At 72.3% G+C, this 81879-nt stretch carries 80 protein-coding genes; 31 read left to right on the top strand and 49 right to left on the bottom strand.

Annotation, left to right across the window (positions count from 1 at the left end; genetic code table 11):
* Positions 1–276: 276 nt before the first annotated feature.
* A complete protein-coding gene (locus AOM05_RS12295; RefSeq protein ID WP_062522661.1) occupies positions 277–1113 on the bottom strand; it encodes an alpha/beta fold hydrolase in 837 nt (278 codons plus the stop codon).
* Positions 1114–1243: 130 nt separating this feature from the next.
* On the opposite strand from AOM05_RS12295, the gene AOM05_RS12290 reads away from it, so the two are divergent.
* The 6 genes from AOM05_RS12290 (at position 1244) to AOM05_RS12265 (ending at position 7610) form a co-directional block, all read left to right on the top strand.
* Complete coding sequence (locus AOM05_RS12290; protein ID WP_062522659.1) at positions 1244–1801, top strand: RNA polymerase sigma factor; 558 nt, start codon at positions 1244–1246, stop codon at positions 1799–1801.
* Positions 1798–3285: a hypothetical protein gene (locus AOM05_RS12285; protein ID WP_062522657.1), complete on the top strand. Its 1488-nt coding sequence runs from the start codon at positions 1798–1800 to the stop codon at positions 3283–3285. Before AOM05_RS12290 ends, AOM05_RS12285 begins: the two co-directional genes overlap by 4 nt.
* 39 nt (positions 3286–3324) lie before the next feature.
* Positions 3325–3837: a sigma-70 family RNA polymerase sigma factor gene (locus AOM05_RS12280; RefSeq protein WP_156165174.1), complete on the top strand. Its 513-nt coding sequence runs from the start codon at positions 3325–3327 to the stop codon at positions 3835–3837.
* Entirely contained in the window at positions 3834–5384 is a 1551-nt protein-coding gene (locus tag AOM05_RS12275; RefSeq protein ID WP_062522653.1) for a hypothetical protein, read from the top strand. The genes AOM05_RS12280 and AOM05_RS12275 overlap by 4 nt, the downstream gene beginning before the upstream one ends.
* Positions 5385–5451: 67 nt before the next feature.
* On the top strand, positions 5452–5985 hold the full coding sequence (locus AOM05_RS12270; protein ID WP_062522651.1) for a sigma factor-like helix-turn-helix DNA-binding protein: 534 nt from the start codon (positions 5452–5454) through the stop codon (positions 5983–5985).
* On the top strand, positions 5982–7610 hold the full coding sequence (locus AOM05_RS12265; protein ID WP_062522650.1) for a hypothetical protein: 1629 nt from the start codon (positions 5982–5984) through the stop codon (positions 7608–7610). The genes AOM05_RS12270 and AOM05_RS12265 overlap by 4 nt, the downstream gene beginning before the upstream one ends.
* Here the strand turns inward: AOM05_RS12265 and AOM05_RS12260 are convergent.
* Complete coding sequence (locus AOM05_RS12260) at positions 7607–8146, bottom strand: M48 family metallopeptidase (protein ID WP_062522648.1); 540 nt, start codon at positions 8144–8146, stop codon at positions 7607–7609. The two genes, AOM05_RS12265 and AOM05_RS12260, sit on opposite strands and share 4 nt — an antisense overlap.
* A gap of 100 nt (positions 8147–8246) precedes the next feature.
* On the opposite strand from AOM05_RS12260, the gene AOM05_RS12255 reads away from it, so the two are divergent.
* Positions 8247–8798, top strand: coding sequence for an RNA polymerase sigma factor (locus AOM05_RS12255; protein WP_062522647.1), 552 nt, complete (start codon positions 8247–8249; stop codon positions 8796–8798).
* Entirely contained in the window at positions 8795–9751 is a 957-nt protein-coding gene (locus tag AOM05_RS12250; protein ID WP_062522646.1) for an endolytic transglycosylase MltG, read from the top strand. Before AOM05_RS12255 ends, AOM05_RS12250 begins: the two co-directional genes overlap by 4 nt.
* Positions 9752–9760: 9 nt before the next feature.
* Here AOM05_RS12250 and AOM05_RS12245 read toward each other — a convergent pair whose 3' ends face one another.
* From AOM05_RS12245 to AOM05_RS12210, 8 genes are all read right to left on the bottom strand, one after another.
* Complete coding sequence (locus AOM05_RS12245) at positions 9761–10885, bottom strand: branched-chain amino acid aminotransferase (protein WP_062522645.1); 1125 nt, start codon at positions 10883–10885, stop codon at positions 9761–9763.
* Positions 10886–10911: 26 nt separating this feature from the next.
* Positions 10912–11283 (bottom strand): type II toxin-antitoxin system death-on-curing family toxin, encoded by a 372-nt coding sequence (locus AOM05_RS12240; protein WP_062522644.1) that lies wholly within the window; start codon positions 11281–11283, stop codon positions 10912–10914.
* A 3-nt stretch (positions 11284–11286) separates the two neighbouring features.
* Positions 11287–11466 carry a ribbon-helix-helix protein, CopG family gene (locus AOM05_RS12235; protein ID WP_228373296.1) on the bottom strand — a complete coding sequence of 60 codons (180 nt, stop codon included), beginning with the start codon at positions 11464–11466 and terminating at the stop codon, positions 11287–11289.
* Positions 11467–11516: 50 nt separating this feature from the next.
* Positions 11517–11849: a DUF2568 domain-containing protein gene (locus AOM05_RS14325; RefSeq protein WP_062522643.1), complete on the bottom strand. Its 333-nt coding sequence runs from the start codon at positions 11847–11849 to the stop codon at positions 11517–11519.
* 11 nt (positions 11850–11860) lie between these two features.
* Positions 11861–12742: a hypothetical protein gene (locus AOM05_RS14320; RefSeq protein WP_062522642.1), complete on the bottom strand. Its 882-nt coding sequence runs from the start codon at positions 12740–12742 to the stop codon at positions 11861–11863.
* A 57-nt stretch (positions 12743–12799) separates the two neighbouring features.
* Positions 12800–13048, bottom strand: coding sequence for a three-helix bundle dimerization domain-containing protein (locus AOM05_RS12220; protein WP_062522640.1), 249 nt, complete (start codon positions 13046–13048; stop codon positions 12800–12802).
* 96 nt (positions 13049–13144) lie between these two features.
* Positions 13145–13738 (bottom strand): flagellar basal body-associated FliL family protein, encoded by a 594-nt coding sequence (locus tag AOM05_RS12215; protein ID WP_062522639.1) that lies wholly within the window; start codon positions 13736–13738, stop codon positions 13145–13147.
* Positions 13739–13790: 52 nt separating this feature from the next.
* Positions 13791–14489 (bottom strand): NADPH-dependent F420 reductase, encoded by a 699-nt coding sequence (locus AOM05_RS12210; protein WP_228373297.1) that lies wholly within the window; start codon positions 14487–14489, stop codon positions 13791–13793.
* A gap of 60 nt (positions 14490–14549) precedes the next feature.
* Here AOM05_RS12210 and AOM05_RS12205 point away from each other — a divergent pair, with 60 nt between their 5' ends.
* Entirely contained in the window at positions 14550–15449 is a 900-nt protein-coding gene (locus AOM05_RS12205; RefSeq protein ID WP_062522635.1) for an HNH endonuclease, read from the top strand.
* Positions 15450–15526: 77 nt separating this feature from the next.
* Here AOM05_RS12205 and AOM05_RS12200 read toward each other — a convergent pair whose 3' ends face one another.
* Positions 15527–15868, bottom strand: coding sequence for a hypothetical protein (locus AOM05_RS12200; protein ID WP_062522633.1), 342 nt, complete (start codon positions 15866–15868; stop codon positions 15527–15529).
* A 56-nt stretch (positions 15869–15924) separates the two neighbouring features.
* Here AOM05_RS12200 and AOM05_RS12195 point away from each other — a divergent pair, with 56 nt between their 5' ends.
* Positions 15925–16491 (top strand): dihydrofolate reductase family protein, encoded by a 567-nt coding sequence (locus tag AOM05_RS12195; protein ID WP_062522630.1) that lies wholly within the window; start codon positions 15925–15927, stop codon positions 16489–16491.
* 13 nt (positions 16492–16504) lie between these two features.
* On the opposite strand, the gene AOM05_RS12190 is transcribed toward AOM05_RS12195, so the two are convergent.
* From AOM05_RS12190 to AOM05_RS12145, 10 genes are all read right to left on the bottom strand, one after another.
* Entirely contained in the window at positions 16505–16726 is a 222-nt protein-coding gene (locus tag AOM05_RS12190) for a hypothetical protein (protein WP_062522628.1), read from the bottom strand.
* Positions 16727–16996: 270 nt separating this feature from the next.
* On the bottom strand, positions 16997–17386 hold the full coding sequence (locus AOM05_RS12185) for a hypothetical protein (protein WP_156165172.1): 390 nt from the start codon (positions 17384–17386) through the stop codon (positions 16997–16999).
* A gap of 96 nt (positions 17387–17482) precedes the next feature.
* Positions 17483–18331 (bottom strand): ABC transporter permease, encoded by an 849-nt coding sequence (locus tag AOM05_RS12180; protein ID WP_062522624.1) that lies wholly within the window; start codon positions 18329–18331, stop codon positions 17483–17485.
* Positions 18328–19299 carry an ATP-binding cassette domain-containing protein gene (locus AOM05_RS12175; RefSeq protein WP_062522622.1) on the bottom strand — a complete coding sequence of 324 codons (972 nt, stop codon included), beginning with the start codon at positions 19297–19299 and terminating at the stop codon, positions 18328–18330. The genes AOM05_RS12180 and AOM05_RS12175 overlap by 4 nt, the downstream gene beginning before the upstream one ends.
* 87 nt (positions 19300–19386) lie before the next feature.
* The gene (locus AOM05_RS12170; RefSeq protein WP_062522620.1) at positions 19387–20334 is read right to left on the bottom strand and encodes an alpha/beta fold hydrolase; all 948 of its coding nucleotides are present in this window, start codon (positions 20332–20334) and stop codon (positions 19387–19389) included.
* A gap of 353 nt (positions 20335–20687) precedes the next feature.
* Positions 20688–21677: an alpha/beta fold hydrolase gene (locus AOM05_RS12165; RefSeq protein ID WP_062522618.1), complete on the bottom strand. Its 990-nt coding sequence runs from the start codon at positions 21675–21677 to the stop codon at positions 20688–20690.
* A 3-nt stretch (positions 21678–21680) separates the two neighbouring features.
* Positions 21681–22124: a YbhB/YbcL family Raf kinase inhibitor-like protein gene (locus AOM05_RS12160; RefSeq protein ID WP_062522616.1), complete on the bottom strand. Its 444-nt coding sequence runs from the start codon at positions 22122–22124 to the stop codon at positions 21681–21683.
* A gap of 92 nt (positions 22125–22216) precedes the next feature.
* Positions 22217–23326: a branched-chain amino acid aminotransferase gene (locus AOM05_RS12155; RefSeq protein WP_062522614.1), complete on the bottom strand. Its 1110-nt coding sequence runs from the start codon at positions 23324–23326 to the stop codon at positions 22217–22219.
* A gap of 121 nt (positions 23327–23447) precedes the next feature.
* Complete coding sequence (locus AOM05_RS12150) at positions 23448–24497, bottom strand: 3-isopropylmalate dehydrogenase (protein ID WP_062522612.1); 1050 nt, start codon at positions 24495–24497, stop codon at positions 23448–23450.
* A gap of 262 nt (positions 24498–24759) precedes the next feature.
* Complete coding sequence (locus tag AOM05_RS12145) at positions 24760–25320, bottom strand: hypothetical protein (RefSeq protein ID WP_062522610.1); 561 nt, start codon at positions 25318–25320, stop codon at positions 24760–24762.
* 132 nt (positions 25321–25452) lie between these two features.
* Here AOM05_RS12145 and AOM05_RS12140 point away from each other — a divergent pair, with 132 nt between their 5' ends.
* Positions 25453–29676 (top strand): nSTAND1 domain-containing NTPase, encoded by a 4224-nt coding sequence (locus tag AOM05_RS12140; RefSeq protein WP_062522609.1) that lies wholly within the window; start codon positions 25453–25455, stop codon positions 29674–29676.
* A 59-nt stretch (positions 29677–29735) separates the two neighbouring features.
* Here AOM05_RS12140 and ilvC read toward each other — a convergent pair whose 3' ends face one another.
* From ilvC to AOM05_RS12105, 7 genes are all read right to left on the bottom strand, one after another.
* On the bottom strand, positions 29736–30767 hold the full coding sequence (gene ilvC, locus AOM05_RS12135; RefSeq protein WP_062291117.1) for a ketol-acid reductoisomerase: 1032 nt from the start codon (positions 30765–30767) through the stop codon (positions 29736–29738).
* Positions 30768–30854: 87 nt separating this feature from the next.
* Entirely contained in the window at positions 30855–31376 is a 522-nt protein-coding gene (ilvN, locus tag AOM05_RS12130) for an acetolactate synthase small subunit (protein ID WP_062291120.1), read from the bottom strand.
* A 5-nt stretch (positions 31377–31381) separates the two neighbouring features.
* Complete coding sequence (locus AOM05_RS12125) at positions 31382–33253, bottom strand: acetolactate synthase large subunit (RefSeq protein WP_062522607.1); 1872 nt, start codon at positions 33251–33253, stop codon at positions 31382–31384.
* Between the two features lie 285 nt (positions 33254–33538).
* Positions 33539–34957: a hypothetical protein gene (locus tag AOM05_RS12120; RefSeq protein WP_062522606.1), complete on the bottom strand. Its 1419-nt coding sequence runs from the start codon at positions 34955–34957 to the stop codon at positions 33539–33541.
* A 157-nt stretch (positions 34958–35114) separates the two neighbouring features.
* Entirely contained in the window at positions 35115–35405 is a 291-nt protein-coding gene (locus tag AOM05_RS12115) for a DUF1905 domain-containing protein (protein WP_062522604.1), read from the bottom strand.
* Between the two features lie 74 nt (positions 35406–35479).
* Positions 35480–37177 carry a dihydroxy-acid dehydratase gene (gene ilvD / locus AOM05_RS12110; protein ID WP_062522603.1) on the bottom strand — a complete coding sequence of 566 codons (1698 nt, stop codon included), beginning with the start codon at positions 37175–37177 and terminating at the stop codon, positions 35480–35482.
* 408 nt (positions 37178–37585) lie between these two features.
* Positions 37586–37987 (bottom strand): GNAT family N-acetyltransferase, encoded by a 402-nt coding sequence (locus AOM05_RS12105; protein WP_062522602.1) that lies wholly within the window; start codon positions 37985–37987, stop codon positions 37586–37588.
* Between the two features lie 73 nt (positions 37988–38060).
* Here AOM05_RS12105 and AOM05_RS12100 point away from each other — a divergent pair, with 73 nt between their 5' ends.
* From AOM05_RS12100 to AOM05_RS12070, 7 genes are all read left to right on the top strand, one after another.
* Positions 38061–38810 (top strand): MerR family transcriptional regulator, encoded by a 750-nt coding sequence (locus AOM05_RS12100; RefSeq protein WP_062522600.1) that lies wholly within the window; start codon positions 38061–38063, stop codon positions 38808–38810.
* 101 nt (positions 38811–38911) lie between these two features.
* Positions 38912–39658, top strand: coding sequence for an NADPH-dependent FMN reductase (locus AOM05_RS12095; RefSeq protein WP_062522598.1), 747 nt, complete (start codon positions 38912–38914; stop codon positions 39656–39658).
* A 146-nt stretch (positions 39659–39804) separates the two neighbouring features.
* Positions 39805–40368, top strand: coding sequence for an NADPH-dependent FMN reductase (locus AOM05_RS12090; RefSeq protein WP_062522595.1), 564 nt, complete (start codon positions 39805–39807; stop codon positions 40366–40368).
* Positions 40369–40433: 65 nt separating this feature from the next.
* Entirely contained in the window at positions 40434–41762 is a 1329-nt protein-coding gene (locus AOM05_RS12085) for a cryptochrome/photolyase family protein (RefSeq protein ID WP_062522593.1), read from the top strand.
* Positions 41763–41929: 167 nt separating this feature from the next.
* Positions 41930–42256 carry a hypothetical protein gene (locus tag AOM05_RS12080; RefSeq protein ID WP_062522591.1) on the top strand — a complete coding sequence of 109 codons (327 nt, stop codon included), beginning with the start codon at positions 41930–41932 and terminating at the stop codon, positions 42254–42256.
* A gap of 109 nt (positions 42257–42365) precedes the next feature.
* Positions 42366–43808, top strand: a complete 1443-nt coding sequence (locus AOM05_RS12075) for an AlkA N-terminal domain-containing protein (protein WP_062522589.1) — start codon at positions 42366–42368, stop codon at positions 43806–43808.
* A complete protein-coding gene (locus tag AOM05_RS12070; RefSeq protein ID WP_062522587.1) occupies positions 43805–44299 on the top strand; it encodes a methylated-DNA--[protein]-cysteine S-methyltransferase in 495 nt (164 codons plus the stop codon). Before AOM05_RS12075 ends, AOM05_RS12070 begins: the two co-directional genes overlap by 4 nt.
* Before the next feature lie 172 nt (positions 44300–44471).
* Here the strand turns inward: AOM05_RS12070 and AOM05_RS12065 are convergent, their stop codons facing one another.
* Both AOM05_RS12065 and AOM05_RS12060 read right to left on the bottom strand, forming a co-directional pair.
* On the bottom strand, positions 44472–45422 hold the full coding sequence (locus AOM05_RS12065) for a 2-hydroxyacid dehydrogenase (protein WP_082097508.1): 951 nt from the start codon (positions 45420–45422) through the stop codon (positions 44472–44474).
* 28 nt (positions 45423–45450) lie between these two features.
* A complete protein-coding gene (locus tag AOM05_RS12060) occupies positions 45451–46629 on the bottom strand; it encodes an ROK family protein (protein WP_062522584.1) in 1179 nt (392 codons plus the stop codon).
* 221 nt (positions 46630–46850) lie between these two features.
* Between AOM05_RS12060 and xylA the strand changes: the two genes are divergently transcribed.
* Both xylA and xylB read left to right on the top strand, forming a co-directional pair.
* Positions 46851–48041 (top strand): xylose isomerase, encoded by a 1191-nt coding sequence (gene xylA, locus AOM05_RS12055; protein ID WP_062522673.1) that lies wholly within the window; start codon positions 46851–46853, stop codon positions 48039–48041.
* A gap of 140 nt (positions 48042–48181) precedes the next feature.
* Positions 48182–49609, top strand: a complete 1428-nt coding sequence (gene xylB, locus AOM05_RS12050; RefSeq protein WP_062522582.1) for a xylulokinase — start codon at positions 48182–48184, stop codon at positions 49607–49609.
* Between the two features lie 99 nt (positions 49610–49708).
* On the opposite strand, the gene AOM05_RS12045 is transcribed toward xylB, so the two are convergent.
* Together AOM05_RS12045 and AOM05_RS12040 are read right to left on the bottom strand one after the other, a co-directional pair.
* On the bottom strand, positions 49709–50314 hold the full coding sequence (locus tag AOM05_RS12045) for a hypothetical protein (protein WP_062522580.1): 606 nt from the start codon (positions 50312–50314) through the stop codon (positions 49709–49711).
* Between the two features lie 159 nt (positions 50315–50473).
* A complete protein-coding gene (locus tag AOM05_RS12040; protein WP_062522578.1) occupies positions 50474–51253 on the bottom strand; it encodes a hypothetical protein in 780 nt (259 codons plus the stop codon).
* 214 nt (positions 51254–51467) lie between these two features.
* On the opposite strand from AOM05_RS12040, the gene AOM05_RS12035 reads away from it, so the two are divergent.
* Complete coding sequence (locus AOM05_RS12035) at positions 51468–52823, top strand: anaerobic C4-dicarboxylate transporter family protein (protein ID WP_062522576.1); 1356 nt, start codon at positions 51468–51470, stop codon at positions 52821–52823.
* A gap of 26 nt (positions 52824–52849) precedes the next feature.
* A complete protein-coding gene (locus AOM05_RS12030; protein WP_062522573.1) occupies positions 52850–54193 on the top strand; it encodes a M20/M25/M40 family metallo-hydrolase in 1344 nt (447 codons plus the stop codon).
* Between the two features lie 17 nt (positions 54194–54210).
* On the opposite strand, the gene AOM05_RS12025 is transcribed toward AOM05_RS12030, so the two are convergent.
* Complete coding sequence (locus AOM05_RS12025; RefSeq protein ID WP_228373295.1) at positions 54211–56271, bottom strand: heavy metal translocating P-type ATPase; 2061 nt, start codon at positions 56269–56271, stop codon at positions 54211–54213.
* A 122-nt stretch (positions 56272–56393) separates the two neighbouring features.
* Here AOM05_RS12025 and AOM05_RS12020 point away from each other — a divergent pair, with 122 nt between their 5' ends.
* Positions 56394–57656, top strand: coding sequence for a low temperature requirement protein A (locus AOM05_RS12020; protein WP_062522572.1), 1263 nt, complete (start codon positions 56394–56396; stop codon positions 57654–57656).
* A 64-nt stretch (positions 57657–57720) separates the two neighbouring features.
* Positions 57721–59241, top strand: coding sequence for an HNH endonuclease (locus AOM05_RS12015; RefSeq protein ID WP_062522570.1), 1521 nt, complete (start codon positions 57721–57723; stop codon positions 59239–59241).
* A gap of 112 nt (positions 59242–59353) precedes the next feature.
* Here the strand turns inward: AOM05_RS12015 and AOM05_RS12010 are convergent, their stop codons facing one another.
* The 7 genes from AOM05_RS12010 to ligA form a co-directional block, all read right to left on the bottom strand.
* On the bottom strand, positions 59354–60013 hold the full coding sequence (locus tag AOM05_RS12010) for a polysaccharide deacetylase family protein (RefSeq protein WP_062522568.1): 660 nt from the start codon (positions 60011–60013) through the stop codon (positions 59354–59356).
* 26 nt (positions 60014–60039) lie between these two features.
* Positions 60040–61548: an Asp-tRNA(Asn)/Glu-tRNA(Gln) amidotransferase subunit GatB gene (gatB, locus tag AOM05_RS12005; protein WP_062522669.1), complete on the bottom strand. Its 1509-nt coding sequence runs from the start codon at positions 61546–61548 to the stop codon at positions 60040–60042.
* A gap of 5 nt (positions 61549–61553) precedes the next feature.
* Positions 61554–63083 carry an Asp-tRNA(Asn)/Glu-tRNA(Gln) amidotransferase subunit GatA gene (gatA, locus tag AOM05_RS12000; protein ID WP_228373294.1) on the bottom strand — a complete coding sequence of 510 codons (1530 nt, stop codon included), beginning with the start codon at positions 63081–63083 and terminating at the stop codon, positions 61554–61556.
* Positions 63083–63382, bottom strand: coding sequence for an Asp-tRNA(Asn)/Glu-tRNA(Gln) amidotransferase subunit GatC (gatC, locus tag AOM05_RS11995; RefSeq protein WP_062291186.1), 300 nt, complete (start codon positions 63380–63382; stop codon positions 63083–63085). Before gatC ends, gatA begins: the two co-directional genes overlap by 1 nt.
* Before the next feature lie 30 nt (positions 63383–63412).
* A complete protein-coding gene (locus tag AOM05_RS14035; protein ID WP_228373293.1) occupies positions 63413–63979 on the bottom strand; it encodes a GNAT family N-acetyltransferase in 567 nt (188 codons plus the stop codon).
* Positions 63976–64206: a DUF6479 family protein gene (locus AOM05_RS14660; RefSeq protein WP_062522564.1), complete on the bottom strand. Its 231-nt coding sequence runs from the start codon at positions 64204–64206 to the stop codon at positions 63976–63978. Before AOM05_RS14660 ends, AOM05_RS14035 begins: the two co-directional genes overlap by 4 nt.
* Positions 64207–64267: 61 nt before the next feature.
* Entirely contained in the window at positions 64268–66361 is a 2094-nt protein-coding gene (gene ligA, locus AOM05_RS11980; protein ID WP_062522562.1) for an NAD-dependent DNA ligase LigA, read from the bottom strand.
* Between the two features lie 118 nt (positions 66362–66479).
* Here ligA and AOM05_RS11975 point away from each other — a divergent pair, with 118 nt between their 5' ends.
* Together AOM05_RS11975 and AOM05_RS11970 are read left to right on the top strand one after the other, a co-directional pair.
* Entirely contained in the window at positions 66480–67364 is an 885-nt protein-coding gene (locus tag AOM05_RS11975; protein ID WP_062522560.1) for a M15 family metallopeptidase, read from the top strand.
* A 33-nt stretch (positions 67365–67397) separates the two neighbouring features.
* The gene (locus AOM05_RS11970) at positions 67398–68759 is read left to right on the top strand and encodes an 8-oxoguanine deaminase (RefSeq protein ID WP_062522558.1); all 1362 of its coding nucleotides are present in this window, start codon (positions 67398–67400) and stop codon (positions 68757–68759) included.
* A 7-nt stretch (positions 68760–68766) separates the two neighbouring features.
* Here AOM05_RS11970 and AOM05_RS11965 read toward each other — a convergent pair whose 3' ends face one another.
* Genes AOM05_RS11965 through AOM05_RS11945 form a run of 5 tightly spaced genes read right to left on the bottom strand, consistent with a single transcriptional unit; the run spans position 68767 to position 72936 of the window.
* A complete protein-coding gene (locus tag AOM05_RS11965) occupies positions 68767–69339 on the bottom strand; it encodes a helix-turn-helix domain-containing protein (RefSeq protein WP_156165171.1) in 573 nt (190 codons plus the stop codon).
* A gap of 2 nt (positions 69340–69341) precedes the next feature.
* The gene (locus tag AOM05_RS11960; protein WP_082097504.1) at positions 69342–70217 is read right to left on the bottom strand and encodes an ABC transporter permease; all 876 of its coding nucleotides are present in this window, start codon (positions 70215–70217) and stop codon (positions 69342–69344) included.
* Positions 70214–71011: an ABC transporter permease gene (locus AOM05_RS11955; RefSeq protein WP_062522555.1), complete on the bottom strand. Its 798-nt coding sequence runs from the start codon at positions 71009–71011 to the stop codon at positions 70214–70216. The genes AOM05_RS11960 and AOM05_RS11955 overlap by 4 nt, the downstream gene beginning before the upstream one ends.
* Entirely contained in the window at positions 71011–71835 is an 825-nt protein-coding gene (locus AOM05_RS11950) for an ABC transporter ATP-binding protein (RefSeq protein ID WP_062522553.1), read from the bottom strand. Before AOM05_RS11950 ends, AOM05_RS11955 begins: the two co-directional genes overlap by 1 nt.
* Before the next feature lie 15 nt (positions 71836–71850).
* On the bottom strand, positions 71851–72936 hold the full coding sequence (locus AOM05_RS11945) for an ABC transporter substrate-binding protein (RefSeq protein ID WP_062522551.1): 1086 nt from the start codon (positions 72934–72936) through the stop codon (positions 71851–71853).
* 240 nt (positions 72937–73176) lie between these two features.
* Here AOM05_RS11945 and AOM05_RS11940 point away from each other — a divergent pair, with 240 nt between their 5' ends.
* Together AOM05_RS11940 and AOM05_RS11935 are read left to right on the top strand one after the other, a co-directional pair.
* Positions 73177–73977 carry an FAD binding domain-containing protein gene (locus AOM05_RS11940; RefSeq protein ID WP_062522547.1) on the top strand — a complete coding sequence of 267 codons (801 nt, stop codon included), beginning with the start codon at positions 73177–73179 and terminating at the stop codon, positions 73975–73977.
* On the top strand, positions 73974–76658 hold the full coding sequence (locus tag AOM05_RS11935; protein WP_062522545.1) for a molybdopterin-dependent oxidoreductase: 2685 nt from the start codon (positions 73974–73976) through the stop codon (positions 76656–76658). Before AOM05_RS11940 ends, AOM05_RS11935 begins: the two co-directional genes overlap by 4 nt.
* Before the next feature lie 25 nt (positions 76659–76683).
* Here the strand turns inward: AOM05_RS11935 and AOM05_RS11930 are convergent, their stop codons facing one another.
* The gene (locus tag AOM05_RS11930) at positions 76684–77595 is read right to left on the bottom strand and encodes an XdhC family protein (RefSeq protein WP_062522543.1); all 912 of its coding nucleotides are present in this window, start codon (positions 77593–77595) and stop codon (positions 76684–76686) included.
* Positions 77596–77630: 35 nt separating this feature from the next.
* On the opposite strand from AOM05_RS11930, the gene allB reads away from it, so the two are divergent.
* Both allB and pucL read left to right on the top strand, forming a co-directional pair.
* The gene (allB, locus tag AOM05_RS11925) at positions 77631–78944 is read left to right on the top strand and encodes an allantoinase AllB (protein WP_062522542.1); all 1314 of its coding nucleotides are present in this window, start codon (positions 77631–77633) and stop codon (positions 78942–78944) included.
* Between the two features lie 64 nt (positions 78945–79008).
* Positions 79009–79908, top strand: coding sequence for a factor-independent urate hydroxylase (gene pucL / locus AOM05_RS11920; RefSeq protein WP_228373292.1), 900 nt, complete (start codon positions 79009–79011; stop codon positions 79906–79908).
* A 4-nt stretch (positions 79909–79912) separates the two neighbouring features.
* On the opposite strand, the gene AOM05_RS11915 is transcribed toward pucL, so the two are convergent.
* Positions 79913–80098, bottom strand: coding sequence for a KOW motif-containing protein (locus AOM05_RS11915; protein WP_062522540.1), 186 nt, complete (start codon positions 80096–80098; stop codon positions 79913–79915).
* A gap of 46 nt (positions 80099–80144) precedes the next feature.
* Between AOM05_RS11915 and AOM05_RS11910 the strand changes: the two genes are divergently transcribed.
* Positions 80145–81026 carry a glycosyltransferase family 2 protein gene (locus AOM05_RS11910; RefSeq protein ID WP_062522538.1) on the top strand — a complete coding sequence of 294 codons (882 nt, stop codon included), beginning with the start codon at positions 80145–80147 and terminating at the stop codon, positions 81024–81026.
* Here the strand turns inward: AOM05_RS11910 and AOM05_RS11905 are convergent.
* Together AOM05_RS11905 and AOM05_RS11900 are read right to left on the bottom strand one after the other, a co-directional pair.
* Complete coding sequence (locus AOM05_RS11905; RefSeq protein ID WP_062522536.1) at positions 80990–81331, bottom strand: hypothetical protein; 342 nt, start codon at positions 81329–81331, stop codon at positions 80990–80992. The two genes, AOM05_RS11910 and AOM05_RS11905, sit on opposite strands and share 37 nt — an antisense overlap.
* 4 nt (positions 81332–81335) lie before the next feature.
* Positions 81336–81879 (bottom strand): hypothetical protein (locus tag AOM05_RS11900; protein WP_228373291.1); only part of this gene is annotated, 544 nt, incomplete at its 5' end.

Below are 81879 nucleotides of genomic sequence, written 5' to 3'. Positions count from 1 at the left end.
TGTTCAATCTACCCGATCGATCGCATCTCTCCAAATCGGCCTGCTGGCTTCTTGGGGAGTTCGTTCTCTCGAGCGGCTCTCTACTCTACACCGTTTCGTCCGGTTTGTTGACCGGTCTCGCGGGGCTTCTGGAGCCTCGTCACCAGGCGTTTTCCCTTGCGGGCCCCGTCCTGGCGACTCGGAATAAGTTACACACTTGTTTCGGCGATGTCCAACCGAGACGGCCATGACTTGGTTACCCCAGGTAGAAGGCGTGGGGTGGCGCCGACGGACGGCTCAGGCCGTCTCGACGAGCCAGTCGAGCAGCGTGTCGGCGTGCAGCAGAACGGAGATGTGGCCGTCCTCGGGGAACACCCGGCGGACCGCGCCAGGGATCTCTCGTGAGAGCCACTCGCCGTGGGTGAACGGCACCACCCGGTCCTTGCCGCCGTGCGCCAGCAGGACCGGCACCGCGCCGGCATCGGCGACGGGGAAGCCCCAGTCCTTCACGTACGCGAGATCGTCGTCGATCATCCCGTCGGGGCCGATCTCCAGCGCCGCCTTCACGATCCCGTTGAACCAGCCCCACTCCCCCGCCAGCGCGTCGTGGTCCGCGGGGATGAACGTCTCGGGGTCCCACTCGGCCTCCAGCTGCACGCGCAACGCCGCGGGTCCGAGAGCCGCGGCCTCGAGCTCGAGCCGTCCACCCTGCGCCATGCCGCCGTACCAGTCGAGGCCGCCGGCCTCGAAGGGAGCGAGGCCCGCGATCGACACGCAGGCGCGCACGCGATCCGGCATCATCGCGGCGCACGCCAGAGCGTGGGGACCGCCTCCCGAGTGCCCGACCGCAGCGAACCGATCGATCCCCAGCTCGTCCGCGACCGCGGCGACGTCCGCGACCACGTCACCCACGCATCGTCCCTCCCGACGCGTGGACCCGCCGTACCCGGGACGGTCGAGCGAGACCCAGCGGATGCCGCGGTCCGTCGCGGGCTTCATGAGCGGGCCGGGCGGCTGGCCGATGTTCGGTGTGCCGTGATTCCAGAAGATGACGAGCGAGGCGTCGTCCGGGCCGTCCGTGTACCAGCGCACGGTCCGGCCGTCGGGGCGGTCGATCTCTCCGGTGCTCGCCATGGGGCGACCCTATCGACCCCAGTCGTGATCGAGAAGGTGCTGCCGCGCGCCGCGCCAAGCGACCCTGCACTTCCTGCCCGCCATGCGTCTTCACCACTGAGAAGATGCACCGCAGGCAGGGGGAGGAACCGTGAGCAGGTGGTCGGAGACGCTTGACGCGCTGATGCGTGAGCGTGGCAGGGCGCTGTACGGATACGCGTTCGTGCTCACGGGCGACGCCGCCGACGCGGACGACCTGCTCCAGGACGCCCTGGTCCGCGCCTTCAAGCGCGGACGCGGCCCCGAGAACGTCGACGCCGCGCACGCCTACGTCAAGCGCGCGATCCAGACCACCTTCATCGACACGCACCGCCGCGCATCTGTGCGCCCCCGCCGGGACCACCGCGACGCGGACCGCGTGCTCCAGGACCCCACCGCCGCAACGACCACGCGTGACGCCCTCCACGAGGCCGTCCTCGCGCTCCCGCCCCGCGAGCGCACCTGCATCGTGATGCGGTACTTCGACGGCCTCGCCTCCCCCGCCATCGCGGAGGAGCTGGGCATCTCCGCCGGCACGGTGCGCGGCTACCTCGCGAGCGCGGTGGAGACGCTGCGCCGCACGCACGGCGACTTCGGATTGGACCCGACCGACGCCCTGGAGGGCGGAGACGAGCACGTGGTGATCACCTCGAAGGGAGGCGCGCGATGAGCAACGAGCTGATGGATTCCCTCGCGCGGCAGGCGGAGGCCGGCGGCACGCTCTACGACGGCCGCGATATGGACGATGCGGTGGTCGCCCCCGCACGCCGTCGCGTGAGGCGGGCGCACACCCTGCGCGCGGCCGGCACGCTCGGCGTCACGGCGCTGGTGCTCGCCGGCGGCCTCACGGCCGTGCTCGAGTGGCAGGGCGGCCGCGGCACGGTGGCGCCGGCGGTCACGAACGTCCCCGACGTGGACCCGGACGCGCTGACCGCCGATGACCTCCGTGCCCGGACAACCGCGCGCACCCTCGACGACGGCCGCACCGGCCAGGCCGGGATCCTGTGCTCCATGCCCGTCAAGGACAACCCGTACGCCGGCTCGGACTTCAGCCGCGCCGACGACTGCCCCGCGATGTGGGTCGCCGACCAGCCGCTGCTCGAGGTCACCCGCGCCGACCTGACCCTCGACGGCGACGGCACCGTGCACATCGCGTGGGAGCTCGCGAACACGTCCGACGAGTCGATCACGGTCGACGAGGGCACATTGAGCATCGCGCTCACCTCCGCACCTGATCGCGTGATGGACGGCGAGGGCTACACGGCGGGTGACCGCCAGCTCATCGCCCCATCCCTGTGGACCAGCGCCGAGGAGCGCGTGGTCCAGATGGAGGGCGAGACCTCGCGCGTGACGCTGCGCCCCGGCGACGTGCTGGACGGCGACGCGACTCTCGACCCCCAGATGTTCACCGGCCTGGGCACCGAGGGCCTGCTCACGGGCATCTCGGAAGGCACCGTCGCCCCGACCGTGACCCTCCAGGTACGTGTCCCCCCGGCGGGTGACCCGGGCACGCGCGAGCTGTTCCTCGAGGACAGCGCGGTCGTGATCACCACGGGCACCATGGATCCGGTCTCCGCCTCGTTCGAGGGTCTCGAGCCCCGTCTGCAGGGCGAGACCCGGGACGACGCGCAGGAGGCGCTGGTCTGCCACGTCGGCGAGGCGGACAACCCGCGCTTCGCGGTCGAGGACGGGGAGGACGTGCCGGCCTGGAGCACACCCACGTGCGAGGCGGTCTGGATCCCAGGCGGCAAGCAGCTCGAGCTGACGGAGTTGACCATCTCGCAGGCCGACGAGTTCTCCAGCGAGCTGTATTGGAACGCCGCCAACGTATCCGGCCGCGAGCTCGAGCTCGACGAGGCATCGATGGCCGCGAGCATCGACCTCGGCGACGCCGGGTACATCATGAACTCAGGCGGTGTCAGCGTCGGGTGGAGCCCGTGGGACACCGACCGCACCCGCAAGGGCGCTTTGACCTCCGCGAGCAGCCGCGCGTTCCTCCCCGCCGGTGCAGAGCTGACCGGAAGCAAGACGTTCGAGCGCGACCCGGAGACCAAGGGCGCAGACATCTCGATCCTTATCCGCGTGGTCCGCGAGGACGACGAGGACGGCACCCGCGAGCTCCTGCTCGAGCTTCCCTGGAGCATGGAGGGCTGACCCCTACTCACGCACCGCCGCCGGTGGCACCATCGAAGGATGAGGCCATGGGCGGCGATGCTCGAGGCGACCATGCGCACGCACGGCCCCGCGCTCCTCGCCTACGCGACGCGGCTCACCGGGGACCCGGCCACGGGCGCGGCCGTCCTCGAGGACGCCCTGGTGCGCACCTTCTCGCGGGGCAGGCCGCCGGAGGCGGGGGACGATGCGCGGGTCGCCGTGCGCGACGCCGTCCGGTTCGTCGCGGTGCGGCGGGAGCGGGCGACCCCCACCACCCCCGAACCCGAGGTGACGGAGGCGACTGAGGCGACCGCCGCATCGTCCCTCCGCGAGGCTCTGGCCTCGCTGAGCCCGCGCGCGCGGGCGCTGCTCGCGATCCGGTACGCGGACGGCCTCGCCGTCCCCGCGATCGCGGGGACCACAGGGCTGCGCGAACATCAGGTGCGCGACGCCCTCGCGGAGGCGGCGACGGCGCTCGGCCTGGATCTCACCGAAACGCTCGAGGGCGGCGTGGTCGACACCACCACCGTCGCGGTGGGTGACGCGCCGTGACCGCCGCGCTGGTCGACGCGCTCGACCCCGACGGCGACGAGGTCGCGACCGAACCCGCGTGCGCGGCCACCACAGCCCGCGCGACGCGCAGGATCAGGACGCGGCGGCGGCTGCGCCTGGCGGGGATCGGCGCGGTGGCGGCGGTGCTGGTCGCCGTCACGGGAGCCGTCGCGCTCACGGTGCCTGCCCCGCTGCCGCCCCCGGCCGCGCGCGAAGAGCCCGACGTCATGGCGTCCCACCCGGGCACGGGGGTGGTCTACGCGGAGGAGCTGCTGCGCGGCGCCGGCTCGCGCATCCGGACGTCCGACCACCCCGACCCGCGTCAGGCGGCGCTCGCCTGCAGGGACAGCACCACCTCCTCCACGCTCACCACCTGCCGCGCGCTGTGGGTGACCGACGGGCCGCTGGTCGCGCTCGACGGCGACGCCACGCTCGCCACGCTGCACGTCACGGACCGGCTGGTGCGGCTCGACGTGCGCTGGAGCGTGCGCAACGTGGGAGTCCGGCCGCTGCTGATCGACCGCGCGGACCTCGCGGTCGCGATCCTCACGGACCCCGACGGAGTTGCCGACCCGGTGCCGCGTCGGTCCCGCCCGGTGATCGCGGCCAGCCTCTGGGCGGACGACCGTTCGCGGGTCGCGCTCAACCGCGAGGCCTCGTCGCTCGAGCGCATCGAGCCGGGCTCCGCGATGCGCGGCTGGGCGACGTTCACCGCCGCGGCTCCCCGGGCGGGCCAGGCGGGCGATCCCCTCTGGGGCCTCGCGGACAGCACCACCGCGGCGACCCTCACGGTGCAGGCGGGCATCCCGCAGTCCCGCACCGCGCCCGCGACCACGGCGGACGTGATCGTGGAGACGTCGATGGCGCTCGAGGACGTCAACCCGGCGATCGCCGCGGACCACCTGCTCGCGTCCTTCCGGCCGCGCGCGCGCGGGGAGGCCACTCCGGATCACGCGCAGGCGGCAATGCTGTGCGACGTCCCGCGCGGCATGCGGTCCTCGACCTTCGAGAACTACAACATCCCCTACCAGGCACGTGAGGTCTCCTGCGAGGCCGGATGGGTCGACGGTCCGGTGCTCGCGGACGCGGGCACGGCGGAGGTGCGTCCCGGAACCCCCGCCTCGGTGGTGGTCTGGGACGTCACCAACGCGTCGGGCGCGACGCTGCAGGTCTCGCGCCTGCAGCTGCTGCTCGAGGGCGCGGCGGGCGGCACGCGGGCGAGGGGCGACGGGCTCACGCTGCTCGGGACGGCCGCGGTCACGCCCAGCAGCGCGTGGCTCGCCGACGGCAGGCGGCTGGGGTGGCTGACCAACGCGTTCTACGACTACCCGCTGATCCCCGACGCCACCGTGGGCGGCCGCGACCAGCTGTTCCCCGGCGTGCTGTCCTCGGGGGTGATCGTGGGCGAGGACGCGATCCTCGAGGCGCTGTACGGCGACGGACGCGCGACGGCGGTCGCGACGGTCCCGTTCCTCGACGACCCCTCACGCGTGATGCTCCTCGAGACGCCGCTGGCGGTCGCGCCACGGCCGTCGCCCTCGCCGTGACGCGTCGCGCCGCCTTCCGCGGGCGGCGCCGGCGTGCCAGACTCGCACGCATACCAGGGGGGTCGAGGTGGGCAGCAGGTCGGATGCGCTCCGCGCCGTGACGCGCGGCCACGGCGTGGACCTGCTCGCGCGCGCACGCCTCCTCACGGGGGACGATGCGGCGGCCGGGTTGCTGGTCGAGCGCGCCCTCGCGCAGGGCACGGGTCGCGGGCACGTGGCCGAGTCGCCGGACGACGCCACGGCGGAGGTGCGCCGCGCGCTGCACCGTGCCTTCCGGCGCTCGAAGGAGCCCGAGCCTCCGCTTGTGGAGCGGCCCGCGGCGGAGGGCGCTGACGCGCCCGGCGAGCCCGACCTGCGCGAGGCGCTCCGGCTGCTGTCGCGGCGCGAGCGCGTGGCCCTGGTGCTGCGCTACGTCGACGGCATGGCGGCCACCGCGATCGCCGTCGAGCTCGACGTCTCGGTCAAGGCGGTGCTCGCGGACCTGCGGTCCGGGGCCTCAAGGCTCGCGGCGGAGCGTCCCGACCTGCACGTCGACGTCGAGGACGCGGTCGAGGGCGGGGTCGAGGAGGAGCTCACGGTGGCGTTCGGGGCGCGCCGGTGAGCGCCGGGCTCGCGGCGGCGCTCGCGCGCGAGGAGCAGCGGGGCCGCGACGGCGCCGAGGCGGACCTCGCGGCCATCGAGGAGCGGGCGCTCGGCCGGTTGCGCCGCGGCCGGACCGTGCGGCGCGCGTGGGTCGCGGGCGGCTCCGCCGCCGTGGTCGGCGTGGTCGCGGTGGGCCTCGCGTGGGGCACCGAGCCGGCGACGGTGGCGGCACCGGGGACCTCGCCGTCGGCATCCGCGTCGCCCGCGGTCGACGAGTCGTGGGCCCCGGTGGGCGGCAACCTGTCCGCGGAGGCGCTCATCGCGAGCTCGACGCCGCGGGTGCTCGGGCAGCAGCCCCGGAAGGCACGACAGGCGGCGCTGCTGTGCGAGATGGATCCCGCGATCAATCCGTGGCGCGACGCGCCTTCCGGCGAATCGACCCTCACGGAGACCAAGGAGTGCGAGGCCGTCTGGGTGGGCGACGCGCCGCTGCTCACGAACGACTCGGTCTACGCGATGCTCCACGTGGGCGCCGACCGGACCGGCGGCCAGATGATCCTCGACTGGGTCATGTACTCCCCCACCGACAACGGCCTGGTGATCGACACGGCCGCCGTCGCCGCGACCTTCGCGACCGAGCCCGACACCGTCACGCCACCCGGCCTGCGCACCCGCGGCGCCTACGTGGGCGGCTCGCTGTGGGTGTCGCCCACCCAGCGGCTCGCGGTGATGGGGAACGCCTCGGATCCGCAGTCGCTCGACATGGGCGCGACCGCGCTCGGCACCGCCGAGATCGGCACGCAGCCGCAGGGCTCCGCGCTGCACTCCGACGAGGTATGGGCGATCGCGAGCGGCGAGGTCGAACCGGAGGTGGTGCTCCAGGTCCGCGTCCCGCCCGACGGCGCGGCGGGTGGCCAGGAGCTCATCCTCGAGGTGCCGGTCAATGTCGAGGTCGACCAGGTCGGCGACACCGCGGAGGACCTCCTCACCTCGTGGGAGCCCCGGACTCAGGAGGACGGCCGCGACCCGTCCCGGCAGGCCGCGGACGTGTGCGAGATCGCGGAGCCGGCGCCCTCGCCGCGCACGATCATCACGATGGACTGGGTGATGCCGTTCGAGACCGCCGAGTGCGAGCCGATCTGGCTGGATGAACCTCTGCTCGGCTCGCCCCGGTACACGATCGAGGACAACGGCGACATGTCCTTGTACCTCGACTGGCAGCTGGACCTCGAGCGACGCGCACCGCTCCAGGTGGCGCAGTCCACGCTCGTGGTCGAGACGGCGCCGGCGACCACCGGCGCCGAGGCCGATCAGGCGCGGGTCGAGACGCTCGCGCTCACCTCGAGCGCCTGGACGGCGACGGGCACCCGCCTGCTTCCCGTCTCCGGCATGCTCGACGGCATCTTCGTGGGACACCTCCAGGGCGCGAACGGCGTGTGGGGCGGCACCTACGTCGACCCGCGGACGCTCGGGGATGACGGGGCGCTCACCCCCGAGGAGGTCCGGCGCGCGATAGTCAAGGGCGCGCGTTCCACCGCGCTGGTCGCCGTGCCGTTCGCCCGGGACTCCTCGCGCGTCCTGATCCTCGAGATGCCCCTGGGCAAGCCGGAGATCCGCACCTCGACCCTCGAGACCGAGGGCTAATCCACCTGACGGCCGTTGAGCTCGGCCCGGTGCTCACGCCACCCGGGCAGGTGCCGGTCCATCACTGCGTAGAAGCCGGCGCCGTGGTTGGCCTCGATGAGGTGAGCGAGCTCGTGCACCACCACGTACTCGACCAGGTGGTAGTCCTTGCGGGCCAGCTCGACGCTGAAGGTGACCGTGCGCGTGGTCTTGTTGCAGCTGCCCCACCGCGAGCGCATGATCCGCATCCGCCACGTGGGGTGCGGCACGCCCATGCGCGGCACCCACTCGTCGAGCAGCGACTCGAGCACCGGCGCGAGCGAGCGGCGCAGCGCGTCGGACTCGGCGCCGGGGGCGAGCGGTGCCGGGTGCTCGAGCGCCTCCGCCTGCTTGGCCGCGATCCACGCGGACTTGGACCGCACCCACGCGTCGATGTCCCGCTGCGGCATCCGCATCGGGGCGCTCACGCGCACCTCGCCCGTGCCGTTGCGGACCACCATGCGCACGTTCTTCATCCGCTTGCGCGTGAGCGTGTAGGCGGGAACCGAGCCGGGCATGCGACCACTGTAGGCGCGGCGTCCGACGCGACCCGCGCATCGTCCCCAACCCTGGGGACCGTGGCTGCGTACTACCCGGCATGAGAGGGAACCTGACCGCATGAGCACCTGGGCGAGCATGCTCGACAGGCTGGTCCGCGAGCGCGGGCCGGCGCTGTTCGGCTACGCGTACGTGCTGACCGGCGACCGCGAGCGCGCGGAGGACCTGCTGCAGGACGCGCTGGTCCGCACGTTCCGGACGGGGCGCGCGCTCGGATCGATCGACTCGGCGCACGCATACGTGAAGCGCGCGATCACCACGGCTTTCATCGACGCGGGGCGGCGCGCCGGGGCGCGGCCGCAACCGGCCGGCCTGGACGTCCATGAGCGGACGGACGTCGCGACCGTCCCCGACGCCTCGGGCACGGTGGACGATGCGCTGGACCTGCAGGCGGCCCTTCTCACGTTGTCGCCGCGCGAGCGGGCGTGCGTGGTGCTCCGCTACCTCGAGGACATGACGGTCGCCGGCGTCGCGCAGACGCTCGGGCTGGCCGAGGGCACCGTCAAGCGCTACCTGTCCGACGGCGTCGCGCGCCTGCGCGAGGCGGCGCCCGGAGTCGACTTCACCCCCACCGAGACAGTCCCGATCCACCCCCAGGGAGGACGATCATGAGCACCGCGCACCAGGCACTTCGCGACCTCGAGCGCTCCGGCGCCGCCACCTTCGACGCCACCCGCCTCGCGGGCGACCTCTCCCCCGTCACCCGGCGGGTGCGCCGGCACCGTGCGACGCGCGCCGGGGTCGGTTCCGTGGCCGGGCTGGCCGTGCTGGGCGCCGGGACCTACGGGGTGCTGCGGTGGGGTCCGGACCGCACCGTCGCTCCCGCCGTCACCTCGCCGGCGCCGAGCGGGTCCGCGGAGCCCGCACCGACGGGCGAGCCGTCACCTTCGCCGTCCGTGACCGCGCCCGAGCTGACCGCCGCGGACCTGGTCATCCCCGGGGAGCGGATCGAGCACACCATCGCGCGGATCGCCGAGACGTACGGCGCCTCCGAGACCAGCGTCCGCGAGGCGATGGTGCTGGCGCTGCCGCCGGAGGCGAACGGCGAGCCCGAGGGGTGGGTGGCTCCGGGCGACTACCCCGCCCCGGCGACCGCGCAGGAGGCGGCGGGGATGCTCGTGGCGAGCCAGCTGCACAACCTGCAGTCGATGGGAGTCGCGCGCGAGGACTGGCTACGCACGGTCACCCTCGCGTCGATCCTGGCGAAGGAGGTGCCGGACCCGTACGACCAGCCTGCGGTGTCGCGCGTCATCTGGGACCGCCTCGACGCCGGGATGATGCTGGAGCTCGAGTCGCCGCTGATCTACATCACCCGCGCCGACGAGCGGACCGTCTCCGATGACGGCTTCGCGGTCGACTCTCCGTACAACACGTTCATGTACGAGGGTCTCCCGCCGGGGCCCATCGGCGCCTCGGACCTGGGGGCGATCGACTCCGCCGCGCACCCGTCGGAGGGCGCGCAGCTGTACTTCGTCCGGGACCCGCAGTCCGACGCGGTGCTGCTCGCCGACACCTTCGAGGAGCACCGCGAGAACCTCATCGAGGTGGGCCTCCTCGACGAGTGAGCGAACCGCTCAGCCCTCGGGCGCCGAGACCACCTCGCGGGTCCAACCGTGGCGGTCCTCCGCGCGGCCGTACTGGATGTCGGTCAGGAGCGAACGCATGGCGGAGGCGACGGACGGGCCGTCCTCCTCGGAGCGCTCGGGCAGGGAGACGTCGAGGTCGTCGGACACCAGGCGCGCGATCGGGGTGACCACCGCGGCGGTCCCCACAGCGAACAGCTCGGCGATGTCGCCGGACTCGATGCCCTCGACCAGCTCGGTCAGCGCGATGTCGCGCTCCTCGACGGTGCGGCCCTCGTCGCGCAGCAACGTGAGGATCGAGTCGCGGGTGACGCCGGGGAGGATGGTGCCGGACAAGCGCGGGGTGAGGATCGAACCGTCCGCACGGACCGCGACCAGGTTCATGCCGCCAAGCTCCTCGACGTAGGTGTCCTCGCGCGCGTCGAGGAACAGCACCTGCCCGCAGCCGTGGTCCTTCGCCTCCTTCTGCGGGAGCATGCTCGCGGCGTAGTTGCCGGCGGTCTTCGCCTCGCCCGTTCCGCCGGCGTTGGCGCGGTGGTAGCCGCGCGAGACCCAGATCGACACGCCCACGTCGCCGTTCGAGAGGTAGTCGCCCACGGGCGACGCGGTCACGATGAAGTCGACCTCCGCGGCGGGCTGCACCAGCAGGCTCGCCTCGGTCGCGATGACCAGGGGGCGCAGGTACAGGCTCGCGCCCTCGGCGCCCGCGACCCAGTTCTGGTCCGTCTCCACCAGCGCCTCGACGGCGGCGAGGAAGTCCTCCTCCGGCACCTCGGGCAGCGCCATGCGGCGGCAGCTCGACGCGAGCCGGGCGGCGTTGGCCTCGGGACGGAACAGGCGGATCGAGCCGTCCTCCCAGCGGTACGCCTTGAGGCCCTCGAAGGCCTGCTGGGCGTAGTGGAGCACGGCGGCGCCCGGGTGCATGGGGATGGGGGCCAGGGGGACGATGCGGCGGTCGGCCCAGCCGTCCTCCTCGCGCCAGGTGGCGCGCGCCATGTGGTCGGTGAACACCTTGCCGAAGACCGGGTCCTCCATCGCGATCCAGCGCTCCTCGTCCGTCGCGGGACGACGGTTGGGGATGACGGTGAACTGTGCGGTGGGCGCCTGCGTCTCCATGGGGCGAGCCTAGACCCGTCGCGACATCACGAGCGCGGCTCGATCTTGAGCAAAGTAGCGATTGACCCGACATCATCGAGCGTGCCGTCCGCGATGGCCCAGACCAGGTCGAAGGCCTCCGCCTGAGTCCCGGTCACCCTGAAGCCGTTGAATCCGACGAAGACAACCGTCGCCAGCCATCCGAGCCGCTTGTTCCCATCCGCGAGCGCGTGGTTGTTGACCAGGGAGTGCAGCAGCGCGGCGGCCTTGAGGGAAAGCGTTGGATAGGCGTCTGCACCCATGAGGGTGGTGCCTGGCCGCGCGAGGGCCGATTCGAGCAGGCCGACGTCGCGCACCGGACCGAGTCCCGCCACTCGGACCATGGCGAGGAGCTCGTCGAGCTCGATGTACTCCGTCATGCGCTACTCGGAGCCGAGCCGTGCGAGAGTCTCGCTCCACTCCTGCAGCGCTTCGTCCGTGAGTGACGCGAGCCTCTTGCTACGGCTCAGCTTCTCGGCTCGTTCCAGGACCGCGCGACGCACGATCTCCTGACGCGAGAGCCCCTCTTCTCGAGCGAGGAGCTCAAGTGCGTCCTCGAGCACAGAGTCTGTCCTTAGAGTCATCGCCATGATTCGACGGTATCACTCCGGTATCACGCCGGCAACGGCCTCGCCGCCGTAATGACCGTGCCCGCCACCACCGCGACCGCGTGCACCCCGAAGAGGATCGGGGCGCCGAGCACCGCGTAGAGCGGCAGCGCCGCGAGGAGGATCAGAGTCCGGGCGACGATGGTGGGGATCCGGCCCAGCGGGCGGCGCGCCTTGGGCGAGAGGAACGTCCCCCAGAACACCGCCACCGCGACGGGAAGCGCGACCGCGAGCGCCCAGCTGAGCGGGCCGTCGAGCGCCGCGAGGGGCCACCAGGCGAGCGAGAACAGCAGGGACAGCTCCGCGAGGAAGACGAGCGTCGCGCCGAACCATCGCATGCCGCGGCTCCCTACAGCTGGATCCGTCCCGGGCGTGCGGCCGGGCCCTTGGCCTCCGGCGCGGCCTGCGCCGCCGCCTTGGAGGACACGACGTTGGCGGCGGTCGCGTCCGCGAGGTCGGCGAGCGGGATCGCGTGGTCGATCCGGGCCCAGTTGCGGCGGAAGTCGGCGGCGATCGCGGCCTCGAGGTCGCGCTCGACGGCGCGCGCGGCGCTCTTGCCGCTGTCGCCGCCCTCGTGCTTCGCGGTCGCGAGCCGCGTCGCGGCCGCGAGCCGCAGGTCGCGGACCGTCCACCAGTGGTCGACGAACGCGTCGCGCGCGTCATGAAGCAGTTGCTGCGCCCGCCGGTACCGGACGATCTCGGCGACCAGCGCATCGTCCCCCGTCATGGCCGCGTGGGCCTCGGGGTTGTCGATGCGCGGGATGACGTCCGCGGGCGTGGGGTCCTTGAGGATCGCCTGCCGCGCGAGCTTGGTCACCAGCTTGTGCTCGAGGGTCTGCGGCGCGGCGGCCATCACCGTCTCGATGCGTAGGTCGAGCGCACGGCCGCGCACGGTCATGTCCTCGAGCGCGCGGCTGATCTCGAGCAGCATGTCGATCGCCGGGACGGCCTCGCGCTGGCGCGTGGTGCCGCGCTCGAGGCGTGCGACCTGCTCGCGCAGGCCGCGTGTGATCTCCTCGGCGGGAACCAGCGAGGTGGGGTCCTTGGGCAGGGGCGGGGTGAGGAGGTCGTGCGCGCTGGACAGGGCGATCGGGGCCTCCTGCGCGAAGGCGCGGCGGCGGGTGCGGCGCTCCTCGACGCGGCGCGACAGGTCCATGAAGCCCCCCACCGACGCGCCCGCGAACAGGGCGATGATCAGGCCGGGGACCAGGAACGACCAGTCGATCGACATGTCTCGAATCTAGGGCAGCCTGCGGCGCCCGACCAGGACCCTGGGCGCATACGCGCGCTACATGCGGGTGGTGCGGAGGTCGTCGAGGCGGAGCCAGGCGCGATGCTCCGCGAGGGTGACCAGGTGCTGGTGCACCAGCGCGCCGTCCTTGAGCGTCTCGTAGGACTCCCGGACCAGGCGCTGGATCAGCGCACGGTCGAACTCGATGAAGTGCTCGGCGAGGTGGGTGACCGCGTCGTCGAGGGCTCGGTCGACATGCTCGTGGGCGTGCTCGCGGTCGAAGCGGTTCGCGGGCGTGATGGTCATGGCGGTCTCCCTTCCGCGCCGTTGCGGAGGCGTGTTCACCTTCTGTTCATCTTCCCGCGCGGGACCGTGCGTGGCAATGTCGCCGGGCTGATCGCGCTACTGCTGCGCCGGCTCCAGGATCTCCTCGAGCTGCGCCCAGCCGTTGTCGAGCGCCGCGGGATCCGCTGTCCCGCTGAGCGGCACGGTGAGGTTGGTGATGTTCCACGTGCTGGTGCCGGTGTCGAGGGCGAGGCTGAACTCCTCGTCATTGGTCGCGGCCTCGGCGCCGGTCCAGTCGTAGGCGGCCCAGTCGTCGGCCTCCGGCATCGCGGTGATGGGGCGCAGCGCGTAGTCCGTGGCCTCGGTGCCGAGGTCCGCGTCCTCCGCGACGTAGATCGAGAAGCGGCCGTCGTCGCGGAAGGACACCGTCACCGCGTCCGTGTACGCCTCGTCGATCGCGAGCCCTCGTTCGGCGAGGCTGTCCGTCGCGTCGTTCGCGCCGCCCGAGAAGATCCACATGCCGGCGGCGACTGCGCCAGCGATCACCAGCACCATCGCGACGGGGATGATCCACACCCGCTCGCGGGACTCCGGCGGCTCGGCGCCGTCGCCGCCCGGGTTGACGCCTTGGATGCGCGGGTCGCGAGCCTTGCTCGTGTGATGGCTGGCCGGTCCAAGCACCCACCTGTTGACGCCTGCGGACGGATCCACGCCTACCCCCCTCGGTATGGACCGGAGCCTATCCTCCAGGCATGATGCGCGGCTAGACCTGGTTGACGCGCTCCACCGTGGGGAGGATCGCGGCGAGCTCGCCCCGCGTGGTGCGCCGGCCGTAGGCGGGGGTGTCGCGCTCGACGCGCCACGACTCCTCGAGCGGACCCACGTCCACGGCGTCGAAGCCGATGGCGTCGAGGAACGCGGCGACCAGGCTCTTGGCCGCGACGTCGTCACCGGCGATCGGGAGCGCGCGCCGGTCGGGCGTGAGGGCCGGCGAGCCGTGCAGCGGGATCTCCGCAGCGTAGATGTTGTTGAAGGCCTTCACCACGCGAGCGCCCGGCACCAGGTCCTGCAGCAGCTGCGACGTGGTCTTCGAGTTGTCGTCGAGAGCGGCGATGCGGCCGTCGCGCTGCGGGTAGTAGTTGTTCGCGTCCATCACCACCTTGCCGGCGAGCGCCTCCGCCGGGATCGCCTGCTCCAGCTTGCCGAGCGGGACGGCGACCAGGACGAGGTCGCCCGCGGCGGCCGCCTCGGCGGGGGTGGCCGCGCTCGCGCGAGGGCCGAGCTCAGCGACCAGGTCTGCGAGCGTGGCGGGGCCGCGCGAGTTGGAGAGGACTACGTGGTAGCCCGCCGCGACCGCGGCGCGAGCGACGTTGGCGCCGATGCGCCCGGAACCGATGATGCCAAGGGTGGTCATGGAGGGCGGAACCCTGCGCGGGCGCGGGGTATTCCAGCGCCGGCTTATCTGGGGCGATGGACGACGCGGGGGCTAGCTTCTCGCGGCGGGTTCCGGCAAGCTGCCGGCATGGATCTACGCGAAGACAGCGAACTCCGAGTTCTCGCGCTGCGAAGGCTCGACACGCTGATGGACGCGATCCAGGAGTATCCGACCCGCGACCAGCTCAGGAACCTTGCGCTGCCGGTCAAGACACCGCACCTCGTGGACCTCCGCAAGGGCATTTGGAATCCGCAATGGCTTCTCGCGTCGCTGTCGGTCTTGAGCGTGCACAACGGGCCGTACGCAGACAAGCAGTTGGCAGACGGGCTATGGGAGTACAGATACCGGGACGGCGGTACGGAAGGCGATAACCGAAAGCTTCAACGAGCCGCAGATCTTGAAGTGGATCTCGTTTATTTCAGAGAGGCCACACCCGGCCGTTACCAGCCCGAGTACCCCGTGCGGGTGATTCAGAACAACCCCTCGGAACGAAAGGTCCTCCTCGCACGCAAGGAACTCGAACGAGTGGCGTGGTCGAAAGCTGGCGATACGACCTCGGAATCGTTGCGCTCTTGGGCGACCCGCGAGGTGCGCTACCGGAAGCACCAGCGTCGGTTTCGAGAAGCCGTCCTCGACGCATACGCAGACCGGTGTGCGATGTGCAACATGCCGGTGCGATCCTTGCTCGACGCGGCACATATTGACGCTGATTCCTCGGTCGACGGCGAGCCAGTCGTCCAGAATGGGCTGGCGCTCTGCAAGCTGCACCATCACGCATATGACAGCAACCTCATCGGAATCTCGCCCGCGCGGAGAGTACATGTGTCCGAACACGTGTTGCGCATTGACGGCAACCGAATGGTCGACCAAGGCTTGAAGGTCCTTCACAAGTCATGGCTCGGGTTGCCAGAACAGGCGGAGTCGCACCCGGAGCAAGCCCGACTTTCACGGAGATGGCACGAGTTCCGCAAGGCCGCCGAAGTTTGATCAGTAAGCGCACACCCGAACGGCAGACCTGGCGCCATTAACTCCTCAGGCCCTAACTCGGGATAGCCTCCCGGGCCTCACGCGAAGGGCGGATGCACCGGCACCTCGTCGCCGGTCACCACGTCGACCACCGCGCGATCGCCAAGCGGCGCCTCCAACGTGATCCGGACCAGATCCAGGCAGGTCGCGTCGGGAGCGCGCGCGTCGGCCTCGGCGGTGAGGGTCACCACGGTGTCGGACTCGTCGACCAGCACCTCGGGATCGCCGTCGCAGGACGCGACGGCGACCTCGTAGCCGCCGCCCACGACCTCGAAGACGTCGAGCACCTGGACCGGGGCGCGATCGCCCGTGCCGGGACCGCATCCCGTCACGGCGACCAGCGCGACGAGGATCGCAATAGTGCGTGCGGGGCGGGACATCTTTCGACCCTACGACTCCCCTCCCGCGGTCGCGAACGCGTGCCTATCCTGGCCGTATGGGTCGCCTCATCGTCGAACAGATCGTCACCGTCGACGGCTTCGCCGCGGGCCCGGACGGCGAGCTCGACTTCATGCGCATGGCCTCCGGCTTCGACTCCACCGACGCCGGCCAGCTCGCGATGCTCGCGCGGGTCGACGCGATCCTCCTAGGCCGCAACACCTACGAGCTGTTCGAGGCGTACTGGCCCGGCAAGACCGTCGACGAGGAGGCGGTCGCCGACTTCATCAACGGCACCCCCAAGCACGTCATCAGCAACACGCTCCGGCGCGCGCCGTGGGGCGACTACTCGTCGGCGCACGTCGAGGTCGGCGAGCCCCGGGACAGCGTGCGGCGTCTCAAGAACCGCTACAGCGGCGACATCATCCTCTGGGGCAGCCTGATGCTCGCGGGTGCGCTGTTCCAGGCGGAGCTGGTCGACGTGGTGCGGCTGCGGGTGGTGCCGGTCCTCATCGGAGAGGGTCGCACCGCGACGCCGGGCCTCCGCCACCCGCGAACCCTCAGCCCCGTCGAGATCGACGCCCTGCCGAGCGGTCACGTGACGCTCGTCTACGACGTCCTCTGAACGCGGCCAGCGGTCAGATGGCGAGCGGCGTCACGCGCACGCGGCGCCCGCAGCACGCGCAGTAGCCGCTCCACTGCCGGACCCAGCGCACCCCGTCGCGGAAGCGACGGTCCTCGCGTGCAAGCTTGGCGTCGAGACGGACCTCATCGATGAAGCGATGCCCGCGGGCCTCGCATGCGAACGGCGCGTCGAGCGCCATCTCCCCCACCTCGACCTCGGCAAGCACCTGCGGCATGGCGGCTCCTCTCTGAGCTGCGCGTCGCCCGCGCGGCCGCCCCCGATGGCGTCCGCGGTCACGATGGGCACCACCGTAAGAAGCCTCCAACGTTGAAGGCAAGGACCCGTTGGTCCCGATTCGTCGGATTCGTCTGCCGAGCCCGGAAAGGACGACTCCGAGGTCGGGAACCCGGAACTGGAAGGAAAGGGCACCCGACCTCGGAGTCGAGTCAATTATCGGCGACGTTGCCGAGGCTTGGGTACGGAAACGGCCAAGTTCACTGCGAGTTCAGCCGCAGTAGTCGCACAGACCCGTCGACGGCAGGTTGGTGAAGCAGGTCGCGCAGGTCGGGATCGCGGCCTCCTGCACCTTCTCCGCGACAGCGGCGAATCCCTTCGCGGCGGCCTGGTGAGCGGGCAGCTCGATCCAGTAGTTGTCGCCCTCCTCGGGGTGCACGGCAATGTAACCGTGCGAGATGAACGCGACCGGGCTGGTGGCACCCGCGGGCTCGAGCGCGATGAAGGCGCGCGACTCGGGGATGTACACGTGCTCGTAACGGAGGCCGCGCACGGCCTCGACGATCTGGTCGATGTTCTCGGCCGGCGGCTTGAAGTCCGCCAGCGCGGCCTCGAAGGTGCGGAAGTACGTCCGGGGCTCGATGTCCTGCGTCAAAGTCACCGGAGAATCATTCCGCATCTGCGAAGCGCTTGATGACACCTTTGGTCCCTGACAGGAGTCGATGATGCTCTCACCAGGGACGATGCGCGGGCTGGGTCAGCGCGGGTCGCGGTACTTCCACATGGTGAGGGAGCCGAACACCGCCACGAGCCCCGCGGACCAGGCGAGCGACCATCCGAGCTCCGGGCCCACCGGCGTGCCGTTCATGAACGCGCGCACGGCGGTGACCAGGTCGGAGACCGGGTTCACCTCGACCCACGCCTGGAGCCAGCCGGGCATGGTCGACGGGTCTACGAAGATGTTCGACCCGAACAGCAGCGGCATGAGCACGAAGCTCGCGACGCCCATGATCGAGCCCGGCGTGCGCAGGATTAGCGAGAGGAACGTCCACACCCACCCGAGCGAGAACGCGAAGATGAGCAGCAGCCCCACGCCTGCCGCGACCCCCACGAATCCGCCCTCAGGGCGCCACCCGATCGCGAGGCACACCAGCCCGGTGACGATCGACGCGACGGTGAACCGCACCGCGTCGCCCAGCAGCATGCCGACCAGCGGCGACGGGCGCCAGATCGGCAGCGACCGGAAGCGGTCGAACACGCCCTTGTCGATGTCGGTACGCAGGGTGGTGCCCGTGTACATGGTGATGAACAGCACGGACTGCACCAGCACGCCCGGCGCGATGTACGCGATGTAGGACTCCACGGAGCCCGCGATCGCGCCGCCGAACAGGTACGTGAACAGCAGCGTCATGATGATCGGGAACACCGTGACGTCGAACAGCTGCTCGGGGACGTGCTTGATCTTCATGAGCGCGCGCCACCCGAAGGTGACGGACGTCGACAGCGCGGATGGTCGCGAGGGGCGCGTCACGCTGGTGAGCGCGGATGCGATCGCCTCCGCCTGCGGCGCGCGCGCCGCCTCCTGAGGAGCGGTCTGGGTGGTCATGCCGCCTCCTCCCCTTCCTCCGCGGACTCCTCCGCGGCGTGTCCGGTGAGCGCGAGGAACACCTCGTCGAGCGTGGGCTGGCCGAGCGCGAACTGCGCCAGCCCGATGTCCGCGTCCTCGAGCGCCGTGAGCGCCCGGGTCACGCCGGAACGGTCCTCCAGCGCCGCGACCAGGGCCTGCGGGTCGTGGGTGGTCTCGAAGTCGACGCCGAGCTCGCGCACCAGGATGGTGCGCGCCGCGTCGCGGTCCTGGGGCTTCATCACGCGCACGTGCAGCGTCCCCGATCCGACCGAGGCCTTGAGCTCGCTCGACGTGCCCTCCGCGATGATCCTGCCGCGGTCGATCACGGAGATCCTGTCCGCGAGCTGGTCCGCCTCGTCGAGGTACTGCGTGGTGAGCATGACGGTGGTGCCGTGCGCGACGAGCGCGCGGATGATGTCCCAGACCTCGTTGCGCGCGCGGGGGTCCAGGCCCGTGGTCGGCTCGTCCAGGAACAGCAGCTCGGGGCTCACCACCAGCGAGGCCGCGATGTCGATGCGCCGCCGCATGCCGCCGCTGTACTTCTTGACCTGCCGGTCCGCGGCGTCCGCGAGGCCGAACGCCTCGAGCAGCTCGTCGCCCCGCCGCGTCGCCGAGGCCCCGCGGAAGCCGTACAGCTTCGCGATGAGCCGCAGGTTCTCGCGGCCCGTGAGGTCCTCGTCGACGGACGCGAACTGGCCGGTGAGGCTCACGAGGCCGCGCACCGTGTCCGCCTCGCGTACCACGTCGCGGCCCAGGACCCTCGCGCTCCCGGCGTCCGGCCGGATCAGCGTCGCGAGCATCCGGATCGCGGTGGTCTTTCCCGCGCCGTTCGGCCCGAGGAATCCGTGCACCCCTCCGCGTGCGATGGCGAGGTCGATCCCGTCGACCGCGCGCTGCTTCCCGTAGATCTTGACCAGCCCCTGGGTCTCGATCGCAAGATCCGTCATCGGATGCCCTCCCCGGCCTCGTCGCGACCCCGTCAGGCTACGTCGAACCTCCGACAGCGTGAAGGGTCCGAAGGGACGATGCGCCGGTCACCCCCACCAGCGGGTCACCAGAGCGGCGTGGCCGGCCGGGTCGTCGAGCCACGGCTGGTGGCCCGAGCCCGCCTTCACCTCGACGGTCGACCGGGGCGCGTGCCGTGCCCATGCGCGCACGCGCTCGGGCGTCGCGAACGGGTCCCTGTCGCCCACGATCCACAGGCTCGGCATGGTGAGCCCCTCGAGCTCCGTCCGGCCCGCGATCCACTCGGGCCGCAGGCCTCGCCAGGTCGCGGTGCGGCGGATCAGCGCGAGCTCATGCCAGTAGGTGTCCGTGTACCGGGACAGCGCCATGCGCCACGCGAACTCCTCGGCGGGCGGGCCGCCGGCGTCGAGCAGGTCGCCGTGCCCCATCGCACGGAACGAGCGGCGCAGGTCCGCCTCGTTGACCCGGTGGCTCGCGACCACCCGCGCGACCGGGGTGAGCGCGGTCATGCGCAGCTGCGTGGGCAGCCGCATGCCGCGGATCGCGGGCACGCCCTCGAGGATGACGCTGCGCACCAGGTCCGGCCGGCGCGCGGCCGCGATCACCACGGCGCCGCCGCCCGCGGAGTTGCCCAGCAGGTCCGCCCGGCCGTCCGCGAGCTCCGTGACGACCGCGGCGAGGTACGAGGTGATGGCCACCCGCAGGTCCTCCGGCGTCATCCCCGAGTAGTCGAGCGGCTCGCTCAGCCCGCACCCGGGCCGGTCGACCACGATCGCCCGCACGCCCTCCATGGCGGCGACCAGCGGCACGAACACGTTCCCCGCGGTCGGGTTGCCGTGCACGAACACCACGGGACGCCCCGAACCGTGCTCGAGCGCGCGGACGCGGATCCCGTAGCCGGGCACCTCGATCCACCGCTCGGTGGGCGTCATGCGGTGGTGCGCCCACACGGCGGACTCGGCCTCGCGGTAGCGCGCGTCGTCGCGTCGGGAGACGCGCGGAGCCACGGTGGTCATCTCTCCTCCTCGGGAGCACGCGGGGGCTATCCCTCAGGATGCGTCCGAACGGCGTGCCCGGCCACCCGAGCGGAAGTCCGAGGGCCCTGCCGCCGCGCTCGCCGTTTTCATGCACTTTCGCGGCCGCGCACCGCGGTGCGCGGCCGGTGGGGCGGCGGTGACATCCCATGGCGGCGGGCGGAAGCCCGCGAAGCACCTGCTAGACGACTACAACCACCCCGACCCGCGCTCAGTCGACGGCGGAGGATGCGGCGACCGGCGCATCGTCCCGTGCGAAAGTGCATGAAAACGGCGAGCGGCACGCACGCACCCGCGCGGCCCCGCGCGGGAGCAGCGCCGGAGCGGCGCCGCGGTCAGGAGGCGAGGCCGCGCGCGGCCCACCAGTCGGTGATGAGGCGGGCGTGGCCGTCGCGGTCGTCGAGCCAGGGCAGGTGGCCGGCCTTGACGATGTGCACGGTCGCGTCGCGCGTGTGGCCCGCCCAGGCCTGGACGCGGGCGGGCTTGGCGACAGGGTCGCGCGTGCCGAGGATCCACAGGCTCGGCACCGCGAGCGCCTCGAGCGTGTCGCGGCCCACCAGCCACTCCTCGCGGATGCCTGAGCGGGCGATCGCGAGGGTGGCGAGGTCGTGCTCGTGGGCGTACGTGGCGGTGTGGCGGGCCATCGCGAGGAACCACGCGGTGTCGGGCCCGGGGTCGAAGCCGCGCGCCGAGGGTCGCGTGTGCCCCAGCACGCCCATCGCGATGCGGATGTCGAGCGGGTGAGCCCAGCGCGAGAGGTACGCGCGCGCGATGGGCCCCCAGGTGAGCAGCCCGCGCCCGGGCGGCAGCGTGGCGCCCCGGATCGCCGGCGCGCCCGTCAGCACCACCCCGGTCACCAGTTCGGGGCGGCGAGTCGCGAGCAGCAGCGCGCACATGCCGCCGAGCGACGTGCCCACCACCTCGACGGGCTCGCCCGCGACCTGGTCGACCACCGCCGCGAGGACCGCGACCAGCGCCTGGTGCATCTCCGCCGGCGAGCGGCCCTGGAAGTCGAGCGGGTCGCTGAGCCCGCATCCGGGCCGGTCCACCACGATCGCCCTCACGCCCGGCAGCGAGGTCGCGAGCGCCGCCAGCCCCGTCGCGGCGTGCGGCGTGCCGTGGATGAACAGCACCGGCCGGCCCTCGCCCGCGACCAGCGCGCGCACGCGGATCCCGAGCTCAGGGACGCGCACCCACACCTCCTGGAACTCGGGCTCTCCGTAGAGCGTCCACACCGCGCGCTCCGTCTCGCGGAACAGGTCCGCGTCGAGGTACGGGCGGCGCCGCACGCGGCGGCGAGGGTCCTGCGCTGTCGCACCGGTCACGCGCTACCTCGAGTACGTCGCGACCAGGCGCGCCTGCTCGACGATCGCGTCCGCGTACGCGTGCAGGAACTCGTCGCGGCTGGGCTCGCCCGTCACCGGCCGCGACAGCGCGTAGACCCAGAAGTAGTAGCGGTGGTCGCCGTGGCCGTACGGCGGGAAGGGGCCCACGTAGCCGAGGCCGCCGTCGTCGTTCGGGCCCGCGCGCCCCGCCTCCGTGTCGATCTCGCCGTCCAGGGGCGCGAGCCCGTACAGCGTCCAGTGCGTGAAGCCGAGCGCCATGGGGGCGTCCGGGTCGTGGCACACGATCGCGAGCTCCACGGCCTCGGGCGGGATCCCGTCGACGACCATCCGCGGCGCCTCCGCGCCGAACTGGCCGGCGAAGCGGTCCTCGATGCGCTCCCCCGCGGCGATGTCGGGGCTGGTGAGGACAAGATCCTTGACGGGCACGGCTCCTCCTTCGATGGGCTTCCGTCACCCATCTTGCAGGCGCGACGCGCCGGACGCGAGGGATCCGCGCGCCCGGCCCGCGCATCGTCCCCCTAGAGGATGCGGTGCATCCAGCCGTAGACGTCCTCGGCGCGGCCGTACTGGATGTCGGTGAGGCGCTGGCGCGTGGCGAGCGTGACGGGGCCCGCGTCGCCGCCGCCCACCGTCACCTCGAAGTCCTCGCCGCCGATCCTGCCCACCGGGGTCACCACGGCCGCCGTGCCGCACGCGAAGATCTCGGCGATCTCGCCGGACTCGATGCCGTCGCGCAGCTCCGCGAGGGTGATGTCGCGCTCGACGGTCTTGAGGTTCTGGTCCTCGAGCAGCTGGATGATCGAGGAGCGGGTCACGCCCTCGAGGATGTTGCCGTTGATGATCGGGGTGAGGACGGTGCCGTCCTTCTGGACCACGAACACGTTCATACCGCCCAGCTCCTCGAGCACGGCGTTGGTGCGCGCGTCGAGGAAGAGGACCTGGTCGTAGCCGCGCTCCGACGCTCCGATCTGCGGGCGCAGCGCCGCCGCATAGTTGCCGCCGCACTTGGCCGCGCCGGTGCCGCCGGGGCCCGAGCGGTGGAAGTCGCGCTCGACCCAGATGCTCACGGGCTTGATGCCGCCCTTGAAGTACGGCCCGGACGGCGACGCGATGAGCAGGTACTCGACGCGCTTCGAGGGGCGCAGGCCCAGGAAGACGTCGGTCGCGATGAGGAAGGGCCGCAGGTAGAGCGACGTCTCGGGCGCGGTGGGCGTCCACTGGTGGTCGAGCTCGACGAGCGCGTGGAGCGACGCCATGAAGTCCTCGGTGGGCAGCTCGGGCAGCGCGAGGCGCCACGCGGAGCGCTGGAGGCGCTGGGCGTTCTTCTCGGGGCGGAAGGTGCGCACAGAGCCGTCGGCCCAGCGGTACGCCTTGAGGCCCTCGAAGACCTCCTGCGCGTAGTGCAGCACGGACGCCGCGGGGTCGAGCAGCAGGGGGCCGTAGGGCTCGACGCGGCGGTCGGTCCAGCCCTCGTCCGCGGTCCACGTGATGCGGGCCATGTGGTCCGTGAAGCGGGTGCCGAAGGCGAGGTCCTTGAGGCGCTCGGCGCGCTCGGCGTCGGTGGCGGGGTCGGGGTTGCGGACGACCCGGAAGGCCTCCGCGGTGGACGATGCGGTGGTGTCGGTCACTGTCTTGGCCTTCCTGTGAGTGCGGGTTCAGTCGAGAGTACTGGGAGCGTTGCCCCCCGGTGACACCTGGGGGCCCGCACAGCGCGTGTGCGGGCCCCCAGGCGACGGGTTGCGGGCGGGGCTAGCCGCGGATGCGGGCGGCGAGGGCGTCGCCTACCTCGGACGTGGAGCGCGGGCCCCAGCCCTCCGCGGTCTTGGCCGCCGCATCGTCCGCCACGGCCTTCTCGACGCGCGTCGCGAGGTCCGCGTGCCCGAGGAAGTCGAGCATCATCGCGACCGACAGCACGGTGGCGGACGGGTCCGCCTTCTGCTGGCCGGCGATGTCGGGCGCCGAGCCGTGGACCGGCTCGAACATCGACGGGCCGGTCCTGTCGGGGTTGACGTTGCCGGACGCCGCGAGGCCGATGCCGCCGGAGATGGCCGCCGCCTCGTCGGTGAGGATGTCGCCGAAGAGGTTGTCGGTGACGATCACGTCGAACGATGCGGGGGCCGTGACGAGCTTGATGGTCGCCGCGTCGACGTGCAGGTAGTCCCAAGTGACGTCGGGGAACTCGGGCGCGACGGCCTCGACCGTGCGGCGCCACAGGTGGCCCGCGTGGACCAGCACGTTGTGCTTGTGCACGAGCGTGACGTGCTTGCGCTCGCGCTTCGCGGCCACGTCGAAGGCGTAGCGGACCACGCGCTCGACACCGTGGCGGGTGTTGACGGAGACCTCGGTGGCGATCTCGTAGGGGGTGTCGACGCGCAGGGCGCCGCCGTTGCCCACGTACGGGCCCTCGGTGCCCTCGCGGACCACCACGAAGTCGATCTCGCCGGGGTCGCTCAGCGGCGAGACCTCGCCCGGGTAGAGGCGCGACGGACGGAGGTTCACGTACTGGTCGAGCTCGAAGCGGAGCTTGAGCAGGAGGCCGCGCTCGAGGACGCCGGACGGCACGGTCGGGTCGCCGATCGCGCCGAGCAGGATGACGTCGTGACCCTTGATGGCATCGAGGTCGGCGTCGGTCAGGGTCTCCCCCGTCGCGTGCCAGCGCTTCGCGCCGAGGTCGAACTCGGTGGTCTCGAACGTGATGTCGGTGCCCTCGGTCGCGGCGGCGAGGGCCTTGAGACCCTCCGCCACGACCTCCGGGCCGATGCCGTCGCCGGCGACTACTGCGAGGCGGTACGTGGTCATCGGGTCCCCTTCGAAGATCGGTGAGAGCGCCGGCGGCGGCTGCGCGCCCGCCTCGTGAGCGAGGGCTGCCGCGCCGGTCTGTCGTCCGCTCATCCTAGGGGCGTTGTCCACCATCCGGCAACGCGGTCCCACATCGTGAGACGCCCGTGAAGGCATCGGAGTCGAGGCGCTCGTGGCCACGGGACCACCGCATCGTCCTGACGCGCGACGGAGGGGAGGCCCCGAATGCTCCTCCCCTCCGTCGCGCTGGAGGCAGCGCCGGCTACTCGGCGTAGTCAGGCACTCCCCCGCTCATGGGCTCGTAGTCCGACGTCGCGTACGGCGGGAGCCCTCCGCTGATCGGCTCGTAGGTGTCGACCGCGTACGTGGGGACGCCGCCCGAGATCGGCTGGTAGCCGAGCGGGTTGGCGGCAGGCAGCGCCTCCCACCCCTCGACCGCATAGTCGGGCAGACCGCCGGTCATCGGCTGCGTGGGTGCCACGGCCGCGACACCGTTGGTGTTGAACGACTGCGGGTTGAGCGGCGACAGGTTGTCCGCGACCCCGTTCGCGCTGAAGGACTGCGGCTTGAGCGGCGACAGGTTGTCCGCGACCCCGAACTGGGAGTGCCGCTCGGGCAGCACGAACTGCGCGTGCCGCTCCGGGACGTAGGCGACGGCCTGGACGCGGGTGACGATCCGGGGCGGCTCGAAGCCGTCCTGACCCGGCGCCGAGCCTCCGCGCAGCGCGAATCCGAGCACGGTGCCGACGATGAGCGCGAGGACCATCGCGGCGACCGCGACCGCCCTGCCGCTCGGGTGCGAGATGTGGATGCGATGTGACATGGTTCCCCTCCTTCCGAGGACACCCCCACCGCACCACCGGGCGCCATCCCGGCGGTCTCGCGCGGTATCCGCCCGGTATGCCGCCCGTCCACAGGCGTTGACCGCTGCCGTGCACCCGCGAAGACTGGGGTGGTGGCCGTGGAGGTCCTCGGCGTGGCCGCCGGATCGGAGACGCCCCACCGCAATCGGCGGGAGCGCGCGGTCCTCGCCGCTCTGCTGCTGATGCGGCCCGCCGCGGTGAGCCCCGACGCGATCGCCGATGCCGTGTGGGGTGACAACCCGCCGCCGACGTGGGGCAAGCAGATCCAGGCGGTGATCGGCAGGCTGCGTACCGCCCTCGGGACGGCCGCGATCGTGACCGTGGACCGCGCGTACCGGCTCGAGCTCCCTCGCGGCGCCGTCGACGTGGACGTCTTCGAGGACGAGATCGCGCGCGCCGCCACGCTGGGGCACGAGGGCGAGCACGCGCGCGCCGCCATCGCGCTCGAGCGGGCGCTGGGGCTGTGGCGCAGCGCCGAGCCGTACGACTCGGTGGCGGACTGGCCTCCCGCGGCGGTCGAGATTGCGAGGCTGACGGAGCTGCGCAGGCAGGCGGAGGACGACCTGCTTGTCGAGCGCCTCGCCGCCGGCGACCACCGCGGCGTGGCCGCGACGGCGGCGGCGCTCGCCTCCGCCGAGCCGCTGCGAGAGTCCCGCTGGATCTCGCTCGCGACCGCGCTGTACCGATGCGAGCGGCAGGCCGATGCTTTGGCCGCGCTGCGGCGAGCCCGACAGTTGTTGCTCGACGAGCTCGGCCTGGACCCGTCGCCGGCGCTTGTCGAGCTGGAGCAGGCGATACTCCGCCACGATCCGGACCTGTCCGTCGCCCCGCTCGTCTGGACGCCCGACGACCGGTGCCCGTACAAGGGCCTGAATGCGTACGAACCAGGCGACGCCGACGTCTACTTCGGGCGCGACGCGGACATCGCGCGCGCCGTCTCCACGCTCGACCGGATGCGCTTCCTGGTCCTCGCGGGCGCCTCCGGCACGGGGAAGTCGTCGCTGCTGCGCGCCGGTGTCGCGCCCGCGCTGGCGGCGCGCGGCACGTCGATGGTCGAGGTGTCCGCGGCGGGCGGCGCGGTCGAGGCCATCGAGCACGCCCCCGCCGGCTCGACCGTCGCGATCGACCAGTTCGAGACCGCATTCTCCCCCGCCCTGCCCGAGGGACGGGCACGCGCCATCTGCGCTGCGCTCGCGGCACATCACCGGCGCGGCGGCCGCGTCGCGATCGCGGTGCGATCCGACCACCTGGACGCGTGCGCCGCCGACCCGGCCATCGGAGCCCTGGTCCTCTCGAGCCTCCACCTGGTGACGCCGCTGAGGGGCGACGCGCTGCGCGCAGCCATCGAGGAGCCCGCGAGGCATGCCCATCTCGCCCTCGAGCACGGCTTCGTGGACGTGGTGGTGGCGGATGCCGAGGCGGCGACGGGAGCCCTGCCGCTCCTCTCGCACGCGCTCGCCGAGACGTGGCACCGGCGCGAGGGCTCCACCCTCACCATCGACGGCTACACGGCCTCGGGCGGGCTGCGCGGCGCCGTCGCGCGGTCCGCAGAGCTCCTGTTCACCAACCTCTCCGCGGAGGACCGGCACCGCTGCGCGATGATCCTTCGGCGTCTCGTCACGCTCACGGACACGGGGGCGGTGGTGTCCAACCCCGTCGACATCCGTGGCCTCGCCGACGAGGACCTCGAGCGCGTGGTCGCGCGCCTGGTGCAGGCGCGTCTGGTCGGGTCCCGAGAGCACCACCTCGAGCTCGCTCACGAGTCCCTGGTGCACGCCTGGCCCCGCCTGCAGGGCTGGCTCGAGTCGGACATCGAGGGGCAGCGCGTGCTCGGCCACCTGTCCACCGCGGCGGTCACCTGGGACTCGCTCGGCAGGCCGGACGCGGAGCTCGCCCGCGGACCGCGGCTCGCGCTCGCGTGGGACTGGGCGCACCGGGGCGAGGGCGCGCTCACGCCCCTCGAGCGGGCCTTCCTGGTCGCGTCGCGCGCCCAGGAGGCAGCCGAGCAGGCTGCGGGCGAGGACGCCGCGCGGCGGGAGTCACGAGCCCGCGCGCGCGTGCGGCGCATGCGGCGATGGGCCGTGGCGGCGGCGTTCGCCGCGCTCGTGGGCCTCGTCGCGGCGACCGTCGCATACCAGGTCGCCGAGCGGCGCCGCGACACGGCGGACGAGCAGACCGAGATCGCCCAGCTCGAGGGGATCACGAAGGACTTCGCGAAGGTCATGGACCATTCGCGCACCCTGGGACTGCTGCTCGCCGCCGAGGCCTACATGGAGTGGAAGGACGCCCCCGTGACCCAGGGCGCGCTGCTCGCCGCGCTCGCCTCCGAGCCCGGGTACATGGGAGAGCTCTTCATCGACCACGTCGCCGAGGACCGACCGCCGCACGTGGCCATGGTGGGCGACGGATTCGACGCGCTGCTCGCGTCCTGGCACGGCCTCGAGCTGCGCGACCTCGCCTCCGGCGAGCTCAGGAAGGCATTCGTCTCCTCCGTTCGGTGGGCGTGGCCCACCTCCCCCCGGGTCGCCGTCAGCGCGGACCGGAGCCGCGCGGTCATGGTCTCTCTCGCCTCGGAGACCAAGGCGAGCGGCGACGGGCGCCTGATGCTCGCGAGCTACGACGTGAGCAGCGGAACGGAGCTCGCCGCGGTGGAGATCGGCGGCGCCGGGACGCGGGTGGGCGCTCTCGCGGTGAGCCCCGACGGCACCTATGCGGCGCTCGTCGACGCGCGGACCGGAGACCTCACCGTGCGCGACGTCGCGACGGGCCGCGCCGTCAGTGCGACCGAGGCCGGACGGCAGCGCTCCGTGCTCCTCGACCGCCCCGGCGCCGTCGCCTTCCTCGACCCCGACACGGCGTTGTTCACCACCCTCGACGGCAGCGTCCTCGTGACCGACGCCGCAAGCGGCAGAGTCGAACGCTCCCTCGAGGCGCCCGCGCGACACGCCAACACCGCTGTCGAGAGGATCGATGGCAACACGGTGGTCGCCGCGGGCGACGAGGGCCTGGTCGCGCTGTCCCTCGATTCCGGCCGCGTCCTGTGGACCCGAGACCACGTCCTGCCCGAGCCGGGCGCGTGCCAGGCGCTCGTGGTGGCTGCCGCGAGCGGCACGGTCCTGTGCGGGAGCGGATCCGGCGTGATCCGCGGATACGACCTCGCCACGGGCACACCGACCGGTCCGACGCGCACCACGCAGCAGGGTGGCATCTCCACGCTCGGCATCGACGAGGCGGGCACCGTGCTCGCCGCGGTCTCCTCCGACGCGCACGTGATCTCGCGGTGGAGCCTCGACGGCTCGGGCCCCATCTCGCACGTGATCGCGGCCGACCGCCAGGCCGTGGGTCGCTGGAGCGCGGACGGCACTCAGCTCATCACCGTCCGGCGCGACCCCGTCGCGAACACGGACGGCGAGCTGACGGGCTACCGGGTCTGGGATGTCGCGGCGGACGCCCCCGTCGCGGGCCTGCCGCGGGACCTCGACGACCTCGCCTGGTTCGGTGAGAACCGCGTGATCGGGCTCTCGCCTGTGACGGGCACGCGCGATGTCTACGACACGGTCACCGGGACGCTCATCGCCGAGGACGTGGTCCTCGTCGACGCGTCCTCGGTCGCGATAAGCGCCGACTGGAACCGGGCCTACGCGCTCGTGGGCGACACCGTCGAGACGTACGACACCGCCACCCTGCGTCGAGTCGGACCCGTGATCCGCACCCTCGGACGGGCCACCCACCTGTCCGCCGCGGCTGACGGCGCGCTCCTCGCCATCACCTCGCGGCTCGACTACGGCCACGTGACGCAGATCATCGACGGCGCCACCGGGGTGATGGTCGGCCTCCCCCGCACGAGCTGGCGCGACGCCGTCCTCGCCCCCGACGGGAGCGGGGTCGCCATCCACGATCGCACGCAAGCCGTGAAGCGCTTCGACACGGCGCGCGTCGAAGCACCCGAGTCCATACCCGCGGGCGGACCCATCGACGCGATCGAGCTCAGCGCGGACGGCTCCCGACTCCTGCTCTCAGCACGCGACGGAACCGTCTCCCTCTACGACGCGCGCGACGCCGAGAGCATCGGCACGCCGCTCGCCGCCAACTCCCCCGGCACCGTCGCCGGGCTGCTCAGTCCGGACGGCCTCGCGCTCGCCGTCAACGTGGAGCACGGGGTCGCGGTGTGGGACATCGACCCCGAGCACATGCTGACCGCGGCGTGCGCCGCCGCAGGGCGGAACCTCTCGTCGAGCGAGTGGACGGCCTACCTCGAGGGGTTCGGGGAGCGACGCGGCACCTGCGAGCAGTACTCCGAGTACTCGGGCTGGTGACACGACGAAGGGGAGGCCCCTGACGGGACCTCCCCTTCGCGTCGCTCAGGTGAGCCGGATCAGCGGGCGGCGGAGCCGTCCACGTAGTCCTTGTCCTGCGTCGCGGCCGACCACGAGAACAGGGCGCGGAGCTCCTTGCCCGTCTTCTCGATCGGGTGCGACTCCTCCTTGGCGCGGAGCTCCTTGAACTCCGGCGCGCCGGCGTCCTGGTCGCCGATGAAGCGCGTCGCGAAGGCACCCGACTGGATGTCCGCGAGGATCGCCTGCATCGACGCCTTGACCTCGGGCGTCACCACGCGCGGGCCGGAGACGTAGTCGCCGTACTCGGCGGTGTCGGAGATCGACCAGCGCTGCTTGGCGATGCCGCCCTCCCACATGAGGTCGACGATGAGCTTGAGCTCGTGCAGCACCTCGAAGTAGGCGATCTCGGGCTGGTAGCCGGCCTCGGTGAGGACCTCGAAGCCCGCCTGGACCAGGTGCGACATGCCGCCGCACAGCACGGCCTGCTCGCCGAACAGGTCGGTCTCGGTCTCCTCGGTGAAGGTGGTCTTGATGACGCCGGCACGCGTGCCGCCGATCGCCGAGGCGTAGGACAGCGCGAGCGCCCACGCGGCGCCAGACTCGTCGCGCTCGACGGCGATGATGTCCGGGATGCCGCGGCCCGCGACGTACTCGCGGCGCACCGTGTGGCCCGGGGCCTTGGGGGCGATGAGGATGACGTCGACGCCCTCGGGGGCGTCGATGTAGCCGAAGCGGATGTTGAAGCCGTGCGCGAACGCGAGGGCCTTGCCGGGGGCGAGGTTCGGGGCGATCTCGTCCGCGTAGATGCCGCGCTGGTGCTGGTCCGGCGCGAGGATCATGATGACGTCCGCCCACGCGGTCGCGTCGGCGACGTTCTGGACGGTGAAGCCGTCCTCCTCCGCCTTGGCGATCGACTTCGAGCCGTCGCGCAGCGCGACGTGGACCTCGACGCCCGAGTCGCGCAGGTTCTGCGCGTGGGCGTGGCCCTGCGAGCCGTAGCCGACGATCGCGACCTTCTTGCCCTGGATGATCGAGAGGTCGGCGTCCTTCTCGTAGAACAGCTCAGCCATGCTGGGGATCCCTTCGGTTTCTTGTACTACGTATCTGAAGACTTCGGTGAGGGACGATGCGGGGGTCACCCGCGCATCGTCCCTCCCCTAGGCGGTGGCGACGCGGTCGAGCGCGCGCTCCGTGATGGAGCGGGCGCCGCGGCCGATGGCGACGGTGCCGGACTGGACGATCTCGCGGACGTCGTGCGGGGCGAGCGCCGCGAGGAGGGCCTCGAGCTTGTCGGGCGTGCCGACGGCCTCGATGACCACGGAGTCGGTGGAGACGTCGACCACGTGGGCGCGGAACAGGTCCACGATCTGGAGGACGTCGGTGCGCTGGCGCGCGTCGGCGCGCACCTTGACGAGCAGCAGGTCGCGCTGGACCGAACGGCCCTGCTCGAGCTCGACGATCTTGAGCACGTGCACCAGCTTGTTGAGCTGCTTGGTGACCTGCTCGAGCGGGAGCTCGTCGACGTCGACCACCACGGTGATGCGCGAGATCTCCGGGTGCTCGGTCTGACCGACCGCGAGCGAGTGGATGTTGAACGCGCGGCGCGAGAACAGGCCCGCGACGCGCGCGAGCACGCCGGGCTTGTTCTCCACGAGCACGGAGAGCGTGTGCTTGGTCATGGGGGTCAGTCCTCCCGGTCCCACCGGGGCGCGATGCCCTGGGCGTACTGGATCTCGTCGTTGCTGGTGCCGGCGGCGACCATGGGCCACACCATCGCGTCGCGCGACACGGTGAAGTCCACGACCACGGGCTGGTCGTCGATCTCGTTGGCGCGCTTGATGGTCGCGTCGACGTCCGCGTCGGACTCGCAGCGCAGGCCCACGCAGCCCATCGCGTCGGCCAGCTTGACGAAGTCGGGGACGCGGCGCGTGCCGTGGCCGGTGTGGAGGTCCGTGTTCGAGTAGCGGCCCTCGTAGAACAGGGTCTGCCACTGGCGGACCATGCCCAGGGACGAGTTGTTGATCAGCGCGACCTTGATGGGGATCTCGTTGATGGCGCAGGTGACCAGCTCCTGGTTGGTCATCTGGAAGCAGCCGTCGCCGTCGATCGCCCACACCGTCTGGTCGGGCGCGCCCACCTGGGCGCCCATCGCGGCGGGCACCGAGAAGCCCATGGTGCCGAGGCCGCCGGAGTTGATCCAGGTGTTGGGGCGCTCGTACTTGATGAACTGGCTGGCCCACATCTGGTGCTGGCCCACGCCCGAGGTGTAGATGGTGCTCTCGGGGTCGTTGAGCTCGCCCAGGCGCTGGATGACGTGCTGAGGGCTCGACAGGCCGTCGTGCGTGGGCGTGTAGCCCAGCGCGTACGTGGTGCGCCAGTCGTCGAGCTGCGCCCACCAGGCCTCGAGGTCGGGCTGGCCGTGGCGGGCCTGCTCCTCCGCGAGGGCAGGGACCAGCGCCTCGAAGACCTCCTTGAGGTCGCCGACGATCGGCACGTCCACGGCGCGGTTCTTGCCGATCTCCGCGGGGTCGATGTCCGCGTGGACGATGGTCGCGTGCGGGGCGAAGCTGTCGAGGTTGCCGGTGACGCGGTCGTCGAAGCGGGCGCCCAGGGCGACGATGAGGTCGGCCTTCTGAAGCGCCGCCACCGCGGGGACGGTGCCGTGCATGCCGGGCATGCCCAGGTGCTGCGGGTGGCTGTCGGGCAGCGCGCCGCGCGCCATCAGCGTGGTGACCACGGCCGCGCCGGACAGGTCGGTGAGCTTGCGCAGGCCGGCGCTCGCGCCGGAGCGGATCACGCCGCCGCCCACGTACAGCACGGGGCGACGCGCGGTCGCGAGCAGGCGCGCGGCCTCCTGCACCGTCTTCTGGTGCGGGCGCACGCCCGCGTTGAAGCCGGGCAGCTCGATGCGGCCGGGCCACTGGAAGGTGGTCTTCGCCTGCTGAGCGGACTTCGCGATGTCGACCAGCACCGGGCCGGGACGGCCGTGGCTCGCGATGTAGAACGCCTCGGCGATCGCGCGGGGGATCTCCGCCGGGTCCGTCACCAGCACGTTGTGCTTGGTGATGGGCGCGGTGATGCCCACGATGTCCGCCTCCTGGAAGGCGTCCGTGCCGATCATGGCGGCGCCCACCTGGCCGGTGATGGCGACCATGGGGATCGAGTCCATGTTGGCGTCCGCGATGGGGGTGACCAGGTTGGTCGCGCCCGGGCCGGACGTGGCGATGCAGACGCCCACCTTGCCGGTCGCGTGGGCGTAGCCCTGCGCCGCGTGGCCCGCGCCCTGCTCGTGGCGCACCAGGATGTGGCGCAGCTTCTGCGAGTCCATCAGCGGGTCGTAGGTGGGGAGGATGGCGCCGCCGGGAAGGCCGAAGACGTCCGTCGCACCCGCGCACTCGAGCGCGCGGATGATCGCCTGCGCGCCCGTCATCTCGACGCCGTTGAGCGACGGATCGGGGTTCGACTGCGGCGTGGGCCGCGCGAGCGACGGGGCGCTCGGGGCCTGGCGGGCGATGCGGGCGGCCGGGACGCCCGGCTTGGCCTGGATCTGAGCCATCTTCTCTCCTGATCGGTGGGGGGAGGCGGTCCCTGCGTCCGCCTCGCATGAAGAAACCCCTCGGCCAGGTGGCGTCGGGGTCAGCGCGCGGACGAGTTCGGGGCTACCGGTCGCGGTCCGCGCGCCAGATAACTCGTACAAGGATCGTCTGCATGGATGCGACTCTACGCCCGGGTCGGGGCGGGTGTCACCATACGGACAAGTAATCTCACATCGTGGTTCACCATCTTGGATAGTGAGACGGCGGGCGAGGGGTGCGCGGGGCGGTCCCCGCGCACCGTCCCCTCACTCCCCCATGAGCAGGCCGTCGAGGCTCCCGTCCTCCAGCATCTCGCTGTAGGCCGCGGAGACGCGGACCGAGTAGTCCACGAGAGTCATGGTCGGGCTCATCAGCCAGCCGTCGCCCTCGCGCATCAGCGTCACGCTGATGTCGTCGATGCCGGTCTGACCGACCATCGGGATATCCGCGACGCAGATCTCGCCGGCGCCGTCCGCCGTGACGCAGCCCTGTCGGTAGGTGCCGGACGTCGGTGCGGTCATACCGTCCTGGAGGTCGAAGCTGAAGTCGAACGCGACCAGCTCGGCGGACGCGACGTCGCCGTCGACGGTCGCCGCGACCTCCGTGACGTCGAGGGCGACCGCGGGCAGGGGGGTCGCGTCGCGCAGGACGGCCTCGCCGTAGAGCGACACGATGCGGCGCTCGGGCAGCGGCAGCACCGCGGCGAGCGTGGCGGCGTCGCCGGTCGCGAAGAACTCCTCGACCGCAGCGGCGGTGCCGGTGGCGGCCTCCTCCGGGGTCGCGAAGGCCACGGCGTCCGCGATCGCGGTGCCGCGATCGCCCGGCTCGAGGTTCGCGGAGGCCGCGGCCTCGGCGACCGTGAGCAGGGGGCTGACGTACCAACCGCCCTCCTCGACCGTCATGAAGGCGATGGGGGACGCGTCGGTCGGGACCGCGTCCGATTCCTGCCAGCCGGAGACCTCCTCCGCGATGTCGAACGTCCACGGGAAGGTCTCGTCGACCCACGTCCCGAGCTCGGCGCGCGCCTCGTCGAGCATCGCGTCGTCGTAGCCGAGGTCCTCGAAGGCGGTCGCACCGCTCGCCTCGAGCTGCTCCATCACGGCGTCCACGAAGGGCGCCTTGTCCACGTCGGCGGTGACCGTGCCGGCCTCGACCCGCACCAGGGACACACCCTCGACGACGTCCTCGGTGACGTACTCGACGTCCGCGACCGAGACCTCGACGGCGTCGAGGATCGCTGTGAAGTCGACCTGTGCGGACGCCGTGACCTCGGGCTCGGGGAGGGTCGCCTCGACCATCTCGCGGGCGCGATCGCCCATGGCCAGGGCCATGTCCCGCTCCGACGGCGAGATCGCCGCCCCGACCGCGATCAGGTTGCCGTCGACGGCGCCGTTCACGAGGCGCTCGACCGCGCCCTGCGGGCTGGTCGCGCCGCGTCCGAGGTTGAGATAGAGGTATGCGGCACCCGCGCCGAGCGCCAGCACCACCGCACCCGAGGCAGCTCCGGCGATGACGAGTCCGCGTCGGCGGGTCCGCGGCGCACCGGGGTCCGCCACGTCCGCGCTCTCGGGGGCCGGCGCGAAGGCCTGCTCGGGGGCCTGCTCGGGGGTGCTCTCGACCGCCGCCGGCGTTGCCGCGGTGCCCGCGGCCTCCGGCTCGGAACCCTCCGGATAGAACGTGGTCATGCTTCCCCCTCAGAATGTCCACGCGCGGCGCCCGCGTCCTCCGGCGGCGCCCGCGTGAGGCCCTCGGGCACGAGGCCCGACGAGACCGTAGCAGTCCCCATCTACCTGCCCGTACACGCCACACCGGCGGTGCGGGATGCACGGGCAGCCGGCGCGACTACGTGCGGCGGCGCGTGAGCCGGACCTCGACCTGGTCGCCGACGTCCTTGCCCAGCTGCTTCCGCACCTTCGCGTTGAGCGAGAGCATGTGGCCGCCCGTGCCGGTCACCATCAGCCCGACGTTCTCGAGCGCGACGCCGTCGACCTCCGCGTCGACGCGCACGGCCTTGCCCGTGCCGAAGAAGTCGGCGGACCCGGGCATCTCCACGCACGCCCATGTCTCGCCCTTGACCTCGACGCCGATGGGCGCGGTGAACGCGTGGTCGAGCGGTCCGATCGGGTGGCTCATGCGTCCCACCCTGACACAGCAGAAGGGGACGATGCGCGGGTCGCGACCCGTGCATCGTCCCCTGAGCGCTGGGTTCAGCTGAGGACGGCGCCCTTCGACGCCGAGCCCACCAGCTTCTGGTACTTGCCGAGCACGCCCTTGGTGAAGCGCGCGGGGATGGGCTCCCACCCCTCCTTGCGCGCCTCGAGCTCCTCGGCGGGGACCAGGACCTCGAGCGTGCCGTTGGCCACGTCGAGGGTGATCTTGTCGCCGTCCCGGACGAACGCGATGGGGCCGCCGTCGACCGCCTCGGGCGCGATGTGACCCACGCACAGGCCGGTGGTGCCGCCCGAGAAGCGGCCGTCCGTGACGAGCAGGACGTCCTTGCCGAGGCCGGCGCCCTTGATCGCGGCGGTGATGGCGAGCATCTCGCGCATGCCGGGGCCGCCCTTGGGGCCCTCGTAGCGGATGACCACGCAGTCACCCTTCTGGATCTCGCCGGCCTCGAGCGCGTCGAGCGCCGCACGCTCGCGGTCGAACACGCGGGCGGTGGCCTCGAACACGTCGTTGTCGAAGCCCGCGGACTTCACCACGGCACCCTCGGGGGCCAGCGAGCCCTTGAGGATGGTGATGCCGCCCGACTTGTGGATCGGGTTGTTGAGCGCGCGGACCACGCGGCCGTCGATCTTGGCGGGCTTGAGCTCGTCCATGTTCTCGGCGAGGGTCTTGCCGGTGACGGTCATGACGTTGCCGTGCATGAGGCCCGCGTCGAGCAGGGTCTTCATGACGGCGGGCACGCCGCCCACGCGGTCGACGTCGTTCATCACGAACTGGCCGAACGGCTTGAGGTCGCCCAGGTGCGGCACCTTGGCGGCGACGCGCGCGAAGTCGTCGAGCGTGAGGTCGACCTCGGCCTCGTTCGCGATCGCGAGGAGGTGGAGGACGGCGTTGGTGGAGCCGCCGAACGCCATGACCACCGCGATGGCGTTCTCGAACGCCTCCTTGGTCATGATGTCGCGCGCCGTGATGCCGAGGCGGAGCATGTTGACCACGGCCTCGCCCGACTTGTGGGCGTAGTAGTCGCGGCGGCGGTCGGCGCTCGGCGGGGCCGCGGAGCCGGGGATCGACATGCCGAGGGCCTCGCCCACGGACGCCATGGTGTTGGCGGTGTACATGCCGCCGCACGCGCCCTCGCCGGGGCAGATCGCCTTCTCGATCGCGAGGCGGTCCTCCTCGGACATCAGGCCCGCGGCGCAGGCGCCCACGGCCTCGAAGGCGTCGATGATGGTGACGTCCTTCTCGGTGCCGTCGGAGAGCTTGACGTGGCCGGGCATGATCGAGCCGGCGTAGAGGAACACGCTCGCGAGGTCCAGGCGGGCCGCGGCCATGAGCATGCCGGGCAGCGACTTGTCGCAGCCGGCCAGCAGCACGGAGCCGTCGAGGCGCTCGGCCATCATCACCGTCTCGACCGAGTCGGCGATGAGGTCGCGCGACACCAGCGAGAAGTGCATGCCCTCGTGGCCCATCGAGATGCCGTCGGAGACGGAGATGGTGCCGAACTCGAGCGGGTAGCCGCCGCCGGCGTGGACGCCGTTCTTGGACGCGGCCGCGAGGCGCTGGAGCGAGAGGTTGCAGGGCGTGATCTCGTTCCACGAGGACGCGATGCCGATCTGCGGCTTCGCGAAGTCGTCATCACCGAGACCGACCGCGCGGAGCATGCCGCGGGACGCGGTCGCCTCCAGGCCATCCGTGACCTGGCGCGACCGGGGCTTGATGTCGGGGGTCTGCGTCATGTTGCCGAGTGTAGGACGATGCGCGGGTCCCCCGTCGCCGCATCGTGGACACGGACGCAGGGACGATGCGCCGGCCGGCTCGGCACGCCCACCCATCTGTCGCGCCGCTCGCCGTTTTCATGCACTTTCGCGCCGCCCGCGTCGCGGCGGGGCGGCCGGCGACGGACGCATCGTCCGGCCAAGGCCGTTATCTCCGGTCGATCCGAACGTTCCGTGCGACTGGGTGGTGCCGTCGAGGCCCACGCGCGCCCCAGGAGCCACCGCGGCGCGTCCGCGGCGAGTCAGCTGCCCGTCCGCACCATGCGAAAGTGCATGAAAACGGCGAGCGTGCGTGCACGTGGTCCGTGGCAGCGCGCGGACTGGTGGTCGGGGACGCGTGGGCGGGGGCTCGCGGACCCGACCCGAGACCTACTGCGCCGGCGGGATCTCCATGCCCGGCGCATCGTCCGGGCGAGGGATGAAGCCATGGCGCGCATAGAAGGGGGCGCGGCCGCGCGCCGCGAAGAGCTGGATCTGCGTGATGCCCCGCGCGTTGGCGGTCGCGACCAGGCGGCGGAGGATCTCGGCGCCGACCCCCGCGCCGCGCACGTCCTCGCGCACGATCATCTCGTTGACGTACGCGTGCATCGCGCCGTCGGAGATCATCCGTCCGACGCCGACCAGTGCGCCCTGGGTGTCGCGCACCGAGCACACCGCCCAGCTGCCCTCGAGGGCACGCGCGCAATGCTCCTCGGTGGGCTCGCCCCAGCCCGTGGCGAGGTAGATCGCGCGGAACTCGGCAGCTGTCGGCGAGACCATCGAGAAGTCCATGGCCCGACGCTACGCCCGGATCCCTGGCGGACCGCTTGACGTTGACGCGGCGTCAACTTCTACCGTGGTCGGCATGGACCTCGACATCTCCGCCGTCGCACGCCTCACCGGAGTGACGAGCCGCACGCTGCGCCACTACGACGCGATCGGGCTGCTCTCCCCCGCGTGGACCGGGCACGACGGCCGCCGCCACTACGGCGACGCCGAGCTGCTCCGCCTCCAGCACATCCTGGTGCTGCGCGAGCTCGAGGTGCCGCTGGAGACCGTCGCGAGCATCGTCGACACCGACGATCCCGCGCTCACCGCCGCGCTCATGCGCGACCACCACATCGCGCTGCTGACCCGCCGCGACCGCTTCGCCGCGCTCGCCGAGACCGTCGAGCGCACCGTCACCCGCCTGGAGAAGGGACTGCCCATGAGCACCGACGACATGTTCGAGGGATTCGACCACAGCCGATACGAGCCCGAGGCGCGCGAGCGCTGGGGGGACCTCGCGGTGGAAGGGTCGAACGCCGCCTGGAAGTGGCTCGGCGCCGAGGGTCAGCGCGCCCACCTCGCCGAGCACGAGGCGATCGCGGGCGCCCTCGCGAGGCTCGCCGCCGAGGACGCCGACCCGTCGGGCGAGGAGGTGCAGGCGCTGGTGGCGCGCCACCACGCGTGGGTGTCGCTGTTCTGGACCCCCGGTCGCGACGCGTACCCAGGCCTGGGCCGGATGTACGTCGACGACCCGCGCTTCCGCGCCACCTATGACAAGCACGGCGACGGGACGGCCGAGCTGCTCCGCGACGGCATCGAGGTCTTCGCGCGCGGGCTCCCTGATTGACAGGTGGGAACAAGCGGCGCACCTGGGGCGTTCACCACCCCAATCGCCATCCGGGCGGGAGCACTGCCACCGCTTCGATGATGTCGAGGAAGGACCGCCAGATGCCGGTCATCGGTCTCCTGCTGGGCCAGCTGCCCCAGGCTCGCACCACCCGTCTGCTCGCCTCGCTGCTGCATGCAGCCGCGCCGAAGGGCACGCAGCTGGTCGAGCTCACCCCCCCTGAACTGCCGCTGCACGCGCCGTACACGGACGCACCCCTGCCCCGCGCCGCCTTCGAGTGGAAGCTGGCCATCGGCGCGGTCGACGGCCTGCTGATCGTGACCCCGACGCACGAGCGATCGGTGCCCGGCGCGCTCAAGCACATGATCGACTGGGCGGACGCCTCTCCCTCGGCGCTCGAGGGGAAGCCCGTGGTCATCGCCGGTGCCGCTGCGCCGCGTGCGGGAAGCTTCATGGCCCTGGTCCACCTACGCACCATCCTGAAGGACGCGGGCGCGGAGGTCATGGGCCAGCCCGAACGCTCCCTCACGGTGCAGGCGTCCGACTTCAGCACGCATGGCCGCTGCCACAGCGCCGACCTCGACGCGCACGCCCACTCGCTGCTCGCCGCGACCGCGGGCTACGTCGCGCACCTCACCCGGATCTCCGAGCCGGGTCCGATCGCCGCCGTGCCCACCGACCCGGTCGCCGCCGTGCGCGCGGAGCGCGCGCCCGCTCCGCCGAGCCCCGCAAGCGGCATCCCGGCGTTCGTCGACTCGATCACCACCGCCGACCCCCTGGTGATCACCGGCGACCCGACCTTCGCGATGGCCCACGTCGACTCCACCACCGGCGCCCCGTCTGCCTGACGGCGCCCTCGCCGGCGCATCGTCCCTCCGCGCGCCCACTTGGTTGATCCGTCACCATCTGGAATAGTTGATGCGTCACCATCGTTGTGACGCCCGTCCGACGGCGTTGTCGGAGCCTCCAACCCACCCCTGAACAGGAGACCACCATGACCCGCATCGGCATCATCGTCGGTTCCATCGCCGACGCCTCCATCAACCGCCAGGTCGCCAACGTGCTGCCCGGCCTCGCGCAGGACTCGGACGTCGAGTTCACGTTCCTCGAGTACAAGGACCTGCCCTTCTACGACTACGCCCACGACGCGGACTACCCGCAGGTCGCGCGCGACTGGAAGCAGGCCATCGCGGACGTCGACGGCGTCATCATCGTGACCCCCGAGTACTCGCGCTCGATCCCCGGCGTGCTCAAGAACGCCCTCGACTGGTCGGCCCGCCCGTGGGGCCAGGGCTCCTTCGCCGGCAAGCCCGTCGCGATCATGGGCGCGTCGATCGGCGCGGCCGGCACCGCCGCGGCGCAGCAGCACCTGCGCGCGATCCTCGGCCACTACGACGCCCCCACCATGGGCCAGCCCGAGACGTTCTTCCAGTACAGCGCGGACGCCTTCGGCGCCGACGGCTCGCTGCAGAACGAGGCCTCGGCCGCGCTGCTCGGCGCGTTCGTGAACGCCGCCGTCGCGCACGTCAACAAGCACTCGCTGGTGGCCGTCGCGTAAGCAGCCAGCACGTTCGCAGGAGGCCCGCCGGAACACACCGGCGGGCCTCTTGCGTTGGGGAGGTCATGACCTCGGTGTGGTGGATCCGGCGCGACGCGCGCCTCGCTGACAACCCCGCGCTGCTCGCGGCGCAGGAGGGCGGCCCCGCGGCCGCGGTGTTCGCGTGGAACCGTGGCGTGCACCTGTGGTCCGGGCGCCGCCGCGCCCACCTGGCGCGCGTCCTGTGGAGCCTGCGCGAGGACACCGGCGGCGCGGTCGGGGTGCGTCAGGGCGAGGCGGCCGACGTGGTCCTCGCGGTGGCGCGGGAGCACGATGCGGCGGCCGTGTTCGCGGCGCGCGAAGCCTCTCCCGCGGGCATCCGGGCGCAGGAGGCGGTGGCAGCGGCGCTGCAGGCGGACGGCCGCGAGCTGCGCCTGGTCGGCACCCCCTACGCCGTCGCGCCTGGGCGCGTAGTCAAGGGCGACGGCACGGAGTACAAGGTCTTCACACCCTTCTCCCACGCATGGCGCGAGCACGGCTGGCCGGCCCCCGCGGAGCGCGCGGATGCCGCGGCATTCGCACCCGTGGGCTCCGACGTCGACCTCGACCAGGAGGCCGCGCACGGCGACGCGGACGACCTGCTCCCGGAGCGGCACGAGTTCCGCGAGAGCCGCGTGCTCGAGGCGTGGGACGGGTACGTCGACGGCGACCTCGCCCGCTACGCCGAGGAGCGCGATCGCCCCGACCTCGACTCCACGTCGCACCTCTCGGTGCCGCTCGCGTACGGCCAGATCCACCCGCGGACGGTCCTCGCGGCGACCGCGCGGGTCCGCGGCGAGGCCGCCCGCAAGCTCGAGTCCGAGCTCGCCTGGCGCGACTTCCACGCCGACGTGCTCTACAGGCATCCGCACGCGCAGCACGAGTCGCTCACCCCCGTCATGCCCGAGGACGCCTGGGTGGAGGGCAGGGACGCGGACCAGGCGTTCATGGCGTGGCGCGACGGCCGCACAGGTTTCCCGCTGGTGGATGCCGGGATGCGGCAGCTCGCCGCGACGGGCACCATGCACAACCGCGTGAGGATGGTGGTCGCGAGCTTCCTGGTCAAGGACCTCCACCTCCCCTGGCAGCGCGGCGCCACCTACTTCCGCCGCGCGCTGCTCGACTACGACCACGCGCAGAACCAGCTCAACTGGCAGTGGGTCGCGGGGACGGGCCGAGACGCGGCGCCGTTCTTCCGCGTGTTCAACCCGACCGCGCAGGCCGACCGCTACGACCCGGACCGCCGTTACGTCGAGCGGTGGGTCGCCGAGGTCGACACGCCCGCCTACCCCACCCCGATGGTCGACCACGCCGCCGAACGTGCCGTCGCGCTCGCCGACCTCAAGCGCGGGAAGGCGACCCGCGCATCGTCCTGACTGCGCCGCCGACGTAACAGAGTTATTTCCCGACGGACACGTCGCGGACACACGCCGGCCGTACCGTGGAGCCCGCCAGCGAGGGCGCCCCTCGGGCGCACGGCGCGGGACCGCTCAGGGCCGGCCGTACCCGCCCCGCCCGAGCGGCGTCCGGGGAAGGACACGCCATGACACCCGCCTCCTCCGAGTACCTGGGCTATGTGGGCCATCCGGAGCTCCCGCACGGCTACTACCCGTATCTGGGCAAGCGTCCGGACGAGCGCCGCGACTGGCTCGCGGGCGCGTCCGTGGCCGCGGGGGTGGCGCTGCTGTTCCCCGCCGCGATCGTGCTGGGACACCTGGCGCTGCGCGCCGTCCGCGCCGGCGGGGCCCGCGCCGAGAGGCGCGCACGCCTGGGCCTGGCGCTCGGCTACGGGGTGGCCGCGGCCGCCAACGTCGCCTACCTGGTGCTCGCCGCGAGGCACGCGATGGCGGGAGGTGCGCCCGCCGCCTGAGCAGCACCGGAGCGCCGGGAGGGGATCGTCGCCGAGGGGCGATCCCGGCCCGCCGCCATGTCCGATCACCGCGAGCGCGGCGGCCCCGACGTGCGTCACACTCGTGGGCATGTGGGACGACGACACGCGCTACGCGGTGATCCGCGGCAGGGACGCGCGCTACGACGGGCAGTTCGTCACCGCCGTCCACACCACCGGCATCTACTGCCGCCCGTCCTGCCCCGCCCGGACCCCTGCGCGCGCCAACGTGAGCTTCTACGCGAGCGCCGCGGCGGCGCAGCGCGCCGGCTTCCGCTCCTGCCGGCGGTGCTTCCCGGACGATGCGCCGGGCTCGCCCCGCTGGAAGGTGGGCGAGGACGTGGCGAGCCGGGCGATGCGGCTGATCGACGACGGCCTGGTCGAGCGCGAGGGCGTCGCGGGCTTGGCGCGCCGGCTCGGCTACACCGAGCGTCACGTGTCGCGCGTGCTGGTCGACGAGCTCGGCGCGAGCCCCCAGGCGCTCGCCATCGCGCACCGCCTCCACCACGCGCGCACGCTGCTCGAGGGCACCGCGATGCCAGTGTCCGAGGTGGCGTTCGCGGCGGGGTTCGGCTCCGTCCGTCAGTTCAACGACGCCGCCAGGGCGGCATGGGCGCTCACGCCGTCGCAGGTGCGCGGGCGCGCGGCGGGCAGACGCGGCCAGGCGGGCGCCACGACGCTCGAGCTCCGGCTGCGCCACCGCGCCCCGGCGTCCGTCGGCCGCACGCTCGCGTTCGTGGGGACCCGGGCGCTCGACGGGGTCGAGACCTGGGATGGGACCACCTACGGGCGGACGATGCTCCTCCCGCACGGCGGCGCGCAGGTGCGCCTGCGCGCGGAGGACTTCCACGTCGGGGCGAGCCTCGCGCTCGCCGACGTGCGCGACCTGGGCGCCGCGGTCGCGCGGTGCCGTCGCCTGCTGGACCTCGACGCGGACCCGACGGCCGTCGATCAGGCGCTCCGCGCATCGTCCCTGCTCTCCCCCATGGTTGCGGCCGTCCCGGGGCTGCGGGTGCCGGGCGCGGTGGACCCGTTCGAGATGGTGGTGCGTGCGGTGGTGGGCCAGCAGGTGAGCGTCGCTGGGGCGAGGCGGACGCTTGGGGCGATGACGGAGCGGTTCGGGGCGCCGCTCGATCCGGAGGCCCCCGAGGGCGCGCGCCTGTTCCCCACTCCCGAGGCGCTGGTCGACGTGGATCCCGCGACGGGGCTGATCCCGCAGGCGCGGTGGCGCGCGATCTCCGCGACGGCGCGTGCGCTGCTCGACGGCACGTTGGACCTGGGCCCGGGCGCGGACCGGGTGGAGGCCCGCGCGCGGCTGCTCGCGGTGCGCGGGATCGGGCCGTGGACCGTGGAGTACGTGGCGCTGCGGGCCCTGGGGGACCCGGATGCGTTCCCGGCGGGAGACCTGGTGCTGCAGAAGGCGGCGGGGCTCGACGCGAGGGAGCTGACCGAGGCGGCCGAGGCGTGGCGACCGTGGCGCGCCTATGCGGCGATGCACCTGTGGACCGCGGTGACGGAAGGACGGATCTCATGACCACCCTGACCTCGACGGCCCTGGTGCGGCGCGACGTCGACACTCCCCTGGGCCCGCTCACGCTGGTCGCATCGGACACCGCGCTGCTGGGCGCGTACTTCGCGGATCACCGGCGGCGGCCGGCGCTCTCCGGCGCCATGGAGGCCGACGCGCACGCGGTGCTCGACGCGGCGGAGACGGCGTTCGAGGCCTACTTCGCGGGCGCCGCTGCGGACGTGCCGGTGGCTGCGGTCGCGCCGGGCACGGCGTTCCAGCGCGAGGTGTGGGAGGCGCTGCGCGACATCCCCGCGGGCGAGACGCGCACGTACGCGCAGGTGGCGGCCGCGATCGGGCGGCCGTCGGCGGTGCGCGCGGTCGCCGGCGCGATCGGGCGCAATCCCCTCACGGTCGCGGTGCCCTGCCACCGGGTGGTCGGCACCGACGGCTCGCTGACGGGGTACGCGGGCGGCGTGGAGCGCAAGCGCTGGCTGCTCGCCCACGAGCGCGGCTAAACGTACGGCGTCGCGAGAAAGTTCCGCGTTTGGTCACAAAACGGTCACAGCCACTGTGCAGGGCGCGCGGAACCGTCCTAGCCTGGCCAGGTGAGGCGCCCGAAGGGACCCACCTCCCGAGACGGGAGCGCCACAGCTGAGGGGCGGTGCCTTCCCCGCGATCGAGGGGGGCTCACGCGGGGAAGGCGCCCATCAGCACCAGGTTCACGGGATCGTCGCCCGACCTGCGCGCCGCGATCTGACGGCGCACCACGTCCGTGTAGCGCCTGTTGGTGAGGTGCTCGACACCCGCGACGTGCGGGACCACGATGCACCCGGGCGCCGACCACAGCGGGTGGCCGTCGGGAAGCGGCTCGGGGTCGGTGACGTCGAGCGCGGCGCGCAGGCGGCCGCTTTCGAGCTCCGCGAGCAGCGCATCGGTGTCGACCACCTTGCCGCGGCCCACGTTGACGAGCAGCGCGCCGTCGCGCATCGCGGACAGGAAGGCGGCGTCCACCATGCGGTCCGTCTCCTCGCTGTGGGGCGTGACGATGACGACGATGTCGTGGTGCGGCAGCACGGCGTGCAGGTCCGCGACCGCGTGCACGGTGGTGCCGTCCGGCGCGATGCGGGCCGTGCGGGCCACCCCCTCGACCTCCACCTCGCACGCGCGAAGCCGCGCGCCGATCGCCTCGCCGATGCTCCCGTAGCCGACCACCAGGGCGCGCGTGTCGGCAAGCGACGGGGCCCGGAAGTCGGGCTCCCACACGCCGCGGCGCTGCGCGTCGAGGAAGGCGGGCAGGCGCCGCTGGGACGCGAGCGCGAGCAGCAGCGTCATCTCCGCGACCCGCGTGTCGTGGACGCCGCGCGCGTTCGCGAGCGCGACGCCCGGCGGGACGAACGGCGCGGCGTGCTCGAAGCCCGCGGACGGCAGCTGGATCACCTCGAGGTTCGCGCAGGTCGCGAGGCGCCCGTAGACCCGCCTGCCGCCGGTGGCGTGCGCGAGGCAGGCGATGGTGATGCGATCGCGCTCGTCCTCGGGCGGGTCCGCCTCCGCGGGGTTCCACACGATGACGCGCGCGCCGGGACCGGGGTCGCCGAGCGCGTCCAAGACGGCCTGCGAGGGCACGGAGACGGTGATCATGGCGCCAGTGTGCCAGGCGGGTCGCGGGCTACAGCGCGACGAGCGGGACGCCGGCGGGGTCCTCGAGGAGGGGCGCGAAGGCGCGTTCCGCGGCGCCGATGAGCAGTCGGTTGCCGCCCAGCCGCGCCCGCGCGATCGCGACGTCCTCCGCGTCGGGGCGGAAGGCGAGCTCGCGCACGCGCTCCGTGACCAGGTCGCGGCGGGCGTCGTACAGCGCACCCAGGTAGCCGCCGAGCAGCACCAGGTCGGGGTCGAACGCGCACTCGAGGTTGGCGATCGCGGCGGCGAGCGTGGACGCCAGGGCGTCGAAGGCCGGGGCGTCGTGAGCGGCGGCGTCGAGGCGGTCCGCGTTGAGCTCCGTCTCGAGGCATCCGTGGCGGCCGCACGAGCAGCGCTCGCCGTCGGAGCGGATCATCATGTGGCCGAACTCGCCGCCGTAGCCGCGGCCACCGCGCAGCATGCGTCCGCCCACGAGCGCGGCGCCTCCGATGCCGGAGGCCGAGCCGTTGAGGTAGACCACCGTGTCGACGCCGCGGGCGGAGCCGAAGCTCCATTCCGCGCGCAGGCCCATGTTCGCGTCGTTGCCCACCGCGACGGGGAGCCCGAACGCGTCGGCGAGCGCCGAGCCCAGGTCGACGTCGTGCCAGCCCAGGTGCGGCGCGGCCACCACCGTGGTGCCGTCGATGGCGACCAGGCCGGGCACCGCGGCACCGGCGCCCACCACGCGCAGGCCCGGGATCTCCGCGGCGATCTCGCGCGCGGCCTCCCACGCGAACGCGACCGCGTCGTGCGCGGTAGGGGGCGCGTCGACGGAGACGCGCCGACGCGCGAGCACCGTGCCGTCGATCGCGACGGCGCCCAGCTCGATGGCGTCGACGTCGGGGTGGAGCGCGAGGGCCACGACGTCGTCGCGCGGCCGCACGATCAGGCTCGGACGGCCCACCGCGCCCGTCTCGGCGGCGGCATCCTCGACCACGAGGCCGAGCTCCGCGAGCTCGGTGACGAGCCCGCCGATGGTCGACCGGTTGAGCCCCGTGTCGCGCGTCAGCTGCGCGCGGGTGAGGGGGCCGCCGTAGTGGACCGCGGTGATGAGCGAGGACAGGTTGTGGCGCCGCGTGTGGTCGTTGCGGCTGCCCCGGGCGGCCGCCATGCGTGCCGGCGCGTCCGAGTGCTCCCGTACGCCCGTGCCACCCGCCTCGTCCGTCATCGCGCCTCCTCCGTGCCCGTCAGTATCCCGCAACGCTCCCCCGCGACGGGACAGCCCGCGCGCGGTGCGCGGGCCCGCTGCCGCGCCGTGCCGAAAGCCGGCGACGGCTCGTGCGCAAGCCCACCGCTGCATCGTCCCCCGCCCGCTTTGACGGGACCCCGTCGCGGGTATATGTTCTCTGCGGGAACATTTTAACCCGCTCGACGACGACTGGAGACGTGATGTCCTTCACCCCCACCCCTGCCGACAAGTTCACGTTCGGCCTCTGGACCATCGGCTGGCCGGGCAACGACCCGTTCGGGCCGGGCAGCCGCGGACCGCTCGACACGGTCGAGGCGATCCACAAGCTCGCCGAGCTGGGCGCCTACGGCATGACCTTCCACGACGACGACCTGTTCCCGTTCGGGTCCTCCGACGCGGACCGCCGGGCCGCGATCGACGCACTCAAGAAGGCGTGCGAGGAGACCGGGATGAAGATCCCGATGATCACCACCAACACGTTCTCCCACCCGGTGTTCAAGGACGGCGGCGTCACCTCCAACGACCGCGACGTGCGCCGCTTCACGCTGCGCAAGATCCTGCGCAACATCGACCTGGCCGCGGAGCTGGGCGCCACCACGTTCGTCATGTGGGGCGGCCGCGAGGGCGCCGAGTACGACTTCTCGAAGGACATCCGCGTCGCGCTCGAGCGCTACCGCGAGGCCGCCAACATCTTCGGCGCGTACGTGCTGGAGAAGGGCTACGACATCAAGTTCGCGATCGAGCCCAAGCCCAACGAGCCCCGCGGCGACATCCTGCTGCCCACGGTGGGTCACGCGATGGCGTTCATCAACACGCTCGACCACCCCGAGATGGTGGGCCTCAACCCCGAGGTGGGCCACGAGCAGATGGCCGGCCTCAACTTCACCGCCGGCATCGCGCAGGCGCTGGACCACGGCAAGCTGTTCCACATCGACCTCAACGGTCAGCGCGGCATCAAGTACGACCAGGACCTGGTGTTCGGCCACGGCGACCTGCAGAACGCGTTCGCGCTGGTGGACCTCCTCGAGAACGGCGGCCCGAACGGCGGCAACGCCTACACCGGCCCCCGCCACTTCGACTACAAGCCCTCGCGCACCGAGGACATCGACGGCGTGTGGGAGTCCGCGAAGGCGAACATGCGCATGTACCTCATCCTCAAGGAGCGCGCGGCCGCATTCCGCGCCGACCCCGAGGTGCAGGAGGCCATCGCGGCCACCAAGCAGCACCAGCTCGCGAAGACCACGCTGGGCGAGGGCGAGTCCGTCGCGGACCTGCTCGCCGACCGCTCCACGTACGAGGACTTCGACGCGGACGCCTACTTCGACGGCAAGGGATTCGGGTTCGTCCGTCTCCAGCAGCTCGCCGTCGAGCACCTCATGGGCGCACGCTGACCCTCCCTCCACCGGGCCCGGCCCGGTAGCCGCGCCCCGGCCGCCCTTCCTCCTTGGGGCGGCCGGGGCGCACCCCTCTCCCTCACCGCATCACCGCCCTGCACCACCGCACCGCACCACCGCACCGAAAGGCCCCGCCCATGACGCTCGTCGCCGGAGTCGACTCCTCCACCCAGTCCTGCAAGGTGGTGATCCGCGACCTCGAGACCGGAGCCGTGGTCCGGCAGGGTCGCGCCTCGCACCCCGACGGCACCGCGGTGGACCCCGAGCGATGGTGGGACGCGCTGCTGAGCGCGATCGAGCAGGCCGGCGGCCTGGCCGACGTCGCGGCGATCTCGGTGGGCGGTCAGCAGCACGGCATGGTCGCGCTCGACGCCTCGGGCACGGCGGTCCACGACGCCCTGCTGTGGAACGACACCCGCTCCGCCGGCGCCGCCGCGGACCTCATCTCCGAGTTCGGCGCCGAGGCCCTCGCGGAGCGCACCGGCCTGGTGCCCGTCGCCTCCTTCACCTCGACCAAGCTGCGCTGGCTGCGCGACCACGAGCCCGCCCTCGCGGCGCGTGTGGCGGCCGTCGCCCTCCCCCACGACTGGCTCACCTGGCGGCTGCGCGGCTACGGGACCGCCGCATCGTCCCCCCTGGGCCCCGTGCTCGAGGAGCTCACCACGGACCGCTCCGACGCGTCGGGGACGGGCTACTGGAGCGCCGCCACGGGCGAGTACGACCGCGACCTCCTGGTCGCCGCGCTGGGGCGCGATGCGGTGGTCCCGCGGGTGCTCGGCCCCGGCGAGAGCGCGGGCACGGTCCACGCCGGCATCGCGGGTCGCGACGACTGCCTGGTGGGCCCCGGCGCGGGCGACAACGCCGCCGCGGGCCTGGGGCTGGGCGCCACCGTGGGCGACGTGGTGATCTCGCTCGGCACGTCGGGCACGGTGTTCGCCGTGACCGAGACGTCCGTGCCGGACCCGACCGGCACGGTGGCGGGCTTCGCATCCGCATCGGGAGAGCTCCTTCCCCTGGTGTGCACGCTCAACGCGGCACGCGTGCTCGACTCCTTCGCGCGCGTGCTCGGCGTCACCCACGACGAGCTCGGCGAGCTCGCGCTGGCGGCCTCGCCCGGCGCCGACGGCGCCACGCTCGTCCCGTACTTCGAGGGCGAGCGCACGCCCAACCTCCCCACCGCCACAGCGTCGCTCACGGGTCTGACACTCGCCTCGACCACGCGGGAGAACCTCGCGCGCGCGGCCATCGAGGGCATGCTGTGCGCGCAGGGCGTGGGGCTCGACGCGATCCTCGCGCAGGGCGTCGCGGCCAAGCGCCTGCTGCTCGTGGGCGGCGCGGCGCAGAACCCCGCCGTGCAGGCCATCGCGGCGCAGGTGTTCGACGTGCCGGTGGAGATCCCCGAGCCGGGCGAGTACGTTGCCGCGGGAGCGGCCGTGCAGGCGGCGTGGGCCCTCACGGGCACGCGTCCCGAGTGGCCGCTCGCGGTGGTGGCAGCACCTGCCCAGGACTCGCGCCCCGGCATCCGGGACGCGTACGACGCGGCGGCAACCGCATACGTGGCCTAGCCGGGTCGCATCACCCGGCGGCCGCGGCCGCCGCGCCGTGGCGAAGCCCTCACGGTCCCTCTCCTGTTCGGGGCCGTGGGGGCTTCGTGCCGTGCGGGCCTACGCCTGGGCGGTGACAGGCTCCTCGGCGGCGGGCGCGGCCTCGACCGCGGGCTCCGACGGGAAGATGATCTTGAACACCGGGAAGTAGATGAGCAGCTGGACCCCGCCGTTGATGACCGTCACCAGCAGATTGTAGATCGAGGGGTCGACCCACTCGCGCACGAGCGGCACGTAGAGGCTCATGAGGAAGCTGCACGCGATGGTGATGAGCACGAGCGCGACCACGTACCAGGCGAGCTGGAACGCGATCCGGCCGTTGGAGCGGAACACGATGTTCCGCTGCAGCGGGAAGTTCACGCCCTGCGAGATCACCAGCATCAGCACGAACGCCACGAAGTAGCTCAGGCCGCCGAGCGCGTCGCCGGTGACCGGGTAGTCGAACACGTAGGTGTCGATGGGCCCCAGCTGCACGTGGAGGAACTGCGCGGGGATCGCGCCCCACCCGGTGGTCTCGAACAGCAGCACCGGCAGGAAGGTGAGCAGCAGGTACTGCAGCGCCGCGACCAGGAAGGACAGGCCCGAGAACTTCACCATCTCCGCGACAAGCACGTGCTCGGCGCTGAAGTCGCGCCACCGCTGCGCGGGCGTCCGGGTGGGTGTCATGCGCGTCTCCTCGGGTCCTGGCGCACCGATACGGCGCCGCCCGATGGACGCTAGACGCGCGAGCGCGCCATGGCGCGCCGGTCCTCACGATCTGTCGCCTGCGCGGCCAGAACTGTCACCGGGCGCCGCGTTGCGCCGCGCCGCGGGCCCGCGGGCGTCTCACGCGTCGATGGAGGCGAAGTACTCGAGCGCGGTGCGGGTCTTGGTCTGCTGGGGCGCGCCCAGGTCGACGCCGCGCGCCGCGAGGTAGGCCTTGGTCTCCGCCGCGACCGCGAAGGCCTGGTCCGGCGCGCACTTGGTCGACAGCTCGAGGATCTGGGAGCCGTCGGGGTACGCCCACAGCTCCGCGACCATCCGGTGCGCGAAGCCCTCGGGCGCGAACTTGAGCTTGAGCAGGGTGATGGGGCCCAGGACGCGGAGGTCGTCCCAGTCGACGCCCTCGGGCGCGTGCGCCTCGAACAGCGCCCGCTGCTCCTTGGTGAAGAGGCGTCGCACGGGCCGGTCGCCCAGGAACACGCGGCGCAGGTCCTTGTCCTCGGCCGCGGCCTTCATGCGCGCCGAGCACACGAAGCCCCCGGGCATCGCGTCGATCTCGACCCCGAACCCGGCGGCCGCGCGCAGGTCCTCGCTGAGATCGGCGGGCACCACGGGGCGCAGCTTCACCACGGAGTCGCCCGGCTTCCTCTGGATGCGCCGCGCGCGCACCACCACGCCGGCGCGGTTGAGCGCGAGGTCCGTGGTGTCGAAGAACGCGACCTGCCGCAGCTCCGCCTCGAGCGGATCCATGCCGAGCCGCTCGACCACGCGGCGGCGGTCGACGCCGGGGACGGTGGCCTTGAGCTCGACCGAGTCGCTGCCGGGGAGCAGGGCCAGCACCTCGGCCAGCTGCTCGGCGGTCAGCGCGGGAAGGGGCGTGCCGGTGGTCGGTGCGGTGCTCATGATGGTGCTCCCGTGGGCGGGCCGTCGCCGTCGACGCCCCTGCTCCGGCCAGGATAGGCACGCCGAGGCCGCCACCGCGCGGCGAGGCCCGCGACCGCCGCATCGTCCCTCGCCAGGCGGCCGCCCGCGGCTCGCCGGGCGGCTGTCGGACCCCGCGCGTACTGTCGTTTCCAGGGCCATCGCCGGCGGGTGCGGAGGCCCCGGAGGGGGCGACATGACCGTCAGCTTCGTGCTCGAGGCCATCGTGGTGCTGGGGGCGATCGTGCTGGGCACGCGCGCCGGCGGCGTCGGCGTGGGCATCTGGGGCGGCGTGGGCACGTTCATCCTCGTCTTCGTGTTCGGCGAGGCGCCGGGCGAGCCGCCGGCGGCGGCCATCGCGATCATCCTGGGCGTGGTGACGGCGGCCGCGCTGATGCAGGCGGCGGGCGGCATCGACTGGATGGTCGCGGTCGCCGCTCGCGTGATCGAGAAACGGCCCAAGCAGATCACCACCATCGCGCCGCTGACCGCGTTCCTGTTCTGCGCGGGTGCCGGCACGGGCAACATCGTGTACCCGCTGCTGCCCGTCATCTACGACGTCTCCTACAAGAACGGGATCCGGCCGGCGAGGCCGCTCACGGTCACGGTGGTGCAGTCCGGCATCGCGCTGGCGGCGTCGCCGGTGTCCGCCGCCATGGCGGCCATGCTCACGCTCACGGACGTCGCGCCGTACAACCTCGGGCTCGCGCAGATCCTCGCGATCACGTTCCCGGCGTGCATGATCGGGATCGTGGTCACGGCGCTCGTGGTCAACCGCATGTGGAAGAACATGGACGAGGACCCCGAGATCCAGGAGCGCATCGCGTCGGGGCTCCTGCCACCGCGCGAGGCGCGGGGGGACGATGCGGGGGCCAGCGCATCGTCCCACCTCACCTACACGGCGCGCGGCCGGAACTCGGCGATCGCGTTCCTGGTGGGGGTGGTCGCGATCGTGCTGTTCGGGATCTTCCCCGACCTGCGACCCTCGTTCACCATCGACGGCGAGACCACCCAGGTGGACATGACCGCGACCATCATCCTGGTGATGTTCGTGGTGGGCGCGGTGATCCTGCTCGTCGGGCGGCCCAAGGTCGCGACGGTGCCGGACCAGTCGGTGTTCAAGGCCGGCATGATCTCCGCGATCGCGCTGTTCGGGATCGCGTGGCTCACCGCCACGTTCATCTCCGCGCACGAGGACTACATCGTGTCGACCGTCGGGGCGTGGGTGACGGACTGGCGGTTCCTGTTCGCGGTCGCGGTGTTCCTGGTGGCAGCGATGACCACCAGCCAGTCGACCGCGACGCGCACCATCGTGCCGATCGGGCTCGCCGCGGGGCTGCCCGCGGGCGTGGTCACGGGCATGTGGGCCGGCGCGCTCGGCGGCGTCTACACGCTGCCCGCCAACGGCCCGCAGATCGCGGCCGCGAACTTCGACCTCACCGGGTCCACCCGGCTCGGCACCAAGCTGCTCGACCACAGCTTCTTCGTGCCCATGCTCATCCTGTCGGTCACTACGATCGTTGCCGGCGCGGTGATCGGCGCGTTCTTCTAGCCCCCCTCACGGAAAGGCGTTCCCTCATGCCCGCAGCGGAGATCCAGGAGAAGGTCCGGGCGCTGATGCCCGACGTCATCGAGGACCTCAAGGAGCTCATCTCGATCCCGTCGATCGCGTTCCCCGGCTATCCCGAGGAGCCCATGCACCGCATGGCCGAGCGCACCCTCGCGCTGTTCCGCGAGGCGGGCTTCACGGACGCGCACTACGGCGACGTGCCCCACGGCTACCCGCCGATCTACGCGGAGCTGCCCGGCCCTCCCGGGTCGCCGGTGGTGGTGCTGTACGCGCACTACGACGTGCAGCCCGCGCCGGAGTCGCAGGGCTGGACCTCCGACCCGTTCACGCCCACGGTCAAGGAGGACGGCCGCCTCTACGGGCGCGGCGCCGCCGACGACAAGTCCGGCCTCGCCACCCACCTGGGCACCCTGCGCGCGTTCGACGGCCAGCCGCCGGTCACCATCCGGCTCATCCTCGAGGGCATGGAAGAGACGGAGAGCAACCTCGAGGAGTTCGTCGAGGCCAATCCCGACCTGTTCCAGTGCGACCTGTTCGTCATCTGCGACATGGGCAACCTGGTCTCCGGCGAGCCCGTGCTCACCACGGCGCTGCGCGGCGACGTCTCCTGCGTGGTGACGGTCCGGACGCTCGAGCACCCGCTCCACTCGGGCGTGTTCGGCGGCGCGGCTCCCGACGCGATGATGGCGCTCGCGCGCCTCCTGTCGAGCCTGGTGGACGATGCTGGGGACGTGGCCGTCGCCGGCGTCTCGGGCGGCGCGTGGTCGGGTGCGGTGCAGAGCGAGGAGAGCTTCCTCGAGGGCGTGCCGCTGGTTCCGGGGGCCCAGCTGATCGGCACCGGCACCATCTCGGACCGGCTGTGGGCGAAGCCGTCGATCAACGCGATCGGCATCGACACCACCTCGATCGCGGGATCGTCAAATGTGATCCTCCCCGAGGCCTCCGCGAAGATCTCCATGCGGATCGTTCCCGGGTCCAACCCCGAGGCGGAGCTCGACGCGCTGGTCGCCCACCTCGAGAGCCACGCACCGTGGGGCGCGCAGGTGTCGGTGAAGCGGATCAAGGCCGCGCCCGCGTTCCTGGTCCCCGGCGGCGGTACGGGCGTCGAGGCCGCGCGCGCGGCGATGGAGGAGGCGTTCGGAGCCGAGGCCTCCGAGGTCGGGTCGGGCGGGTCGATCCCGCTGCTCCAGACCCTCCACGAGGCGTGCCCGGCCGCGGAGTTCGTGCTGTGGGGTCCGGAGGACATGGAGAAGTCACGCATCCACGCGTCCGACGAGTCGGTGGACCCCGCCGAGATCGAGCGCATGGTGGTCGCGCAGGCGCTGCTGCTCGAGAGGCTCGCGGAGGGCTGAGCGCGGCCGCGTGAGCCTCAGGCCTCCTCGGGCCTGAGGCTCACCCGCCGCAGCAGCTGCGCGTTGAGCGCCACCACGATGGTCGACAGGCTCATCGCGATCGCGGCGACGGCGGGCGGCATGGTGATGCCCGCCCACTGGAGCGCACCCGCCGCGACGGGGATCGCGACGGCGTTGTAGCCCGTCGCCCAGACGAGGTTCTGGCGCATCTTGCGGTAGCTCGCGCGGGACAGCTCGATCACGCCCACCACGGCGCGCGGGTCGGAGCTCGCGAGCACCACCCCGGCGGCCTCCATTGCCACGTCCGTGCCCGCGCCGATCGCGAGGCCCACGTCGGCGCGTGCCAGGGCCGGCGCATCGTTCACGCCGTCGCCCACCATCGCGACCCGCTTGCCCCTGCCCTGAAGGTCGGCGACCGCCTTGTCCTTGTCGTCGGGGAGGACCTCCGCGAACACGTCGTCGATGCCGAGCTCGGCGGCGACCGCGTGCGCGACGGCAGCGGAGTCGCCGGTGATGAGCGCGACGTCGATCCCCCGGGCGTGGAGGGCGTCCACGGCCTGGCGGGACTCGGGCCGGATCGGATCCGCGGTGGTGAAGGCGCCCACCACCTCCCCATCGACCACGACGTGGAGGACCGCGCCACCCTTGTCGCGCCACCCGGCCGCCGCATCGTCCAGGCTGCCCGGCGCGCTGACGCCCAGGTGGTCGAGCAGGCTGGGCCCGCCGACCGCGACGGCCCTGCCGTCGACGGTGGCGCGCACGCCGCGCCCGGGGAGGGTGTCGACGTCCTCCGCGATCGGGATGTCGAGGCCGCGGTCCCGGGCGGCGGTGACGACGGCGCGCCCGATGGGGTGCTCGGCGTCGGACTCGACGGCGGCGACCAGGGCGAGCATGCGGCCCTCGTCCCAGCCGTCGACGGTCGCGGCGTCGGTGAGCTCGTGGGAGCCCTCGGTGAGGGTGCCCGTCTTGTCGAACAGCACGGCGTCGATGGTGCGCATGGCCTCGAGGGCCGCGGTGTCCTTGATGAGGATGCCCTGCCTCGCGGAGCTCGAGGTGGCGATCGCGATGACCAGCGGGATGGCGAGGCCGAGCGCGTGAGGGCACGCGATCACCAGGACGGACACGGCCGCGGACAGGCCCTGGGCGGGCTCGCCGGCGAGGGCGTGGGCGACGAAGGTGATCGCGGCGGCGGCGAGGGCGATCCAGAAGAGCCACGCGGCCGCGCGGTCGGCGAGCCTGCGGGTGCCGGAGCGGCTGTCCTGCGCCTCTTGGACCATGCGCTGGATGCCGGCGAGCGCCGTCTGGTCGCCGGTCGCGGTCACCTCGATGCGCAGGGAGCCGTCGGTGGCGACGGTGCCGGCGACCACGCGGTCGCCCTCGTCCTTCGCTACGGGGGCCGACTCGCCGGTGATCATGGACTCGTCGAGGCTGGCGCGACCCTTGACGATGGTGCCGTCCGCGGGGACCCGGCCGCCCGGACGCACCACGACCACGTCGCCCGTCGTCAGATCGGCCAGCCGCACGTGCTCGGTGCCGCCGTCCGCGGTGGTGCGCTCCGCATCGTCCGGAAGGAGCTCGGCGAGCGCGGCGAGCGCGCCGCGAGCCTGGCCCACGGCCTTCATCTCCTGCCAGTGGCCGAGAAGCATCACCACGATCAGCGCGGCCAGCTCCCACCAGAAGCTGAGGTCACCGATCCCGAGCGTGCTGCCCGCCGAGGCGAGGAACGCGACCGTGATCGCGAGGGAGATGAGGGTCATCATGCCGGGCTTGCGGACGGTGATCTCGTCGCGCCAGGCCATGCTGAGGAACGGCCAGCCGCCCCAGAGGTAGATGACCGTGCCGAGCACGGGCGGGATCCAGGCGCTGCCGGGGAGGTCGTAGCCCAGCCAGCCCTCGACCATCTCGCTGGTCGCGCTCACCGGGACCGCGAGCAGGAGGTTCCACCAGAACAGGCGCCGGAAGAGGTCGGCGTGACCGCTGTGGTCGGTGCCGTGGTGGGCGTGGGCTGCGGCGGCGTCGTGGGCTTGGTGGTGCTCCGCCGACGCCTCGTGCGACATGGTCGCGTGGTCGTGTGCCATGGGGACCTCCTCGGGAGTGGCAGCTGCTCCGCACGCTAATCCTTCCAGTCGGATGGAAGGTCAAGGGGTGACGTCGGAGATTCGGGGGTGACGCATCGTCCCGTCTGGGCGAGCATCGGAGCATGAGCGATGCGACCCGGCCCGACGCCTCACCCGCCGCGCGCCGCCGCGGACTGCTCACCATGACCGGCCGAGACCCCGGAGAGCCGCACCGGTCGGCCACGCCGCTCGAGCTGCTCTACGACCTCACCTTGGTGGTCGCATTCGGCGCCGCGAGCTCCGAGCTCGCTCACCTCCTGGCCGAGGGCGTGATCGGCGGTGCCGTGCTGGGCTTCATGTTCGTGATGTTCGCGATCGTGTGGGCGTGGCTCAACTTCACCTGGTTCGCGTCCGCCTACGACACCGATGACTGGGCGTTCAGGCTGCTCACCATGGTGCAGATGGTGGGCGTGCTGGCGATGGCGCTCGGGGCGCCCGCGTTCCTTGCGTCGATCGCGGAGGGGCACAGCCCCGACAACGAGGTGGTGATCGCCGGCTACGTGATCATGCGCGCCTCGATGGTGGTCCTGTGGATCCGTGCCGGACTCGCCGACCCGGAGCGGCGCGACGCATGCTTCCGGCTCGCGGGGCTCACGGCGCTCGCCCAGGCGGGGTGGGTCCTGTCAGGGATCCTGCACGCGCCGTTCGGGGTCGAACTCGTGCTCGCGGCGGGCCTGATCACGTTCGAGATGCTGACGCTCGTGTTCGCGGCCGCCGCGCGGGACCGCATCCCGTGGCACCCGCACCACCTCGCCGAGCGGTTCGGACTGCTCACCATCATCGCGCTCGGCGAAGGCATCTTCGGCACCGCCGCTGCCGTCGCCGCAGTGGTCGACGAGCAGGGATGGTCAGCCGACGCCGCGCTCATCGGGGTCGCTGGCGTGGTGTGCACGTTCGGCATGTGGTGGGCCTACTTCTCCGTCCCCCGCGCCGAGATCCTCGCCGCCCGACGCGACCGCTGGACGCTGTTCGCCTACGGCCACATCCTGCTGTTCACCGCGATCGCGGCGGTGGGCGCCGGAATCCATGTCGCGGCGCTTCACATCGAGGATCACAGCGAGCTCGGCGACGTCGCGACCGTGCTCAGCGTCGCGGTGCCGCTGACCGTCTTCATCGCGCTGGCGTTCGTCTGGTACGCGCTGCTGGTGCGCACCTTCGACCCGTTCCACCTGGCGATCGCAGGCGGATTCATCGCTCTTGTCGGTGCGGGCGTGGGGCTCGCGGCGCTCGGGACGTCGCTCACGACCGCGCTGGTGGTGGTCGCGCTCGCGCCGTGGACGTGGGTCCTCGGGTACGAGACGCTCGGCCGCCAGCACATGGCACAGCATCTCGCGCGGCTCGAGTAAGTTCTCCACAGGCGCCGATGTCCGTTTTGAGGTGATTGTCAGACCCCTCTGGTGTGATGGTCACATGGAAGCAGCACACCTGTTCGACGACCTACCCGGCGGCTCTGGCGCCGGGTTCGCGTCGGCGTGTGTGGACGCCCGTGTGGCGGTGGGGACGATGCGTTCGCTGGCTTCCGTGGGCGGCTCGCCTGACGCGGTGGAGCGGTTCGGTGCGGCGGCGCAGGTCGCCGCAAAGATGGACCTGGTCCTCGCGCGCATGGCCCGCGACATCGATGTCCAGTCGGATGTGCCCGGGGGTGGGCTCGCGAAGCATCACGGCTTCCGGAGCGCGGCCGACCTGGTGGCGTCGCGGATGGGAGCCCACAAGGCCGAGGCGCTCCGGCTGATCGAGGTCGGACGTGCGCTTGAAGAGCGGGAGAAGGGCGGCACGCCCGATCCTGATCCCGAGCCCGATCCGGACGAGCCGGATCCCGATGATGAGGACAACCCGGACGATCCCGAGGACAACGAACCGCCTGAGCCGGAGGATCCTCAACCCACTCCTCAGGTGCGGTACCGCGCGATCGTGACGGAAGCGCTCGACGCGGGACAGATCTCGGCTGATTGCGGGTCGCAGATCCTCGTCATGCTCGACTCGCTGTCCGAGGACGTCACGGATGAGGCGAAGGAGAAGGCCGCAGCCGATCTGGTCAAGCGTGCCCAGGGTTTGGATTCGGGCAAGTTCGCGGCGGTGATCCGCCGCTTCAAGGCCTCCCTCGACGTCGCCCAGCACGAGCGCACGCAGGCGCAGAAGCGTCAGGCCCGGTATCTGAAGATCTGGGAGAACCGTGAAGGGATGGTCGTGGTCGACGGCAAGCTCGATCCCGAGACCGCGGCTCACCTGCAAACGGCGATCGACAAGATGGTCGGCGACCAGATCCGCCGCAGCCGCGACATCCCCGGCGAGGACCTGCGCACCACCGAGCAGATGCGTGCCGACGCCCTCGCGGACCTCGCCCGTCACGCCCTCGGCTGTGAAACCACGACCGCGATCTTCGGCACCACCACCGTCGTCGTCCGCGCGTCGGCCACCGACCTTGAATCCGGGACGGGTCTCGGTGAGGTCGACGGCTGCTCGACACCTATCGGGATGAGCGTCGCGCAGCGCCTGGCCGCCTCCGCGATCATCATCCCCGCCCTCATCGGCGACAAGGGACAGGTCTTGAAGCTCGGACGGACGGTCCGCCCCTTCTCCAAGGCCCAACGCATCGCCCTAGGAGAGCGTGACGGGGGCTGTGCGATGTGCGGAGCCCCGCCGGCATGGACAGAGGCCCACCACATCATCTTCTGGTCCAGGGGCGGCCGCACCGACCTGTCCAACGGCGCCCTGCTCTGCTCCCACTGTCATCACGTGATCCACGATCAAGGCTGGCAGATCAGAGCCACCGACACCGAGATCTGGTTCATTCCTCCCGCATCAGTCGACCCGACACGGACACCCTGGCAAGGCGGCCGAGCACGCTTCGGAGCACCCCGACCCTGGAACACCGCCCCTGACCGTGGCAGCGACCGCGACACCCACCACTCCGGCATCCCGCCCACATAACCACCCCGCCCCGCGGCGCCACCCACCACGGGCGGCGCCGCACAAGCACGTCCGGACACGTGGGGACACCCTCGTACTGCGGGGCGCGGGGGCGCGTCTCAGGCCAGTGGCCCTACGGCATCTCCGGAAGCACGTAGCTCCAGCCCTCGTCGAGCCTCTCGCTCACGACCTCGATGACGGCGTCGACGGTGCCGGAGCGGTTGCCGCCGCCGTCATGGAGCAGCACCAGCTCCCCCGGCACCATGGCCAGCCGCAGCCGGGACGCGAGCACCGCGGGGTCCTGCTCGACCCAGTCCTCGACCGTGTTCGCGACATCGAGCGGCTGCATCCCGAGCCGTACGGCGACCGGGGCGGTGACACCCCACGAGCCGTTCGGCGCCCGCCAGTACGGCACCGGCACGTCGTCACCCACGGCAGCCTCGATGATCTCGAGGTTGCGCAGCATGTCGTCGCGCACGTCGAGGGCGTTCCACTGGCCCATGTCCTCGTACGACGTCGAGTGGTTGCACAGCACGTGCCCGTCAGCGACGATCCGTCGCAGCACGTCCGCGCCCGAAGGGATGGGAGTGCCGTCCGCAGAGATACCCGACGGCCGCAGGATCTCCTCCCCGATGACGGCGAACACGGCTCGGATCCCGCGCGACTTGAGGAAGTCGAGCAGCCGCACCGTGTCGAGGCCGTTGGGGCCGTCATCGAAGGTGAGGGCGCATGCGGGGCCGGAACGCGCGAGACCCCCGCTCGCGACGCGGCGAACGGGGGTCTCGCTGAGCATTCTCGGCGCTCCTAGGGCTTCCGGGATCAGCCCTCGACGCCCGCGCGCTGCAGGATGATCTCCCGCACCCGCCCGGCATCGGCCTGGCCACGCGTGGCCTTCATGACCGCGCCCACGATCGCGCCCGCGGCCTGAACCTTGCCGTCCTGGATCTTGGCGAGGACGTCGGGCTGGGCGGCCAGCGCATCGTCCACGGCCTTCTCCAGCGCCGAGTCGTCCGAGACCACCTCGAGGCCGCGCGACGCGACCACCTCGGCGGGCGAGCCCTCGCCCGCGAGGACGCCCTCGAGCGCCTGGCGCGCGAGCTTGTCGTTGATCTTGCCGGAGTCGATCAGGCCCTGGAGCTCGGCGATCGCAGCAGGCGTCACCGGCAGCTCGGCGAGGGCGACCTCACGGTCGTTCGCGACGCGCGACAGCTCGCCCATCCACCACTTGCGCGCGGCCTGAGCCGACGTGCCCGCGGAGACGGTCGCGGCGATGAGGTCCAGCGCGTCCGCGGCGACCGCGTCGCGCATCTCCAGGTCGGAGAAGCCCCACTCCTCGCGCAGGCGTGCCCGCATCTTGGCGGGGTGCTCGGGGATGGTGCCCCGGAGCTCCTCGACCCACTCGCGGGCCGGCTCGACCGGCAGCAGGTCCGGCTCGGGGAAGTAGCGGTAGTCCTCCGCCTCCTCCTTCGAGCGGCCCGGCGTGGTCGAGGAGGTGTCCTCGTGCCAGTGACGGGTCTCCTGCACCACGGGCTTGCCCGCGAGCAGCAGCGACGCCTGGCGCGAGGCCTCGAAGCGCACCGCGCGCTCGATGGCACGCAGCGAGTTGACGTTCTTGGTCTCGGAGCGCTTGCCGAACGGGACGTCGTCCTGCGACTCCCCCGCGACCGCCTTGGGGCGGAGCGACAGGTTGACGTCGGCGCGCACCGAGCCCTGCTCCATGCGGCCGTCCGAGATGCCCAGGCCCCGCACGATGTCGCGGATGGTCGCGACGTAGGCGCGCGCGACCTCGGCGGTGCGGTCACCCATGCCCGTGATGGGCTTGGTCACGATCTCCACCAGCGGGACGCCGCCGCGGTTGTAGTCGACCAGCGAGTAGTCGGCGCCCTGGATGCCGCCCGAGCCACCCACGTGGGTGTTCTTGCCGGCGTCCTCCTCCATGTGCGCGCGCTCGATCGCGACCGTCACCACGGTGCCGTCGTCGAGGACCACGTCGAGGGAGCCCTCGTAGCAGGTCGGCTCGTCGTACTGCGAGATCTGGTAGTCCTTCGACAGGTCCGGGTAGAAGTAGTTCTTCCGGGCGAAGCGGGAGGACTCGCGGATCGAGCAGCCCAGGGCCAGCCCCAGGCGGATCGCCGACTCGACGGCCTTCTGGTTGGTCACCGGCATCGCGCCGGGCAGGCCCAGGCACACCGGGCAGACCTGGGTGTTCGGAGCGGCACCGAACTCGTTGGCGCAGCCGCAGAACATCTTGGTCCTGGTGTTGAGCTCGACGTGGACCTCGATGCCGAAGACCGGGTCGAACTCCTCCATCGCCTGCTCGTAGGTCATCGTGGTCACGAGGCCACCTCCAGCTCGGGGGCCTGCGCGGACAAGGGGCCGCCCCATTCGGCAGCGAGCGACGCCTCGAGCGCCGCGCCGATGCGATACAGACGGGCGTCCTCGTGCGCCGGGGCCAGGATCTGGAAGCCGACGGGCAGCCCGTCCTCGGGCGCGAGGCCCGACGGCAGCGACATGCCGGGGATGCCCGCGAGGTTGGCGGGGATGGTCGCGATGTCGTTGAGGTACATCGCCAGCGGGTCGTCGATGCGCTCGCCGATCTTGAACGGCGTGGTCGGCGTGGTGGGGGACACCAGCACGTCGCACTGCGCGAACGCCGCGTCGAAGTCGCGCTGCACCAGCGTGCGGACCTTCTGAGCCGAGCCGTAGTAGGCGTCGTAGTAGCCGGCGGACAGCGCGTAGGTGCCGAGGATGATGCGGCGCTTGACCTCGTCGCCGAAGCCCTCGGCGCGGGTCGCGAGCATCGTCTTCTCGACCGTCGACTTCTCGACACGGAGCCCGAAGCGCACCGAGTCGAACTTCGCGAGGTTCGAGGACGCCTCCGACGGGAGGATCACGTAGTACGCCGCGAGCGCGTACTCGAAGGACGGGCAGGAGACCTCGACGACCTCGGCGCCCATCTCACGGAGCCGCGCGAGCGACTCCTCGAAGCGCTGCATGACGCCGGCCTGGTAGCCGCCGTCCGCGCCGGAGAGCTCGCGGACCACGCCCACCTTCACCCCGGTGAGGTCCATGGCGGCACCCTCGAGCGCCGCGGACACCACGGCGGGGACGGGCTCGTCGAGCGAGGTCGCGTCCATCTCGTCGTGGCCGCCCATGACCTCGTGCAGGAGCGCCGTGTCGAGAACGGTGCGGCCGCAGGGGCCCAGCTGGTCGAGCGAGGAGGCGAGCGCGATCGCGCCGAACCGCGAGACGCCGCCGTAGGTGGGCTTCACGCCCACCGTCGCGGTCACCGACGCGGGCTGGCGGATCGAGCCGCCCGTGTCCGAGCCGATGGTGAGGGGCGCCTCGAAGGCCGCGAGCGCCGCGGCCGAGCCGCCGCCCGAGCCGCCGGGGATGCGGGAGAGGTCCCACGGGTTGTGCGTGGGGCCGTAGCCCGAGTGCTCGGTGGAGGAGCCCATCGCGAACTCGTCCATGTTGGTCTTGCCCAGGATCGGCATGCGTGCCTCCCGGACGCGGCGGGTCACCGTCGCGTCGTAGGGCGGGACCCAGCCCTCGAGGATGCGCGAGCCGGCCGTGGTGGGCAGGCCCTTCGTCACGAGGACGTCCTTGATGCCGATCGGCACGCCGGCGAGCCTCGGCAGCGAGACCCCGGCGGCACGGTCCGCGTCCACGGCGCGGGCGGTCTCGAGGGCGCCCTCCGCGTCGATGTGGAGGAACGCGTGCACGGGGCCGTCGACTGCGGCGATGCGGTCGAGGTGCGCCTGCACCAGCTCGACCGAGGTGACCTCGCCGGCGGCGAGGGCGTCGGCCATCTGTGCGGCGGTGGCGCGGGTCCAGTCGGTCACGGCAGAAGTCTCAGCCATCACGCCTCCTCCCCCAGGATCTGGGGGACGCGGAAGCGGCCGTCCTCGGCGTCGGGCGCGCCGGACAGCGCGGCGTCCTGCGCGAGCGACGGACGGACCACGTCCTCGCGGTGGATGTTCGCCATCGGGATCGGGTGGCTCGTCGCGGGGACGTCCTCGCCGGCGACCTCGGCCACCTTGGCGACGGCGTCGACGATCACGGCGAGCTGTCCCGAGAGGCGGTCGAGGTCCGCGTCGGACATGTCGATGCGCGCGAGCCCGGCGAGGCGCGCCACATCGGATCGATCAAGGGAAGACATGGCGTCGAGTCTAGTGGCGCGAGGTCGGGCTCACGGCTCCCAGCTGTACCCGATCAGGCGCACCGCACCCTCGGGCGTCTCCTCGCCCTCGAGCGGCACCCGCGTCACGGTGCCGTCGGGGTTGTCGACCACCACCCAGTCCAGCTCCTCACGCCGGGCGAAGCCCATCCGCTCGTAGAGCCGGTGGGCGCTGTGCATGGTCTCCATGGTCGACAGGACGATGCGCGTGGCCCCCTGCTCGACGGCCCGGTCCATAGCGGCCTGGGTGAGCGTGCGGCCGATGCCTCGGCCGCGCTCGATGGGGCTCACGGCGAGCATCCGCAGCTCGAACTCGGCGTCCTGGGCGAGCTCGATGAACGGGCTGCCCGGCGGCACGAGCGTGATCGTGCCCACGATCGCTCCCTCGCCCTTCTCGCCGTCCATCATGGCGAGCAGCTCGGCATCCTGGGCGCGCGCCGTGGCGTCGCGCAGCTGGGGAAGATAGGGGTGCGCATGGTCGACCAGGCCATCCGCAAGGTAGGCCAGAGCGGTCAGCTCTCCGATCTCCTGAAGGCGGGACTTCTCGTCCGGCCCGACCCTGCGCACCGCGAATCTCACTGTGGACCCTCCCGGGGATCGATGCGACGGTCCCAGTGGGGCGTCGACGTGTCCGATGGCGTGCCCTCGACCGGGTCGGGGTGCTGGCCCGTGGGGCCCCTCCCCGCGTCCGTGGGCGGTGGCGGCGGGGTGGTCTGGCGCTTCCTCACCGCGATCGCGATCGCGATGACGAGCACCACGAGGACCACCACGCCCGCAACGATCCCGATCCATGCTGCGCTGCTCATCGTGGCTCCTCCCTCCCCCTCGCAGCCAGCCTACCCACGGGCCTGCGAGGGCGGCAGGGTTTCAGGCCAGAGCGGCGGGGCCGCCCTCGAGGAGGCGCACGAACGCGGCCTCGTCGAGCATGGGCACCCCCAGCTCCTCGGCCTTCGCGGCCTTGGAGCCGGCGTTCGCGCCGATCACCACGTAGTCGGTCTTCTTGGAGACGGACGATGCGGCCTTGCCTCCGCGCGAGATGATCGCCTCCTTCACGGAGTCGCGGGTAAAGCCCTCGAGCGATCCCGTCGCGACCACGGTGAGGCCCTCGAGGGTGCGCTCGACGGACTCGTCGCGCTCGTCCTCCATGCGCACGCCCGCCGCGGCCCACCGGTCGACGATCTCCACGTGCCACGGCACCGTGAACCACTGCAGCACCGCGTCCGCGATGACGGGGCCGACGCCCTCGACGGCCGCGAGCTCCTCCTCCGAGGCGCCCCGGATCGCGTCCATCGACCCGAAGGCCGTCGCGAGCGCACGCGAGGCGGTGGGGCCCACGTGACGGATCGACAGCGACACCACCACCCGCCACAGCGGCTGGGTCCGCGCCGCCGCGAGGTTGTCGAGCAGCTTCGCGCCGTTGGTGCTGAGGTCGCCCGCGCGCCGCTCCACCCCGCGCACCTTCGAATCCTTGTCGAGCACGAACAGCGGCACACGCCGCAGGTCCTCCTCGGTGAGGTCGAACAGGCCCGCCTCGTTGGGCAGCACCCCCGACTCCACCAGCGCCGCGGCGGCCTTCTCGCCCAGCACCTCGACGTCGAAGGCACCGCGCGAGCCGATGAACGCGATCCGGTCCACGATCTGGGCGGGGCAGCCCTCCGCGTTGGGGCACCGGAGGTCCTTGTCGCCCTCCTTCTGCTCCACCAGAGGCGTGCCGCACGATGGGCACGCGGCGGGCATCTCCCACACCCGCTCGGACCCCGTCCGCGCCGCGACCACCGGGCCGACGATCTCGGGGATGACGTCACCCGCCTTGCGCAGGACCACCGTGTCGCCGATGAGCACGCCCTTACGCGCCACCTCGTGAGCGTTGTGGAGCGTCGCGTAGGTGACCGTGGACCCCGCGACCAGCACCGGCGTCATCACGCCGTAGGGAGTGACCCGGCCCGTGCGGCCCACGTCCACACGGATGTCCTCCAGCGTGGTGTGCACCTCCTCCGGCGGGAACTTGTACGCGATCGCCCACCGCGGCGCACGCGACGTCGAGCCCAGAGCGCCCTGCACGCCGCGGTCGTCGACCTTGAGCACCGCGCCGTCGATCTCGTGGACCATGGCGTGCCGCTTGTCCTCGAGCTCCCGCAGGTAGGCGGCCGCATCCGCCACACCGGACACCACCCGCGCGTGCTCCGTCACCGGCAGGCCCCAGGATGCGAGCACCTCGTAGATGCCGTGCTGGCTCCCGATGGCAGGATGCGGCTCCGCGCCGCCCCACTCGAGCGCGCCGAGCGCGTAGGTGGTGAGCGCGAGCGGCCGCGTCGCCGTCACGGAGGCATCCTTCTGGCGCAGCGACCCGGCGGCGGTGTTGCGCGGGTTCGCGTACGGCGCCTTGCCGTCCTCGAGCAGGCGCGCGTTGAGCTCCTCGAACGCGGCGACCGGCAGGAACACCTCGCCGCGCACCTCGACCACCGCGGGTACGTGCGGACCGGCCAACGTGACCGGCAGCCCCGCGATGGTGCGCACGTTCGCCGTGACGTCCTCGCCCGTGGTGCCGTCGCCGCGCGTGACGCCGCGCACCAGCACGCCGTCCTCGTACGTGAGGGAGATCGACAGCCCGTCGATCTTCGGCTCGCACACCACCGCCTGCGGCCCCGCCTCCTTCTCCACGCGCGCGAGCCACGCCTCCACGTCCTCGAGGGAGAACGCGTTGTCGAGGCTCATCATCCGCTCGCGGTGCTTGACCGACGCGAAGCCCGTGGCGACCGCGCCGCCCACGGTCTGCGTGGGGCTCTCGGGGCTCGCGAGCTCCGGCCACTGCGCCTCGAGCTCGCGCAGCTCGCGCTCGAGCGCGTCGTACTCGCCGTCGGACACGGTGGGCTGGTCCAGCTCGTAGTAGGCGTGGCGGTGCGCCTCGATCTCCTGGACTAGCTCCTGGTGGCGTGCGCGCGGGTCCGTGGGGTCTGTCACGCCCCTATCCCACCACGCCCCACCGACACCCGACGCCCGAAGCGCGACGCACCAAACCCGACGCCCCGAGCGCGACCCGGCCCTGGCATCGTCCCCCGTCGCTCGCTAGCGTGTGCGCATGCGCCTCGCCGTCCCGCTCGCCGTCACGGCCCTCCTGCTCGCCGGCTGCACCACGCCCGGGGAGCCCGAGGCACGCGTCACCGTGACGGAGACGCCGGAGCCGCAGCCCGCGATCACCGCGACCGTCACCCCGGAGCCCGCCCCGGACCCCGGCGTGGACGTCATCGCCCGCCCCTTCGCGCGCCCCGACTGGCTGGGCACCACCGTCCTGGAGAAGCAGGACAACGACCTCGGCAAGCCGGTGCAGACCCCCGACGAGCTCAAGGACCGGCAGCTCGAGCCCGGCGCGACGGCCTACCCGGACCCGGTCACGGACGACTGGTTCGTCGAGATCTCGGACGTCCCGGCGGAGGTCCTCGCGCGCTCGAGCTGGCGCCAGCAGTGCCCGGTCAAGCCCAAGGAGCTGGCGTACATCGTGATGCCGTTCTGGGGCTTCGACCAGCAGGCGCACACGGGCGAGATGATCACCAACGCCGCGCACGCGGAGGAGCTCGCGGCCGTGTTCGAGTCGATGTACGAGCGCCGCTTCCCCATCGAGGAGATGCGCGTCACCACGTGGGACGAGGTCCGCGGCGACCACACCGGCGACCAGAACGTCACCATCAGCTTCGAGTGCCGCAAGGTCACCGGCGGCTTCGATGTGTGGTCCGAGCACGCGTCCGGCCTCGCCGTCGACATCAACCCGTTCCACAACCCCTGGGTCCGCGACGGCTACGTGTTCCCCGAGCTCGCGGGCGCGTACCGCGACCGTGATTGGCTGCGGCCGGGCATGATCGAGACCCAGCGCCAGATCATCGAGGACTTCAAGGCCAAGGGCTGGGAGTGGGGCGGCACCTGGACCGACCTCGACGACTGGATGCACTTCTCCGCCACCGGCCTGTAGAGGGACGATGCGCGGCTCACCCCGGGAGACCACATGGCAGGCAGCACGCTGATCGAGGGCGGGTACGTCGCGACGATGGACCCCGCCGGCGCCGAGTTCCCGCGGGGCTGGGTCGCCATCCGTGGCGGGCGGATCGTGTCCGTGGGCGAGGGCGCGGCGCCCTCCGACGTGCGCGACGCCTTCCCCGACCGGATCGACGCGACCGGCACGCTGGTCACGCCCGGCCTGGTCAACACCCACCACCACCTCTACCAGTGGCTCACGCGCGGGTGGGCGCAGGACTCGATCCTGTTCGACTGGCTGGTCGCCCTGTACCCGACGTGGTCGCGCATCGACGAGGGCACGGCCGGAGCGGCCGCCGCCGGGGCGATGGCCGTGCTCGCGCGCTCCGGCTGCACCACCGTGGGCGACCACCACTACATCTTCCCGCGCGGCTCCGGCGACATCGTGGGCGCGATCGCGCACGAGTCGCGCGCGCTCGGCCTGCGCCTCCACGCCACGCGCGGCTCGATGGACCTGGGCGAGTCGCAGGGCGGCCTGCCGCCCGACTTCGCGGTCGAGACCACGGACGATGCGCTGGTCGCCTCCGCGGAGGCCGTCACCCGGCATCACGACGGGTCCTTCGACTCGATGGTGCGCGTGGCGATCGCCCCCTGCTCGCCGTTCTCGGTCACCAGCGACCTGCTGCGCGAGTCCGCGACCCTGGCCCGCGACCTCCACGTCCGGCTGCACACCCACGGCGCCGAGACGGTCGAGGAGGAGGCCTTCTGCCGCGAACGGTTCGGCATGTCCCCCACCGACTACCTCGAGTCGCTGGGCTGGCTGGGTCCCGACGTGTGGATGGCCCACTGCGTCCACCTGTCCGAGGAGGACGCCGCGCGCTTCGGGGCCACCGGCACCGGAGTGGCCCACTGCCCGTCCTCCAACGCGCGCCTCGCCGCGGGGATCGCGCCCATCCGGTCGCTGCTGAACGCGGGCGCGCCGGTGGGGCTGGGCGTCGACGGCGCGGCGTCCAACGAGCACGGCCGCCTGGGCTCCGAGATCCGGCAGGCGGCGCTGCTCGCGCGGCTGCGCGACGGTGCCGGCGCGATGCCCGTGCGCGACGCCCTGCGGATGGCGACCATGGGCGGCGCGCGGGTGCTGGGCCGCGAGCGCGAGATCGGCTCGCTGGAGGCGGGCAAGCTCGCGGACGTGGTGCTGTGGGAGCTGGGCGACGTCGAGCATGCCGGGATCGCCGATCCGGTGGCGGCGCTCGGGCTCGGGTCGCTGCCGCGCGTGCGCCGCATGCTGGTCCAGGGCGAGGACGTGGTGGTCGACGGGCGGCTGGCGCGCGCCGACGAGCGCGAGATCGCCGGCCGGGTGGTCGCGGCCGCGGAGAGGCTGAAGAGCGCGTGACCTCGGTTCAGCGCACCTGCTGCTTCACCACCAGCAGGCGGTAGCAGTCGCCCCACCAGCGGTGGCGCACCCCGCCGGCGTAGTAGATCGAATCGCCGTGGGTGAGCGCGTGCGCCTTGCCGTCGGTCTCGACCACGGCGTCGCCCTCGAGCACGTAGACGAACTCGTCCTCCGCGTGCACGAACACCTCCCCCGGCTCCGACTCGTCCGAGGACACCAGGATCGGCGTGAAGGGTCGCGCGCCCCTCACCAGGGAGACCGCCGGGCCGCGCGCGAAGCCCTCCGGCGTGGGCCGCCGCGTGCCCGCCCGCACCACCTCGACCGGCTTGACCGGCGCATCGTCCCCCGCCTCCGCCGCCGCGACCAGCTCGACCGGGCTGGTCTCCAGCGCGACCGCGATGCGCCGCAGCGACGGCAGCGAGAGGTTGGCGAGCCCGCGCTCGACCTGGGACAGGAACGGGTGCGAGAGCTCGGTGGCCTCCGCGAGCCCCACCAGGGTGAGGCCGCGCGCCTTCCGCAGCTCCCGCAACCGTGCCCCCAGCCGCGAGGCGGCGGCGTCCCCCTCGCCGGCCTCCCCCACGCTCAGACCCGCTTCGACGGGTGCATGCCCATCCGGGTGAGGACGGTGTTCTCGATGATCTGAACCAGGTTGTAGAGGACCAGCGAGACGCCGGTCACCACCACCACAGAGGCCCACAGCTCGTCGAACTTGGCGGACGTCGAGTAGCCGTTGATCGCGCCGCCGATGCCCTCGCCCGTCGCGAGCCACTCCGCGAGCAGCGCACCTGTGATCGCACCCGGCACGGACACGCGCACCGCCGCGAAGAACGCCGGCAGCGACGCGGGCAGCGCCACCGTGGTGAGCTGCTTCATGGGGCTGCCGCCGTAGACCTGGACCACCTCGAGCGTCTGCTCGGAGGCCTGCTTGAGACCGAACGCGATGTTCACCAGCGCGGGGAACAGCACCACGATGCCGCCCATGACCGCGACGGTCATGAACTCACGCCCGAAGATCATGATGATCACGGGCGCGAACGCGATGAGCGGCACGGAGCGCAGCAGCAGCGCGAGCGGCATGACCGCGTGCTCGAAGCCCTTCGACAGGCGGAAGCCGATCGCACCGAGCAGCGCGAGCAGCAGACCGGCCGCGAAGCCGATGGCGGCGTCGCGCAGCGTGACCGCCAGGTTCGAGGCGATCTCCGCCCGGTTCTCTGCGGCGTCCTCCTCCACGAAGAAGAAGTTCCACACGTCCACCGGGCCCTTGGCGACGTAGGGCGACAGGTCGGAGACCCACAGCACCGCCTGCCACATCACCACGACCGCGATCAGGGTGAGCGCGAAGGTGAGGAGCGACGAGCCCAGGGACTTGAGGGTCGCGCGCCGGGCCTGCCGCTTCACCTGCTCCGCGAGCTCCTCGTCGTGCCCCGGCGGGGTCGGGCGTTCCGTCACGGCGGTCATGCGGCCGCTCCCTTCGCCCAGGGCGTCGACAGCCGCGTGAGCAGCCCGACCGCCAGGTACAGCAGCAGCGCGATCGCACCCGAGGCGAGCGCGATGCCCCACACCCGCGGCGAGTTGAGCGACTGCTGGGCGACGATCATCGCCGGCCCGACGCCGGTCTCGACCTTGCCGAAGTACTCGCCGAGCACCGCGCCCAGGAAGGCCGCGGGCACCGCGATCTGCAGCGCGGTGAGGACCGCGGGCAGGGCCGCGACCACGCGCACCTTGCGCAGCTGGGTGAGCCGGCTGCCGCCGTAGACGTGCACCACGTCGAGGCTCGCCTTGTCCGCGGCGTGGAGGCCCAGCAGGGATCCGACCACGGTGGTGAAGAACACGCTGAGCGCCGCGATGAAGATCGCGGTGCCCGACGGCTCGCCCTTGGACGGCACCTCGAAGATCAGCACCAGCAGCGGGCCGATCGCGACGATCGGGATGCAGTAGGAGATCACCGCGAGCTGCATGACGGAGGCCTCGAGCTTGGGCACCACCATCACCAGCGCGGCGAGCACCAGCGCGACGCCGTTGCCCCACAGGTAGCCCTGCAGCGCCTCGTTGAGCGTGACCGAGAAGTGGACGGTGTAGAAGTCCAGCCCCACGTTGCCCCACTCGACCACCACCTGCCACGGCGTCGGGATGGCCTTCGTGTTGCCCGAGCCGACGTTCGCGAAGATGGTGATCGAGGCGATCCACCACAGCGCGATCAGCGCGACCGCGCTGATGCCGGCGGTGGCCCACGGCGGGAGCCTGCGCTCCATCAGTCGTCCTCGACGGCCGCGCCGCCGGCCCCGAACAGCAGCTCCGAGGCCTGGTCAACGTACGCGTGGAACTCGGGGCTGCGCTGGATGTCGGGCGTGCGCGGGCGGGGCAGGTCGATCTGCATGACCTCCTTGACGCGGCCCGGCCGCGGGCTCATGACCGCCACCTGGTCGGCGAGGAAGATCGCCTCCGAGATGCCGTGCGTCACCAGCAGCGTGGTCGCAGGCTTCGCGGCGAGGATGCGCATGAGCTCGAGGTTGAGGCGCTGGCGCGTCATGTCGTCGAGCGCGCCGAACGGCTCGTCGAGCAGCAGCACCGAGGGCTTGAGCACCAGCGCCCGCGCGATCGAGACGCGCTGGCGCATGCCGCCCGAGAGCTGGGACGGCTTGGCCTTCTCGAATCCCTTGAGGCCCACCAGCTCGATGAGCTCCTCGATGTAGTCGTGATCCACGGGCTTGCCCGAGACCTCGAACGGCAGCTTGATGTTGTTGTAGACGGAGCGCCACGGCAGCAGCGCCGAGTCCTGGAACGCGATGCCCAGCTCGTTGTAGGCGCGCAGGTCCTTGGGTGAACGCCCGTCGACGCGCGTGGTGCCGCTGGTGGGCTGCTCCAGCCCTGCGAGGATCCGCAGGATGGTCGACTTGCCGCAGCCGGAGGGACCGAGCAGGGCCAGGAAGGAGCCGCGGTCCGTGTGGAGGTTCGCGTCCTGGAGCGCGGTCACTGTCTTCTTCCCGGAGGTGAAGACCTTGGTGAGCCCGGAGATCTGCAGGCCGGTGCCCGGGGCGGTCTCGCCCCGGGCACCGGTCTCGGTGACGTCGGTCACTGGTGCTCCCGCAGATCAGCCCGCGTAGGCGATGAGCTCGGGGTGCTCCTCGTAGACCTCGGCCAGCAGGCTGAGGTCGAAGAGGTCCGCGGCCTCGAGCTCGATGCCGGCGCCTGCGAGCGACTCGAGGGTCGCCGCCTGGAGCTCGTCGGAGATGGTGAACAGGCCGTTGGCTGCCGTCTCGTCGGAGACCACCAGGGTCTCGGACTGGGCGATCGAGCCCGCGATCGAGTTCTCGGGGATCAGCTCGAGGTCGGCACCGTACTCCTCGTACGCGAGGCGGGCGCCCTCCTCCGGGTCGTTGACCGCGTCGGTCCAGCCCATGATCTCCGCGTACAGGAACGCCTTGAGCGCGTCGCGGTTCTCCGCGATCGACTGGTCGGTGACCGTGACGGTCTCCGCGACGAACGGCAGGCCGTTGTCCGCGAAGGGCAGGTTCACGGTGTCGTAGCCGGCGGCCTCGACGGTGATGGACTCGTTGGTGAGGTAGGCGATGAAGCCGTCGACCTCGCCGTTGGTGAGCGGCGCGGGGTCGTACTGCACGGGCACGATCTCGACGTCGTCGGTGGTGAGGCCGTTGGCCGCGAGCAGCGCCTCGAACAGCGCGGTGTTGGAGTCCTGGACGCCGATCTTCTTGCCGACCATGTCGTCCACCGTCGCGATGTTGCCGCCGTCAGCGAGCGACAGGACCGTGAAGGGGTTCTTCTGGTACGTGGTGCCGATGATCTTCAGCGGCGCCTCCTCCGCGGCGACCGCGGAGCCGATCGACACGGCGTCCGAGAGCGCGACGTCCGCGGTGCCCGAGAGCAGCTCGGCGGCACCGGTCGACGGGCCGGGCACCAGCTCGACCGAGTCGAAGCCGGCCTCGGTGTAGTAGCCCTGCGAGTCGGCGAAGAACTCGCCCGCGAACTCCTCGTTCTTGATCCAGGACAGCTGGACGGTGAGGTCGCCGTAGGAGACCGCCTCCTCCATCGCCTCGCCGGACTCCGACCCGGCGGGGTCGGCCTCGCCGGACGAGCAGGCCGCGAGCGCGAGCGCGGCGACCGCCGCACCGGCGGCGGCTGCCGTGAGGCGCCCCGCCTTGCCGTTGATGAAACGCATGTGATCTCCCTCTTCGGATGGACGCGCGATGCGCCGGGGAGCATGGTGGTGGGGTCGCCTCCCGCGGCATCCGGACACACGCCCGGCACGTCGGGACGACGTTATGGAATGTAGATTTCATGAACATGCCCTCTTGTGTTTCGCCCTCGTAAATTCGCGGTTCCGTGACACAACCGTGACAATTCCGCGTGGCAGACTCGCCCGAAAGTCCGGAACGTCTCGGTACGGAAGGAGCGCGTCATGGACCTCACGACGGTCGCGACCTACCGCCGCGCCGCCACCCGCGAGGACGTCCGCCTCACCCCCGGCGAGCGCTTCCTGGCCGGCGGGACCTGGCTGTTCTCCGAGCCCAACCGCGACGTCACGGGCCTCGTGGACCTCGCGGACCTGCCCGGCCCGCGCCTCGAGGTGAGCCGCGAGGGTCTCACCATCGGGCCGGCCTGCACCATCGCCGACCTGATCGCCCTCCCGCCGCACATCGGCTGGGCCGCGCAGCCGCTGTTCGCCGCCGCCGCGGACGCGCTGCTCGCCGGCTTCAAGATCTGGAACGAGGCCACGGTCATCGGCAACATCGCGCGCGCCTACGCGGCCGGCGCGATGCTGGCGGCCTGCGCGACCCTCGACGCCGACGCCCTCATCTGGACCGCCGCCGGCGAGGACCGCATCGTCCCCGTCGCGGACCTGCCCACCGGGAACGGCACCACGTCGCTCGCGCACGGCGACCTCATCCGCGAGGTGCGCGTCCCCGCGGACGCGCTGCGGGCGCGGGCCGCGCTGCGCAAGATCGCGCTGGCGGAGCTCGGCCGCTCGGGCGCCGTGGTCTCCGGCCGCGCGCACGCGGACGGGCGCACCGTCATCGTCATCACCGCCGCGACGCTGACCCCCACCGTCCTGAGGTACGCCGCGCCCCCCGGACCCGACCGGGCACGAGAGGATGCGCGCGCCGCGACGGGCTTCTACACGGACGCGCTCGGGGCCGCGGACTGGCGCCGCCACGTCGCGGGCGTCCTGGCCGCCGAGGTCGCGGAGGAGCTCGCGTGAGGGTCGACGGCACAGCGCTCGAGGGCGAAGCCCGCCCGGGCCAATGCCTGCGCACCTACCTGCGCGAACGCGGCGTCCACACCGTCAAGAAGGGCTGCGACGCGGGCGACTGCGGCGCCTGCACCGTGCTGGTGGACGGGCGACCGGTGCACTCGTGCCTCTACCCCGCCGTGCGCGCCGAGGGCCGCGACGTCACCACCGCCGGCGGCCTCGCCCCCGGCGACGAGCCGCACCCCGTCCAGGACTCCTTCGCGCGCCACTTCGCGTTCCAGTGCGGCTTCTGCACGCCGGGGATGACGGTCACCGCGTCCACGCTCACCGAGGACGACCTCCCCGACCTCGACACGCGCCTCAAGGGCAACCTGTGCCGCTGCACCGGCTACCGCCCCATCCGCGAGGCCGTCGAGCACGCCGTCCGCGGCTGCGGCGGCGACTGCGTGGGGTGCCCCACGGGCCAGGGGGACGTGCGGGGGGACGATGCGCCGGTCGCCGCGGGCGCCGACGTCCGGCCTCCCGCTGCGGACCGGGTGGTGCAGGGCCGCGAGCCGTACACGTTCGACGTCGACGTGCCCGGCCTCACCCACCTCAAGGTGCTCGGATCTCCGCACGCCCACGCGCGCATCGTCTCGATCGACGCCTCGGCGGCGCTCGCCATGCCGGGCGTCCACGCGGTCCTCACGCACGAGGACGCGCCGGTCACCCGCTACTCGACCGCGCGCCACGCGAACCGGCTCGACGACCCTCGCGACACCCGCATCCTCGACTCCACCGTGAGGTTCCGCGGGCAGCGGGTCGCGGCGGTGGTCGCGGACACGCCGGCCCTCGCGGAGGCCGGCTGCGCCGCACTGCGGGTCGAGTACGAGGTGCTTCCCGCGGTGCTCGACCCCGAGGAGGCGCGCTCGCCCGGCGCGCCCCTGATCCACCCCGGGCTGACCCCGGAGGACGGGGTGGAGGACGCGTCGCGTAACCTCGTCGCGTCCTGGCGAGGCGCCTACGGCAACGTCGGGCGGGGCCTCGCGCGTGCCACCGCGGTCGCGACCGGCGCCTGGTCGAACGCGCGGGTCAGCCACGCGCAGCTCGAGACCCACGGGTCGATCGGGTGGATCGCCGAGGACGGCCGCCTCACCCTGCGCACCAGCACCCAGGTGCCGTTCCTCACCCGCGACGAGCTCGCGCTGGTGCTCGACCTCGACCCCGCGACCGTGCGCGTGTTCTCCGCGCGCGTGGGCGGCGGCTTCGGCGGCAAGCAGGAGATCTTCACCGAGGACATCGTGGCGCTGGCCGTGCTGCGGACCGGCCGTCCGGTGGCGTACGAGATGACGCGCGAGGAGGAGTTCGTGCGCACCGCGACGCGCCACCCCTTCCGCGTCACCGCGACGCTCGGGGCCGACTCCGACGGTCGGCTCACCGCCATGGACATCGAGGTGCTGTCCAACACCGGCGCGTACGGCAACCACGCGATCGGCGTGATGTTCCACGGCTGCGCCGAGTCGCTCGAGGCGTACCGCTCCCCCGCCAAGCGCCTGCACGCCGAGGTGGTCTACACGAACACCACGCCCGCCGGAGCGTTCCGCGGCTACGGGCTGGGGCAGGTGATCTTCGCCGTCGAGTCCGCGCTCGACGAGCTCGCCCTGCAGCTCGGGATCGACCCGTTCGAGCTGCGCCGCCTCAACGCGGTGCGCGACGGCGACAAGCTGGGGGTGACCGAGCGGCGCCACCACGACGATCTGGTCTTCGGGTCCTACGGACTGGACCAGTGCCTCGACCTCGCGGAGGCGGCGCTGGCGCGCGGCAACGGCGTCGCCGCTCCGGACGGGTGGGCCGTGGGCGAGGGCATGGCGCTCAGCATGATCGCCACCGTCCCGCCGCGCGGCCACCCCGCCACGGCAGCGGTCACGGCGTTCCCCGACGGCACCGTCGAGGTGGCGGCCGGCACTGTCGAGTTCGGCAACGGCACGCACACCGTGCTCACGCAGATCGCGGCCGAGGCGCTCGGGCTCGCCCCCGCCGCCGTGCGGCTGCGCACCTCCGACACGGACGCGACTACCCACGACACGGGTGCGTGGGGCTCCACCGGCATCACCGTCGCGGGCAAGGCGGTGCACGCGGCGGCGGTCGCGCTGCGCTCGCTGCTGGACGGAGGCGCCACCGTCCCTCCCGAGGGCCTCACCGCCCACGGCGAGACCGACGGCAAGGTCCGCTCGCTCGCGTTCAACGTCCACGCCGCGCGCGTGGCGGTCGAGGTGGAGACGGGACGCGTGCGCATCCTGCAGTCCATCCAGGCCGCGGACGCCGGCACCGTGCTCAACCCCGCCCAGTGCCGCGGCCAGATCGAGGGCGGCGTCGCGCAGGGCATCGGGTCCGCGCTCTACGAGGAGGTGCTCATGGGGCCGGAGGGCTCGCCCACCAACCCCGCCTTCCGCGTCTACCGCGTGCCCCAGATCGCCGATATCCCCGACACCGAGGTCTACTTCGCGGACACCTCGGACTCGCTGGGGCCGCTGGGCGCAAAGTCCATGTCCGAGTCGCCGTACAACCCCGTCGCGCCGGCGCTCGCCAACGCGATCCGGCGCGCGATCGGTGCGCGCCCCATGGAGCTGCCGATGACCCGCGACCGCGTGTGGCGCCTCGCGGCGGGAGCGCCGACCTCTGCCGGGCGGGACACTCACCGTGCTTTCTGACGGCTCGATGCGCCGGGCGGGACAATCACCTGCGATGGATAGCGCCGCGCGTCTCCCGCAGCGGCCGCCCGCTCGCGCCCGTCCGGTCCGCGATCACCTCGGCGAGGATCGCGATCGCGGTCTCCGCCGGGGAGGACCCGCCCAGATCCAGGCCTATCGGCGAGCGCAACCCGGCCAGCGCATCGTCCCCCACGCCGGACTCGCGCAGGCGCTCGAGCCTGCGCTCGTGCGTGACCCGCGAGCCCATCGCGCCCACGTAGCCCGCGGGCGAGGCGAGCGCGACCGCGAGCGCGGGGACGTCGACGCGGTCGTCGTGGGTGAGGACGCAGATCACCGTGGACTCCTCGATCGCGAGGTCGCGCAGGAAGCGGTCGGGCCAGGCGACGTGGACCTCGTGGGCGGCGGGCAGCCGCTCGGGGGTCGCGAACACGGGACGCGGGTCGACCACGATCACGCGGTAGCCCAGCGCGCGGCCCGCCGCCGCGAGCGCCGGCGCGAAGTCCACCGCGCCCACGATCACCAGCCGGGGCGCCCTGGGTCGGGTGAGGCGGTGGCCGCCGGGCAGCTCCAGCGTGACCTCGCCATCCTCGAGGGACGCCTCGAGCGCCTGGACGATGCGCCGGTCGCCCGGTCCGGCATGGAACGCGAGCACGTCGACGGCTCCGCCGCACGCGAGGCCCGGGCGCAGCAGGTCGCCCTCGCCGCCGAGCGTCGCGCGCACGGGAGCAGGGTCGGCGAGGCGGGCCAGCGCGAGCTCGTAGGCCTCGGACTCGATGCAGCCGCCCGAGATCGCGCCGATCGCCCGGCCGTCCGAGGTCACCGCCATCGCGGAGCCCGGCGCGCGGGGCGTGGAGCCGTGGACGCCGGTCACCACCACGACGCCGAGCGCGCCGCCCTCGTGCAGCACCCCCAGCGCCTCGCGCGCGATCTCGAACACGTCCGCCAGTCTGTCAGCCGTCGGGGAGGGAATCCATGAACGACCTCGTCATCCGCGCCGCGCGCGCCGTCCTGCCCGACGGGGAGGGGCCCGCGTCGGTCGTGGTCGCGGGCGGCCAGATAGTCGCGGTCGGCCCGCACGATGCGCCGGTCGCCGCGGCCGCCGAGGTCACCCTGGGCGCGGACGAGGTCCTCCTGCCCGGCGGGGTCGACACCCACGTCCACGTGAACGAGCCGGGCCGGACCGAGTGGGAGGGCTTCGACTCCGCGACCCGGGCCGCGCGCGCCGGCGGCGTCACCACGTTCATCGACATGCCGCTCAACTCCATCCCGCCCACCGTGTCCGTCGAGGCGCTGGGCGTGAAGCGCGCCGTGGCCGGCGAGAAGTCCCACGTCAACGTGGGCTTCTGGGGCGGCGCGATCCCGTCCTCGCTGGGCTCGCTGCGCTCGCTCTGGGAGGCGGGGGTGTTCGGCTTCAAGTGCTTCCTCGCGCCGTCCGGCGTCGACGAGTTCCCTCACCTGGACCGCGACCAGCTGCGGGCGGCGATGGAGGAGATCGCGTCCTTCGGAGGGTTGCTGATCGTGCATGCCGAGGACCCGGACGTGCTCTCACGTCACGAGTCAGGGATCGGGCGGGGGTACGGATCCTTCGTGGAGTCGCGGCCCGAGTCCGCCGAGACCAGCGCCATCGAGGCCGTCATCGACGGTGTCCGCGCGACCGGCGTGCGCGCCCACATCCTGCACCTTTCCGCGGCCGCCGCGCTGCCGCTCATCGCGGACGCGAAGGCCGAGGGCCTGCCGCTCACCGTCGAGACCTGCCCGCACTACCTCACGTTCGACGCGGCCCACATCGATGATGGCGCCACGCAGTACAAGTGCTGCCCGCCCATCCGCTCGGAGGCCAACCGAGACGCGCTGTGGCGGGCGCTCGCCGAGGGCGTCATCGATTTCGTCGCCTCCGACCACTCCCCCGCGACCGCAGACCTCAAGTTCGCCGGCGACGGCGACTTCGGGGTGGCGTGGGGCGGGATCGCGGGGCTGCAGACGTCGCTCGCGGCTGTGTGGACCGGCGCGCGACTACGCGGCTACTCGCTCGCGCAGGTGTCCGCGTGGACGTCCGCGATCCCGGCGGCCTGGGCCGGGCTCGCGTCGAAGGGCGCGATCGAGGCGGGCCGCGATGCGGACCTGGTGGTCTTCGCGCCCGAGGAGCCATGGGAGGTCCACGCCACCGAGCTCCAGCACCGCAACCCGGTGAGCGCCTACGACGGGCGGGCGCTCGCCGGTCGGGTCCGCCGCGTGTGGGTCGGCGGCTCGGAGGACGCGGACGGGGTGCTGCTCGACCGCCCCTGAGCCCGACACAACGCCGTGACCCCTCGAAATGTCGATGAAATCAACATGGCCTAGCGTGCGAGGCATGATCATCCTGGGCGACCACCAGTACGGCAAGGCCGAGAACCGGATCGTGCGGATCGTGCGCGACACCCCGCGTCACGAGATCCGCGACGTCAATGTCTCCACGTGCCTGCGCGGCCGCTTCGAGGACGCGCACCTCACCGGCGACCAGGGCGCTGTGCTCCCGACGGACACCCAGAAGCAGACCTCGTACGCGTTCGCGAAGACGGTGGGCCTCGAGTCGCTCGAGCGGTACGCGCTCGCGCTCGCCACCCACTTCGTGGCCGACGTCGAGCCCGTGGACCAGGCCCGCGTCGAGCTCGAGGAGTTCGCATGGGAGCGCGTGTCCGTGGGCGGCGCCGAGCACGACTTCGCCTGGGTCCGCTCCGGCCAGGAGGTCCGCACCGTCGCGGTGACCGTCGAGGACGGCGCCACGTGGATCACGGGCGGCCTCAAGGACCTGGTGGTGCTGAAGTCCTCGGGCTCCGAGTTCCACGGCTTCCTCAAGGACGAGTACACCGTCCTCGAGCCCACCTCCGACCGCATCATGGCGACGTCGCTGGTCGCGAAGTGGCGGTTCGGCGAGGTGGATGCGGAGACGTTCGACTTCGAAGAGACCTACGCCGAGATCAAGGCCGCGCTGGTCGAGACCTTCGCAGGCTTCCACTCCCTCGCGCTCCAGCAGACCCTCTACGAGATGGGCAAGGCCGCCCTCGAGGCCGTGCCCGAGCTGGTCGAGGTGCGCCTGTCCGCCCCCAACAAGCACCACTTCGCGTACGACCTCGCGCGCTTCGGCATCGCCAACGACAACGAGGTCTTCCACGCGGACGACCGCCCGTACGGCCTCATCCAGGCGTCCGTCACCAGGGACGATGCGCCGGCCGCCGGCCCCGCCTGGCACCAGTACTCGGGGCTCGTGTAGGCGGTCAGCCCTCCACGGCGCGGAGGTTCTTGGCGAGCGTCTTGAAGCGCTCGCCCGTGTCCTGAACCACGGTGATGGTCACGGCGCCGGTCTTGCTCGTCTTGAGGTCGGCCACTGTGCCGGACTTGCCGGCGTGCGTCCCCGCGACCACCTCACAGCGGTCGCCGTCCTTGATCTCCCCGTCGGCCATGACCCCAGTCTCACACCGGCGCCAGCCGCTCCACTAGCCTGGCGGCGTGACCGAGGTCAGCGTCGTCATCACCGCCTTCGACCAGGGAGGGCTGGTCGCGGAGGCCGTCGCGTCCGTGTGGGCGCAGACCGTGCGGCCCGCGCGCGTGGTGGTCGTGGACGACGGCTCGAGCGATCCCGGGTCGCTCGCGGTGCTCGACCGGCTCGCGCAGAGCGGCACCGAGGTCCTCCGTCAGGCGAACGCCGGGGTGAGCGCGGCGCGCAACGCGGGGATCCGCGCGGTCGGAGAGCCGTTCGTGGTGGTGCTCGACGGCGACGACAGGCTCGCACCCGCCTTCATCGAGCGGACCCGCGCGCTGCTCGACGGCGACCCCGAGATGGTCGCCGCCTCGAGCTGGATGCGCACGCACGGCGTGCTCGAGGCGGAGGTGCGGCCCGGCGGCGGCCGCGCCGTGGACTTCCTCGCGCGGAACGGGTGCCCCGCGACCGCGCTGCTCAGGCGCGCCGCCTGTGAGGCGGCCGGCGGCTACGACGAGGCGATGCGGGCGGGCTTCGAGGACTGGGACCTGTTCCTGGCGCTGCTGGCCGGCGGCGGCTCGATCGGGATCGTGTCGGAGCCGCTGATCGAGTACCGCACCTCTCCCGTCTCGGCGAACGTCCGCTCGATGACGCAGCGGCTCGAGCTGTACGGCGGGCTCATCGACAAGCACCGGCCGCTCTTCGACGCGCACCTGCGCGAGGCGCTGCTCGCGCTCGAGGGCCGCGCGATCGGGCTCGGTGCGCGCGTGGAGGAACTGCTCCTACGCCACCCCGGCGAACCGTTCGGCGAGGTCAGTTACGGAGACGGCGGGATGGCGGCCGCGGTGCGCGTCGCGTCAGCGCGCGGAAAGGGTTACTCGTCGGAGTCGGGAATCGGGTCGAACCAGTAGGAGCCCTTCTCGTCCGCGACCCACCCGAACCGCGCGTGCCCCTCGCCGATCGCGGTATTGAGGACCTCGTCGATGTAGATCCCCAGCATCCCGAGCACGTCGCCATCCAGGAACCGGTCGGCCGCGATCGGCGCGGCGACCTCGCTCAGCTTCTCGTCGTCGACCACCACCTGCGCCACGAGAGGTACGCCCTCGAGCACCTGCTCGGGGAGCCTGGTGACTTGGAAGCCCTCCGGGGTGCGCACCGCCGGCATGCCCCCGTAGTAGCGGTTCCAGAACGCGACGAGCTCGTCGACGGTGGTCATGACGTCAACCTAGCGGCACGCAGTGGCCGCGCGCTGGCGTGGCGGAGATGATCTTGTTCTGGCGGATATCCACGACCACCTGGAAGATCCGCCACTTCAGGTACTGCCCGGTGCGTGCGTCGCGAACCGGCAGCGAGCGCGAGTAGCAGTACTTGTTGTTGCCGCGGTAGTACTTGACCGCCGGGTTCGCAAGCACGTTGCGGATCGCATAGTCCGCCATGTACCGCCAGTTGCCCGCGAGGTTGGTTCCCGCCGCGACGTTCTCGAAGTCGACGGCGTGGCGCATCTCGATGTGGCGGAAGCCCCACGTATCCGTTCCGCACCAGAGTCGGGTCTGCACCGTCCCGTACCGCTTGAAGGTCGCGATGGTCTTGTTCTTCGCGGTGCTGATGCCGCAGGCGCCCCACGTCTGCCACGGCAGATCCGCCCGGATCGAAGCGATCACGCTTCCATCAGAAGCCACCGGCGCCCCGTGAGCCACCGCGATCGGACTCAGCAACGCGACCCCCGTCGCGATCGCCACCCACACGCCATGCCTGCGCATCGTC

Origin of the sequence: Demequina silvatica, assembly GCF_000971215.1 — a bacterium.
GTDB classification, from domain to species: Bacteria; Actinomycetota; Actinomycetes; order Actinomycetales; family Demequinaceae; genus Demequina; species Demequina silvatica.
The sequence above is the reverse complement of the archived record's forward strand: the minus strand, read 5'-3'. Positions and strand labels throughout refer to the sequence as shown.

What these genes read in the sequence shown, in the direction of transcription:
- gatB (WP_062522669.1), bottom strand. Translation starts at nt 61,548, where the DNA reads ATGACCTACGAGCAGGCGATGGAGGAGTTCGACCCGGTCTTCGGCATC.
- AOM05_RS12295 (WP_062522661.1), bottom strand. Translation starts at nt 1,113, where the DNA reads ATGGCGAGCACCGGAGAGATCGACCGCCCCGACGGCCGGACCGTGCGC.
- AOM05_RS12090 (WP_062522595.1), top strand. Translation starts at nt 39,805, where the DNA reads ATGACCCGCATCGGCATCATCGTCGGTTCCATCGCCGACGCCTCCATC.
- gatA (WP_228373294.1), bottom strand. Translation starts at nt 63,083, where the DNA reads ATGGCTGAGACTTCTGCCGTGACCGACTGGACCCGCGCCACCGCCGCA.
- AOM05_RS12070 (WP_062522587.1), top strand. Translation starts at nt 43,805, where the DNA reads ATGACCACCCTGACCTCGACGGCCCTGGTGCGGCGCGACGTCGACACT.
- AOM05_RS12115 (WP_062522604.1), bottom strand. Translation starts at nt 35,405, where the DNA reads ATGAGCCACCCGATCGGACCGCTCGACCACGCGTTCACCGCGCCCATC.
- AOM05_RS12200 (WP_062522633.1), bottom strand. Translation starts at nt 15,868, where the DNA reads ATGTCCCGCCCCGCACGCACTATTGCGATCCTCGTCGCGCTGGTCGCC.
- AOM05_RS12080 (WP_062522591.1), top strand. Translation starts at nt 41,930, where the DNA reads ATGACACCCGCCTCCTCCGAGTACCTGGGCTATGTGGGCCATCCGGAG.
- AOM05_RS12260 (WP_062522648.1), bottom strand. Translation starts at nt 8,146, where the DNA reads ATGCCCGGCTCGGTTCCCGCCTACACGCTCACGCGCAAGCGGATGAAG.
- AOM05_RS11975 (WP_062522560.1), top strand. Translation starts at nt 66,480, where the DNA reads ATGCGCCTCGCCGTCCCGCTCGCCGTCACGGCCCTCCTGCTCGCCGGC.
- AOM05_RS12170 (WP_062522620.1), bottom strand. Translation starts at nt 20,334, where the DNA reads ATGACCACCGTGGCTCCGCGCGTCTCCCGACGCGACGACGCGCGCTAC.
- AOM05_RS12180 (WP_062522624.1), bottom strand. Translation starts at nt 18,331, where the DNA reads ATGACCACCCAGACCGCTCCTCAGGAGGCGGCGCGCGCGCCGCAGGCG.
- gatC (WP_062291186.1), bottom strand. Translation starts at nt 63,382, where the DNA reads ATGTCTTCCCTTGATCGATCCGATGTGGCGCGCCTCGCCGGGCTCGCG.
- AOM05_RS12240 (WP_062522644.1), bottom strand. Translation starts at nt 11,283, where the DNA reads ATGACGGAGTACATCGAGCTCGACGAGCTCCTCGCCATGGTCCGAGTG.
- AOM05_RS12095 (WP_062522598.1), top strand. Translation starts at nt 38,912, where the DNA reads ATGCCGGTCATCGGTCTCCTGCTGGGCCAGCTGCCCCAGGCTCGCACC.
- AOM05_RS12150 (WP_062522612.1), bottom strand. Translation starts at nt 24,497, where the DNA reads ATGACCACGTACCGCCTCGCAGTAGTCGCCGGCGACGGCATCGGCCCG.
- AOM05_RS12205 (WP_062522635.1), top strand. Translation starts at nt 14,550, where the DNA reads ATGGATCTACGCGAAGACAGCGAACTCCGAGTTCTCGCGCTGCGAAGG.
- AOM05_RS12025 (WP_228373295.1), bottom strand. Translation starts at nt 56,271, where the DNA reads ATGGCACACGACCACGCGACCATGTCGCACGAGGCGTCGGCGGAGCAC.
- AOM05_RS12065 (WP_082097508.1), bottom strand. Translation starts at nt 45,422, where the DNA reads ATGATCACCGTCTCCGTGCCCTCGCAGGCCGTCTTGGACGCGCTCGGC.
- AOM05_RS12245 (WP_062522645.1), bottom strand. Translation starts at nt 10,885, where the DNA reads ATGGAGACGCAGGCGCCCACCGCACAGTTCACCGTCATCCCCAACCGT.
- AOM05_RS12075 (WP_062522589.1), top strand. Translation starts at nt 42,366, where the DNA reads ATGTGGGACGACGACACGCGCTACGCGGTGATCCGCGGCAGGGACGCG.
- AOM05_RS12060 (WP_062522584.1), bottom strand. Translation starts at nt 46,629, where the DNA reads ATGACGGACGAGGCGGGTGGCACGGGCGTACGGGAGCACTCGGACGCG.
- AOM05_RS12125 (WP_062522607.1), bottom strand. Translation starts at nt 33,253, where the DNA reads ATGGCTCAGATCCAGGCCAAGCCGGGCGTCCCGGCCGCCCGCATCGCC.
- AOM05_RS11905 (WP_062522536.1), bottom strand. Translation starts at nt 81,331, where the DNA reads ATGACCACCGTCGACGAGCTCGTCGCGTTCTGGAACCGCTACTACGGG.
- AOM05_RS14660 (WP_062522564.1), bottom strand. Translation starts at nt 64,206, where the DNA reads ATGAGCAGCGCAGCATGGATCGGGATCGTTGCGGGCGTGGTGGTCCTC.
- xylA (WP_062522673.1), top strand. Translation starts at nt 46,851, where the DNA reads ATGTCCTTCACCCCCACCCCTGCCGACAAGTTCACGTTCGGCCTCTGG.
- xylB (WP_062522582.1), top strand. Translation starts at nt 48,182, where the DNA reads ATGACGCTCGTCGCCGGAGTCGACTCCTCCACCCAGTCCTGCAAGGTG.
- AOM05_RS12250 (WP_062522646.1), top strand. Translation starts at nt 8,795, where the DNA reads ATGAGCACCGCGCACCAGGCACTTCGCGACCTCGAGCGCTCCGGCGCC.
- AOM05_RS12105 (WP_062522602.1), bottom strand. Translation starts at nt 37,987, where the DNA reads ATGGACTTCTCGATGGTCTCGCCGACAGCTGCCGAGTTCCGCGCGATC.
- AOM05_RS11915 (WP_062522540.1), bottom strand. Translation starts at nt 80,098, where the DNA reads ATGGCCGACGGGGAGATCAAGGACGGCGACCGCTGTGAGGTGGTCGCG.
- AOM05_RS11955 (WP_062522555.1), bottom strand. Translation starts at nt 71,011, where the DNA reads ATGGAGCGCAGGCTCCCGCCGTGGGCCACCGCCGGCATCAGCGCGGTC.
- AOM05_RS12285 (WP_062522657.1), top strand. Translation starts at nt 1,798, where the DNA reads ATGAGCAACGAGCTGATGGATTCCCTCGCGCGGCAGGCGGAGGCCGGC.
- AOM05_RS12035 (WP_062522576.1), top strand. Translation starts at nt 51,468, where the DNA reads ATGACCGTCAGCTTCGTGCTCGAGGCCATCGTGGTGCTGGGGGCGATC.
- AOM05_RS11945 (WP_062522551.1), bottom strand. Translation starts at nt 72,936, where the DNA reads ATGCGTTTCATCAACGGCAAGGCGGGGCGCCTCACGGCAGCCGCCGCC.
- AOM05_RS12220 (WP_062522640.1), bottom strand. Translation starts at nt 13,048, where the DNA reads ATGACCATCACGCCCGCGAACCGCTTCGACCGCGAGCACGCCCACGAG.
- AOM05_RS11970 (WP_062522558.1), top strand. Translation starts at nt 67,398, where the DNA reads ATGGCAGGCAGCACGCTGATCGAGGGCGGGTACGTCGCGACGATGGAC.
- AOM05_RS12120 (WP_062522606.1), bottom strand. Translation starts at nt 34,957, where the DNA reads ATGACCACGTTCTATCCGGAGGGTTCCGAGCCGGAGGCCGCGGGCACC.
- AOM05_RS14325 (WP_062522643.1), bottom strand. Translation starts at nt 11,849, where the DNA reads ATGCGATGGTTCGGCGCGACGCTCGTCTTCCTCGCGGAGCTGTCCCTG.
- AOM05_RS12100 (WP_062522600.1), top strand. Translation starts at nt 38,061, where the DNA reads ATGGACCTCGACATCTCCGCCGTCGCACGCCTCACCGGAGTGACGAGC.
- AOM05_RS12190 (WP_062522628.1), bottom strand. Translation starts at nt 16,726, where the DNA reads ATGCCGCAGGTGCTTGCCGAGGTCGAGGTGGGGGAGATGGCGCTCGAC.
- ilvC (WP_062291117.1), bottom strand. Translation starts at nt 30,767, where the DNA reads ATGGCTGAGCTGTTCTACGAGAAGGACGCCGACCTCTCGATCATCCAG.
- AOM05_RS11940 (WP_062522547.1), top strand. Translation starts at nt 73,177, where the DNA reads ATGGACCTCACGACGGTCGCGACCTACCGCCGCGCCGCCACCCGCGAG.
- ilvD (WP_062522603.1), bottom strand. Translation starts at nt 37,177, where the DNA reads ATGACGCAGACCCCCGACATCAAGCCCCGGTCGCGCCAGGTCACGGAT.
- AOM05_RS12175 (WP_062522622.1), bottom strand. Translation starts at nt 19,299, where the DNA reads ATGACGGATCTTGCGATCGAGACCCAGGGGCTGGTCAAGATCTACGGG.
- AOM05_RS12145 (WP_062522610.1), bottom strand. Translation starts at nt 25,320, where the DNA reads ATGTCACATCGCATCCACATCTCGCACCCGAGCGGCAGGGCGGTCGCG.
- AOM05_RS12020 (WP_062522572.1), top strand. Translation starts at nt 56,394, where the DNA reads ATGAGCGATGCGACCCGGCCCGACGCCTCACCCGCCGCGCGCCGCCGC.
- AOM05_RS12045 (WP_062522580.1), bottom strand. Translation starts at nt 50,314, where the DNA reads ATGACACCCACCCGGACGCCCGCGCAGCGGTGGCGCGACTTCAGCGCC.
- AOM05_RS12015 (WP_062522570.1), top strand. Translation starts at nt 57,721, where the DNA reads ATGGAAGCAGCACACCTGTTCGACGACCTACCCGGCGGCTCTGGCGCC.
- pucL (WP_228373292.1), top strand. Translation starts at nt 79,009, where the DNA reads ATGATCATCCTGGGCGACCACCAGTACGGCAAGGCCGAGAACCGGATC.
- AOM05_RS14320 (WP_062522642.1), bottom strand. Translation starts at nt 12,742, where the DNA reads ATGTCGATCGACTGGTCGTTCCTGGTCCCCGGCCTGATCATCGCCCTG.
- AOM05_RS12280 (WP_156165174.1), top strand. Translation starts at nt 3,325, where the DNA reads ATGAGGCCATGGGCGGCGATGCTCGAGGCGACCATGCGCACGCACGGC.
- AOM05_RS12010 (WP_062522568.1), bottom strand. Translation starts at nt 60,013, where the DNA reads ATGCTCAGCGAGACCCCCGTTCGCCGCGTCGCGAGCGGGGGTCTCGCG.
- allB (WP_062522542.1), top strand. Translation starts at nt 77,631, where the DNA reads ATGAACGACCTCGTCATCCGCGCCGCGCGCGCCGTCCTGCCCGACGGG.
- AOM05_RS12040 (WP_062522578.1), bottom strand. Translation starts at nt 51,253, where the DNA reads ATGAGCACCGCACCGACCACCGGCACGCCCCTTCCCGCGCTGACCGCC.
- AOM05_RS11960 (WP_082097504.1), bottom strand. Translation starts at nt 70,217, where the DNA reads ATGACCGCCGTGACGGAACGCCCGACCCCGCCGGGGCACGACGAGGAG.
- AOM05_RS12085 (WP_062522593.1), top strand. Translation starts at nt 40,434, where the DNA reads ATGACCTCGGTGTGGTGGATCCGGCGCGACGCGCGCCTCGCTGACAAC.
- AOM05_RS12030 (WP_062522573.1), top strand. Translation starts at nt 52,850, where the DNA reads ATGCCCGCAGCGGAGATCCAGGAGAAGGTCCGGGCGCTGATGCCCGAC.
- AOM05_RS12195 (WP_062522630.1), top strand. Translation starts at nt 15,925, where the DNA reads ATGGGTCGCCTCATCGTCGAACAGATCGTCACCGTCGACGGCTTCGCC.
- ilvN (WP_062291120.1), bottom strand. Translation starts at nt 31,376, where the DNA reads ATGACCAAGCACACGCTCTCCGTGCTCGTGGAGAACAAGCCCGGCGTG.
- AOM05_RS12255 (WP_062522647.1), top strand. Translation starts at nt 8,247, where the DNA reads ATGAGCACCTGGGCGAGCATGCTCGACAGGCTGGTCCGCGAGCGCGGG.